This is a genomic window from Ruegeria sp. YTSC230 (assembly GCF_059609665.1).
This window is the reverse complement of the sequence record NZ_JBXWMC010000005.1, coordinates 230450-345416: the sequence shown is the minus strand read 5'-3', so window position 1 is coordinate 345416 and position 114967 is coordinate 230450. Positions and strand designations below refer to the sequence as shown.

General features: G+C 56.5%; 103 protein-coding genes, 3 pseudogenes and 1 riboswitch (2 of these 107 cut by a window edge). Of the genes and pseudogenes, 45 read left to right on the top strand and 61 right to left on the bottom strand.

Annotated elements, in window-relative coordinates:
- From AC2FD9_RS12565 to AC2FD9_RS12515, 11 genes and pseudogenes are all read left to right on the top strand, one after another.
- Positions 1–54 carry the 3' portion of an LLM class flavin-dependent oxidoreductase gene (locus AC2FD9_RS12565; RefSeq protein ID WP_496724771.1) on the top strand. The gene continues 1080 nt to the left of window position 1, outside the view, so only the last 54 of its 1134 coding nucleotides appear in the window; its start codon lies off the left edge, out of view; the stop codon is at positions 52–54.
- A gap of 10 nt (positions 55–64) precedes the next feature.
- Positions 65–706 (top strand): annotated as a pseudogene (gene ribB, locus AC2FD9_RS12560) (3,4-dihydroxy-2-butanone-4-phosphate synthase); the annotation flags it as partial.
- Positions 707–760: 54 nt separating this feature from the next.
- Positions 761–1138 (top strand): nuclear transport factor 2 family protein, encoded by a 378-nt coding sequence (locus AC2FD9_RS12555; RefSeq protein WP_496837174.1) that lies wholly within the window; start codon positions 761–763, stop codon positions 1136–1138.
- Between the two features lie 26 nt (positions 1139–1164).
- Positions 1165–2553: an amidase family protein gene (locus AC2FD9_RS12550; RefSeq protein ID WP_496837173.1), complete on the top strand. Its 1389-nt coding sequence runs from the start codon at positions 1165–1167 to the stop codon at positions 2551–2553.
- 38 nt (positions 2554–2591) lie between these two features.
- Positions 2592–4241 (top strand): long-chain-fatty-acid--CoA ligase, encoded by a 1650-nt coding sequence (locus AC2FD9_RS12545; RefSeq protein WP_496837172.1) that lies wholly within the window; start codon positions 2592–2594, stop codon positions 4239–4241.
- A gap of 23 nt (positions 4242–4264) precedes the next feature.
- Positions 4265–5446, top strand: coding sequence for an acetyl-CoA C-acyltransferase (locus AC2FD9_RS12540; RefSeq protein ID WP_496837170.1), 1182 nt, complete (start codon positions 4265–4267; stop codon positions 5444–5446).
- The gene (locus AC2FD9_RS12535; protein ID WP_496837169.1) at positions 5447–7744 is read left to right on the top strand and encodes a 3-hydroxyacyl-CoA dehydrogenase/enoyl-CoA hydratase family protein; all 2298 of its coding nucleotides are present in this window, start codon (positions 5447–5449) and stop codon (positions 7742–7744) included.
- Between the two features lie 12 nt (positions 7745–7756).
- Positions 7757–9526, top strand: coding sequence for an acyl-CoA dehydrogenase family protein (locus tag AC2FD9_RS12530; RefSeq protein ID WP_496837167.1), 1770 nt, complete (start codon positions 7757–7759; stop codon positions 9524–9526).
- A 254-nt stretch (positions 9527–9780) separates the two neighbouring features.
- Positions 9781–10062 (top strand): LLM class flavin-dependent oxidoreductase, encoded by a 282-nt coding sequence (locus tag AC2FD9_RS12525; RefSeq protein WP_496837165.1) that lies wholly within the window; start codon positions 9781–9783, stop codon positions 10060–10062.
- 4 nt (positions 10063–10066) lie between these two features.
- Positions 10067–10360 carry a hypothetical protein gene (locus AC2FD9_RS12520; protein ID WP_496837163.1) on the top strand — a complete coding sequence of 98 codons (294 nt, stop codon included), beginning with the start codon at positions 10067–10069 and terminating at the stop codon, positions 10358–10360.
- Positions 10361–10645: 285 nt separating this feature from the next.
- Complete coding sequence (locus AC2FD9_RS12515; protein ID WP_496837162.1) at positions 10646–11815, top strand: amidohydrolase family protein; 1170 nt, start codon at positions 10646–10648, stop codon at positions 11813–11815.
- A gap of 205 nt (positions 11816–12020) precedes the next feature.
- Here the strand turns inward: AC2FD9_RS12515 and AC2FD9_RS12510 are convergent, their stop codons facing one another.
- Genes AC2FD9_RS12510 through AC2FD9_RS12495 form a run of 4 tightly spaced genes read right to left on the bottom strand, consistent with a single transcriptional unit; the run spans position 12021 to position 17080 of the window.
- Positions 12021–13169, bottom strand: coding sequence for an acetyl-CoA acetyltransferase (locus AC2FD9_RS12510; RefSeq protein WP_496837161.1), 1149 nt, complete (start codon positions 13167–13169; stop codon positions 12021–12023).
- Positions 13170–13180: 11 nt separating this feature from the next.
- A complete protein-coding gene (locus AC2FD9_RS12505) occupies positions 13181–13594 on the bottom strand; it encodes a Zn-ribbon domain-containing OB-fold protein (protein WP_496837159.1) in 414 nt (137 codons plus the stop codon).
- Between the two features lie 16 nt (positions 13595–13610).
- On the bottom strand, positions 13611–15239 hold the full coding sequence (locus tag AC2FD9_RS12500) for an acyl-CoA dehydrogenase family protein (protein WP_496837157.1): 1629 nt from the start codon (positions 15237–15239) through the stop codon (positions 13611–13613).
- Positions 15236–17080, bottom strand: coding sequence for a feruloyl-CoA synthase (locus tag AC2FD9_RS12495; protein ID WP_496837155.1), 1845 nt, complete (start codon positions 17078–17080; stop codon positions 15236–15238). The genes AC2FD9_RS12500 and AC2FD9_RS12495 overlap by 4 nt, the downstream gene beginning before the upstream one ends.
- Before the next feature lie 207 nt (positions 17081–17287).
- On the opposite strand from AC2FD9_RS12495, the gene AC2FD9_RS12490 reads away from it, so the two are divergent.
- Both AC2FD9_RS12490 and AC2FD9_RS12485 read left to right on the top strand, forming a co-directional pair.
- Positions 17288–18049 (top strand): SDR family NAD(P)-dependent oxidoreductase, encoded by a 762-nt coding sequence (locus AC2FD9_RS12490; protein ID WP_496837153.1) that lies wholly within the window; start codon positions 17288–17290, stop codon positions 18047–18049.
- Positions 18050–18058: 9 nt separating this feature from the next.
- Positions 18059–18829 (top strand): crotonase/enoyl-CoA hydratase family protein, encoded by a 771-nt coding sequence (locus AC2FD9_RS12485; protein ID WP_496837151.1) that lies wholly within the window; start codon positions 18059–18061, stop codon positions 18827–18829.
- A 76-nt stretch (positions 18830–18905) separates the two neighbouring features.
- Here the strand turns inward: AC2FD9_RS12485 and AC2FD9_RS12480 are convergent, their stop codons facing one another.
- Positions 18906–19712 carry a ferredoxin--NADP reductase gene (locus AC2FD9_RS12480; RefSeq protein WP_496837149.1) on the bottom strand — a complete coding sequence of 269 codons (807 nt, stop codon included), beginning with the start codon at positions 19710–19712 and terminating at the stop codon, positions 18906–18908.
- 9 nt (positions 19713–19721) lie between these two features.
- On the bottom strand, positions 19722–20051 hold the full coding sequence (gene fdxA / locus AC2FD9_RS12475; protein ID WP_282119302.1) for a ferredoxin FdxA: 330 nt from the start codon (positions 20049–20051) through the stop codon (positions 19722–19724).
- A 268-nt stretch (positions 20052–20319) separates the two neighbouring features.
- On the opposite strand from fdxA, the gene AC2FD9_RS12470 reads away from it, so the two are divergent.
- Positions 20320–21432 carry a CaiB/BaiF CoA transferase family protein gene (locus tag AC2FD9_RS12470; protein WP_496755765.1) on the top strand — a complete coding sequence of 371 codons (1113 nt, stop codon included), beginning with the start codon at positions 20320–20322 and terminating at the stop codon, positions 21430–21432.
- Here AC2FD9_RS12470 and AC2FD9_RS12465 read toward each other — a convergent pair.
- From AC2FD9_RS12465 to AC2FD9_RS12415, 11 genes are all read right to left on the bottom strand, one after another.
- Positions 21427–21852, bottom strand: coding sequence for a MarR family winged helix-turn-helix transcriptional regulator (locus AC2FD9_RS12465; RefSeq protein WP_108859585.1), 426 nt, complete (start codon positions 21850–21852; stop codon positions 21427–21429). The two genes, AC2FD9_RS12470 and AC2FD9_RS12465, sit on opposite strands and share 6 nt — an antisense overlap.
- A 72-nt stretch (positions 21853–21924) precedes the next feature.
- The gene (locus AC2FD9_RS12460) at positions 21925–22626 is read right to left on the bottom strand and encodes an ABC transporter ATP-binding protein (RefSeq protein ID WP_496706176.1); all 702 of its coding nucleotides are present in this window, start codon (positions 22624–22626) and stop codon (positions 21925–21927) included.
- Positions 22619–23392, bottom strand: coding sequence for an ABC transporter ATP-binding protein (locus AC2FD9_RS12455; protein WP_108859587.1), 774 nt, complete (start codon positions 23390–23392; stop codon positions 22619–22621). The genes AC2FD9_RS12460 and AC2FD9_RS12455 overlap by 8 nt, the downstream gene beginning before the upstream one ends.
- Positions 23389–25233 carry an ABC transporter permease gene (locus AC2FD9_RS12450; RefSeq protein ID WP_282119305.1) on the bottom strand — a complete coding sequence of 615 codons (1845 nt, stop codon included), beginning with the start codon at positions 25231–25233 and terminating at the stop codon, positions 23389–23391. The genes AC2FD9_RS12455 and AC2FD9_RS12450 overlap by 4 nt, the downstream gene beginning before the upstream one ends.
- Before the next feature lie 67 nt (positions 25234–25300).
- Positions 25301–26515 carry an ABC transporter substrate-binding protein gene (locus AC2FD9_RS12445; RefSeq protein ID WP_496837144.1) on the bottom strand — a complete coding sequence of 405 codons (1215 nt, stop codon included), beginning with the start codon at positions 26513–26515 and terminating at the stop codon, positions 25301–25303.
- Between the two features lie 88 nt (positions 26516–26603).
- Positions 26604–27185: an amino acid synthesis family protein gene (locus tag AC2FD9_RS12440; RefSeq protein WP_282119307.1), complete on the bottom strand. Its 582-nt coding sequence runs from the start codon at positions 27183–27185 to the stop codon at positions 26604–26606.
- Positions 27182–27763 carry an amino acid synthesis family protein gene (locus tag AC2FD9_RS12435; protein ID WP_282119308.1) on the bottom strand — a complete coding sequence of 194 codons (582 nt, stop codon included), beginning with the start codon at positions 27761–27763 and terminating at the stop codon, positions 27182–27184. The genes AC2FD9_RS12440 and AC2FD9_RS12435 overlap by 4 nt, the downstream gene beginning before the upstream one ends.
- Positions 27756–28619, bottom strand: a complete 864-nt coding sequence (locus AC2FD9_RS12430) for a UPF0280 family protein (RefSeq protein ID WP_496755771.1) — start codon at positions 28617–28619, stop codon at positions 27756–27758. Before AC2FD9_RS12430 ends, AC2FD9_RS12435 begins: the two co-directional genes overlap by 8 nt.
- Positions 28620–28625: 6 nt before the next feature.
- Positions 28626–30119 (bottom strand): 6-hydroxynicotinate reductase, encoded by a 1494-nt coding sequence (locus AC2FD9_RS12425; protein ID WP_496837142.1) that lies wholly within the window; start codon positions 30117–30119, stop codon positions 28626–28628.
- The gene (locus AC2FD9_RS12420) at positions 30109–32859 is read right to left on the bottom strand and encodes a molybdopterin-dependent oxidoreductase (protein ID WP_496837140.1); all 2751 of its coding nucleotides are present in this window, start codon (positions 32857–32859) and stop codon (positions 30109–30111) included. The genes AC2FD9_RS12425 and AC2FD9_RS12420 overlap by 11 nt, the downstream gene beginning before the upstream one ends.
- Positions 32852–33685, bottom strand: a complete 834-nt coding sequence (locus AC2FD9_RS12415) for an FAD binding domain-containing protein (RefSeq protein ID WP_496837138.1) — start codon at positions 33683–33685, stop codon at positions 32852–32854. The genes AC2FD9_RS12420 and AC2FD9_RS12415 overlap by 8 nt, the downstream gene beginning before the upstream one ends.
- Before the next feature lie 378 nt (positions 33686–34063).
- On the opposite strand from AC2FD9_RS12415, the gene AC2FD9_RS12410 reads away from it, so the two are divergent.
- The 5 genes from AC2FD9_RS12410 to AC2FD9_RS12390 all read left to right on the top strand — a co-directional run bounded on the left by AC2FD9_RS12410 (position 34064) and on the right by AC2FD9_RS12390 (position 39091).
- A complete protein-coding gene (locus AC2FD9_RS12410; RefSeq protein ID WP_496837136.1) occupies positions 34064–35308 on the top strand; it encodes a branched-chain amino acid ABC transporter substrate-binding protein in 1245 nt (414 codons plus the stop codon).
- 81 nt (positions 35309–35389) lie between these two features.
- On the top strand, positions 35390–36346 hold the full coding sequence (locus AC2FD9_RS12405) for a branched-chain amino acid ABC transporter permease (protein ID WP_109311132.1): 957 nt from the start codon (positions 35390–35392) through the stop codon (positions 36344–36346).
- Positions 36343–37629, top strand: a complete 1287-nt coding sequence (locus tag AC2FD9_RS12400; protein ID WP_496837134.1) for a branched-chain amino acid ABC transporter permease — start codon at positions 36343–36345, stop codon at positions 37627–37629. The genes AC2FD9_RS12405 and AC2FD9_RS12400 overlap by 4 nt, the downstream gene beginning before the upstream one ends.
- A complete protein-coding gene (locus AC2FD9_RS12395; protein WP_496837132.1) occupies positions 37626–38390 on the top strand; it encodes an ABC transporter ATP-binding protein in 765 nt (254 codons plus the stop codon). The genes AC2FD9_RS12400 and AC2FD9_RS12395 overlap by 4 nt, the downstream gene beginning before the upstream one ends.
- A complete protein-coding gene (locus tag AC2FD9_RS12390; RefSeq protein ID WP_496837130.1) occupies positions 38390–39091 on the top strand; it encodes an ABC transporter ATP-binding protein in 702 nt (233 codons plus the stop codon). Before AC2FD9_RS12395 ends, AC2FD9_RS12390 begins: the two co-directional genes overlap by 1 nt.
- A 111-nt stretch (positions 39092–39202) precedes the next feature.
- Here the strand turns inward: AC2FD9_RS12390 and AC2FD9_RS12385 are convergent, their stop codons facing one another.
- On the bottom strand, positions 39203–40642 hold the full coding sequence (locus AC2FD9_RS12385) for a coniferyl aldehyde dehydrogenase (protein ID WP_496837128.1): 1440 nt from the start codon (positions 40640–40642) through the stop codon (positions 39203–39205).
- 186 nt (positions 40643–40828) lie between these two features.
- Here AC2FD9_RS12385 and AC2FD9_RS12380 point away from each other — a divergent pair, with 186 nt between their 5' ends.
- Positions 40829–41326, top strand: coding sequence for a flavin reductase family protein (locus AC2FD9_RS12380; protein ID WP_496837126.1), 498 nt, complete (start codon positions 40829–40831; stop codon positions 41324–41326).
- A gap of 120 nt (positions 41327–41446) precedes the next feature.
- Complete coding sequence (locus AC2FD9_RS12375) at positions 41447–42997, top strand: class I adenylate-forming enzyme family protein (protein WP_496837125.1); 1551 nt, start codon at positions 41447–41449, stop codon at positions 42995–42997.
- Positions 42998–43169: 172 nt separating this feature from the next.
- Here AC2FD9_RS12375 and AC2FD9_RS12370 read toward each other — a convergent pair whose 3' ends face one another.
- On the bottom strand, positions 43170–44357 hold the full coding sequence (locus tag AC2FD9_RS12370; RefSeq protein ID WP_496837123.1) for an aromatic ring-hydroxylating oxygenase subunit alpha: 1188 nt from the start codon (positions 44355–44357) through the stop codon (positions 43170–43172).
- 193 nt (positions 44358–44550) lie between these two features.
- Between AC2FD9_RS12370 and AC2FD9_RS12365 the strand changes: the two genes are divergently transcribed.
- Positions 44551–45129, top strand: coding sequence for a TetR/AcrR family transcriptional regulator (locus tag AC2FD9_RS12365; protein WP_496837121.1), 579 nt, complete (start codon positions 44551–44553; stop codon positions 45127–45129).
- Between the two features lie 28 nt (positions 45130–45157).
- Here AC2FD9_RS12365 and AC2FD9_RS12360 read toward each other — a convergent pair whose 3' ends face one another.
- Entirely contained in the window at positions 45158–46069 is a 912-nt protein-coding gene (locus tag AC2FD9_RS12360; protein WP_496837120.1) for a LysR family transcriptional regulator, read from the bottom strand.
- A 108-nt stretch (positions 46070–46177) separates the two neighbouring features.
- A complete protein-coding gene (locus AC2FD9_RS12355; protein WP_496837118.1) occupies positions 46178–47356 on the bottom strand; it encodes a patatin-like phospholipase family protein in 1179 nt (392 codons plus the stop codon).
- A gap of 326 nt (positions 47357–47682) precedes the next feature.
- Here AC2FD9_RS12355 and AC2FD9_RS12350 point away from each other — a divergent pair, with 326 nt between their 5' ends.
- The 3 genes from AC2FD9_RS12350 (at position 47683) to AC2FD9_RS12340 (ending at position 50851) form a co-directional block, all read left to right on the top strand.
- On the top strand, positions 47683–48834 hold the full coding sequence (locus tag AC2FD9_RS12350) for an aromatic ring-hydroxylating oxygenase subunit alpha (RefSeq protein ID WP_496837116.1): 1152 nt from the start codon (positions 47683–47685) through the stop codon (positions 48832–48834).
- Positions 48831–49706 carry an ABC transporter six-transmembrane domain-containing protein gene (locus AC2FD9_RS12345; protein ID WP_496837115.1) on the top strand — a complete coding sequence of 292 codons (876 nt, stop codon included), beginning with the start codon at positions 48831–48833 and terminating at the stop codon, positions 49704–49706. The genes AC2FD9_RS12350 and AC2FD9_RS12345 overlap by 4 nt, the downstream gene beginning before the upstream one ends.
- An 83-nt stretch (positions 49707–49789) precedes the next feature.
- Positions 49790–50851: a 2Fe-2S iron-sulfur cluster-binding protein gene (locus tag AC2FD9_RS12340; RefSeq protein WP_282169593.1), complete on the top strand. Its 1062-nt coding sequence runs from the start codon at positions 49790–49792 to the stop codon at positions 50849–50851.
- 26 nt (positions 50852–50877) lie between these two features.
- Here the strand turns inward: AC2FD9_RS12340 and AC2FD9_RS12335 are convergent, their stop codons facing one another.
- The 8 genes from AC2FD9_RS12335 to AC2FD9_RS12300 all read right to left on the bottom strand — a co-directional run bounded on the left by AC2FD9_RS12335 (position 50878) and on the right by AC2FD9_RS12300 (position 58909).
- Positions 50878–51468, bottom strand: a complete 591-nt coding sequence (locus AC2FD9_RS12335) for a TetR/AcrR family transcriptional regulator (RefSeq protein WP_058276671.1) — start codon at positions 51466–51468, stop codon at positions 50878–50880.
- 197 nt (positions 51469–51665) lie between these two features.
- On the bottom strand, positions 51666–53048 hold the full coding sequence (locus tag AC2FD9_RS12330) for a DUF1501 domain-containing protein (protein WP_496837113.1): 1383 nt from the start codon (positions 53046–53048) through the stop codon (positions 51666–51668).
- 4 nt (positions 53049–53052) lie between these two features.
- On the bottom strand, positions 53053–54825 hold the full coding sequence (locus tag AC2FD9_RS12325; RefSeq protein ID WP_496837111.1) for a DUF1800 domain-containing protein: 1773 nt from the start codon (positions 54823–54825) through the stop codon (positions 53053–53055).
- Positions 54826–54990: 165 nt separating this feature from the next.
- On the bottom strand, positions 54991–55422 hold the full coding sequence (locus tag AC2FD9_RS12320) for a DUF2141 domain-containing protein (protein WP_282119331.1): 432 nt from the start codon (positions 55420–55422) through the stop codon (positions 54991–54993).
- 18 nt (positions 55423–55440) lie between these two features.
- Positions 55441–55659 (bottom strand): hypothetical protein, encoded by a 219-nt coding sequence (locus tag AC2FD9_RS12315; RefSeq protein WP_496724799.1) that lies wholly within the window; start codon positions 55657–55659, stop codon positions 55441–55443.
- 224 nt (positions 55660–55883) lie between these two features.
- Positions 55884–57302: an MFS transporter gene (locus AC2FD9_RS12310; RefSeq protein ID WP_496837109.1), complete on the bottom strand. Its 1419-nt coding sequence runs from the start codon at positions 57300–57302 to the stop codon at positions 55884–55886.
- Positions 57303–57511: 209 nt separating this feature from the next.
- Complete coding sequence (locus AC2FD9_RS12305) at positions 57512–58576, bottom strand: hypothetical protein (protein WP_496837107.1); 1065 nt, start codon at positions 58574–58576, stop codon at positions 57512–57514.
- Between the two features lie 66 nt (positions 58577–58642).
- Positions 58643–58909, bottom strand: a complete 267-nt coding sequence (locus AC2FD9_RS12300; RefSeq protein WP_496837106.1) for a hypothetical protein — start codon at positions 58907–58909, stop codon at positions 58643–58645.
- Between the two features lie 414 nt (positions 58910–59323).
- Between AC2FD9_RS12300 and AC2FD9_RS12295 the strand changes: the two genes are divergently transcribed.
- Entirely contained in the window at positions 59324–59935 is a 612-nt protein-coding gene (locus AC2FD9_RS12295) for a TetR/AcrR family transcriptional regulator (protein WP_496837104.1), read from the top strand.
- A 309-nt stretch (positions 59936–60244) separates the two neighbouring features.
- Here AC2FD9_RS12295 and AC2FD9_RS12290 read toward each other — a convergent pair whose 3' ends face one another.
- The 14 genes and pseudogenes from AC2FD9_RS12290 to AC2FD9_RS12225 all read right to left on the bottom strand — a co-directional run bounded on the left by AC2FD9_RS12290 (position 60245) and on the right by AC2FD9_RS12225 (position 72598).
- Positions 60245–62632 carry a fatty acid cis/trans isomerase gene (locus AC2FD9_RS12290; protein ID WP_496837102.1) on the bottom strand — a complete coding sequence of 796 codons (2388 nt, stop codon included), beginning with the start codon at positions 62630–62632 and terminating at the stop codon, positions 60245–60247.
- Between the two features lie 194 nt (positions 62633–62826).
- Positions 62827–63084 (bottom strand): hypothetical protein, encoded by a 258-nt coding sequence (locus AC2FD9_RS12285; protein WP_282119337.1) that lies wholly within the window; start codon positions 63082–63084, stop codon positions 62827–62829.
- Between the two features lie 14 nt (positions 63085–63098).
- Positions 63099–63800, bottom strand: coding sequence for a NapC/NirT family cytochrome c (locus tag AC2FD9_RS12280; protein ID WP_058272027.1), 702 nt, complete (start codon positions 63798–63800; stop codon positions 63099–63101).
- Positions 63801–63829: 29 nt separating this feature from the next.
- The gene (locus AC2FD9_RS12275) at positions 63830–64267 is read right to left on the bottom strand and encodes a nitrate reductase cytochrome c-type subunit (protein ID WP_282119339.1); all 438 of its coding nucleotides are present in this window, start codon (positions 64265–64267) and stop codon (positions 63830–63832) included.
- Between the two features lie 12 nt (positions 64268–64279).
- Positions 64280–65197 carry a quinol dehydrogenase ferredoxin subunit NapH gene (gene napH, locus AC2FD9_RS12270; RefSeq protein WP_282169584.1) on the bottom strand — a complete coding sequence of 306 codons (918 nt, stop codon included), beginning with the start codon at positions 65195–65197 and terminating at the stop codon, positions 64280–64282.
- Complete coding sequence (gene napG, locus AC2FD9_RS12265) at positions 65194–66012, bottom strand: ferredoxin-type protein NapG (RefSeq protein WP_496837099.1); 819 nt, start codon at positions 66010–66012, stop codon at positions 65194–65196. Before napG ends, napH begins: the two co-directional genes overlap by 4 nt.
- A gap of 27 nt (positions 66013–66039) precedes the next feature.
- Positions 66040–68532, bottom strand: a complete 2493-nt coding sequence (gene napA, locus AC2FD9_RS12260) for a nitrate reductase catalytic subunit NapA (protein WP_496837097.1) — start codon at positions 68530–68532, stop codon at positions 66040–66042.
- The gene (locus tag AC2FD9_RS12255; protein ID WP_108859623.1) at positions 68529–68822 is read right to left on the bottom strand and encodes a chaperone NapD; all 294 of its coding nucleotides are present in this window, start codon (positions 68820–68822) and stop codon (positions 68529–68531) included. The genes napA and AC2FD9_RS12255 overlap by 4 nt, the downstream gene beginning before the upstream one ends.
- The gene (locus tag AC2FD9_RS12250) at positions 68819–69019 is read right to left on the bottom strand and encodes a 4Fe-4S dicluster domain-containing protein (RefSeq protein ID WP_282119520.1); all 201 of its coding nucleotides are present in this window, start codon (positions 69017–69019) and stop codon (positions 68819–68821) included. Before AC2FD9_RS12250 ends, AC2FD9_RS12255 begins: the two co-directional genes overlap by 4 nt.
- 60 nt (positions 69020–69079) lie before the next feature.
- Positions 69080–69334, bottom strand: a pseudogene (locus tag AC2FD9_RS12245) (4Fe-4S binding protein); the annotation flags it as partial.
- 149 nt (positions 69335–69483) lie between these two features.
- Entirely contained in the window at positions 69484–70497 is a 1014-nt protein-coding gene (locus AC2FD9_RS12240; RefSeq protein ID WP_496837095.1) for a FecCD family ABC transporter permease, read from the bottom strand.
- Between the two features lies 1 nt (position 70498).
- Entirely contained in the window at positions 70499–71449 is a 951-nt protein-coding gene (locus tag AC2FD9_RS12235; RefSeq protein WP_496837093.1) for an ABC transporter substrate-binding protein, read from the bottom strand.
- A gap of 10 nt (positions 71450–71459) precedes the next feature.
- Positions 71460–72245 (bottom strand): ABC transporter ATP-binding protein, encoded by a 786-nt coding sequence (locus tag AC2FD9_RS12230; protein ID WP_496837092.1) that lies wholly within the window; start codon positions 72243–72245, stop codon positions 71460–71462.
- A complete protein-coding gene (locus tag AC2FD9_RS12225) occupies positions 72242–72598 on the bottom strand; it encodes a DUF1636 family protein (protein WP_496837090.1) in 357 nt (118 codons plus the stop codon). Before AC2FD9_RS12225 ends, AC2FD9_RS12230 begins: the two co-directional genes overlap by 4 nt.
- Before the next feature lie 101 nt (positions 72599–72699).
- Positions 72700–72907: riboswitch (cobalamin riboswitch) on the bottom strand.
- A 147-nt stretch (positions 72908–73054) separates the two neighbouring features.
- Between AC2FD9_RS12225 and AC2FD9_RS12220 the strand changes: the two genes are divergently transcribed.
- Together AC2FD9_RS12220 and AC2FD9_RS12215 are read left to right on the top strand one after the other, a co-directional pair.
- Complete coding sequence (locus tag AC2FD9_RS12220) at positions 73055–74494, top strand: bifunctional enoyl-CoA hydratase/phosphate acetyltransferase (protein WP_496837089.1); 1440 nt, start codon at positions 73055–73057, stop codon at positions 74492–74494.
- Positions 74487–75656 carry an acetate/propionate family kinase gene (locus AC2FD9_RS12215; protein WP_496755837.1) on the top strand — a complete coding sequence of 390 codons (1170 nt, stop codon included), beginning with the start codon at positions 74487–74489 and terminating at the stop codon, positions 75654–75656. Before AC2FD9_RS12220 ends, AC2FD9_RS12215 begins: the two co-directional genes overlap by 8 nt.
- A 6-nt stretch (positions 75657–75662) precedes the next feature.
- Here the strand turns inward: AC2FD9_RS12215 and AC2FD9_RS12210 are convergent, their stop codons facing one another.
- From AC2FD9_RS12210 to AC2FD9_RS12180, 7 genes and pseudogenes are all read right to left on the bottom strand, one after another.
- Entirely contained in the window at positions 75663–76133 is a 471-nt protein-coding gene (locus AC2FD9_RS12210) for a phage holin family protein (protein ID WP_058272016.1), read from the bottom strand.
- Between the two features lie 10 nt (positions 76134–76143).
- A complete protein-coding gene (locus AC2FD9_RS12205) occupies positions 76144–76419 on the bottom strand; it encodes a hypothetical protein (protein ID WP_496837086.1) in 276 nt (91 codons plus the stop codon).
- A 165-nt stretch (positions 76420–76584) separates the two neighbouring features.
- Positions 76585–77250: a D-lyxose/D-mannose family sugar isomerase gene (locus tag AC2FD9_RS12200; protein WP_282169577.1), complete on the bottom strand. Its 666-nt coding sequence runs from the start codon at positions 77248–77250 to the stop codon at positions 76585–76587.
- Positions 77251–77267: 17 nt separating this feature from the next.
- The gene (locus AC2FD9_RS12195; protein WP_496837084.1) at positions 77268–78194 is read right to left on the bottom strand and encodes a carbohydrate kinase family protein; all 927 of its coding nucleotides are present in this window, start codon (positions 78192–78194) and stop codon (positions 77268–77270) included.
- A 37-nt stretch (positions 78195–78231) separates the two neighbouring features.
- The gene (locus AC2FD9_RS12190; protein WP_496837196.1) at positions 78232–79212 is read right to left on the bottom strand and encodes a glucokinase; all 981 of its coding nucleotides are present in this window, start codon (positions 79210–79212) and stop codon (positions 78232–78234) included.
- Positions 79213–79254: 42 nt separating this feature from the next.
- Positions 79255–80556 (bottom strand): annotated as a pseudogene (locus AC2FD9_RS12185) (GH1 family beta-glucosidase); the annotation flags it as partial.
- A 3-nt stretch (positions 80557–80559) separates the two neighbouring features.
- A complete protein-coding gene (locus AC2FD9_RS12180; protein WP_058276651.1) occupies positions 80560–81591 on the bottom strand; it encodes a LacI family DNA-binding transcriptional regulator in 1032 nt (343 codons plus the stop codon).
- Positions 81592–81807: 216 nt separating this feature from the next.
- Between AC2FD9_RS12180 and AC2FD9_RS12175 the strand changes: the two genes are divergently transcribed.
- The 9 genes from AC2FD9_RS12175 to AC2FD9_RS12135 all read left to right on the top strand — a co-directional run bounded on the left by AC2FD9_RS12175 (position 81808) and on the right by AC2FD9_RS12135 (position 93062).
- Positions 81808–83076, top strand: coding sequence for an ABC transporter substrate-binding protein (locus AC2FD9_RS12175; RefSeq protein WP_282169574.1), 1269 nt, complete (start codon positions 81808–81810; stop codon positions 83074–83076).
- A gap of 66 nt (positions 83077–83142) precedes the next feature.
- Positions 83143–84150 (top strand): carbohydrate ABC transporter permease, encoded by a 1008-nt coding sequence (locus AC2FD9_RS12170; protein ID WP_496837082.1) that lies wholly within the window; start codon positions 83143–83145, stop codon positions 84148–84150.
- 4 nt (positions 84151–84154) lie between these two features.
- Complete coding sequence (locus tag AC2FD9_RS12165; RefSeq protein ID WP_496697966.1) at positions 84155–85303, top strand: carbohydrate ABC transporter permease; 1149 nt, start codon at positions 84155–84157, stop codon at positions 85301–85303.
- A gap of 9 nt (positions 85304–85312) precedes the next feature.
- A complete protein-coding gene (locus AC2FD9_RS12160) occupies positions 85313–86968 on the top strand; it encodes an alpha-glucosidase (protein ID WP_496836243.1) in 1656 nt (551 codons plus the stop codon).
- Positions 86969–86971: 3 nt separating this feature from the next.
- Entirely contained in the window at positions 86972–88054 is a 1083-nt protein-coding gene (locus AC2FD9_RS12155) for an ABC transporter ATP-binding protein (protein WP_496837079.1), read from the top strand.
- Positions 88055–88512: 458 nt separating this feature from the next.
- Positions 88513–89637: an extracellular solute-binding protein gene (locus AC2FD9_RS12150; RefSeq protein WP_496837077.1), complete on the top strand. Its 1125-nt coding sequence runs from the start codon at positions 88513–88515 to the stop codon at positions 89635–89637.
- A gap of 118 nt (positions 89638–89755) precedes the next feature.
- A complete protein-coding gene (locus AC2FD9_RS12145) occupies positions 89756–90868 on the top strand; it encodes an ABC transporter ATP-binding protein (RefSeq protein WP_058272004.1) in 1113 nt (370 codons plus the stop codon).
- An 11-nt stretch (positions 90869–90879) separates the two neighbouring features.
- Positions 90880–91800, top strand: coding sequence for an ABC transporter permease (locus AC2FD9_RS12140; RefSeq protein ID WP_108859642.1), 921 nt, complete (start codon positions 90880–90882; stop codon positions 91798–91800).
- Positions 91797–93062: an ABC transporter permease subunit gene (locus tag AC2FD9_RS12135; RefSeq protein ID WP_282151988.1), complete on the top strand. Its 1266-nt coding sequence runs from the start codon at positions 91797–91799 to the stop codon at positions 93060–93062. The genes AC2FD9_RS12140 and AC2FD9_RS12135 overlap by 4 nt, the downstream gene beginning before the upstream one ends.
- A 37-nt stretch (positions 93063–93099) precedes the next feature.
- On the opposite strand, the gene AC2FD9_RS12130 is transcribed toward AC2FD9_RS12135, so the two are convergent.
- From AC2FD9_RS12130 to AC2FD9_RS12085, 10 genes are all read right to left on the bottom strand, one after another.
- On the bottom strand, positions 93100–95016 hold the full coding sequence (locus AC2FD9_RS12130; protein WP_496837074.1) for a beta-galactosidase: 1917 nt from the start codon (positions 95014–95016) through the stop codon (positions 93100–93102).
- Positions 95013–95873: an SMP-30/gluconolactonase/LRE family protein gene (locus AC2FD9_RS12125; protein WP_496837072.1), complete on the bottom strand. Its 861-nt coding sequence runs from the start codon at positions 95871–95873 to the stop codon at positions 95013–95015. Before AC2FD9_RS12125 ends, AC2FD9_RS12130 begins: the two co-directional genes overlap by 4 nt.
- Positions 95870–96475, bottom strand: coding sequence for a 2-dehydro-3-deoxy-6-phosphogalactonate aldolase (locus AC2FD9_RS12120; protein ID WP_282119356.1), 606 nt, complete (start codon positions 96473–96475; stop codon positions 95870–95872). Before AC2FD9_RS12120 ends, AC2FD9_RS12125 begins: the two co-directional genes overlap by 4 nt.
- Positions 96472–97365, bottom strand: coding sequence for a 2-dehydro-3-deoxygalactonokinase (locus tag AC2FD9_RS12115; RefSeq protein WP_472724971.1), 894 nt, complete (start codon positions 97363–97365; stop codon positions 96472–96474). Before AC2FD9_RS12115 ends, AC2FD9_RS12120 begins: the two co-directional genes overlap by 4 nt.
- Positions 97366–97369: 4 nt before the next feature.
- A complete protein-coding gene (locus tag AC2FD9_RS12110; protein WP_282119358.1) occupies positions 97370–98137 on the bottom strand; it encodes an SDR family NAD(P)-dependent oxidoreductase in 768 nt (255 codons plus the stop codon).
- Complete coding sequence (locus tag AC2FD9_RS12105) at positions 98137–99846, bottom strand: IlvD/Edd family dehydratase (RefSeq protein WP_496837070.1); 1710 nt, start codon at positions 99844–99846, stop codon at positions 98137–98139. The genes AC2FD9_RS12110 and AC2FD9_RS12105 overlap by 1 nt, the downstream gene beginning before the upstream one ends.
- A gap of 26 nt (positions 99847–99872) precedes the next feature.
- The gene (locus AC2FD9_RS12100) at positions 99873–101213 is read right to left on the bottom strand and encodes an alpha-glucosidase/alpha-galactosidase (protein WP_282151995.1); all 1341 of its coding nucleotides are present in this window, start codon (positions 101211–101213) and stop codon (positions 99873–99875) included.
- Positions 101214–101235: 22 nt separating this feature from the next.
- Entirely contained in the window at positions 101236–102084 is an 849-nt protein-coding gene (locus AC2FD9_RS12095; protein WP_058271994.1) for a carbohydrate ABC transporter permease, read from the bottom strand.
- 1 nt (position 102085) lies between these two features.
- The gene (locus AC2FD9_RS12090; RefSeq protein ID WP_058271993.1) at positions 102086–103009 is read right to left on the bottom strand and encodes a carbohydrate ABC transporter permease; all 924 of its coding nucleotides are present in this window, start codon (positions 103007–103009) and stop codon (positions 102086–102088) included.
- A 96-nt stretch (positions 103010–103105) separates the two neighbouring features.
- Positions 103106–104365: an ABC transporter substrate-binding protein gene (locus AC2FD9_RS12085; RefSeq protein ID WP_058271992.1), complete on the bottom strand. Its 1260-nt coding sequence runs from the start codon at positions 104363–104365 to the stop codon at positions 103106–103108.
- 150 nt (positions 104366–104515) lie between these two features.
- Between AC2FD9_RS12085 and AC2FD9_RS12080 the strand changes: the two genes are divergently transcribed.
- The 8 genes from AC2FD9_RS12080 (at position 104516) to AC2FD9_RS12045 (ending at position 114390) form a co-directional block, all read left to right on the top strand.
- Positions 104516–105322 (top strand): IclR family transcriptional regulator, encoded by an 807-nt coding sequence (locus AC2FD9_RS12080; RefSeq protein ID WP_109311080.1) that lies wholly within the window; start codon positions 104516–104518, stop codon positions 105320–105322.
- A complete protein-coding gene (locus AC2FD9_RS12075; RefSeq protein ID WP_282169561.1) occupies positions 105319–106377 on the top strand; it encodes an ABC transporter ATP-binding protein in 1059 nt (352 codons plus the stop codon). Before AC2FD9_RS12080 ends, AC2FD9_RS12075 begins: the two co-directional genes overlap by 4 nt.
- Positions 106378–106512: 135 nt before the next feature.
- Positions 106513–107472 carry a dihydrodipicolinate synthase family protein gene (locus tag AC2FD9_RS12070; RefSeq protein ID WP_496837065.1) on the top strand — a complete coding sequence of 320 codons (960 nt, stop codon included), beginning with the start codon at positions 106513–106515 and terminating at the stop codon, positions 107470–107472.
- On the top strand, positions 107463–108395 hold the full coding sequence (locus AC2FD9_RS12065; RefSeq protein WP_496837063.1) for a 4-hydroxyproline epimerase: 933 nt from the start codon (positions 107463–107465) through the stop codon (positions 108393–108395). The genes AC2FD9_RS12070 and AC2FD9_RS12065 overlap by 10 nt, the downstream gene beginning before the upstream one ends.
- A complete protein-coding gene (locus AC2FD9_RS12060; protein WP_496837061.1) occupies positions 108392–109630 on the top strand; it encodes an NAD(P)/FAD-dependent oxidoreductase in 1239 nt (412 codons plus the stop codon). Before AC2FD9_RS12065 ends, AC2FD9_RS12060 begins: the two co-directional genes overlap by 4 nt.
- 9 nt (positions 109631–109639) lie before the next feature.
- On the top strand, positions 109640–110665 hold the full coding sequence (locus AC2FD9_RS12055) for a trans-3-hydroxy-L-proline dehydratase (RefSeq protein ID WP_058276628.1): 1026 nt from the start codon (positions 109640–109642) through the stop codon (positions 110663–110665).
- A 154-nt stretch (positions 110666–110819) separates the two neighbouring features.
- Positions 110820–111965: a tetratricopeptide repeat protein gene (locus tag AC2FD9_RS12050; protein ID WP_496837059.1), complete on the top strand. Its 1146-nt coding sequence runs from the start codon at positions 110820–110822 to the stop codon at positions 111963–111965.
- Positions 111966–112176: 211 nt separating this feature from the next.
- Positions 112177–114390, top strand: a complete 2214-nt coding sequence (locus AC2FD9_RS12045; RefSeq protein WP_496755885.1) for an NADP-dependent isocitrate dehydrogenase — start codon at positions 112177–112179, stop codon at positions 114388–114390.
- A 276-nt stretch (positions 114391–114666) separates the two neighbouring features.
- On the opposite strand, the gene AC2FD9_RS12040 is transcribed toward AC2FD9_RS12045, so the two are convergent.
- Positions 114667–114967, bottom strand: the 3' end of a protein-coding gene (locus AC2FD9_RS12040; protein WP_496697930.1) for a peptidoglycan-binding protein LysM. The gene runs 806 nt beyond the window's last position; 301 of the gene's 1107 nt are visible here — the last part of the coding sequence; the start codon falls outside the window, past its right edge; it ends in the stop codon at positions 114667–114669.

Below are 114967 nucleotides of genomic sequence, written 5' to 3'. Positions count from 1 at the left end.
CAGGAAGCTCTGATCGAATTTGCCGAAGGCGTCATCAAGCCTCTGAACGGATAAGGGGAAGACCGTGTTCGATCTGCATGAAGTTTATCAGCTGTCACCCATCGAAGAGATCATTACGGATTGCGAACAAGGCCGTATGGTAATTCTTGTAGACGATGAAAACCGCGAGAACGAGGGCGATCTGGTGATCCCAGCGGCCTGCGCGGATGCGGCCGCGGTGAATTTCATGGCACGCTTTGGTCGGGGCTTGATCTGCATGGCCATTCCGCCCGAGCGGGCCGAGCAGTTCAGCCTTGGTCCTATGACAGCGTTGAACACGGATCCACATCATACGGCGTTCACCATTTCAGTGGACGCAAAAGAAGGCGCGACCACCGGCATTTCCGCCAGCGACCGGGCGCGGACCGTCGCACTTTTGGCTTCCGACAGCGGCTCTTCGGCAGATCTGGTTTCGCCCGGGCATCTGTTCCCATTGGTGGCGAAACCGCACGGCGTGCTGGAACGCGAAGGTCACACCGAAGCCGCTGTTGATCTGGCCCGCCTGTCCGGGCGGGGGGATTCCGGCGTGATCTGCGAAATCATGAATGATGACGGTGAAATGGCGCGCCTGCCGGATCTGCTGGAATTTGGGGCCCGGCACGGCCTTAAGGTCGGCACGATCGAAGACCTCAAACGGTTTCGCCAGGACCTGCTTTCCAACAAGGCCGCCTGACAGCCAATACCACCTGCGTTTCAAGACACTCATGACCGAGGATATCCTATGACCGCATTTGCCGAGATCGAAACCCTGATGCAGGCGTATATCGAAAACCTGTATGACGGAGACATCAGCAAGACCGACCAGATGTTTCTGCCTGAATGTGATCTTTGCTGCGCCAACGAGGATGGCAGCTATATCCACATGACGCTGGAGAAATACAAAGAGGTCATCGGCGGTCGCGAAAGCCCGAAATCCAAAGGCTATCCTGTCTACGGGCACACAATCTCGATCGATCAATCAGGGCCGAATACAGCCTTTGTCAAGATCGACTGCGCCGTGCAACCCCGATACTTCATCGACTACCTGTCGCTGGTCCGCACAGGCGAGGGCTGGAAGATTGCGGCCAAGGTCTATTACGTCCAGCGCAACCAAGACTGATCCCCTTTATCTGATCGAGTCCCCGAATGACCGCCCCAAATTCCCAACTTTCGGCGCGTGCCATGGTGCAAGCCTTTGCCCGGCTAGAGCTGTCTCCGGTCGAGGTCACGCAGGCTGCGCTGGCCCGTATTGAGTCGGTAAATCCTAGGATCAATGCGATTTACCACGTGGATGCCGAGGGCGCGCTTGAAGCAGCCCGGGCGTCCGAAAAACGTTGGCACGACAACATACCGATGGGGCCGCTGGATGGCGTGCCGACAACAGTCAAGGACGCAATGGATTGCATCGGTATGCCCGCCTATCGCGGCTCGGCGGCGGGTGAGGTATCGGTCAGCACAACCGATCATCCCACGGTCGCACGCATGCGTGAGGCCGGTTCCGTGATCCTGGGCAAGAATACCATGTGCGATTATGGCATTCTTGCAGGCGGAGTGAGCTCAAAGCATGGGGTTACCCGTAATCCATGGGATGTATCGCGCACGACAGGCGCATCATCTTCGGGCGCGTCGGCCAGTGTTGCCGCCGGGATCGAGCCGGTTTCGATCGGCACCGACATCGTGGGATCCATTCGCCTGCCGGCCTCGTATTGCGGCCTGGCCGGGCTGAAGCCCAGCCAGGGGCGTGTGCCCTATTTCGTCTGCAACAGCCCGGCGATCACGGCGGGACCGTTGGCCCGCAATTTTGGCGACGTCGCGCTGCATATGAATGTTCTGACCGGAGAGGATACGCGCGATTTCGCGGCTTTGGCACGGGACGGTGTGAACTATGTCTCGCGCCTGACGCGCGGCGACCGAAAAGGCATGTCGGTTCTGGTTATCGCAGAGCTGGGCTTGGGCGAACCGGTGGCGGAAGATGTTCAGGCAGCGCTGGAACGGACGGCACAGGTTTTGCGGGATATGGGCGTTCAGGTCACCTATCTTGAAACCGCACCGTTCAATCGAACGGACTGGGAACCCGCCGAGGCGTTCTACAAAATACGTACCCTGTCCGAACTGATGCGCCAACCCGAGGCCGAACAGGCGAAAACGCCCTATATCCGCGACTGGACCAACGATGCACGCGCTTTGTCCGCTGTTGAGCATCAGCGGAATTTCGACCACACGCAGGCGTTGCGTGAACGTGCGTTGGCGCTGATTGACGGCCATGATTTTGTCCTGCTGCCATCGACACCAGACACAGCCTTTGCTGCCGAACTGCCAGGATCAGACCCCGATAAGCCGTTCGAAAGCTGGGCCAATACCTTCCTGTTCAACCTCACTGAGCAACCGGCATCCAGCATTCCGGTCGGACTAGACCGCAACGGGTTGCCGATCGGTATTCAACTGGTCGGACATCGCTTTGACGATCTGGGCGTTTTGCAAATGTCGTGGCGGATCGAACGGGACATCGGAGAAATGCCGCCTGCGCTTCTGTGACGGACGCAGATGCAGAAAAACACATTGAGAGGCAAAAAATGAGCGCAGAAAAAACGACGATTCCCGGTCAGATCATGACGATGCCACTGACGGTGACCAGCATTTTCCATCATGGCATGCGTGCGCATCCCGAGGCGGAGATTGTCTGGCGCAACCCGGACATGACGATTGATCGCTACAGCTTTGCGGATATGGGGCGACGCACCCAGCAACTGGCCCACGCTTTGACCGAACTGGGTATGGGGCCGGGTGACCGCGTCGCGACGCTGGCCTGGAACAACAATCGGCATCTGGAACTCTATTATGCATTGGCTTGCATCGGTGCGATTTGCCACACGATCAATCCGCGCCTGCATCCCGATCAGATCGCGTTTATTATCAACGACGCCGAAGATACGCATATGTTCTTCGACACGACTTTTGCACCGCTGATCGATGCTGTCTCGGCCCGCTGCCCCAGCGTTCAGGCCTGGTTCAGCCTGACTGGCCCGGATCAGGTGCCGCAGATGAAGACCCTGGTCCGTGACTACGAATCCCTGATCGCGGGCAAGCCCGAGGTTTATGACTGGCCCGAACTGGATGAGAACGCGGCCATGGCGCTGTGTTACACATCTGGCACAACAGGCAATCCCAAAGGCGTTTTGTATTCCCATCGTGGGACCGTGCTGCACGCCATGGGCGTGTCTGGCGGCGACTGGCTTGCGCTCAGCTCGCGTGATGCCACTTTGCCCGTGGTGCCGATGTTCCACGCCTGTGCCTGGGGTATTCCCTATGCGGCCCTGATGAACGGCACCAAACTGGTTATGCCCGGACCGGGCATGGATCCGGCCCCGCTGCGAGAACTTATGGACGACGAAGAGGTCACGATGATCTCGGGTGTACCAACTGTCTGGCTGGGCTTGTTCGAATATCTGGATCAGCAGGGCGCCAGGCTAAAAACAGTCAAACGCGCGATGATGGGAGGTTCAGCGGCACCTCTGTCACTGATCGAGCAGATCGAAAAAGGCCACGGTATCGACGTGGTGCATGGCTGGGGTATGACCGAGCTGAGCCCCGTCGGCACGCTTTCGGTGCCCAAATGGGGCGAGGATAAACTGCCAATCGACGACCGCCTTGCGCTGAAAACCAAACAGGGCCGAGCGCTTTATGGGGTCGAGATGCGCATCGTTAATGATGAAGGCGCGTTGCTGCCACATGACGGCGTTGCCTCGGGTATGTTGCAGGTGCGCGGCCACTGGGTTGCCGAAAGCTATTGGGGCGGGGCCGGTGCTGATGCCTTTACCGACGACGGCTGGTTCATCACCGGTGATGTCGCGGCGATCGACCCGAAAGGCTATCTGCGCCTGACCGACCGAACCAAGGATGTCGTCAAGTCGGGCGGCGAGTGGATTTCCTCGATCGATCTGGAAAACATCGCGATGAGCCACCCGGATATTCTGGAGGCCGCCTGTATCGCCGCCAAGCACCGCAAATGGGATGAGCGCCCGCTGATCGTTGCCGTCAGGCGTGAGGGCTCGGATGTCAGTCGCGAGGACATTCTGGCGGTGTATGACGGCCAGATCGCCAAATGGTGGACGCCCGACGACGTGGTGTTCCAGGCCGAGCTTCCGCACACCGCGACCGGCAAAGTTTCAAAGCTGCATCTGCGTGAGCAATACGCCGACTACAAGCTGCCCACTGACATCTAATACTTCCTTCAAGGATCAATCTAATGCGTTCTGCTGTAATCGTCTCGACCGCCCGCACTGCAATTGGCAAAGCCTTTCGTGGTGCTTTCAACGACACTCACCCCGCCGTTTATGGTGGCCATGCTGTCGCCGAGGCGGTCAAACGCGCCGGTGTTGACCCGTCTGAAATTGAGGACGTGATCATCGGCAATGCCGTCCCCGAAGGTGCAAACGGCGGCAATCTTGGTCGTCAGGTCGCCATGCGCGCCGGTCTGCCCGTGACCGCATCGGGCCAAACCATCAACCGGTTCTGCTCGTCCGGTCTTGAGGCCCTGACGCGCGCCTGTTCTCGGGTCATGGTGGATGGCTGTGACGTTGTCGTTGGCGGCGGAGCAGAAAGCATTTCACTGGTGATGGGTCGCGATAACACCTATCGCCTGAAAGAGGACTGGATCGCGCAGAACATTCGTGGGTTCTACGATCCGATGATCCAGACCGCCGATACTGTGGCCGAACGCTATGGTATCAGCCGCGAGGCGCAGGATGCGTTTGCCCTGCAATCGCAGCAGCGCACCGCCGCGGCGCAGGCTGCGGGCAAGTTTGATGACGAGATCGTGCCAATCACGGTCACCAAGGCAAATAAGAACAAGGAAACCGGCGAGATCACCTATGAAGAGGTCACGCTGTCGCAGGACGAGTGCAACCGTCCTTCGACCACGCTGGAAAGCCTGCAGGGTCTCACTCCAGTGATGGGCGAGGACAAGTGGATAACGGCTGGCAACGCCTCGCAATTGTCCGACGGTGGTTCGGCGCAGGTCGTGATGGAAGAGAAGCTGGCTGAAAAGCGCGGGCTCGAGCCGTTGGGTCGCTACATGGGCTATGTCGTCGCGGGTTGTGAGCCCGATGAGATGGGTATCGGCCCGGTGTTTGCAGTGCCGAAATTGCTGGAACGCAATGGCCTCAAGATGGACGATATCGGCCTGTGGGAATTGAATGAGGCCTTTGCATCGCAAGCCATGTATTGTCGTGACAAGCTGGGCATCCCGAATGAGATGCTGAATGTCGATGGCGGCGCGATTTCCGTGGGCCACCCCTATGGCATGTCGGGCACGCGTATGGTCGGCCACGCGCTGATCGAGGGCAAGAAACGCGGTGCGAAGTACATCGTTGCCACCATGTGCATTGGCGGCGGTATGGGTGCAGCTGGTCTGTTCGAGGTTCTGTAAATGACTGCGATCAACAAAGTTGCTGTCATCGGCTCGGGCGTGATGGGGGCAGGCATTGCCGCCCATTTCGCCAATGCCGGTGCCGCAGTCGTTTTGCTGGACATCGTACCAAAGGATGCCGAAGACCGCTCAATGTTGGCAAAAGGTGCCATTGCACGGATGACCAAGGGCCGCGCGCCGCAACTGGCCGACCCGGCCTATGCCGCCCGGCTGACAGCGGGCAATCTGGACGATGATCTGGATCAGCTTTCGACCTGTGATTGGGTGGTCGAGGTCGTTCTGGAAGACCTCGCCATCAAACACGCGCTCTATGCGAAAATTGCGCCTTTCCTGCGCGACGATGCACTGCTGAGCTCGAACACCTCGACCATTCCGCTGGCCGACCTGGTCAGCCAGATGGATGAAAGCCTGCGCAAGCGCTTCGTGATCGTGCATTTCTTTAACCCGCCGCGCTATATGCGCCTGATTGAGCTTGTGATCGGACCGGACACAGATCCGGCTGCTGCGGAACGTGCGCGTGCGTTCAGCGATGAACGCCTCGGCAAAACCGTCGTGCCCTGCAACGACCGCCCCGGTTTCATCGCCAACCGTCTGGGCGGGCTATGGATGAACGCCGCTGCCCGCGAGGCTGTGGCGCGTGGCATCACAGTTGAAGAGGCTGATACAGTGCTGGCCCGTCCCTTCGGCGTGCCCGGAACGGGTGTATTCGCGTTGATGGACCTGATCGGTATCGACCTGATGGGCAAATCGCGCCTGTCTATGCGCAATCTGCTTGAGGCTGATGATCCGCAGCAATTCCATACCGACGGTCTGGAGCTGTTCGATCAGATGGCCGCCAAGGGTTTGGCCGGTCGCAAGGTCGGTGCGGGTTTCTATCGCAGATCCAAGGACGAAAATGGCAAACCAGTCGCCGAAGCCGTTGATCTGGCAACGCTAGAGTATCGTGCGCAGGCCAAGGGCCTGGAGTTGGCCAAGAGCTTTGGTGTCGACTTTATTGATCAGGCCGGTGATCGGTTGGCTGATTTTGCCTGGGCCGTAATGGGGCCGACTTTGTCTTACGCAGCATACTGCGTGCCCGAGATTACCGCCAACCCGGCGGATATCGATGCGGCGATGGAGCTGGGATACAATTGGCGTATGGGCCCATTCAAGCTGATCGACAAGATTGGTGCGGACAAAATTGTGGCTCGCTTGAAGGCCGAGGGTCAGGACGTGCCGCCCTTGCTGGCGCTGGCCGCTGAACGCGGCGGGATTTATTCAGGTCAGGGCCGTGACCGTAAGGTGCTGTTGCCTTCGGGCGAACAGGCAGACGTGCCGCGTGGGCCCGGGGTGATCTTTGCATCTGACCTGACGGATGCTCCGGTGTTCCAGACCGAGGCTGTTGTGCTGCGCGATATGGGTGATGGTGTCGCTCTGCTGACGATCACGGCACCTAATGCGGCTTTAGATGATCAGGTGATGACAGGTGTGAGCGAAGCACTGGACGTTGTGGGCCGAGACTTCAAAGCGATGGTCATCGGGTCGGACGGCAACCACTTTTCGGTGGGCGCGAACCTAAAAAAAGCGCTGGATCGTGCTGATGCGGGGGAACTGGATCTGGTCGAAGGGCAACTGGCCATCGGTCAGGCCACGATGCGCAAGATCAAGTACGCGCCGTTCCCGGTTGTCTCGGCCGCCTGTGGGCTTGCCCTTGGGGGCGGCTGCGAAATCCTGATGCATTCGGATCGGGTCATGGCGGCTCTGGAAAGCAATGTCGGATTGGTCGAGGCTAATGTCGGTCTGCTGCCTGCATGGGGCGGAACAACCGCCCTGTTGCTGCTCAAGGCGGCGGAATTGGGTGATGCTGTCAAAGGGGCCGAGGCAGCGTTTGATGTGATTTCTGTGGCGCTGATGGCCGGCTCTGCTCCGATGGCGCAACATGCGGGCTATCTGCGCGCGACGGACGGCGTTGTCATGAACCGCGACCGCCTTCTGGCCGAGGCCAAGGCGGCGGCTCTGGCGCTGGCTGACGGGTACAAACCCGCGCCGAAGGCCGAGATCACACTGGATGCCGCCTCTATCAATGCCGCGCTGGAGCCCAAACTGGCCGCACTGGCCGAGGCTATGCCAGACGCACCCTACACAGTCGAAATTGCCCGTGAAACCGTGCGCGTTCTGGCAGGAGGCGACGGCGGCGTTCTGGACGAGGAGGCGCTGCACAGGCTGGAAGCCGAAGGCATGATGCGCCTGATCCGACAAGATAAGACACTCGAACGGATGAGCCACACCATGATGACCGGCAAGCCACTTAAAAACTGAGGGATCATAGGTATGGACTATCAACTCCCGCAGCGGGACATTACTTTTCTGTTGGACGAGGTTCTTGACCTCGACAAAACGCTGGCGCTGCCTGGGTATGAGCATTGCGACAAGGATACGTTCTTTGTGGTCGTTGACGCGATCAACGGGTTTGTGCGCGACAATCTGGCAACCTGCAATGAGGCGGGCGACAGCCCGGGCGCACGGCTTGAAGATGGTCAAGTCTATGCCGCGCCAGGTTTTGGCGACGCCTACAAGGTATTCTGCGAAGACGGCTGGAACGCGCTGGCACTGGAAGAAGAATATGGTGGCCAACAACTGCCCTTCGTCCTGCATGCCGCCCTGCGTGAAGGGATGGCCGGAACCAATCTGGCTTTTGCCCTGATCCACGAACTGAACTTTGGCGTTGTCGAAGCTTTGATGGCCTATGGCTCGGACGAACAAAAGGCGGTCTATTGCCCTCAGCTGACGTCCGGCAACTGGGCCGGGACCATGAACCTGACCGAACCGCATTGCGGCACCGATCTGGGCCTGATCCGCACCAAGGCCGTTCGCAATAATGACGGATCTTACGCCATCACTGGTAACAAGATTTTCATCACCTGGGGCGACCATGACATGTCGGAAAATGTCGCCCATCTGATCCTCGCACGGGTCGAGGGCGCTCAGCCCGGACCGCGTGGACTGTCCCTGTTTTTAGCGCCGAAATACATGCTGGATGCAGACAACAACACGACAGACGAGCAAAACACGATCTCCATTGCCGGGATCGAGAACAAGATGGGTATCCACGGATCACCCACTTGCGCCATTTCCTTCGAGGACACCAAAGCCTGGATTGTCGGCGAAGAGGGCAAGGGCCTGGCCGCGATGTTCGTGATGATGAACGCCGCGCGCCTGTCGGTTGGCCTGCAAGGGTTGGGCGTGGCTGAGGCCGCTGTGCAAACCGCGTCGGCATATGCCCACGAACGCCTTCAGGGTCGCGCAGACGGGGAACCATTGCACCCGAACGGTCCTGCGGATCCGCTGATTGCCCATGCGGACGTACGCCGCCGCCTGCTGACCGCCCAGGGCGAAATGGACGCTGCCCGTGCGCTGGCTTATTTCGGAGCGGGCCTGTTGGATGAAGTTCATCGTGCCGCAACGCCCGAGCAGCGCAAAGTTGCAGACGCGCGCCTTTCGCTACTGACGCCGGTCATCAAGTCCTACCTTTCGGACATGGGATCGCGAATGGCGAATGAGGCTGTGCAGATGCATGGCGGACATGGCTTCATCAAAGATTACGGCGTCGAACAGCTGGTGCGTGATGTGCGGATCACCGAAATCTACGAAGGTACCAATGCCGTTCAGGCCCGCGATCTGGTTATGCGCAAGGTGCGCGGCGACAATGGTGCCGTCATCAAGGGTCTGGTGGCCGATATGCTGGATGAGGCGGGCAAATTGGGCAACGACCTCTCTGACTTAGAGAAAAGCTTGCGCGATGCGGCATCCCGGCTTGGGCGTTCGAGCGATTGGGTGTTGGGCACGGCGCAAGGTGACGTGCTGTCCGGTGCGTGCGACTATCTGGAAATCGTAGCCCTCAGTGTATCGGCCTGGATGTCCGCCCGTATTGCACGGGTGGCCAAGGCTGCAGCGGGCGCTCAATCGCCAGAGTACTATGCGGATAGGGTGGATGCAGCGCGCGCCTTTATGGCGCGGGCATTGCCCCGTGCTGTCAGCCACGAATTAATCATGCAGGCCGGTGAACCCGGCGTTGTATGTCGGGCTGATCGCTGTCTGTAACTTCTCCTTCTTCACGGACAGCGGTGCTAAAGGGCGTTCTGGAATCAGGGCGCCCTTTTTGCGTTTCTTGACCCAAATCAAGTTCCGTTGAGCGGTCAGCAGTAGAATTTCGGGAACGGGCACTACAGGCAGGTATAGTCTTGAAAACCCACAACCTTGTACAACTTTATATGCATTCAAAGGGCGAAGATGTCGTTCTGCCCGGCTCGGACCCGGATCGGTATGAAACGCTGTTAGAGCGGACAACCGAGTAGATGAAATTTGCCGTCGAAAACGGGTATGCCGGGTTTCGCATGACCGAGCATCACTTTCAGGTGGAAGGGATCGAAACCACGACCAATCCGCCTTTGTGGAACATGCACATCGCTGCAAACACCAAGATCCTGATGGCGGGGCAGGTGGGTATGGCGTTGACGGCGCATCATCCGATGCGTCTGGCCGAGGATCTGGCAATGATCGATCACATGCCCGGTGCCCGACTGTTCTGTGGTTTTGTTCGGGGCGACACGCCGCGCTGGCTGAATACACTGGCGTAGCATCTTGATATCATCACAACCCAATCTGACCATCGGATCGACCGAAGCGCAGGCCGGGCAGCACTATCGCGTTTTTGAGGAATCGTTCAATTTCGCCTCTAATGCCCCGCCATATCATGTGCCGATGTGGCGGGTCTGGAAAGGCGCCGTGTACCAGGTGATCGATCAGGTTGGTGCGTTGAAGGAGAAACACGGGACCGAAGAATTCGTCGTCTGGCATCACGCCGGTTACTTCACGCAGGATGAAGAGCTTGAGATCCTGAACAACTACGCCAAAGTCATCACGGCGTTTTCCTGACCCGCGGCAATAGGGGCAACAGCGCCCAAGCCGCGGTACTAGTCGGTGGCTTGCCGAATGCAGGTTTCTTACTAACAGGCGAGGATTGGTCGGCTCTGGTCAATCAGCCGCTCAAGGGTAGCCAATCCCGGCGTAGTGCCAGTTAGAAGGTCTTGACACAGGCGTTCTAATATCGCTTGTATACTAATGAAAATGGATGAAGAAAGCACGACGGCCGAACGATTTCTTGGCGTGCTTTTTTGATCCAAATATGAACCGGAAATCACACGCTAAATGGGGGATCAGATGGCTGACGCACCAAAAGACACACCGGAACAGGGTCGCACACTAATCCGTAACATCGGTCTGCTTCTGACCGGTGATCTGGAATCGCCTATTGCCGACAGTGATTGCCTTCTCATCGAAGGCGGAGTGATTGTGGGCCTTGAGGCCGGCGACGCGGATCGCGTAATTGACGCCTCTGGTTGTGCGGTCGCACCGGGCCTGATTGATGGCCATTGCCACCCGGTTTTCGGCGATTGGACCCCGCGCCAAAGCCAGATTGGCTGGATCGAAATGAATGTTAACGGCGGCGTCACAAGCTTTATTTCCGCCGGCGAAGTCCATCTGCCTGGTCGGCCCAAGGATGCCGAAGGCGTCAAGGCTTTGGCGATGGTGGCACAACGTTGCTATTCAAATTTCCGCCCGTCCGGTGCCAAGGTTTTGGCAGGAGCGCCAGTGCCCGAACTTGATTTTGATCGCGATTTCTATGCGGCAATAAAGGCGGCCGGTATCCGGCATATTGGAGAGATCGGCCTTGGGACAGTTGCCAAAGGTCCCGACGCGGCCCGCGTCACCGGCTGGTGTCGGGAATTGGGAATAGAAACCATTATGCATACTGGCGGCCCTTCGATTGCGGGCTCTCACGATGTTCGAGCAGCAGATGTGCTAGAGGCGCAACCGGACGTAGTCAGTCATATCAATGGCGGACCAACCTCAATTTCTCAGGATGAAATCCGAGAGCTTTGCCGTCACGCGAAAGGAGCGCTTGAAGCGGTACACAATGGTAACGAGAAATCGGTACTTGTGACACTGGAAGGCGCTCTGGCCGAAGGTCGCCTTGCCGATTTTCTGATTGGAACAGATGCCCCAGCGGGGTCCGGCGTACAGCCGAACGGAATGCTGCGAATGGCAACTCTGCTGGCCAGTATTGGCGGATTGCCTGCCGAACAGGCGTGGTGCTGTGGCACCGGAAACGTGGCAAAGAGACGGGATCTTGCACAAGGGATCGTCGCACCAGGCCGCCCAGCCGATTTGGTGTTCATGGACCGCCCTGAAGGATCGGACGGTAAGAACGTTTTGGAAGGCATGGCCGTCGGTAACATCCCCGGAGTTGGGGCTGTTATGATCGATGGTAAGATGCGTACCGGACGGTCGCGCTCGACCCCTCCTGCAGCGCGCGTGCCTGTACTTTAAAGGCACGGGAAACGTAGGTTTGAAGCCTAAGCCCGGCCGCCAGATTGGCGGTCGGGCTTAGGGCTTTACCAACAGTACGAACTTGGATTGTCTGCTACTAACGCTAAATGCCCCTTGCCGAGGGTACGTCTACGGCAGGTTGCGTTTTATCGTTTTGGCAAAATCACAAGTTTTGGGGGGCGGATTTGGCCCCCCCCTTGATCGTTTAAAGCGCCGCTTCGCTGCCCAGAACGGTCGTGAACTCGTTCGAGAACGTGCCGCCGTTGCCATGGGCAATCGCAATATTAACATCATCGATCTGACGATTGCCGCCGTCACCCCGTATCTGGGTGGCCGCCTCGATCAAGCAGAACAGGCCGTACATGCCGGGGTGAACACAGCTTAGCCCACCGCCATTGGTGTTAACCGGCAGCGGGCCGCCCGGCGCGATGTTGCCATCGGCCACAAAGGCCCCGGCCTCACCTTTCTTCACAAAGCCCATGTCTTCGAGGAACAGCAGCGTGTTAATCGTGAAGGCGTCATAAAGCTCGACGACGTCAACGTCTTTGGTAGTGACGCCGGCCATCTCGAACGCACGTTTCGAACTTTCGGTGGCACAGGTGGTGGTCAGCGTGGCGGCCTGACTGATCTCGCGGTGGGAAATCGCGTTGCCGCCGCCCAGGAAATAGGCGGGCTTTTCCTGATAATCCTTTGCGCGGTCGGCTGAGGTCACGATGATCGCGGCACCGCCATCCGACATCAGGCAACAATCCAGAACCGCCAATGGATCGGCAACCATGGGCGAGTTCAGATACTCCTCCATCGTCAGGTCATCCTGCATTGTCGCATCGGGGTTCAGCTGAGCCCATTTCCGGGCCGAGATGGCGACATGGCCGAAATGCTCTTTGGGTACGTTGAACTCGTGCATATAGCGTTGCGCGGTGAAGGCATATCCCGGCACCGGCACCATTGGTTCATAGGCGCGTTCCCATTGCGGGGTTTCGATCAGCCCATTGAGGTCGCGCGCGGATTTCGCGGCCGAGCCGTAGCAGATCAGAACGTTCTTACACAAGCCCGCCTGAATCGCCATGGTCGCTTCGACCAGATAGGACATGAAGGACGATCCGCCCACCATGTCCGAGTTCGCCCAGGTTGGCTTGATGCCCAGATACTCGGCGATCGAAAGGGTGGGGAAGAAGTGGTAGAATGTCCCGCCACAGACGCCGTCGATCTCGGACAGGTCCATGCCTGCATCGGTCAGCGCGTTCTGCGTTGCTTTGGCAATCAGTTCCATTGGTGAGGTGTTGGGCGTTTTGCCCAGGCCCCAATAGCCTTTGCCAACGATTGCGGATTTGCCGCGAAGTGCATGTGCCATGATTGAATTCCTTATTCCGCGGGCTTGAAGAACACGGCGGCTTCGCCGGATTTTGCGTTGGGTCCGAAGTCGGGGGTCATGACAACGGCCTGCACTTTCATACCGATGGTGATCGCTTCGTTGTCCACGTCCACAAGGCGGCTGAACATGCGAGGACCTTCGTCCAGATCAATTAGTACGTTGTTGATGTCACCACCGTATTTTGCCGGACGCCGGATGATGGTCGAGGCAAAGACAGTGCCCCGGCCCGAGGCTTCGACCCATTCCAGATCGTCTGCTCCGGTAGTAGGGGACAGAGCGCGTGGGTAGAAGTTGTATTCACCGGTGGTTTTTGAGCGCTGGATCAGAAATTTTCCAGCGGCCAGACCGGATCGGAATGCCGCGTCGGCCTGTGGGCTGGCTTCGGGAAGAGTAAAGTCAGTCATGTGTCGTCCTTGATGTTCACGCGGCAAAGATCGCCGCAGAATGCGTGGGTTCTGGATTAAGGATGCGGTGCCGCAGCAAACCGGCTTCGGGCAGGATGCGCGCCCGGACATGGGCCGCAGTGGCGCGCAACAATTCGGGTTCCGGGGCGTTGTCCGCGGCGGCCTCGAGATCCGCCCAGACGCGACCAAAATATACCAGCCCGGTCAGCCGCATGTAGTCCGAGACCGACGGACCGATATCCGTATAGCTTTGCATGGCTTGGGTTGCGGTTTTCCAGGCGTCAATCGCATCGACCAGCTCGATCGAGCTGAGGCCTAGTGAGGCCATGTCGGCAAAAGCCTGCGCCGCCGCACCGCCATTTGCGCGGATCGCGCGGCGGGCCACTCCGGTTGCCAGAACGCCGTTGGTGCCTTCGTAAATCGCCATGATGCGGCTGTCGCGCATGACCTGCTCAACGCGGTACTCCTTGCAGAATCCATAGCCGCCGTGGATTTGCACTGCCTGGCTTGAGGCCGCGTTGACTGCGTCGGTCGCGAAGGCCTTGCAGGTCGGAGTAAGGATATCCAGCAACCCCTGATCAATGCCCAAATCCATATCCACAAACGTGCGATAGACCATCGCCCGGCATCCCAGCGTGTAGGCGTAGATATCCAGCAACATCCTCTGAACGTCACCGTGTTCGGTGATCAGCGCCGTGCCTTCTGATGTCGTGCCTTGGCGCCGACCTGCGGCATGCAAACGCGACCGCTGAAAAGCCACGTCCATTTGGCCCACGGCCTGCAGGGCCACATCCAGACGCTCGGCATTCATCATAGTGAACATGGCGGCCAGCCCCTGGCCTTCCTGGCCCAACAATTCGGCCTTTGCGCCGTCGAACGCCATCTGACAGGTGGGTGAGGCATGCATCCCCATCTTTTCTTCGATCCGCACGGTCTGAACCCGGTTACGTGTCCCATCGGGTAACACGGCAGGGCAGGCGAACAGGCTGAGACCCCTGACCCCCGGTGCCATGTCCGGGGTGCGCGCGAGCACCAGATGCAATACGTTGTCGGTATAGTCGTGATCACCGCCCGAGATGAAGATTTTGGTACCGCTGAGCACATAGCTATCACCATCCGGCGTAGCGGTCGTTTTGATCCGACCCAGATCTGACCCCGCATCCGGCTCGGTCAGGCACATCGATGCCATCCATTCGCCGGACACCAGCGACGGCAGCAGTCGCGCCTTTTGATCGTCATTGCCTGAGGCATTCAGAGTTCGAATGCAGCCTTGCGCCAGACTCAGCACCATCTCATAGGAAATACACGCGCCAGCCAGCATGTCCGCCAGAACCGCACCCAGAATGTGTGGCAATTCCTGCCCGCCATATTCTTCAGGTGCGCACAAGCCCGGCCAACCGGCATCGGCATAGCGCTTATAGGCGGCAACCATGCCCGGTGGCATCCGTACACGGCCATTTTCCAGACGCGCGCCGTGTGCCTCGCCGATCATGTCCAAAGGGGCAATTTCGGTGTTGATGAAGCGGCCTAAGGCTGGGATTACAGCCTCGGCCAGATCGTCGCTCCAACCGGGCAGCCGCTCGGGCCGACCGATATGCTTGAGGACAAATGCAATCTCGGCTTCAGAGGCGGTGTAGTCGATCATGTGGTAGCCTTTCCTGATACGATCACATCCTCGGACCCTTCATACAATCCAGTGACCGCGTCGGCCCGAAGTTCTAGCGCAAAGCGTTGATTTATATAGCCTTTATCCGTGACTTCATTCTTTTCAACCGACGGGGCGTCGTGTTCGATGCGAACGCGTTTCACGCGTGTGGCGCTGCCGGTTTGGTCGGCATTGTATGCAGCCAAACGTTCGGCAATGAAGGCGCGCACAGTCGGATCATCAGCGTAACCTGCCAATGTGTCGCCCCGTCCGGTCAGGGTTTTGCATTCATCTATGTTTAGGAACAGAAGCGCACCAATTTCGGTCCGGTTATGGCCGGTAATGACCGCATCCGAGGCAATCGGGCTAAGCGCCTGCAGTAACGCAACACGTAAGTTGCCGACGGCGACCCAAGTGCCGGTCATCAGTTTGAAGTTCTCAGAGATGCGGCCATCGAATACGATGCCCTTCGACGGGTCATCTGGATCTTGCAAACGTCCCGCGTCGCCAGTCAGGAAGTACCCTTCGTCATCAAACGCCTCGGCGGTTTTTTCGGCGTTGTTCAGATAACCTGTTGTCACATGCGGTCCGCGGACCCGCATTTCCAGCTTGCCACCATTGGGCAGAAACTTCAGCTCGGATCCCGGACCCGGCACCCCGATGACGCCTGCCTTGTCGATGGGGAAGTGCACACAGGTGGCCATCATCGCCTCAGTCAGGCCCCAGGCGCTTACAAACGGGATTTTCTCGCCCCGTTCCTGCACGCCCAATTGTTCCAGACCTTCCCAAAGATGGTCGGGTAGCCCCGCACCAGAGAAAAAGATCAGATCAAGCCGCTTGAAAAAAGCGTTGCGAAAGGCTGCGTCCTCGCGCAGGACCGGTAAAAGCATGTCAAAACCGCGCGGGACGTTGAAGAATAGGGTGGGTGAAACGTCGCGCACGTTGCGAATTGTCTTTTCAATCTCGCCCGGCACGGGTTTGCCATCATCGATATGAAAGCTGCCGCCGTTGCGCAGCATCATGTTGAAGTTGAAATTGCCGCCGAACGTATGGTTCCAGGGCAGCCAATCAACCACGACAGGTGGGGCGCTTTCCAGAAACGGCCAAATCTGCACCACGGCTTCTTGAGTGGCCAACATCATGCGCTGCGTAACGATGACACCCTTGGGCAACCCGGTTGAGCCAGAAGTGAACAGGATCTTGGCCGGCGTGTCATGGTCAATCGTGGCACGCGCTTGGGCAACCGGTTCGCCAGCTGTGGCTTCTAGGGCGTGCTCAAAGGTCAGTGCGCCATTGTCCGACAGCTGTTCGATGCCTTCCGAGGCGAGAAACTCAAAAGCATGGGCAAAGCCCTTGGCATCATCGGCATAGGCCATACCGGGATTTGTGGTCCTGACGATATGGCGCAGTTTGGCCAGCGACTCGTCGACCAGAGAGTAAGGAACAGAAACCGGCACCACCGGAATGCCCACATGCATAGCAGCCAGCATCAGCAGACCGTGCCGGACCGAATTGCCTGACAGAATCAAAAGTGGGCGGTCTTGAGCCAGCCCCATGCTCAGAAGAAACGCAGCTAGTGAGCGGGTTTGCGCCAAAGCCTCGGAATAGGTGACGCTGATCCATTCACCGTCTGGCCCACGTTCTGCCAGAAAAAGGCGATCAGGTGCTTCTTCGGCCCAGCGTTCCAAATATTCGGAAACACATTTTACGTCCATGTCCAGCAGGTAGGGGCTGCGTAAAACAAAAGCGCCATCGCCCAGATCTTCTCGTAACACCTGTGAAGGGGCGAATTTTTTGAGATGCCCCAAGTCGTGTTCTTTTTGCCGGGCTGAAATGCTCATTTTTCCTCTCCCTGTCATCGGGTCGCACTGGGCGCGACATGATGCATCATTTGAAAATCAGGCTATCCAAAAAATTGTTAGTGTGCAAATGTATTATTGATCGTTCACTAAGTTCCGATTCAACGGGTATGACGCATCAGAAAATCGCGCAAGCCGAAGCCTGATTTCGTTGCGTCATGGCGTTCGGGGCACACAGGGAGACTTGAAATGAGAATCGAAAACGCATCCGCAATCGTGACTGGCGGTGCTTCGGGGTTGGGGTTTGCGACGGCCGAATATCTTGCATCAAGCGGGGCGAAAGTGGCCCTGTTCGACTTGCCCGGCGACAAGCTGGACGAGGCCGCAAAGCAAATGGGGGCAATTGCCGCGCCTTGCGACGTCACCAATGAGGCCCAGGTTTCTGCGGCGCTGGACACGGCAATTGCGGCCAATGGTTTACCCCGTGTTGTCGTCAATTGCGCCGGCGTCACACATGGCGAACGGATCGTAGGGCGCAACGGCCCGGCGGCGCTGGACGGGTTCGCCAGAACGGTTCAGATCAACCTGATCGGCACCTTTAATGTCATGCGCCTGGCGGCTGAGCGGATCATGCAAAATGAACCGCTTGAGGATAACGAGCGGGGGATTATCATCAACACCGCGTCGGCGGCGGCTTTTGAGGGGCAGATCGGACAAGCGGCCTATTCTGCCTCGAAAGGTGGGGTAGCCAGCTTGACCTTGCCTGCGGCGCGGGAGTTTGCGCGCTCGGGCGTTCGGGTCATGGCGATTGCACCGGGTATCTTCTCGACCCCGATGATGGATTTGCTGCCGCAAGAGATTCAGGACAGTCTGGGTGCCAAGGTTCCCTTCCCGTCGCGTCTTGGACAGCCGGCTGAGTTTGCGCGCCTGGCAGGGCACATGATCGAAAACACCATGCTGAACGGTGAATGCGTGCGTCTGGACGGCGCGATCCGTCTGGAACCCAAGTAAGGCTTTTCAATGGAATATACACATATCACCCCAGAGACAGACGGCCCGGTCGGTATCCTGACGCTGGACCGACCTGCCAAGTTCAATGCGATCAATCACGGGCTGCTGTTCGAGATCGAGCACTATTTTGACACCCTTCCCGATGAGATCGGCGCCGTTGCGATCCGCAGTTCCGGTCAGCATTTCTGTGCCGGGCTGGACCTGTTGGAACATTCGATGCGCGACGCCGCAGGGGCGATGCATGAATGTCGCCTGTGGCACCGGATTTTCGACAAAATCGAATACGGACGGGTTCCGGTCGTCGCCGCAATGAACGGTGGTGTTCTGGGCGGCGGGATGGAGCTGGCTATGACCGCCCATATTCGGGTCTCGCAGCAGGATACGTTCTATGAGCTGCCCGAAGGACGCCGCGCGATCTTTGTCGGCGGCGGCGCAACGGTACGTGTTGGCCGGATCATCGGGGCCAGCCGGATGATGGAGATGATGCTGACCGGTCGCCGCTATGGCTCGGACGAAGGGTTGCAACTGGGGCTGGCGCATTATGTTGAGCCGGACGGAACCGTGTTCGACAAAGCGATGGAGCTGGCCCGGCGTGTGACCGAGAATGCGCCCCTGTCAAATTACATGATGATGCAGGCGATCACGCGCATTAACGATATGTCGGCCAGTGATGGCTTCTTTACCGAAAGCCTGGCTGCGGCGATTGCCCAATCCTCACCCGAAGCGCGGGCCGGGATGGAGGCGTTTCTGCACAAGACAGGAAAGCGGGACAATCAGTAAGTCCCGAGACACGCGGGATCTGGTGTGAGAGCGTTTCACCAGATCCCGGTGTAGGGCGGGGCAGAGCCCCGGTTGGTCAATCGACAAAGGCGCGTTCGACCACAAAAGTTGCAGGTTTGTTGTTCGCACCTTCTTCCAGACCGAACCCTTCCAGCGCGACCTTGGTATCCTGCAGCATCGCCATCGAGCCGCAGATCATTCCGCGATCTGTTTCAGGTGAGATTTGCGGCAGGTCCAAATCACCAAACACTTTGCCCGATGCCATGAGATCGGTGATCCGACCTTTGAACGGATAGTCCTCACGCGTGAGGGTGCAATAGTGCCGCAAATTCTGTGCCATCTCGCCAACCAGCGGATCGGATTTGAGCGCCGCAACCAGTTCCTTGCCATAGTCCAGCTCGCCATTTTCCCGACAGGTATGGGTCAGGATCACTTCGTCGAACTTCTCATAGGTTTCGGGGTCGCGGATCAGCGAGGCAAATGGCGCAATGCCGGTGCCGGTCGAGAACATCCAAAGCCGCTTGCCCGGCAATAGCGCGTCATTCACCAATGTGCCGGTGGGCTTTTTGCGCATCAAAACCGTGTCGCCTTCGCGGATTTTTTGCAGGTGTTCGGTAAGTGGGCCGCCGGGAACCTTGATCGAATAGAACTCGATCTCTTCGTCCCAACTGGGCGAGGCAATGGAATAGGCGCGGAACACGGGTTTTTCCGCATTCGGCAGGCCGATCATCACAAATTCACCTGACCGAAACCGGAAGGAAGCCGGGCGGGTGATGCGGAATTTGAACAAGCGATCAGTGTAGTGTTTCACCTCGGTCACGGTTTCGGCGAACACGCCCGCCGGAATGGGGAATTCGGTTTTGGTCATGGAATCCAGCGACATCTTGATCTCCTATTCTGCCGGGGCTTCGGACAGAAGCTCCAGTTTGCCGTCCTTGCCGTTCCAATCGTCTGCGTCAGGCATCGGGTTTTTCTTTTCGGTGATGACGGGCCACGCCTCTGCGTATTTCCCGTTTAGTTCGACCCACGTCTCCATCCCGTCCTCAGTGTCCGGGCGGATTGCGTCGGCGGGGCATTCCGGTTCACACACACCGCAGTCGATACATTCGTCGGGATGGATGACCAGTGTATTTTCCCCTTCGTAGAAACAATCTACTGGGCAAACCTCCACGCAATCGGTGAATTTGCAGTTGATGCAGTTTTCGGTGACGACGTAAGTCATGGAATGCCTATTCGTTAGTGTACGAATGAGTATTGTGAGAAGTGCGTGCCTGTCAATACGTTTCTGTACGAATGAAATTTGCCTGAGTCGGGCTCTTGACCCAAATGTGAAAAAAGTTAGTGTACTAACGAAAATGCTGCGCTTCGGCAGGGTGGCATGACTGACAAGCGGGTTGTCGAAACATCGGACTTATGCTGTTGGGGAGATGCAGGATTCGATCCCGGACACAAGTTGGCCGATCGCAGCAGAGTTTTGAAAGGTTCAACCCATGAGCACCCCCTTGCACGGACTGAAAGTGATCGAACTTGCCCGCATTCTGGCCGGGCCCTGGATCGGGCAGACATTGGCCGATCTGGGGGCGGATGTGCTCAAGGTCGAAAGCCCCGAGGGGGATGATACCCGAAAATGGGGCCCTCCGTTTATCGAACGCGATGGCGATAAGACAGCCGCTTATTTCCACGCGGCCAATCGGGGCAAGGACAGTATCGCATTGGATTTCCGGGATGCGGGTGATCGGGCCAAGTTGCTGGATCTGATCCGCGATGCGGATGTGCTGATCGAAAACTTCAAGGTCGGCGGGTTGAAGAAATTCGGCCTGGATTATGATAGCGTCAAACAGATCAACCCCGGACTTGTTTACGCATCCGTCACTGGGTTCGGTCAGGATGGGCCCTATGCCCATCGGGCGGGGTACGATTTTCTTATCCAGGGTATGAGCGGGATCATGGACCTGACAGGCGACCCCGAGGGAGAGCCGCAAAAGATCGGCGTCGCCTTTGCAGATATCTTCACGGGCCTCTACGGGGTGATCGGCATTCAGGCTGCACTTGCTGAACGAGAGCGCTCGGGGCAGGGACAACACGTGGATCTGAGCCTGCTGGATTGCATGACGGGCGTTCTGGCCAATCAGGCGATGAATTATCTGGCCTCGGGTACGTGTCCAACGCGACTGGGTAACGCCCATCCCAATATCGTGCCTTATCAGGTGTTTCCGGTGGCGGATGGACACATCATCATCGCCTGCGGCAACGACCGGCAATATGCAAGCCTGTGCCAAATACTTGGCCTGCCAGAGTTGATCGACGATACACGGTTCATGTCCAACGCGGACCGTGTGGAAAATCGCGCTGCGTTGACTGAATTGCTGACGAGTTCCTGTCTGGAATGGACCAAGACCGATCTGTTGGCGGCTCTTGAACAACACAGCGTGCCAGGCGGTCCGATAAATTCAGTGCAAGAGGCGCTGAGCGACCCGCAGATTCAGCATCGCGAGATGCAGATTAACCCGGAAGGCGTGCCCGGTCTGCGCACTCCGATCCGGTTTTCCCGGTCTGAATTGCAGTTGGATAAGGCGTCTGCCAAACGGCCCTTCAAATCATGAGATTTTGCGCAAAATCCGAATCAGGTTGCGCTGTTCGGCGGCCGTCAGCGGCTTGAGCGTTTCGTTGGTGATCTGCTGACCAACATCCTTCATGCGCGCGACCATGGCCTCGCCTTCGGGGGATAGCGAAATCAGTGTGCGTCGCTTGTCGTCCGGATCGGGCTCGACAACCGCAAATCCCTTTTGACGCAAGCGATCAACGACCCCTTTGATCGTCGCAACATCCATTGCCGCCAGCCGCCCCAACCGGTTTTGAGAGCACTTGCCCAAATCGGCAATACGGATCAGCGCAGCAAACTGCGTGGGCGTCAGGCCGTCCAATGTGTGTGACTGGAAAATCGACGCGTGGCGCTGATTGGCCAGCCTCAAAAGGTAGCCGACCTGCTCGTCAAGCGCATAGCTTTCAATGGATTCCGTCATGACGGCTCCTGCCTGATTCAATTGTTTGTACTATAATAAACAAAGCCTAGTCCTTCCCACAAGACTAAGGTATTAGACGGCAAGATAGGTGTTTGAAATTTCTGGGTTTTCGTCGAGGTCAGCAAAGCTGCCTTCAAACCGCATTTCGCCTTTTTCGATGATATAAGCCCTGTCCGACACGATCCGCGCAAAGTGTAGGTTCTGTTCGCTGATCAGCACCGACAGCCCCTCTCGTTTCAGTTCCGCAATCACGCGGGCCATTTGTTCCACAATGACGGGGGCAATCCCTTCTGATGGCTCATCCAACAAGACCAGCTTGGGATTGCCCATCAACGTACGGGCGATGGTCAACATCTGTTGTTCTCCACCCGAAAGTTGCTTGCCTAGGTTCTTGCGACGCTCAGCCAGATTCGGGAACAGCTCGAACAAGTGTTCCTGTGTCCATTCGGGTGCATCTGGACGTGGTTCGCGGCGTCCGACTTCGAGGTTTTCTTCGATGGTCAGATCCCCGAAAATCCGACGGTCTTCGGGGACATAACCCATGCCAAGGCGACAGATCGCATGAGGGGTATTCCCCTGAACCTCGCGTTCGGCATAGCGGATGGTGCCATTGATGTGACGCACCAATCCCATGATGGACTTCATGGTGGTCGATTTGCCCGCGCCGTTCCGGCCCATCAGCGCAACCACCTCGTTTTCGCCGACGCTCAGCGAAACACCGTTGAGGATTTGCGCACGGCCGTACCAGGCCCCAAGGTTTTTGACATCAAGCATGGGCGCTCTCCGCTTCAAAGACTGAGCCGCCGCCCAGATATACCTCTTGGACCAATGGGTTGGTGCGGATTTCAGACCCTGTGCCTTCGGCGATCAACTCACCCCGGTTCAGGACCAGAATACGATGGGCGTGGGCAAAAACGACGTCCATGTCATGTTCGGTGAACACCACACTCACGCCGCCTTTGGCCACGATTTCCGCGGTCAACGCCATCAGGGCTAGCCGTTCGGACGGTGCCATGCCCGCCGTCGGTTCGTCCATCAGCAGTAGGGCGGGCTCATGCGCCAGGGCAATCGCCAGTTCCAGCCTTTTTAGATCGCCATAAGCCAATTCCGAACATGCCCGTCCGGCCTGGTCCTGCATCGAGACCAGTTCCAGCAGCGCCATTGCCTCGTCCACATACATCCGCGTTGCGCGTGAAAACAGGTCAAACACCCGGCGGTGATACGAGATCAGCGCCATCTGGACATTTTCCACAACGGTCATCGACAGGAAGGTTGCCGTAATCTGGAACGTTCGACCGACACCCATACGCCATATCTTGCGCGGCGGGTGGCCGATCAGGGCTTGGCCGCGCAAGGATACGGAACCTGTATTCGGTTTTAGGTAGCCATTCAGCATGTTGAAACATGTGGTTTTGCCCGCGCCGTTGGGACCGATCAGGGCAAGGAATTCCCCTTCCTTCAGATCGAAATTCACATCCTTCACGGCCTGCACGCCGCCAAAGGATTTGGACAGGTTACGGACTTCGAGAACGTTGGTCATGCCCGGCCTCCTTTCAGGCCGCGCAGCAGGCGCTGGACACCGCCCGCAATCCCGTCAGGTGCCACTAGGACAACGATTAGAATGATGGCCCCGAAGATAAAGCGCCAGTAGTCTAACCGCGTGACCCAATCTTCGATCAGGACAAAGGCACCGGCCCCAAGGATCGGACCCGCCAGCGCGTGAATGCCACCCAGAAGAACCATGATCAGACCGTCGATGCTCAGCGCGATGCCGAGGCTGTCAGGAAAGACGCTGCCCTTTGAAAATGCAAAGACGACCCCGGCCAAACCGGCAAAGCCACCCGCCAGCACAAAGCCCATCCATTGATGAAACCGGGTATCGATGCCGATCGATTCAGCCCGGGTCTGGCTGTCGCGTATGCCGCGCAGGATATAGCCGAATGGAGAGAAGGCCACACGACGCAAAGCCCATATTCCGCCGATACATAGGACGAAGGCGATGTAGAAATAAACCTTGTCAGAGCTGGCCCATTTGGCAGGCCATACGCCAAGGATGCCATCATCCCCGCCGGTGAATTCCTGCCATTGGAACGTGACACCCCATAGGATCTGGGCTGCGGCCAAGGTCAACATGGCGAGGTAAACGCCCGACAGCCGGACACAGAACCAGCCGAAGAACAGCGCTGCTATGGCCGCGCAAACCGGGCCGAAAAGCATAGCCGAGATCATGCCGAGGCCAAGGAATTTGACCGCCATCGCCGCGCCATAGGCGCCAACGCCGAAATAAGCGGCGTGCCCAAAGCTGACCATGCCGCCAACACCCATCATAAAATGCAGCGATACGGCAAATAACGTCGCGACCATCACATCGACCATCAGGACCGAAGTGAAATCAGCAGTGAACAAGGGGCTAAGCGCCAGCACCAGCAGCGCGGCCATCAGCACCATTGCTGATTTCTGATCCATCAGCGCCAGTGGTTGGTCCGGTTCTTCCGGCGCGCCCTTTTCGCTGCCGGGTTTGCCGAACAAGCCATGGGGCCGGAAGATCAGGACAATCGCCATAATGACGAATGGTAAAACGATTGAGATTTGCGGGAAGATCAGGATTGCAAAAGCGTTCAGGACCGAGATCAGAACCGCCGCTACAAACGCGCCGGACACGCTGCCCATACCGCCAATGACAACCACGACGAAAGCCTCACCGATGATGGACAGATCCATCTGCAGCGATACCGCCTCGCGCGGGATTTGCAGTGCGCCACCCAATCCAGCCAAGAACGAGCCCAATACGAATGCTGCCGAAAACAACCAGGCTTGGTTGACGCCTAGCGCCCCGACCATCTCGCGGTCTTGGGTCGCGGCACGCACCAGAACACCCCAGCGGGTTTTGTGGAACAGCAGCCAGATGGCCAGCAATACGACCGGCCCGATAGCGATCAAGGCGAGGTCATATTCGGGAATTGGTTCACCCATGATGCGAACCGCGCTATCCAATCCCGGCGCGCGCGGGCCCAAAAGGTCCTCTGCGCCCCAGATCGCCAGCGTGCCATCCTGAAAGATCAATACGACGCCAAACGTTGCGACTAGTTGGAACAGCTCAGGTGCGTGGTAAATGCGGCGCAGGATAGTGAGTTCGATGATCAGGCCGATCACCCCGACGATCATTGCCGCCAAAATGACGCTGACCCAAAAGCCAAGGATGCTGCCGCTCCAGAGTGTGACCAGTGTGTAAGCGAGATAGGCGCCGACCATGTAGAACGAGCCATGCGCAAAGTTCACGATCCGCGTGACGCCGAAGATGATCGAAAGCCCGGATGCGATCAGGAAAAGCGAGGAAGCGTTCGCCAATCCAGTCAATAGCTGTGCAAAATAGAACCCCATCGGGCCACCGTCCCTTGTTCGTGTTCTTTTTGTGGGGCGGGGCAGCTATTGCCCCGCCAAAGTCGGCTTATTCCGCTGGACGCAAGGCTGCTGCGTCGTCTTCGCTGGGCAAATAATCTGCCCCGTCGGCATAGGACCAGTCGACCATCGATGGTTTGCCGTCGACTGTCCCAGTCTTGCCGACATAGGCGCCCATCGTGGACTGATGGTCAGCCGCGCGGAAGGTGAAGGGGCCGGTTGGGCTGCTGTCGACGGTCAGGCCCTCCATCGCGGCTAGCAAGGCGTCAGTGTCTGTGGAATCGGCCTTTTCTAGTGCTGCGGCGATGGCGAGGATCGAGTTATATCCAACGATAGATCCGGTTTTGGGCGCTTCGCCGAACTTTTCGATATAAGCTTCAGCAAACGCCTTATGCTCGTCCGTTGCGATGTCGGTCGAGGGGTATCCAGTGACGATCCAACCCTCAGGAGCCTCAGCCCCCAGCGGGTCGAGGTATTCCGGTTCTCCGGTCAGCAATGATGCCACGTAGCGATCCTCGAACAGGAACCGCAGCGAACCTTCGCGAACAAATTTGGCCAGATCGCCGCCGAAGGTCACGTTGTAAATCGCATCCGGTTTCGAGGCCTCAAGTGCGCGTACGGTGGAACCCGCGTCGATTTTGAACAGCGGTGGCCATTGTTCTTCGACAAATTCTACATCGGGGCGCAATTTGGTCAGTTCGGATTTGAAGGCCTTCACCGCATCCTGCCCATAGGCGTAGTTCGGCGCGACAGTCGCCCATTTCACGGCGTCGAGCTTGGCGGCCTGTTCGGCCAGCATCGCGGCCTGCATATGGGTCGAGGGGCGCAGACGATAGGTGTATTTGTTGCCTTTGGACCAGACAATCGCGTCGGACAGGGGCTCGGACGCGATGAACAGGACTTCTTTCTGCTTGGCAAAATCGGAAACGGCCAGACCGATATTGGATAGGAAGGTGCCAAAGATCAGAACTGCACCGTCTTTTGAGACCAGTTCCTCGGCGATCCGGATTGCGGTGGCTGGATCACCGGTATCATCCCGGCTGATCACTTCCAGTTGTTTGCCGTCGATCCCGCCTGCGGCGTTGATCTGTTCGACCGCCAGTTGCCAACCTTTCTTGTAGGGCTCGGTAAAGGCGGGCAGACGGGTATAGCTGTTTACTTCACCCAAAACGATTGTGTCCTGGGCCAGACTGACCCCAACCGTCAAACTGGTGAAGGGTAGCGCCGCAAGCGCGCCCAGTACCGTGCGTCTGATCAGATTCATTTCAAATTCCTCCCAATGATCATTGTTCACGGCCAGTTATCCCGGCTTCTTAATGTGTTGTCAGCCCTAAAGAGCGCAGCTGCTACATTCAGCGCAGCCCGTCTTTGCCTTCTGCCTCCTCATTCGTCAGTCCGCCTACGCGCGGCAGCGGTCGTCCGCTGTCGGTGACCGCAACTGCCACCATGATCTCATTCGCGCGGGGCGCGTCGTTCAACTGCACTTCGATGCCGTCAAAATGGCTGCGCACATAGGCCGCGTCCTTGTGACCAAGCGGTACGTCCAGTACCTGTCCAGGGCTGCCCATCTTCTTCGAAGAAGGCACCAAGGCAGCGCCCTTTTCGACCTCTTTGCGTAGTGGCGCGCCCAACTTGGGGTGCAGGATGGCGGCGGCATGTTCCAGCTCGCCATTCTCACCGACCATCGCCGATTTGCCGTAGCTTTCGGCCTGTTCCGGTGTGATGCCAAGGGCCTCGACGCAGCGGCGACCCAGCAAAGCGCCCAACTCAGCCCCAGTTTCCATCAGGGGTGTCAGATCCTCGACATATTGCCCGGCAAAGGGGTTTTCGATTACGGCCACGGCCACCGCCTTGCGCGTGGCGGGCGAGATCGGTCGCCCTGCCTCGATATGGGTTTCTTCAACGTTGACTGCGATTTTGCGGATCTTTGTCATCTTAGGCCGTCCTCTCCTTTGATGTCCCAGGCCTCAAGCCCACCCGAGCGCGAATGCACCCGCGGCCCGGTTGTCATGACCAGCGAGAAAGCCAGCTCGCCTGCGCGCGGGGCGTCATTGCAACCCACCTCCATGCTGTCGAAATGGCTGCGCACATATGAGGCGTTGATATGCGTGATCGGCACATCCAGTCGCGCACCCACGCCACCGACTTTTTTGGATGAGGGCACAATCGCGTTTGCCGTGCCTAGCAACTGGCGCATCGCATAGCCGCCGGGGGCGTGCCACAGAGCGCCGTGTTCCAGCTCGCCGCCTTCACCAACCAAAGAACCTTTGCCATAGCCTTGTACGTTTTCCGGGCCGCCCAGCATGTCGATCAGGGCTTGTGCCATTTCCAGACCCAGAGGTTTGAGGTCTTCCATAAAGCCCTGAATTTTGGGTTCGTACCGCCCTGCAAACGGGTTGGCGATCACGGCCATTGCGGCCACCCGCACCAGCGGTGTGTCGGACAGCGGTCCGCCTTCGTGATAGATTTCTTCAAGCGAAAACAGCTTCTTTCGCAGTTGAACGTCAGGCATATTGTGGAACCTTTTGAGTGGTTGAGATCACCAGTCGAGACGCGCCCGTCTGGCGGGAGTGGGAGCCAAGAGACAGATGGGCGGCAGAGATCAAACCGCGTCCAAGCAAGGTCTCGGCAGTATTCAGGCCGTGTGACAGGGCATCTTGAATATCTTGGGCGGAGAGTTGGCCGACAGAAACCGGAACGGGCAGGTCGCCCAAATCGCTGTCATCGCGCAGTTGATTGGCCGGAAGGCGCCGGATGGCCGGATGCCCGGGCAGATCAACCGCATTGGCGATCAGCGTCGCTGCCACATCGGCCATTGCTGCGTTGCTGGCCAACACTGTAACGCTGTCGGCGATGCCAAGGCTCAAGCTGCGCCCGCCGCGACCCGACGTGGCAATGCCGCCAATCTTGTCGCTTGCACGGATAGCAATGCGGCCCAGATCGCATCCGTTAAGCCCGCTCATTGCGATGCGATAGTCCTGACCCGAGCCCAGATAAACAGCAATATCTCCGCCATTGTTGACCAACGCGCGATCCAGAGGTGTGGCGTGAAGCATGGCCGCCAGTACTTCGTCCGCGACAGCTCCGGCAACGGCGGCCATGCGTGTAACAAACACGTTGGAATGAGGGCGCGCAGCCTCATCCATGCGGCGCGCTACCCGTCCTTGAGGGCGGGCGCATTCAGCGGTCATGGGCATTTTCAGCAACCCCAGTTCATCCACCAAGCCCTGCAGCAAGGATTGGAACCGTAACTGGGCAGCTTCGAATGCGATATCTTGCGCGCCATCTGCCTCGACGATCAGGTCGATCGGTCCGTGTTGCAGATGCAATCTGCGGCCGCAGGGCAATATGGCAGAGGTGGGGTGCATCCGGCCTTATGCTCCTTTCGCCCAGCGATAATTTTTCGAAGACATCGGGTCGGGTTGGTTTTCGAACTGATCCACCTTGCGGGTTTCGTCCGAGACAACCTCGGAAACCGGCTTGATCTCATCCATGTGTCCGCCCAGCGTGCCATAGTCGCTGACACGCATCGTGAACTCGATGGGGGCGACCAGCGCTGGTGTTGGCACGTACCCGAACGATCCGGTGGGCATGTCCAGAACGTCGACCATCACGGTGATGCCGCCGCCAGGCCAAACGTAAGCCTCGGCCCCGCCGCAGGATACAAAGGTCAGCGAGCCCTTGACCGATTTTGTCAGCCGCACCGGGTTTTCCGTGACACCTGCCCGCAGGCTGCCGCCTGCGCCGCCCATGAACAGAACCGAGCAGACCGAAGGTTCGCAGTTTTCGGCAATCAGCTCAGCAGACGCCTTCAGCGCCGGGGGAATCTCGACGGGCTGAGGTTTCAGCTCGGCATCCAGTTCAAAATAGCCATATTGCTCACCAGTGGTGGATACCATCAACAGGCTCATACCTTTACGCGCGAATTTTGGATTGAAGTCGCCCAGAATTTTTAGCGGATCCTCGATATCCGTACCGCCCCAGCCGGTGCCAGGCTCTGCGACCTGAAAATAGCGACCCGGGGTGGAACGACGACCATTGATCTTGATGCCCGTTGGTTCGACATCAAGCAGTTTGCCTGCCTGATGCTCGGACAGAACGCCGGTAATGTGGTCGTCGACCACCACCACGTCATCCACATGTTCAATCCACTGCTTGGCGAACATTCCGATCGTTGCCGAGCCGCAGCCCACCCGCATCAGTTTCTCTTCGACCCCATTAATGATGGGCGCTTTACCGGCCTGAACCACAATCGTCGTTTCGTGCCCCTCATCGCCGATCACCATTTCAACGGCCTCGCGATTGCACAGCCGCAGCAGGGCGTCGCAAGTGATCCGCCCCTCTTTCTTTGAACCGCCGGTCAGATGCTCGACCCCACCCAGCGACAACATCTTGGACCCGTATTCCGAGGTCATCACATGCCCGACGGGCTCACCGTCCACGCGGACGACATCGCGCTCGTGACCAATATGGCGATCGGTGTCGATCTTCACTTTGACACCGCAATACGAGAAAATCCCCTCGGTCACGACAGTAACCATATCCACGCCTTCCACGTCCTGGCTGACGATAAAGGGCGCAGGTTTGTAGTCGGGGTAGGTCGTGCCCGCACCGACGGCGGTCACAAAGGGCCGCTTGCCTTGCAAGATGTCGCCGTCCCAGTCTTCGGGGTCTTTACCGTCTTTCAGGAACGGGACAAGGCGCGTGTCCTCAGTGCTTTCGATGATCGTCAATGCATCCAAACGGACTAGGTCGCCACCATGATTGGCATAGCGGTCGCAGGCCCCGATTTTACCGTCCGCGATGTAGCACATCACCGGGCAGGCATCGCAGCGGATTTTCTCTGGTGTGGCGCGTTCAGTTGCCATCTTTCAGTTCCTTGATTGCTGCGCGCATCTTTGCAGGCGTGGCAGGACCTTGCGTCAGCCGAACGCCGCAGGCGCGATTGATTGCATTGAAAAGGGCCGGGGCCGTCGGGATCAGAACGTGCTCTCCCAGTCCCTTGGCACCGTAGGGGCCGTGGGCATCCTCTTCCTCGATGATGAGGGTTTCGATCGGGGGGATGTCTCCAATGGTCGGGATCAGATAGTCGTGCAGGTTCTCGGTAAGGCCGGGCAGGTATTCTTCCATCAGCGCCATGCCAAGACCCTGCGCGATCCCGCCCTGCACCTGACCCTCGACCAGCATCGGGTTAATCGCTTTGCCGACGTCATGGGCGGCCACGAATTTGATCGGTTTCACCGTGCCAAGTTTTGTGTCCACCTCGACAACAGCCAGATGCGCAGCATAACCAAACTGAGCATAAGGTATCCCTTGACCGTTTTCGTCCAACGGTTTTGTGGGCGGGTCATAGGTTTCTTCGGAACGCAGAACATACCCTTCGGCGTCCGGTTCCAGCGTGGTCAGGTCGATCGTGTGTTGTTGTCCGTTGTCGTCCACCACAATCGTTCCTGCGTTTAGGGTAATCACGGCGTCAGGCCCGGCGTTAACCCGGGACAGGATCTGCGCCCGCATCGCTTCGCCCGACAGACGTGAAGCGCTGCCAGAGACATAGGTCTGACGTGAGGCCGAAGTTTTGCCCGCGTCTGGCGTGACATCCGTATCGGCCCCGATGATTTCGATCTGCGCAACCGGGACACCAAGCGCCGTGGCAAAGATCTGCGTGATGACGGTGTTTGCCCCTTGGCCGATATCCATCGCTCCTTGGTGTAGGACCACACTGCCTTCTGACCGGATACCCGATTTGATCGTCGACGGGTTGGGCAACGAAGTGTTGCCGCACCCGTACCAACCTGCCGCCAGTCCAACGCCGCGCTTCAAGGTATTGTTTTGTGCGTTGAATGCCTGAACCGCCGCATTTTCTTCGGCCCACGCGGGACGTAGCGCTTCGAGGCAGGCGCGAATGCCGACACCCTGATCGAAGATCTGCCCGCAAACGGTGGGGAACCCATTTTCCAGTGCATTGTTGATGCGGAAATCAAGCGCGTCGATGCCCAATTTGTCCGCCAACTCGTCGAACAGGCATTCCTGCGCGATGGCTGATTGCGGAACGCCAAAGCCGCGGAATGCGCCCGATGGCGGGCAATGCGTATGGATGCCTTTGGCTTCGGCGCGGTAGTCGGTGATTTTGTACGGCCCCGAGGCATGAACAGGAACCCGGTTGGCCACGGTCGGACCCCAGCTGGCATAGGCGCCTGTGTTGAACAGCCCGTCAAATGTCATCCCACTGATGCGGCCGTCCTTGGTTGCCCCGATCCTGACCCGCAGGTCGGAAGGGTGGCGTTTGGTGGTGGACTGCATGGACTCTGTCCGCGAATAGGTCAGTCGCACCGGCTTGCCGGTTTTGAGCGCGGCAAGAGCCAGATAAGGCTGAACCGAAATATCGAGTTTTGAGCCGAACCCGCCGCCGACCCCGGTCGGGGCAATACGGATCTGATCGCGCGGCATCCCCAAGATGATCTCCAGCGCGTCTAGGTCCATCACCGGAGCTTGCGTGCAGGCATGGACTTCGACCCGCCCGTTCACGATCTCGGCGAACCCGGCCTCAGGCTCGATATACCCATGTTCGACAAAGCCCGAGCGGAAATGGCCTTCGACCACAACATCTGCGTTGGCCAACGCGGTTTCTGGTGTCCCGCATTTCACGAAACCGGCACACATAACGTTGCCGTCGCGATCTGGGTGTAGCTGCGCGGCTAGGGGTGTCATGGCGTCCGGTGAATCCAGCGCTGCGGGTCTTTCTTCCCACGTTACTGGAAAATCTGCTGGATCGAATGTTGCCAGAATCTCGGGCAGACCAATGATGGCGGCGACAGCCTCGCCACGGAACCGAGCCTCGGTCTCCGCGAATACAGGTTGGTCGGCAAAGTCGGGAATAACGCCAAAGTTGTTGCGCCCGGGAATGTCGGCCGCAGTCAGGACTGCTTCGATCCCAGGGGTCTTATTGGCCCAAGTGTCCAGATCGCCAAGTGTAAACCTGGCACGGTGGTAAGGGGAACGGATGACATAGATTTCCAATGTACCTGCCGGGGCAACATCATCGCCAAAAAGCTCTGTGCCTGTGACCTTGTCGTGCCCATCCACGCGCCAGATGGCTTCGCCCGCGTGTCCCAATGATGCTTCGGGCAAAGCAGGCGCACCAGCGGCGACCACGGCATCGATAATCTTTCGATACCCGGTGCAGCGGCACAAAACACCGCCTAGGGCATCCTGGACCTGCTCATTGTTTGGCTCAGGAGTCTCGCGCAGCAATGCGACGGCAGCGGTCATCATGCCCGGCGTGCAGATTCCGCACTGCGCCGCACCGTGGTTTTGAAAGCTTTCTGCCAGACGTTTGGCAATCTGGTCATCTTGCGTCAGCCCGGACACCGTTTCCACAGACCGCCCAGCAGCCTGTTGCGCCGGAACCAGGCAGGCACAGACCGGATCACCATCGACCAGAACGGTGCAAGCACCGCAGTCGCCGGCGTTGCATCCGATCTTGACGTCGCGTGCTGACAGCCGCTCGCGCAACATTTCCGACAGGCGCTCACCCACGCGCGGCACCGCGCTGACGGGGTGGCCGTTCAGGTTGAATTCGGTCGTGATTTCATCAGCGCGTTTATCCATGGTGTTGTCCCGCCTCTGCGATTGCCCGGACACATTGTTCTGTCACAGAGTCCAGTCGGAATGCGGCGTCCCCGCGGACGTCATCAATGGGGCTAAGCGGTGCCAAATGCTCTGATGAAACTTCAACCGTTTCAGGGGATTTCCCGATCAAATCGGTTTCGAGCTGTACCAGCCTTTGTGCCACGGCTGACGCAGCCCCCACGGCGACGCGCGCATAGTTGATCCGGCGGTTTTCATCGAGGCCGATGATGACAGAAGTCATCGTGATCGAGATCACAAGGTATCGTCGCGCGCCGAGTTTTTCGAAATGTCCAACAGTCCCTTTGGGCGGATCGGGCAGGTAGATCGCGGTCACAATCTCATCGCCGGACAGCGCCGTTTTGCGCACGCCAGTGATGAACTCTGACAGCGGAACCTCGCGAAAGCCACGGACCGAGCCAAGTTCAACGCTGGCCTCCAGCGTCAGCAGCGGTGGCACGCCGTCAGCGGCAGGCGAGGCATTGCACAGGTTCCCTGCAATCGTGCCGCTGTTCTGGATCTGCAGGCTACCGACTTCCCGCGCTGCCATTTGCAGGCCCCTAAATGCGACGGGCAGATTGGCCCGGGCAATGTCTGTCCAGCTTGTTGTGGCTCCGATTCTCCAACGGTCATCCACAAGTTGGAAGCCCGAAAGACCATTGATGCGTGTGAGGTCCAATATGTCGGTGTGCAGCTCATGACGCTGCCGAGATGGGAAAAAGTCAGTGCCGCCAGCGACAACCGTCAGATCATTGCTGGTCAGCAAATCAAATGCATCATCGAGGGTGTTGGGAGAGAGATACCGCAAAGTGTCTATCCTGATGAGAAATTTCTCGTTAGTACACAAATGATATTACGCGAACAAAAAAAATGTCAACGATTTGTTTGGGCCAGTTTTGTTTATCATGAGCGCGGGCAGAAGATTGGATCACGGATATTCAGTCGATTGATCATTCCCCTTATTTTCAGAGCTAATTGAGGGGCAGCCACTCTAGTCGCGATAAAATTGGGCGATGTGACGGCGCAATGCCGATTTTGTTTCACGAATGTCCAGAAGTTCCAAATTCGGTCAGTAATTCGTTGACACACTAACAAACAGCCATAAATATAGTGATCGATCACTCACCCACGTGTGGATCTTACAGCGGGCTGAAACCTACCGCCTGGTGTCAATAGGGAGGAAGAAATGAACAAGTTCAATTTGATGATGGCGACCGCACTTGCTGCTGGTCTTGTTGCAGGGGCCGCTGCGGCACAGGAAAAAGTACGAATCGCTTTCATTGATCCGCTATCCGGGCCATTTGCGACGACGGGCACACAAGGCCTGGCGATCTATCGCCACAGCGTCAAAGAGCTGGTGAACGAACCTGGCGGGCTGTTGGATGGGAATGCCGAATTCGAGATGGTGCCTTTCGACAATAAGATCAGCGCAAAGGAATCGCTCATCCAGTTGCAGGTTGCCATGGATCAGGGCATTCGCATCATCGCTCAGGGCGCATCATCCGGTGTGGCGAACGCGCTGACCGAAGCCGTTGCCAAGCACAATCGTCGCAATCCTGATGATCCGGTTATCTTCCTCAACCACTCGGCCGTTGACCCGGCGTTGACCAATGACAAGTGCCAGTTCTGGCATTTCCGCTTTGACGCGAATGCTGACATCAAAATGGACGCTTTGACCGATGACATTGCGGCCAACCCGGATATCAAAAAAGTCTATGTGATCGGTCAGGACTATTCGTTCGGTAAGGCTGTTGCTGCGGCCGCTCAGCGGTTCCTTCAGGAAAAGCGCCCCGATATTGAGATTGTCGGGAACGAGTTGCATCCGATCGGCAAAGTCAAAGACTTCACGCCTTACGCGCGCAAGATTGTTGGTTCGGGCGCAGATGCCGTGATCACCGGTAACTGGGGCGGCGATATGGTCGGTCTGGGCAAGGCGGTTATGGGTGCCGGTTTCGACAAGCCGATCTACACCTACTATGGCGCGACCTCGGGCATCACCGCGGCCTTTGGTGAAGAAGGCGACGGTATCGTCAAGCTGGTTGGCGCAGGTCAGGTAAACCCCGCCCCAACACCGGAAGCGCAAGAGTTCATCGAAGCCTTCTATGTAAGCTTCCCGGATCTGGACTTCGGTCAGCCTCAGATGGCGAATGTTGCACCGATGCTGGCGGCCGCGATCAACGAAGTTGGCAACGCCACGGATATCAAGGCGATCGCCTACGCGCTGGAGGGCATGGAGTACGACAGCATTGTCACAGGCAAGACATTGATGCGCGAAAGCGATCACCAGACGATCCAGACAGTGACGGTGCAAGGGCAGACACCCGAGGCTGCGTTCGACTATGACAATTCTGGCCGTGGTATGGTCGCAGAAACTGTTGTCGAACTGGCGTCCAATGACTCGTCCACCACGTGCGAGATGAAGCGCCCATAACCCTCTAACCACTCTGGTGGTCCGTCCGAATTCCGGGCGGGCCGCTAGGCTACCACTCAATAAAATGCAGGGAGACACGTAATGGCGCTGTTCCTCGTGAACGTGTTGGATGGATTTGTGACTGGTTTGTTGCTGTTCATGCTATGCAGCGGTCTGACACTGATCTTTTCCATGATGGGCGTTCTGAACTTTGCTCATGCCAGTTTTTACATGCTGGGTGCTTATTTCGCCTATCAGATCAGCCTCGTCACCGGGTTCTGGGTCGGCTTGCTTGTCGCGCCATTGATTGTCGGTTTGATCGGAGCTCTGATCGAGCGATACGGGTTAAGACGAGTTCACAAATACGGGCATGTGCCGGAACTGATCTTTACCTTTGGTCTTGCGCTGCTGATTGAAGAAACAATTCAATTCTTCTGGGGCAAAAGTCAGCTTCCATTCTCGGAACCTGCCGCGCTGGATTTTGCAGCTTTCGCCATCGCTGGAAATGCCTTTCCTGCCTACAAGGTTTTCATGATCGCCGTTGCAATGGGGATCTTCCTGACGCTGCTATACATTCTGACCAAAACCCGTATTGGCATGACCATTCAGGCCGCGCTCAGCTATCCCGAAACCGTGCAGAACCTGGGTCACAACGTACCGTTGGTCTTTATGTGCGTGTTTGGCGTAGGAACTGCGATGGCCGGGCTGGCCGGCGTCATCGCTGGTCCGGTTCTGGGTGTTTTCCCCGGCATGGCCTTGCAGCTGGGTTCTATCGTTTTTGTGACCATTGTGATCGGCGGTCTGGGTTCCCTTTGGGGCGCCTTGGTTGCATCCCTGATTATCGGCTGGCTTCAGACCTTTGCCACCGCCTATGACGTCACGGCTGAACAGGTGCTGACCGCGATCGGCTTTACCAAGCCAGAGATGATCTGGGATCATCCGCTGCAGGACCTTTGGACACTGACGCTGCCTCAGCTTGGCCCGATCCTGCCGTACCTGCTGATGATCATCGTTCTTGTTCTGCGCCCGCAAGGTCTTATGGGGAACCGTGAATCATGAGTATCGCTAGTAAGACGCCGTTAACTGCGGGCACTACGCGGCTGATATCGCTATCGAACGTGATGCCCTGGGCATTTGCCGCTTTGTTCCTGTTGTGCCTGCCGTTTGTGTTCCAGTCCAGTTCGGCGCTGACGATCATGAACCAGATGGCAATCACCATCGTCTTCGCGCTGAGCTACAACATGTTGCTGGGGCAGGGTGGTATGCTGTCCTTTGGTCATGCGGTCTATATGGGTCTTGGCGGGTTCTTCGCCATGCACGTGATGAACATGGTCGAGGACGGGCTATGGTTGCCATTGCCGTTTCTGCCGATTGTCGGGGGTTTGTTCGGCATGGTCTTCGCCTTCCTGATCGGTAGTTTTTCGACCCGCCGGGCAGGCACTGTATTCGCCATGATCTCGCTTGGTGTCGGAGAGCTGATCGCCGCCTGTTCCGTCATCATCGTCGTGTTCTTTGGCGGCGAAGAAGGCATCTCGGGCGACCGGACCATGGGTCCGCCAGTGTTCGGATATGAATTCCTTACACAGCAAGAGGTTTATTACCTTACGGTCGTGTGGCTGTTGGTGGCAGCGCTGCTGATGTATCTGTTCTCGCGTACGCCGATCGGGCGGATTGCCAACGCAGTGCGCGACAACGAAGAACGCGCCGAGTTTTTGGGGTATTCCCAGCGCAACGTTCGCTGGATTTCCTTCTGTGCTTCGGGCTTTTTTGCCGGTGTTGCCGGGTCGTTGTTCGCGATCAACTTTGAGATTCTGACCGAGGAAAACCTGAACCTTGCGACGTCAGGCTCGATCCTGCTGATCACCTTCATTGGTGGTGCTGGCTTCTTTGTCGGGCCGATTATCGGGGCGGTCGTGTTCACCTTGCTGCAAACGGTTCTTGGCCTGCATACCGAATTATGGGCGTTGTATCTGGGCATTTTGTTCGTGGCCTGTGTGATGTTCTTCCCGTCTGGTTTTGCCGGGTTGATCGCGATGCATCGACGACCACTTGCACTGGGTAAACTGAAATTGCTGATCAAGCCGTATCTCAAGGTGGCAATCCCCGCGATCACGAGTGTCCTGTCACTGGCCGCCATTCTGGAAATTCTGTTCCACAAGCGCCATGGATACGGCGGCGATCACGAGATGCACCTCTATGGCATTGCCTTTGACAGTGGTGGCTATCAAGCCATAGCCTTTGCAGTAATCATCGCCGCGATCTCACTATTCCTCGTGTCCCGCGTTTTGCCGGAAATCCGTGAAGCCTGGGACAATGCGAACCATGCGGAGGACCGTGCATGAGCGCTCCTGCTATTGAGCTGAAAAACCTCGAAAAAAGTTTTGGTCTGGCTAAGATCATTCACGGTGTGAACCTGCAGATCGCAAAAGGTGAACGCCATGCGGTCATTGGGCCAAACGGGGCCGGGAAGTCGACCCTGTTCAACCTGATCACCGGGCGGTTCGCGCCGACCTCAGGTGGGGTGTTTCTGCACGGTGAGGATGTCACCGGATTGAAACCGTTCGAGATCAACCGCCGTGGCCTCAGCCGATCTTTCCAGATCACCAACATTTTTCCCAACATGACCGTGTTTGAAAACATTCGTTGCGGGTTGTTGTGGACGATGGGCTATCGCTATTCTTTTTGGCACATGATTGGCCGGCAGCTGGACGTGACTGAAAAGGCTGAGGGAATTCTAGCGCAGATCAATCTGAGTTCGCGCCGGAATGAACTGGCTGGCACGCTGGCATATGCCGAACAGCGCGCGCTTGAGATCGGGATCACGATCGCAGGCGGGGCGGATATCATACTGCTGGACGAACCCTGCGCCGGGATGAGCCATTCAGAAACTGACCTGATCGTCGATCTGATACGCAAAGTGACCGAGGATAAGACACTATTGATCGTCGAGCACGACATGGGCGTGATCTTCGATTTGGCCGACAAGATCTCGGTCCTTGTTTATGGTGAAGTGATCGAATCCGACACGCCGAACGTCGTGCGCGCATCGGTGAAAGTGAAAGAAGCCTATCTGGGCGCAAGTTTGGAAGAGGAGGCGGTGTAATGCTTCAGGTCACCGACTTGCACGCATATTACGGGAAAAGTCACATTCTTCAGGGGGTGAACCTTGAAGTGGGCGAGGGCGAAATCGTATCGCTGTTGGGGCGGAACGGGGTTGGGCGGTCTACCACCTGCAAGGCGATCATGGGCGAGGTCGCGCCACATGGGTCGATCAAGTTCCGCGGCCAGGAGATCGCTGGCCGCAAAAGCTTTGAGATTGCTAAGGCCGGGATTGGCTACGTTCCCGAAAACCGGGATATCTTTCCCGGTCTCACAACGCGCCAAAACCTGATACTGGGGCTGAAGCCGGGCAAAAAGGACGGCGATGGCCGCTGGTGTATCGAGGATATGTTCGAGATGTTTCCGAACCTGCGCAATCGTGCGGATGTGGATGCCTCGGTTATGTCGGGCGGCGAAAAGCAAATGCTGACCATCTGTCGCGCTTTGATGGGCGACCCCGATTTCATCATGATCGATGAGCCGACCGAAGGCCTGGCCCCGAAGATTGTTGAGCAGGTAGGGGATCTGCTGCTGCAGATTGCCGAGCGTGGCGTCTCGATCCTGTTGGTCGAGCAAAAGCTGACCATCGCTTTGCGTGTGACCAACCGGGTTTACGTCATGGGTCACGGGCACATGGTTTACGAAGGCACCCCGCAGGCATTGCGCGAAAATGACGAAATCCGGAAGGAATGGCTGGAGGTCTGAGGTATCGCCGCAGGCATCTTGCTTATAACAAGCCGCGCTGCCGGCATTACTGCAAAACGACTGACGGGAACTCCGCAAATGCAGAGCTCCCTTCTTTTTTGGTGCACCAGATTATTTTTTCAGGAACGGTGCCATTGTCTTAAAGAACTTCTCGCCATAGGGCGGGCGAAGAGCCTTGAAGACGCCATCCATATTGATCTGCTTGAAAATAGCTTTTGCGTGGCTGAACCGTTTGAAGCCATGCAGGCCGTGATAAGCGCCCATGCCACTGTTTCCGACACCGCCAAAGGGGAGGGTGTTCTGGGTCGAATGCATGATGGTCTCGTTGATGCACGCTCCGCCGGAAATGGTGCTTTCCATCACCTGCTCCTGCTCGCCCGCGTCCTTGGCAAACACGTAAGCCGCCAGGGGGCGCGGCCGGGCATTGGCAAAGCTTATCGCTTGATCCAGCGAGTCGTAAGGCAGGATTGGCAGGATCGGCCCAAAAATTTCATCCTGCATAACGTCCAGCGCCGGATCGGCGTCGACGATCAGTGTCGGGGGCAGAATTTTCTCATTTGTGGCTGAGAGATCTTCATTGGCGGGATTGACCTGAACGACCCGCGCCCCTGCCGAGCGTGCCTGCTCCACAAGGCCCTTGAGCCGATCGAATTGGCGGTCGGTCACAATATGGGTGACATCCGGGTTGCCGGACAGGGTCGGGAAGGCCTCGGCAAGTTTTGCCGCAAGCTGGGTGGCGAATTCTTCCATCTTTGCGCGTGGGACCAAGACATAGTCCGGTGCCAGGCATACCTGACCCGCATTGAATCCTTTGCCGGCGGCGATCCGGGCGACCGCAAGGTTCATATCCGCGCTGGGGGCGATGATGGCGGGGTTCTTGCCGCCAAGCTCCAGCGTCGTCGGCACCATATGTTCAGCTGCTGCGCGAAGGACATGCGGGCCAATGGTGCTGGCGCCGGTAAACAGCAGGTGGTCAAAAGGAAGGGCAGTGAACGCCTGTGCGACGTCGACGCCACCGGTCACGACCACGGCTTCGTGCGGGGCGAAGTTTGCTTCTATCAGCGATTTCAAAAGGTCGGACGTGCGGGGGGTGAACTCTGACGGTTTCAGCATGACCGAGTTGCCTGCCGCAAAGGCTTCGGCCATTGGGCCAATGGCTAGATAGATCGGAAAGTTCCAGGGGCTGACAATCCCAATGACACCCAGGGGTTGATAATGGATGCGACCGCGCGCGCCCAGCAATCCCAGGGGAAACTCGACTTTTGCCTTCTCAGGGCGCATCCAGCGATCAAGGTTGTCCCGCGCGAATTTTAACTGCTTCACCGTACCAGCGATGTCGGCCGCGATCGTTTCATGTTGTGACCGATTGCCAAAATCAGCCGAGATCGCGTCAATCATGGCATCGCGATTATCCAATACCAGGTCGATTAACCGCGTGATGCGATCCTTGCGTTCAGCCGCGTTTGCCGCGCCATGTTCGGCCTGGTGGGTTTTTTGTGTCTCCAAAAGCGTCGCGAGGCTCTCGGCGGGGTTGGGGCTATGCTGGTTCAATACGCGTCTCCTGCGGTTGGTTTTGCGGTGCGCAACCGCCTTCCTGTTGGCCTGTGTGCCCGTTCTGCCCCCTTGGTCACAAGGGTCGGGTTTTGTTTCTTTACCGCCGGGCTGCGAAGTCTGCGTTGACATTTGTCCGGCGATGTGGAAGGTAAGTGATCGTTCACTAATTAGCAAGAGCGCAGTATGACCCTGACCACAGAAGACAGGTTCAAGACCGGCATGCAGTTGCTGGCGGCCTCAACGACCATCATCACATCAGAATTCGAGGATTCGCGCGCCGGGATGGCGGCGACGGCGGTATGTTCGCTAACGGCCGATCCGCCAGCCTTGTTGGTTTGCATCAACCGAACAGCGCGAACATATGGCGTCGTGATGGACAGCCGAAAGTTTGCCGTAAACCTCATACCTGATGACATGACCGATGTTGTCGGTGCCTTTTCGTCGAAAATGGACAAGGAACAACAGTTCCAGGCGGCCGGGACATGGATCAAAGGAGATCTGGGTCTGCCTGTTTTGAAAGAGTCCGTCGTGTCCTTTGAATGCGTGGTCGACAACTGGGCAAACACGAAGACACATGCGGTGTTCTTCGGTATGGTGAAAGAAGTTCACCTGAACCCGGAAAAATCGGCGCTCATTTATGGGCGCAAGGGATTTCACAAACTCGCACCGCTGGAAGGCTGATGCAGGGTCAAAGTGAATTTTCACCTGCTTCCGCACGCCTTACACCACCAAAAACCGCCACTAAAAACGACCATCACGTAACTAGTAATTTGCGGTGATAATGCCCGGGAGGAGACACCAATGCCGACGCTTGGACAGCTGATCGACCGAAACGCAGACCGTTTTGGGGATCAAGATGCTTATGTAGAACTGGACCGCCGTCGCAGTTGGCGCGAGTTAGGCCAGCGAACAGATGCGTTGGCGCATGCGTTGCGGTCGCTGGATGTTCGCAAGGGTGACAGGGTCGGCGTGATCCTGCCCGACTGCATCGAGGTCGCAGAAACCATCGGCGCTTGCGCCAAGGCCGGTGCGATTCGAGTGGGTCTGAACTATCGCCTTGCCCCGCGCGAAATCGGCGCGCTGATTGACGACGCGGGCTTGGATGTTCTGATCGTGCAGGACACGAAAGTTGCAATTGCCCAAGAGGCACTGACCTTCAGCAAGCGTCAGCCGGTGCTGGTGGGTGTCGGTGCCCAGCATACGCTGGAGCGGGATTATGAAACCCGGATCGCATCAGCATCTGATCGCGGAGCCTTCATCCATACCCCTCATGAGCAATTGATGATCTGCTACACCACTGGTTCAACCGGTTTGCCGAAAGGTGCGATCTATCCTCACACGTTGATGATCGAGTCGATGGGTGTAATCGCGCTGACAGAAGGTGCGGGTCCGGACGATGTCTGGCTGCACGCGATGCCGGCATCGGGCGTTCCGATCATTCACCTGCTGCGTAACATGTTCCACGGTACCAAATGCGCCATTGTTGGCGAATGGGATGCAGAAACGGCGCTTAAGCTTATTGACCGCGAGCAGGCGACGATCTGCGTTCTGGTGCCGACAATGCTGAACGACCTGCTGTCTTCCGGGCTGATCACGCAATACAATTGCGCGTCGATCCGGCAGCTGGGGTATGGATCTGCGCCAATTCCACCCGCGACAGTGCGCGATGCGCTCAAGGCTTTCGGGTGCAAGTTCTTGCAGATGTTTGGCACGACCGAGCTGATGGGCATGGGCATGATGCTGACCGCAACGGATCACGAGCGCGCTTTGAAAGACGGGCACAACTGTCTGGAAAGCGCGGGTCGACCACTATACTACGTGGACGTCCGTGTGGTGGATGAGCAGGGCAATGACCTTCCCAGCGGAGAGGCGGGTGAGCTGCTGATACACTCGCCCTATGTGATACCGGGTTATTGGAACCAAGCGGTGGAGTATTCGGAAACTGTCCACGATGGTTGGCTGCATACCGGGGATATCGCAGTGATCGATGCAGAGGGTTACGTGCATCTCAAGGACCGGGCAAAGTTCCGTATCAAGTCCGGCGGCTATAACGTGTTCCCGGTCGAGGTCGAAAACTGTCTGGCTGAACATGATGCAATCGACGAAGTCAGTGTGTTCGGCTTGCCCGATCCAAAATGGGGGGATCGGATTCATGCCGTTGTCACCCTGAACTCGGATACCCCTGTTAGCGGCGCGGAACTGCGTGAGTACTGCCGGGGTAAGATTGCCAACTTCAAGATCCCGAAAGATATCGAGATTTGGGACGCATTGCCCAAAGGCCCGACAGGTAAAATTCAAAAACGCGAAATTATCGAGATTTGCAGTCGCGACTACCAAAGCGGCGCCGCCTGAGCGCCCCTCCTGACCGAATGCTCTTGGTCGGGGAATGAAGGTTCGAAAACAGTGTGAGGCTTGATCCTGAAATGCGGTCAAGCCTCGTCGTTTCAATGGCCCACCTCAAATGAAGCAGGCCATCCGGTTGAGCAAGTGACCCAGTGAAATCTCTGTCGCTTGCCGCGTGTACCTACGCTTCCATGTGGCGCAGAACCGATCTCTGAAAGTAGGTCAGCGGAGATTCAGCCCCCGGACCAGAGGCCATTTTGCCGACCGTGTATTTGGGCGACATCATCGCACGCTGCATTTTCTCGACGACATATACATCCTCGGTCTGGAAGTCCTGCGTTTCCAGCGGATGCACTTTCCAGTGCGAGCTTTTGATCATGCCGGATACTTTGTCATAACCGGGGATATCCTTGACGGATCCGCGGCTCGACATCCATGATTTTGCGGCCCAGACATAAGCATGCAACCGTGTCACACCGGCGCTTACAGGTTCCATCACGGATATCGAAAAAGACCAGGGGCTTGCCACGATCAGGGTTGTCGGGAACAACATGTAGACGCCGCCATAGCCTTCTTTCTCAGCATGCGGGATTTTCTTCGCGTTCCATTTGTCCATGCGCGTTGACACGAAATTCGGAACACGCGAACGCACGGTTTCGTTTTCAGTCGAGTACCAAACCTGATTGTCGCCATAAGGGTCCCAGATGTTCTTGTCCTGAGTTGGGCCGCCCAGTGTGTTCTTGTGCAGATAGGCCAGGTGGTATCCGTCGATCGCGTTCTCGAAGAACACTTTCCAGTTGCACTGCATTTCATAGGTTACAGGTTCACCGTAGGATATCAGTTCAGGGCTGGTGATGTCGTGCGGCCAGACGACATCTTCCAATCCGCTGAGCCATTCTGACAAGTCCTGATCGGGTTCGGGATTGACAAAGACAATGCCCTTGAAGACCGCGACCGAAGCCCTGTGCAGGCCGTTTTCTTTTTTGTTGATGTCCGGGAAACAGGCTTGCTGGTCGGGGATGCCACGCAGCGCGCCATCCAGGCCAAAAGTCCACGAGTGATAGGGGCACACGACCGTCTTGCCCGCATTGCCGCAGCCGTGGTCCAACAGTTCGGTTCCGCGATGTCGGCAAATGTTGTGGAACGCACGCAGTTCGCCGTCGTTTCCGCGGATTGCGACCAGGGTAAAGTGCCCTGCCTTGGCCGTCATGTAATCGCCCGCATTGGCAACCTTTGACTCGACGCCAGCAAACACCCAGCTGCGCGAAAACAGCTTCTTGTTTTCCTGCGCCAGCCATTCATCTGATGTGTAGGCTTCGGGTGGCAATTCCTGGGTAGCGACCTCTGGCATTTGGTTTGGCTGTTGCATGAATGATCTCACAAATGGCTGCTAAGTTTTCATTATTGTCATTGTTGACAGATAACCTTGAACGCGGCATATGTCAATGCAAAGTGATCGTTCACTAATTTTGACGATTTGAAAGAAATTGGCCGCAAAAACTGCGATTAATCAAGATTTCAAGGGCTCTTGTCCTGAGCCTGATGGAGAGACTGGAAACGCTATGCCGCGCCCGAGTTTAAAACCGCAACGGTCAGAAGAAATCCTTGATGCCTATATGACCTGCGTGGCCCGGTACGGGCTTGATGGCGCCACCCAACAGCGTGTAGCGGCCGAGGCGGGTGTGAAGCGACCTTTGTTACGGCACTACCTTGGCAATCGTGACCAGATGATTGGTGCGCTAAATCAGCATGTCGCAGACGCGTTCAACAATCTGACATTGGAGTTGGATTGTCATCTTACACAGATCGAAACAGGCGATCAGCTCTTGGAAATCCTATTTGCCGAAGATGAAGAGATCGACCCACGGCTTGCTGCTGCGTGGCAGGGGTTATCCGCATCAGTCGGGGATCATCCCGAACTTGCGGAGGCGTTGCTGGAAGTCCTGGCACGTTTTGTGGCGGTTCTAGAAAAGTTCTTTGCTCGCGTGTCGCCCGACGCCACACCAGAACGGGTGAAGGCCGTGGCGCAGGGCATTTCAACGATCTTCCTGTCCCTCGATTCACTGGCCGCACTTGATGCGCCGTCAAATTGGCGCACCGAATTGAGGCGGGCGGCTTCATTGCTGACGGAAACTTTGTGATTGCCAAGTCGGGTCGCATCCGACGACGTCAGCGCGGCAGGCCCTCTTCGGTTTGGGCCTGCGTGGACAGCCAGTGACGAAAGCTGCGCAGCGACGGGTCGTCCGACTTGGTTTTAGGCCAAACAAGATAGTAGGCGCCCATCATCTCAACCGCGCCCGGGAAGGCTGCGATCAGTTTGCCTGTCGCGAGGTCCTGTTCGATCAAATAGTTGGGCAACAACGCAACGCCAAGACCGTGAACCGCCGCTTGATTGATCGTTGTGTATTGATCGTAAATCGTTCCGGGCAATGCGTCGGGATGGCTTGTCCCCATATGACTGAACCATTCTTGCCAGGCGTGGGGCCGGGTCTGGATGTGCAGCAATGGTAGTTTCAGCAGATCTCGCGGTGATGGCGGCGCGCCTTTGGGCAGCAGGGATGGCGCGCAAACCGGCAATACACTTTCCACACGCAGCAACAGCCGATCCGTGCCGGGCCAATCGGGTTCTCCAAAATGCAGCGCCGCGTCGAAGGGTTCAGCGGTGAAACTGAACGGACGCAGGCGGGTCGACATGTTGATGGTTATTTCCGGGTGCATTCGGGCAAATTCGGGTAATCTGGGCACTAGCCACCGCATTCCGAACGTCGGCAAAATCGCAAGGTTCAAGGTGCCACCAATAGGAGCCATGTGCAGCTTTAGCGAGGCCTGAGCGATCTGGTTCAGGCCTTGCCGAACCTCGGCTACATATTCCTGCGCAACCGGCGTCAGCAGCAGGCGTTTGCGATCCCGACGGATCAGATCGACACCTAGCTGGGCTTCCAGTGTTTGCAATTGCCGGCTGACGGCACTTTGGGTCAGGGCAAGCTCATCAGCGACCGCAGAAGCCGAGCCTAAGCGATCCAGCGCTTCAAGGGCGCGGAGTGATGAAATTGAGGGGAAGAGGCGGCGTGGCGTTACCATCTATGCGGTCTGCTCATGATTTGCCCCGTTATCTTGCAGTTATTTGCGCTTTGTTCAAACATCTTGTTGATTGTCTGCTTCAGTAATTGGCCGGGCCTTAAGTCCTCTTCACTGCCACTGCTGCGCATCATAGATCCACCCTTCCTTATGCTGTCCGGCCCAATAACCGATCGCAAACAGTTCGGTCATGTATTCGGGGTCGAAGGGTTCCTGCGGCTTTCTTTGAAATTCCTTGGGTATATAGGTGATGTTGGCTTGAAACCCGTCCCGGTTCGCGAGGGTCAGGATGCTTTCGATATTGCCCAGGCTTTGCGAACGGATCAGCATCTCGAACGCGCGGTTAGCCACTGCGGTTGCATTTCCGGGCAAGGGATCGAAACTCGGTTCCAGCGTTTTGTTGTGGATTAACCAAATGCGGTTTTTTTGGTTGCTCAGCCCAGTGTCCCGCAATAGCCAACGCATCTGCAAGTCGTATGGGTAGGCAAAAATCTCGCGGGTCAGACCGCCATCCACATGCAGTTCTTCGCGTTGAACTTCGCCATTGGTCACCTTGATTGTAACTGGTTGGAATACGACAGGTATCGAGACCGAGGCCAAAATTACATCCCGGATCAGCTCCCGTGCGCCCGGTGTGTCGGTTTGGGCGATAGCTCCGATGTTCCACAGCACCGGACGTTCCGCGTCGATGTTGGTGGTGCCGATCAAAAGCTGGCGGCCCAATCTGTGCTGCTCCGCGATCTCGCGGATCAGATCGTCGGTCAGTTCTTGCTTGATTGCCGCTTTCAGTGGCGTTGCTTTGGTCAGAAAACCACGCCCAAAGACGGCACCCGAAACGTCTAATCGCACGACATCCCGGGTCGCGGTTTCGGTGTAGAACCGCTTCAGGCGGCTGTCATAATCCGGGCCGAGGAATGCAAAGGGCGCAATTAGCGCGCCGGTGGAGATTCCGGTGACCACATCAAAGGAAGGGCGTGTGCCCTTGTCGGTCCAACCATTTAGAACGCCGGCCCCAAAAGCGCCGTGCTGGCCGCCGCCTGACAGCGCAAGAATGTTCAGACCTTGCCCCCTTGGAACCTGTGCTAGCGTCTTACGCATTTCCGCATTGAGAGTTGCCAGACGGTCGCGACTATCATCCTCGAAATACCGGCTGTCCGGGGTTATTCCAACCGGTAGAAAGGTCTCGCAATTCTCGGGCGTCGGCGTAAGTGCTGTCCGATCATAGCTACTGGCACAGGCGGTTAGCATCAGCGCGAGGGCGAAATTGACGCAAATGTTGAATGAGGGCATCGGTGAATTGTCCGTCTTGAAAGTGATGCCGCTCTGTATAGTGCCAAGCAAATTTTGTTGAGTGCCAAATCTCTGCAGGCGCCTTAATCCAATTGTATCGTTAGGTAATGTGCGAGATGACACCGATCGAAACAGCGGACATCGCAAAAAATTGCTTACATGTTTCGGCTGATTTCATTCTTTAAATTGTCACCATTGACAGTTGTTTGCTGTTTGCCTATCTCGTTTCAAAGCACCGTAAGATCGGGCATGTGTTAACCACTGTTGCTGAGGTCAAAACGTTTAGCTTGCCAACCGTGAAGACGACGGCCCTAGGAGGGGACAGCATGCCGCAAATGTACCATGAGTTACCTGCAGAGGCGTATACATCGCAGGAGTGGTTCGACCGAGAACAGCGAGAGATATTCTCAAAAACATGGCGTTTTGCTGGTTTTATGGAAGATTTGCCCGAGCCAGGCCATTATCTTTCGGTTCAGGCGGGATTGAACAACTTGTTCATCGTCATGGGGAGGGATCGCAGGCTGCGGGCCTTCCACAACATCTGCAGACATAGGGGCACCCAATTGATCCGCGCCGTGGGAAAGACCCAAAAAGCGCTGACCTGCCCCTATCACGACTGGACCTATGATCTAGAGGGCAACCTGATCTCGGTCCCGGATGAGCATCGCGAATATAAGTCCGTCGACAAGTCCTGCCTTGGCCTGAAGCCTGCTTCGGTCGATATCTGGAAGGGTATGTTGTTTGTGCATCCCGACCCGAACGCAGGGTCGATCATGAAATGGTTCGGCGATGTGGACGACAAAGTCGGGCCGCACGTGCCAGAAGAGCTGGTGGAGCACGAGGACACATCCAACACCTATGAGATCAAGGCCAACTGGAAGATCGTCGTCGAGAACTACATCGACGTCTACCATCTGAGCCACCTGCATTCGAACACCTTACAGATGTATGACCACGCCAATGCGCAATATGGTTGGTATGGGCCGCACTACATCTTTTGGGAACCGCCGGTCGCAGAGTTCGCCAAAGATCAGAACAAAAAGCTTCAGATGCCTCGGGTCGTTCCCGAAGATCAGAATGGTGCATGGGTGCCGATGCTGTTTCCAGGGGTAGGAATTGGCGCGTCCGAGGACGTGTGGAACGTCTTTATCATTACCCCGCTTGCTCCGGACAGGACGCGGATTCTGAACCGGACGCGTGTTGCCAATGCCTCGGGCTGGGAGTTTTCGAAACAGGCCACCCGGTCGGCGTCCTTCTGGAACAATTTCGGCATCAAAGGCAAATATGACGGTGATGATGCGTATGATGAAAACGATCCGATGGCCTCGGGCGATTTCACGCAAGAGGACATCTATGCCTGTGAACAGCAACAGAAATCCCTGACTTCGCCTTATTTCGAGGTTGGCCCAGCCGCCGCTGGGGAAAGCCCCGTAGTTCAGCACCAAAAGGTCGTTCGCGATTGGTTGCAAGAAGAATGATCAACCCCGACGACCGGTTGTCGATTGCGACCTTACTGCGGGTCTTCCGCACAAAAATCGAAACGACCTGGGGTCTGACCTTGGTTGCAACGGGGTTGTTTATCTTCCTTCCCCTGTTGATCGGCTATTCGATCGACGGCCTGTCGAATGGGGACTACACGTCGTTCATCCATTTCGGTGTTGCGATGGCAGCGCTGCTGGTTGTGTCGACGTTGCGGCGTGTTTACGACACGCGGGCCTATGGCACGATCCGCGTCGAATTGGGCAAGGCGCAGGCCGAACGGGATGCGGGGCGCGAAGTCTCGGTGCTGAATGCGCGTGTTCTGATGGCCCGCGAGTTGGTTGATTTTCTGGAAAATGAGGCCCCTGAATCGATGGGTGCAGTTGTGCAGGTTCTGGTCTCGGTCGGTATTCTGATGTCCTTTCACGGGGCACTTGCCACCGCCGCAGGGACCGCTGCTGTGATTATCCTGATCATCTTTACCCTGTTTTCGCGTCGCTTCTTCCGCCTGAATGGGCTGTTGAACCACCAGTCAGAAAGACAGGTGACTGCGTTGCAAAGCATGGATCTGAAAAAGATCGGCCAACACTTGTTTCGATTGCGCACGCATGAGGTTTGGTTGTCGGATTCCGAGGCACTTGTCTACGCTGCGATTTTTGCTGTCTTGCTCAGTATGCTGGCCTTCAATCTGTGGTTTGCGGCGACGCAAAGCGGGGCGACGGCAGGGCAGATATTCTCGGTTGTCACCTATTCGTTCGAGTTTGTGCAATCGGTCGTGGTTTTGCCGATGGTCCTGCAAAGCCTCGCGCGCTTGTCCGAGATTACCGAGCGGATCAACGCGCCAGCATCAAAACAGGGTGCCAATGCCTAAACCGTTCAATTCAAACACCCGGCCCATTTCGGGTATCATCACACATCCCGCCCATTCGCTTGGCACGAATTTCGGAGGCTTAAATGACCAGAGATTTTCACCCGCTTGAGGTGCTTGAAACGCGTAGTGAGATCGGCGGGCAGGCCAAATCCGTCATGTTTGACGTGCCGCCACATCTGGCCAAAGACTTTGCCTGGCGTGCCGGTCAGCACCTGACCCTTCGCTTTTGGATCAAGGGTGAAGAGGTGCGCAGAAGCTATTCGATCTCGTCTTCGCCCGTCTCAGGGGATCCGCTGCGTATCACCGTCAAACGGGTGAAAAAGGGGCTCGTCAGCAATCATATCAACGATACGGTTCAAAAGGGTAATGTGATCGACGTCATGCCGCCATTCGGCAGTTTTTGTCTGGATACAGACACGGAAGAACGGCGCACACACTACTTCTTTGGGGCTGGCAGTGGCATCACCCCGTTGCATTCAATGCTTCAGTCTGTGCTTTTGGCCGAACCTTGGTCGGTTGCGCATCTGGCCTATGGTAATGCGAACGCGGACAGTATCCTGTTCAAAGATGAGTTTGCCGCATACCAGCAGGCTTTTTCTGAACGCCTGACGGTGCATCACCTTTTGTCCAAACCCTCAATGTGGTCCAGTTTCGCTTATTGGCGCCGGGGTGTCATCGACAAGGATGCGATCGAGGCGCTGATCACAGAAAATCCGCCTTATGCCCAGAATGCCCAGTACTACATCTGTGGTCCCGGCGGGATGAACAAAGCGGTTCGAGACGCGCTTATGTCTTTGGATGTGCCTGCCAATCGGATTCACATGGAAAGCTACGGCGGCGTGCAAGAGACCGATGACAGTATCAAGGGCGTTGATGCTGTTGTGGATATAATGCTGAACGGTCAGCGACAATCGGTTCAGATGGCATCCGGTCAGACGATCTTACAAGCTGCTCAGCAGGCGGGGTTGGAGCCGCCATATTCCTGCCAGTCTGGGGTCTGCGGCGCGTGCCGGTGTCAGGTGAAAAAGGGCGCAGTTCATATGCGGGCGCGAACCGCTTTGGATGATAATGAGATCGCGAAAGGTGCGGTCCTGTCTTGCCAGGCGGTTGCCACGACGGACAAGCTTGCGGTTAGTTATGATTAACCCGGCCGTTGGCCTGGCCGTCGCCGTCAGGTTTTTTCTTCCAATGTTTCAGCCAGTTTCAGCGCGGCGAAGTAGGACGAATAACCCCATGTTTTTGGCGGTTTAAGCGGAACGAAAGCATCCGTGGTGATAAAAAGGTTTATGATTCCGTGTGCGACGATCTCGCAGGCTTGTTTGTCGGCTTTTGGGTGTGAGGCAAGAACAATATCTATCGCGACCTTGTAAAAAGCCTCCATCGATTCCAGCAACGGTTTGCGAAGCTCCGGGTAGATCTCAATCGAGTTGACGAGTGCCTGGTAACAAATGTTTATCCGGGGATCCATCTCACCGTCAGAGTTGAACAGGGCCTCGATCAGATTGCGGACATCGGGATGTTCGTCCAGCGCAACGCGCAATGTTTCGGTCTGTTTGCTGAACGTTTCGACGACATGCTCACCTAGCGCCAGAACCATGGCTTTGCGGTTGCCAAGGTGATGGCGGATCAGTGGGCGCTTCAGCCCGGCTTGTGCCGCGATATGTTCAAGTGTGGCCCCTTCGACGCCGTAGCGAACGACGCACGACATAAAGGCATCGAGGACTTCTTTTTTACGTTGATCTTGTACCGAGGGGCGACCCATGCGATTACCCTTACACAGAAACGGAATTTTAGAGATATCTTAGTTGAAATTTACTGTCAATACTGACAGTAAATTTAAGTTTAGAGTGTCTACCATTCTTCAGCGCTTTCTACATTAGTGCCCATCGTACCAGACGATAATCTAACGCAAGCAGTGTTCAAGCTTCCCGGTGGGGCGACCTGTTTGGGGCGGTGGGTCTAGGCGAAAAGCCCAAGCCTTTCTCCGCCCGCCGCATCCGCAAATCTGTTGAGATTTGGGAACAGAGTGTTCAATGCCGAAGGTTGCACACCAAACCAAAGAGACAGGTCCGCATAAAGTTGATCGGTCGAGGTCGTTGGGATCAAAACACCGTCGCCCACATCAAGCGCGTTGTCGCTGGCCAGGCCAAGTTCGGGGTAGTCCCCCAGAATCTGCCCACCTTTGACAGAATTTCCCATAACCAGGGTATTGCCCCCCCAACCATGATCCGTACCGTTGCCATTCGACGTCAGCGTCCGGCCGAAATCTGATCCGGTGAACGTCACAACACGATCCGCCAAGCCCATATCGTCAAGCGTTGCCTGAAATGCACCAAGGGCTTCGGACAGCACGCGCAGCATACGGGCATGGTTCGCCAACAGCTCATCATGATGGTCCCAACCGATATAGCGCACAAAGAACGTTTGCTGCTCGTGACCCAGCCGGTCCGAGGCAGCAATCGTTTTGGCGACCATGCGCAATTGTTGCGCGAGGTCCGAAGACGGGAAGGACCGGGGTATCTTGATCCCGCGGGTTGCTGATTTGAACGTCTCGTGTTTGGACTGCGCGTCGCGGGTCAGGTTCAGATATGTCTCGCGGAAGGGATCGCCGTTTTGATCGGCATTCATCATTCGGTTGAAACTGTCCAAAAGCAGGTCGTTGAGCGGACTTTTCTCTTCTTTCACGTATAGACCGACGCTGCCCTTGTCTGTGATTGAATATGGCAAGTCGATCTTACCGTTCTGCGCAATGTTGTTTCCGGCCAGCGAGATGTTCATTCCGATCTCGTGCGCCGATTTTGAGGGCTGCAGGTCATCAGCAAAGAACCCGAACCATCCGTCGTTCACACGCAGATCCGGGCGCGAGGTTTGCCAGTGTTTGAACTGGTCCGCGTGGCTCAGCAGTCCCAGGGGGAGTGCGGCCGAGCCGTCATAGAACTGCTCTTTCCGGACCTGTTCGACCAAGGGCCCAACATTGGCGACAAATGAGAGGCGCCTTTGAGCGAACAGCTCGGCCATTTCGGGCATCGACGGGTGCAGGCCAAAGCGGCGGCCGAGCCGATCTTTGGGCGTATCCAAGTCCAGCAGCTCACCTCGCGAAAGGGCAAGATTGGCCCGCGTTTCCGAGTATTGGCCGTGCGCGATTTTGTCATTTGGTACCAGCATGTTGAAGCTGTCATTTCCGCCATCCAGCATAACAAAAACAAGCGCCCTGCGGGCGGGCTTGATCATTCCCGTCCCAGCTTGCGCCAAGCCGGGCAGGGCGGCACCCATCATTGCGCCAGTTGCGGCAGCACCAGTCGAGGCCAAAAACTGCCGGCGCGTAAAGGATTTGGTCAGCATGGGCTCAGGCCTCCTGCACGGTGAATTCTGGGGAAACGGCAATCATGAAGGCGATGGTCTGCACCACCCATTCGGGATTGTCCGCATATTGCACATAAGCCTGTTTGATCCGTTTGCGCACTTCGGCATCAGTCCGACCGGTCAATAGGACCGAAATCCGATCTATCAGCTCATCATGACGGCCTCGGTTCTTTGCGATTTTGATCTCTTCGCTCAATTCGAAACGCAGCGCGTTCTTGGAATTGGCCCATAGTGTATCAGGGTCAAACTCCATCACCATCATCTGCTCGGGACCCGCGCCGATTTGCGTCGAAACCAGCGGCAAGTAGCCACCAAAGAACCAATAGTAGATGTTGTTGACATAAGCGACCGAGGTCGCGGCCGTGTGCAGCTCGAACTCGGGCGCGCGAAAGCCCATTTTCTGCAATGCGCCATGCGGGGTGAAATCGGGTTTGTAGAAGTTGAACACCGTGGGCGCGGACAGTGGATGCATCTGCAGCGCCTCTTGAATGTCATCACCCAGCAGCCACAGCTTGCCGGTCTGGTTATGCGCTCCAAACGCAATCAGAACCTGCGTGACTCGATGCAGGGGCGATTTCAGCTTTTGGGACTGTACTAATTTTGTCGGGGATTTGTATGCCGAAGGAAGACGTTTGGCGGCAACCTCATTGGTCAATGGGTAGGTCAGGATTGTGCGAACCGCGCTTTTCAGATCTCCGTTTGAGCCAAATGCCTGCGACACCGCTTCGACATAGGCGGGCGAGGGATTGGATGTGACCAGCCGGTTGATCAGATGGGTTGCGATGAACGGCGCGGTCGTAGGGTGGGCAACCAGTTGGTCGATGGTCGAACGAATTTCTTTCGGGCCGGACTGATCGCCGGGCAAGGTCAGACGACCGTTCAGCAGGGATTTTGCGCCGCGGTCGTGAAAGGCTTCTTCCACGATCATCGGTTTGGTCGCGTCAATGAAGGGCACTGTCTTATAGGCCTTTTCGACCCCATCATCGAACTGAACTGGATAACCATTATAGCTGTCTTCCCAGAACGACGTGTTCCACTCGTATTCATAGGCTGCGGGCAGCAAGCCGGTGAAGACCCGAGCCAGTTCCTTGATGTCGCGATTGTCATAGGTCGGGATCGGATCCCCACTGGCATCCAGTTTTTCCGTGCCATCGGGGTTCAGCTCGAACAAGCCAATCGAAAACAGCTGCATGATCTCACGCGCATAGTTTTCATCCGGATGGGTGTTCTTGGCCTCGTTCGCCTTTTGATTGGTCATATGCGACAGGTAGATACCCATCATCGGGTGCACCGACACATCGTACAGAAGGTCTGAATAACTGCCGAACGCGTGCTTATAGAGCAGGTCATAGTAATTCGCCATCCCGATGGCATCCAGCTCCAACGATGACGCGTCCGAGATGACTAGGATCTCGGACAGTGCCTGCGCAACACGCTGGCGCAGCAGATCGTCGCGTTGCGTCAGGGTGTGGTTCCACCAGGCCATGTGGAAATACCATTTATAGGGCAGGGCGGGGTTGTTGCCGTCGCCGTTGATCGCCCATTCGCCATGCGCGCGTTTTAGGCGCTTTCGGAAGCTCTTCCAAATCTTGCGAGTGGACTTTTCGAACGGCCCTTTGTTACCGATCGGGGCGTTCAGCTGATCATCCAACCAGCGTTCCGGGCCGGTCTTGCTAACCTGATGCAGTAACCTCTGATCGGCCCCAAGCGTGGCCTGCATCAAGAATCGACTGGTGTCTTCCAAGGATGACTTCATGGTGGATGGCGGTCCTTTAGATCTGACGACAGTAGCTGGGATTGGCATAAATTGTCATGTGAGACAAAATAAAAATTAGCCCCGCCGTTTCAACCCGAAGAATTCGATATCCGCAAAAAAATGCCCCGTTCCCGGGGCAGTTGGGGTCAAATTTGTAAGGTAGCTTTAGTTTGCGTAATTCATTTTCAAACCAAGCGATGAGGTATTGCCATCGTATTCAATCGCCGCGTCTTCGAACGCCGGCAACGATCTGACGCCTGCGCCCTTGGAATATGCCCAACCTTCTTGCGGGATCGGCCCTTTCATCTCGAACTGGCCGTTGTCGTTCTGGTCGTGGTGTATCATGATCGCAAGCTGTCCGGGTTTCTGGTTCTCGAGCGTGCCGGAAACTGTGCTACCTGAGGCGGGGATCTTCGCGTAGCCTACGATTTTCGCCATCTGGCTTTGGTCGAACGCGGTCTTATCGTCAAAGGCCAGGATGTGAATGACGCCTCCGCGTCCAGCATCGACACCAGAGATATCGATCTGTATATCCCCGGCCGCCGCCTGAGATGCTGCAAGAGCCATAAGGCCAGCGATGAATGCAGTTTTGGTCATTGAGTTTCTCCTGAACAGTTAACCGATGTAAATTCCAAACAGACGCCATGCGAGATCCTGCACGACGTAAAGCAGCCCGAAGGCGAACCACATGATCGTGATGGCGTAGAAAAGGGGCGGGTTTTCCTGGCTGTCGATTGTCTCAATCAAAAAGGCCTGGCCTGTCATGAAGGATGAGGCGGCCCACCACATGAACAGCAGCCCCCAGATTGCGTAGATCTGAAACCATGTTGCCAACAGCAAGCATAAGAAGATGATCCAGGAAAAAGGGTGGGATTTGAGGTATTGCATTGAACTTCTCTATCTATTTTCGGGGTTTGTGCCCGCATCAAAGTGGGCACGACGAAGGGTTACCTATGCCTCAAAAAACTGCGTGGCTTTGAAGAGGCAGTGTAATTTTCTGGCTTACGCCCATTGCAGATCAGTTGAAGCTCCGTCCACGTGGGCGACCTGCCAGCTGTTTAGTCATGGATTGCCTGAAGCTGGTCGAACTGCGCCTTGTCCAACCGGTAGAACATCAGGGCAACAATCGAGGCCATGTATATGAAGAGGCTAAGGCAGGCATAGTTCCATCCCAGTGCACGGGTGACCTCGGGGGTCAGGTTCGATTGGTCTGGCGCTTCCGGAAAGCCTACATATGCCAGAAACATTCCGGAGATCGCTAACCCGCCAGCCGTGCCCGCCTTAAGCACGAATGTGATGACCGATGTGATGATCCCTTCGTTCTGGAAACCGTTCTGGCTGATACCCAATTCAACGACGTCCGCGGTCATCGACGTCAGCAGAGATGTGGTCCAGACAATCAGGATGATTTGCAGAATGCCGTGAACAAACAGCAACCAGATCAGAAGTTCGGTGCCATTTGCAGGGAAGAACCCGATTTCACGCAGCACGTAAGGGGCGACACCGACAATTGCCGAGAGGATCGACAAGTATATGGCGCTCGATTTTTTGTCGCCGGATCGTGCGATAGGTTTCAGGGTTACGCCCGCTATCAAAGCGCCGATCAGGTTGGCCATCAGGATCAGAGCTATTTGGTCATTGTTTAGCTCCCAAAAGAACGAGGTCAGGTAGGTCCACAAAGCTGCTCCGATCCCGGCGCCCACCGCGAAAACGGCCGAGCTGACAAAGATGGCAAGTAGTGCAGGCAGCTTGAACGCTGCGAAAAACTGTCTGAAAAATCCAGAGATGCTGTAGGTCGCCACATGCGAAATATCCAGCATTCTATTCTGCCATTTGCGCGTGCCCAATGCGGTGACAGTGATAGCCAGCGCTATGAGGATTGCACCGACAAGGCCAGCTTCCTGATAGCCGGCCTGGTTGAGGATGCCGTAAGGCATCGTGTCGGTCGGAACCAACCAAATCACATACATCGCGATGACCATGATCTGACCGGCAATCCAGGTGACCGAGACCTTGAGGCCAGACAACATGGTTCGTCCGCCATAGTCCTTGGTCAACTCTGGCACCATCGCGTTGTGTGGTACATCAAACAACGTCATCGCCGTCCGCAGAAGGATCGTTGTGATCAGCAGGAACCAGAATAGCTGGGTCTCTGAGGTCAGTGCTGCAGGTGGGTTCCAAATTAACCAGAAAAGGAGCGCGACAGGTATGATCGCCGCGTAGATGAACGGGTGGCGCTTGCCGGCACGAGAACGCGTGTTATCCGACAAGTAACCAACAACAGGATCGGACACAGCGTCGAACATCAGAGCAATGAAAAGGGCAAACCCCACCGTCTCAGCTGGAAGGCCGATGACCAGATTGTAGTAGATAAGCAGGAAGAAGCTAAGACCGTTCGACAAGATGCCGTTGGCAATGCCGCCTGCCCCGTAAAACAGCTGCATGCTGACCGGTGGGCTTTCAGTACTGGTATTCATATTCTCCTCCGGAACTTCTTGCAGCAAGACGGTGAGTGATCGATCACTCAAAGCAGATCATAAGGATCGTTTTTTGTCAAAGGTGTTAGACAATGGCACCTAACGACCGCGTTTGAGAAGCAAATGACCGCCGAAGCAATAGGCAACAAGCAGCGGCCATTCGCGTAGTGGGGTGCCAATCCCGACCGCGTTCGCGGTCGGGTGCTGGATCAGAAGTTATGCGACAGGCTCACACGTACAGCGGTGCCGGAAACATCCCTGATCTGCAGGCCCGCGTCAGGTTCGTTCACATCGCCAAGCGTACCATATGTGACATCAACCAGAATTCGGGTCTGACCAATCGAGTGAACGGCACCCAGCGTGATACCTTTGCCGCCGCCTTCGTAGTCAAAGCCAACAAAACCGCCTTCAGGTTCCGAGCGGGACAGAATGCCGTAGAAGTACCATTTCGGGTTCAGCAAATAGCCGACGCCAATTTGGTAGTCGACCGAGTTTTCCGCAAATTCCGCAAGAGGACCGCCAAGAACCGGAGACTGTACGGCGACATCATCCCAGTTCCTCCAGCGGATCGATCCAAAGGCACCCCAAGGGCCCTTGATCGCACTTTGCACGTTCAGCGCGACTGTCTGAGGGGTGCTCAATTGCGTCGTCACGTCAGATGGCGAAAGGGGTTGCAACTGTTCGACACCATCCAGATCGTGATCGATTTCCGAGTAGTATGTCAGGTCGGCGCGAAACGCGATCGACGGGATCTCATACGCGGCACCCACAAGGAAGCCGGGGTTGAAGTCACCCTCGGAATCCAGCGAGTAGCTGAGAGAGGGATTTATCAATGCGCCGCTGAAATCGTTAATCTTTTCGAACCGTACCCCGGCAAAGGCACTGAAGTTTTCATTGAACTTGTACCGCGCCATCAGGGCGACTTCGGTGCCGCGATACCGAACGTTGGTGCCAGCAGACGGGGCGCCCGTACCGGTTGGGTACAGTAGCTTATAGTTGACCGAGTTGAAGCCGTGGATTGCGACTGCCCATTTGTCGCCTACGTCCTGTTTGTAGGCCAGGGACAGGCCGCTAATGCTGGGTGTGACGTTACCTGTTGGCTGTCCGAACTCAGTGCCTTCGGTTTTTGAGTCGGCCCATCCTCCGGTGATCTCGACATAGCGGCCCTGCTCAAAAAGGAACCGGTTTACCGACGGAAACCCCTCGATCCCGCCAGCAAATGCTGGGCTTGAAATCAAGCCCGCACCCAACGCCAATGTTGCAATTTTCTTCATTCTTCCCCCCCTTTCCTCGGCTTTGTGTCTTTAATTGTGCCGAGAGGATCTGATGTGACCGTGGCGCTAGGGCGCGGCGGCCAGTTGAAAGCGCCGTGGTTTGCGCATGGTCGTGCAACCATCGAATGACGTGTCTTCAAATGGTTGCGTTTCCGGCCTGTGAAACTGTTTGTGGTGCAGCAGGGAGGCGCGCAGCGTGAGGCCGTCGCAATTAGGTGCGATGGCGGAACGTTGTCTTCCGTTTGAATGCAATGCCTCGACCCTGATGTGGGCCGCTTTGCAGCAGGCAATACCAATTGGTTCGGCAAACAAGCCGATTGCGCGATTTTTCATAGTCCCTGTCGTTTATTGCAGCCCAGTCTTAGGCCGGGTTTTTGGTCTGATTATTGCGGTGCGAGTAGTCCCGGGGTGACACCTCCTCGTTGCTTAGATGTTTTGATTGGCTCGCTCCTCCCGGGTCTGCGCCGCGTTACGGAACAACTGTTCTGCGCGAACCCTACCAACGACCCGAACGTATTCTGGATAGGTCACGGATTTGCTCCTGTTGCTTGCCTGTTGGTTATTTTGTTGTCGGTAATGACAGTTATTTGTTGCATATAGCTGACACCTTTTCAATACGTTTGTATTGAACGTTTGAATTGAAATATTATTTCGTGGCAAACGTTGTATTTTCAGGGCTTTGATCCAGTTCCCGCAAACACCAGGGTTCCGCTCAAACTTTTGCAGGATTTGCGCTAGGAAAGGCGGATGACGCAAAATTTGAAAGAGAATCGGGCCAAACAGCGCGACAGGAACCGAGAACAGAAGCGACGCGATCTTGCCGAGAACGCGATTGCGACAATTGCGCGGGCTGGATACGCCAACACCACCTTGCGGGATATCGCGGCCTCGACAGGCGTGTCGCTGGGCAAAATACAGTATTATTTTCCTGAAAAAGAGGGATTGCTGTTATATTGCGTAGATCTGTCGGTCGACCGTTTCACGTCACAGCTGAACGAGATTCTAGATGCAGAACTCAGCCCACGCGAGGCGCGCGGTGCCTATATCGATCTGTTTGCCCATTCGATCATCAACTATGCGCATCTGCACAGGCTTTGGTATGATATCCGCAATCAGGCTATGTTCGATGGTTTGCTCAGGCCGCGAGTAGCTGACGTCGAGGCCCGGTATATCGCAATTTGTGACGAGCTTGGAAAGAAGTTTGCGATCAATGATGTGCGTGGTGTGGACATCTATGTGATGCTGGACGGAGCCTATCGGTATTACATTCAGCAAAGCATTGCCGGGATGCCACTCACCGCAGAGGACATCGCGCAGCATCTAAAACGCATTTTAGGCTACCTGACGGATGAAAAGTAAGTTGCGGACCAATACTCCGCCATCTCGCTATTCGCTTGCCGGGGTGTATTTTCGTTCTGTTTCCGTTCGGGTTGCAGACAGGGTTTCCCGCCGATTATCTGGGGCTGACGGAGCTCTTGTGTGCATTATATTGTCATGAAAGAAAAAAACGAGGCCGCATCGGCTTTTAAAAATGCTGTATCAACCGCGTTTGCTGTGCTTCCTGCTACTTCAGTTTGGCCCGATGACGTGGCCTAGGTGTTAGGCTTTCTTTCTGCGTCACGTTGATAGAGTGCGAATGATCAGGCGTCCCTGTTGCAATGGGCTGACTTAGTTGTTTTCAGGATCGCTATCGGATCGAGGGTCCTTATATCGGTTCAGGTCCAGCACGCCTGCCTGAACGGGGTCGTTTGCCTGAAACATGGTCATCACCTGATCGCTGGTTTCCCAGAACCCCGGGTTTGTCCTGCGCAGCCCATAAGTGGCTACGAAATCGATCCATTCGGCCTGCGACCGCACTGATTTGAGGTCGGTTACAAAAGACGCCAGCTGGGTTTCCTGAATTCGAAAGTAGAAGTTAGTATAGCTTCCGATCACTCCGGGCAGGATGGTCAGCACGTCGGCTTGCGGATTCCTGCGATCTTTTTCTTCAAACAAGAACGCCACATTGTAATGGGCCTTGTCGTGGAGCAGCGAATAGAGAGATGTGGAACCATCTTCGTTGTCCACCAAAAGCAGGGAAACATCTGACAGATACCTGACCCAATCGCCGGTTTGATCCGCGAGCGCCCGCAAGTTGTCCACAACATCTGAATTGCCATTCGAGCAGACGGCCCCTTTGCATCTGTTGATCGTGTCCTCGACAGTCCAAAGTCCGTTGCCGCGATTTAGAAGTTCCAGAAGGAACTCTTGCTTTGGCGTGCCCGATCCAAAATCTATGCCAGTCGGAAAACTGTCATCGACACGACGCCGGTGCCAATAGGTGTGTAGCTCGGCCAGTGCCCCCTGGTACCAGGTTTTGTGTATCCTTTGCCTGTCACCGCGCGGCATGAAGTTCAGGAAATTATCCTCACTCTCCATCCGCAGTTCGTCCATGTATAACCGGGTTGAAAGCTGGTGTTCGAGCCGACCGAAAACATCAAAACCGGCGACCAAATCGTAATAGATGCGTTCGAACACCGGATAATCGATAACCCATGCGGTTTCCGGGATACCGCCGTGGAACCCGGTCATGGCAGAGGCATTGTCGAAATGCCGAAACACGGTAATCAGCGCCTGGGGATTGGTACCCTCGCCATCCCAGATTGCGTCATATCCAAACCCGTTTTTGTGCGCCGCGCTGTTGCGATATCGGGCATCCCTAAACTCAAGGTACTTGATCTGGTTTTCGTGGGACATTCCGTGAAGGTCCCCCAAGAACCCTATATCTGCAGTACTCACTGGCAATTCCAGAAAGGCCGCCCCGTCCGCCAAAAAGCTGGGGTCTGTGACGGACAGATCGGCATCCGGATCAAGGAAACTGACCCAGAACCGATCTTCAATCACATCAACAGCGGTTTCGCCGTGACAGACCGGTCCGCGGATGAAGCTGCGCACATAAAACAATGCGTCATCCAAAAGAAACTGATAACGGCTGCGGGCCGGTATGTTGGCAAAGGTGCTGAACGGGTTGCCGCCTTCGTCTTCTCCGTACGCAGGCAACTCGGTGACGGACCACGCCGGATCAAGGAATAGCTGCTGGTATCGCGCCAGACGATCCGGACCAAAACTATAGACCAGATGATCTTTGTGCACGATCGTTTCGTCGAATGCCTGCAGGCGATAGTAGAACGGCCTTGGGCCGGGACTATCGAAGGGACGGCGTGTCGCGATGATTTCAATCTTTGATCCTGGCGGGCTGGCGGACCGCACCAGCTGAAAAAACTGTCTTGGATTGTCGGATGGAAAATGGAGACGCGCCAGAAACAGATGTTCGTATACATATCTGCTCATCAATTGATGGCGCAGGTCGGGCACGTTCAGAAAGGCCTCCCAATTTGTGATCTGATCCTGAATGTCCTGAGGGATTTGTGGTGTGGCCGATGGCAAGGGCGCACCATTTTTAAGCCATGACATGAGGGTTTGGTATTCTTGCTCACTCAGTGGGGCTGTGGCGTAGGGCATTCCCGCCCTTGGGTTTGCCGTGCTGAAGGCGTCGAATTCCTGCGTTGTAGGGCAGGTCAAGGGGCGATCAATCGACAAACCAAGTTGGGTTGGGACAGGTGCGTTAGCCGTCAAACGGGCTTGCCTGCCGAGGTTAAGAGAGAGCTCTAACACCGACCCGCCCGTGCCGGTCACCTCGGATGACGGAAGAACGGGAAAAAAACCAAGATCCCGCCACCCGGGAATTGTGTGCGCGTCGATGCCAAGCCGTGTTGGTTGCGCATCTTTTAGTCGTTCGGAGTGGTAGACCGCCTCTTTACTGGCGCCGCGCAAAAGGCCGGCAGGGGATGTCAGCTTGAGTTGGCAGGGTGCGTCGTAGCAGCTGTGGCACACCACGCAGCGGTGGTTCAGGATATCCTGCACGTTAGCCCAGTCCGCATTTTCCAGCTTGTCGTCAATGGTCGCGACGGGTGCTTCTGCATTTGACTGGGCCAAACCCTGATCAGCAAGCAAAAATGCAATCGAAGCCGCTAAAACACGGGTGAAAAAACACCAATCTTGTAATGTTCGCAGCATAGATGCCCCCGTCTGAATGGTTTGTTTTCATTGACCATCACGCCAAGCCCAAAGGCTTTAACAGGGTTATACTACTGAATTGATATCGTTTGTCGCGTTTCCTGAACTTTTACGTTGAGGCATCGTTGGGCGTGTTTGCCGCAATTTCACATGCGGCAAAGTAAATTTATTAGGAGCTTAGTTCGCCAATAATGTCAGACCGTTGCGCCCTTGATGCGTATGGCCGATCCCACGCTACCAGCGCAAAGGCCAATGCCAATTGCGATCAACAGCTCAAATGTATCGACCTTAGCAAATGAACCATGGGCGAATACGAAGGTTGCCAACACCCCGACAATGCCCCCCATCAATGCGCCCAGCCAAACGCGGCGAGTCATCATTCCCAGGGCCAGCCCAAGGATACCCGGCAGACTGATGACGTTGGCCCCGATTGTTCCCAGAATTTCCAGCATGTCATGTCCTTTTTTCAGTCTGCCCGAGTACTCAGGAATGACTTGATGTCATCGCCGTCAGCTGCGGCCTGTTGTTGCAACGAACCCTGCGCTTTGCTGGCCAGAGTTTCGGTCACTTCCTGATACCGCTCCTGATAGCCGGGCGGCAGGCTATGGGCGATGCCCTGGTGGCAATCGATACAGGTCATGTTTTCATCAATGGCGCGTTGGTGCTCAGAGGCAGCGCGCGTTTCCTGCAACGTGAAATCCATATAGTCGAAGTTGTGGCAATTCCGGCATTCGCGACTGTCGGAGGCCTTCATCTTCTTCCAGACGGCGGTCGCCATACTCAGACGATGCTCTTCGTATTTCTCGGGTGTACTGATCGTGCCTGCCAGCTCGTGATAGACGTCCTTGACCGCCATGATCTTGGCTTTGATCTTGTGATTCCACTCATGTGGCACATGGCAATCGGAACAGATAGCCCGCACACCGGAGTGGTTGTTGTAGTGGATCGTCTCGCGATACTCGCCCAGATTAGTCTCCATCGTATGGCATGAGGTACAGAACTCCTCGGTATTCGTCAGCTCAAGCGTCCAGTGAAACCCGCCCCAGAACAGGATTCCAGCCAGAAAACCCGCAAGGATCAGAAAACCCGAGCTAAAGGCAACCGCCGGGGTCCAGATCCAGTTCCAGATGCGGCCAATCCACCCGCGTTTTTCAGGAGAGTCTGCCATGTTGGTGCTCCTTTCATTCTTGCGTTGGATTAATTGCCCGAGGACGGTTGAAAGACGTTGTCAACCAATGGCGGCGCGTCTGCTTGCGGCACGTGGCATTGGTTGCAGAAATAACGGGTGCCTGCGATGTGATCCAACTCGTTGCCGTCGCGATCCAGATAGTGTGTCATCGACAATGTCGGGGCGTTGCGTTCGCCGGCTTTGGTCCAGTCGTGGCAGGACAAGCACTGATTTGTGCGCGTGTCGATCTGGTATTGCTCGACCGAGTGCGGGATCAGCGGCGGTTGTTGGCGATAGTTGCGCTGCATGCGCCCTTCGACGTTCTTGTGGATCTGTTCCAGAGGGATCAGTTCATCCACATCGGCGCCCCGCAGGGATTCTACCTGAGCTGATTGCGCAAGGGCGAATCCGCCCAAGAGCAAAACGGGGATAAGGGCTATAAGGCCTGTTCGGGTTGGCTTGTTCATCTTGGCACTCCCTCAGATAGGTCTGGCTGCGCGCGGATCGGGCGCGGGAACTGGATCAGTAGGTGCGGCGACCTTGTCGTCGAACCGGTGAGTAAATTTGAAGACGTCGACGGCGCACACGTCGATGCAACGACCGCAGGTGGTGCAGTCAGGGGAAAGGATCAGTGGTGTGGAACCCGACTTACCTTTCAGCGCAGGAGATATGACCTGATTTTCTGGGCAAACGGCATAGCAATCCATGCAATCATCGCAGGCTGTCCGGTTCGGGGCGCTGACCTTCAGCAAACCTTTGGCACCAATCAGGCCGTAAAATGCGCCAACCGGACAGATGTGACCGCACCAACCGTGCCGCGAAACGAACAGGTCGAACACGAAGATGGCAATGATCATGGCCCACACGAACCCCGCGCCGAAAATCAGCCCGCGATGCAGCATGGTGATCGGGTTGACCAACTCCCAGGCGATCACGCCTGTCATGCCCGAGACGATTAAAACAGTGGCCAGTATCCAAAGGCGGGTGCTGCGCTTGGGTTGCCAGCCTTTGGGCAGGTCCAAACGTCTGTGCAACCAGTTGGCTGCGTCGGTGACTGGGTTGATCGGACAAACCCATGAACAATAGACGCGCCCACCAATCAGAGCGTAAGCGGCGAGAACGATCACTCCGCCGATCAGGGCCGTCAATTCCGGCCAATGCCCAGCGATCACGCTTTGCAGCAGGATAAGCGGGTCTGTCAGCGGCAGCACGCCCAGTGTCAAAGATCCCGCAAGCGTGCCTTGAACGATCCAGATGCCGAACCACGGTCCCAGAAGAAACACAGCCAGAAAGAGCAACTGGCTTGCGCGGCGCAGCAGCAGGTATTTGTGGGCGCGCACCCAACCTTTTTCCTCGATGGCCTCCATTCCGGCCGGCATATGTGTGCGTGTTCTCATTGCCCGACCCCCGGCAATTCGTATGCGGGGGCGAACCCGCCCGGCGCGGCAAGGTTGTCGGTGCCCGGTCCGGGCAGTCGGTCCGGCAGATCGATAAGCCCTTCAACAAGGGGACCGCCTTTGGCCTCTTTCTCTTCCCAGCCTTTGCGGTAGTGATCGGCACTGCTGCCGCGGGCCAAGCGCGCAGGCAGGACCTTGATCGCGGCCTCGGGCAGAACACAGCTTTTCTCGCACATGCCGCAGCCTGTGCAGTGGTCCGCATGAACTGTCGGGATGAACAGTGCGTGGTGGCCTGAACGTTCGTTATGGGCCGTTTCCAGCGTGATTGCCTCATCAATCACGGGGCAGACGCGATAGCAGACATCGCAGCGCAGGCCAAGGAAGTTCAGGCAGTTCTCCTGATCGACAAGGACGGCAACGCCCATCTTGGCATCATCAATATTGTCGAGGGCTGGATCCAATGCACCGGTGGGGCAGGCGGCCACGCAAGGGATGTCGTCACACATTTCACAAGGCACATCCCGCGCTGTGAAATAGGGCGCCCCAGTAGCAACCGCATCCACGCCCAATTCTGCCAGTTTCAATGTGTCGTAAGGGCAATCCCGCACGCAAAGCCCGCAGCGAATGCAAGCGGACAGAAACGCCTCTTCCGGTAGCGCGCCGGGGGGGCGCAACGCTTCGGCCGGCAACGCGCGGGCATCGCGGGCAAGCCATGCCAACAATGACCCAGCGACCACACAGCCGCCCGACGCACGCGCCGCATCCTGCAGGAAGCGACGCCGTTGCGGCGAAAGAGGTTTACCTTCAAAGGGCATGGGGACGGCCTTTGCCTCGCTTGTCCGTTACGCGCGCTCGACCTTACAGGCGCATTTCTTGTAGTCGGTCTCTTTCGACAGCGGGCAAGTTGCGTCCAGCGTCAGCTTGTTGGTCAGCTGATGCTCGTCGAACCATGGCATAAAGACCAATCCGCGTGGCACCTTGTTGCGGCCGCGCGTTTCAACCCGGCTGGTCACCTCGCCCCTGCGGGTGGAGAGTACGATCTCTTGCCCACGGCGCAGACCGCGATCCTTGGCGTCCTCCGGGTGCATGTAGACAACGGCTGACGGAAACGCGCGATGCAGTTCGGGCACGCGGCGGGTCATCGAACCCGAATGCCAGTGTTCCAGCACACGACCGGTGGATAGCCACAGATCGAATTCCTCATCCGGTTCCTCGGCGGCGGGCTCATAGGGGGCAAAGATGATCTTGGCCTTGCCGTCCTCGTAGCCGTAGAACTTAACGTCTGCGCCTTCCGGCACATACGGATCATACCCTTCGCGGAAGCGATAGAGTGTTTCCTTGCCGTCGACGACAGGCCAGCGCATGCCACGGGCCTCGTGATACATCTCGAACGGAGCAAGGTCGTGCGCGTGGCCGCGTCCGAAATCGGCATATTCTTCAAACAGACCTTTCTGAACGTAGAAGCCGAAATGCTCCGCGTCGTCGTTGTGGAACCCTTCCGCCGTTTCCGACAGCGGGAACTGGTCGACCTTACCGTTGGCATAAAGCACGTCATACATGGTCTTGCCGCGATGCTCGGGCATCTTGGCCAGCAGCTCTTCGCCCCAGACCTCTTCGATGGTAAAACGTTTCGCGAATTCCATCAGCTGCCACAGGTCCGACTTGGCCTCACCCGGTGCCTGCACCTGTTGACGCCAGAATTGCGTACGGCGTTCGGCGTTGCCATAGGCGCCTTCTTTCTCAACCCACATGGCCGTGGGAAGGATCAAGTCGGCCGAAACTGCGGTGACAGTTGGGTAAGGATCCGAGACTGTGATGAAGTTTTCCGGGTTACGGTAACCAGGATAGCCTTCTTCGTTGATGTTGGGCGCGGCTTGCATGTTGTTGTTGCACTGGACCCAATAGGCATTCAGTTCGCCGTCCTTCAGTTTGCGGTGCTGCAACACGGCGTGGAAGCCGGGCTTGGGCGGGATAGTGCCCTCGGGGATGTTCCATGCGGTTTCGCAGATTTCGCGGTGCTTATCACTCGTAACAACCATGTCCGCCGGCAGACGGTGGGCAAAGGTCCCCACCTCACGCGCCGTACCACAGGCCGACGGTTGACCCGTCAGCGAGAACGGTGAGTTTCCGGGTTCGGAAATCTTTCCCACCAGCAAGTGCACGTTATACATCAGCGAATTCACCCAGGACCCACGGGTGTGCTGGTTGAAGCCCATGGTCCACAAGCTCATCACTTTACGGTTCGGGTCGGCATATTGCTGGGCCAGTTTCTCCAGCTTGTCTGCAGGGACACCAGACAGTTCAGAGGTATATTCCAGCGTGTAGGGCGCGACGGCTTCGGCGTATTCTTCGAAACTGATCGGATCCATCTTTCCCGAGTTCGGATTTTCGGCTTCTTGCTGCAGTGCGTTGGTGTCGCGCAGGCCATAGCCGATATCGGTGGCGGTTTTGGTGATGTTGACGTGCTTCTTGACGAAGTCTTCGTTTACCGCGCCGTTTTGAATGATGTAGTTGGCGATGTAGTTCAGGATCGCCAGATCGGTCTGCGGTTCAAAAACGATGCCGTTGTCGGCCAGTTCAAACGAGCGATGCTCAAACGTCGACAGTACATGCACTTCGCAATCCGGTTTGGTCAGACGTGTATCGGTGAGGCGCGACCACAGGATCGGGTGCATCTCGGCCATGTTCGAACCCCACAGAACGAACGTGTCCGCGTGCTCGAAATCGTCATAGCAGCCCATCGGCTCATCAATGCCGAACGTCCGCATGAAGCCTACAACAGCTGATGCCATGCAGTGCCGTGCGTTGGGGTCGATATTGTTAGACCGGAACCCGGCTTTCATCAGTTTGGAGGCCGCATAGCCTTCCCAAACCGTCCATTGGCCGGAACCAAACATGCCGACACTGGTCGGGCCTTTCTTGGCCAGCGCCTCTTTCCATTTTGCGGCCATGACATCGAACGCTTCGTCCCAGCTTACCGGTTCGAATTCACCGTTTTTGTCGTATTCGCCATTGGTCTTGCGCAGCAAAGGCGTAGTCAGTCGATCCTTGCCGTACATAATCTTGGACAGGAAATAACCCTTGATACAGTTCAACCCCCGGTTCACAGGCGCGTCTGGGTCACCTTGCGTCGCAACGACGCGACCTTCTTTGGTGCCAACCAGAACAGAGCAGCCTGTACCACAGAACCGGCAAGCCGCCTTGTCCCAGCGGATGTCTGGCGCTCCGGCCTGGGCATTGGCTTGACCGGTCGCCAGCGGAATACCAGCGGCCGACGCCGTTGCTGCGGCCGCTGAGGCCTTGAGAAAAGTCCGACGGGATTCAGAATGTGTCATTGCGTGGGCCTCCGGCTGGGGGTTGGGCTTGGGGCATCGGGCTGCGGATGGGCGTCCGCGGGATCCTCGAAATGGTGATAGGTCAGTGTCAGTGAGATGACGCCCGGGATCTGGTGCAGATCCATGATGATCTCGGACGCAAGGCGTGATGGCGTGTCTTCGACGACGACAACAAATCGCCCATCTTCTGTTTCGGCGTGAATTTCGACACCCGGCGTGTCCTTCATCACGCGCGCTGCTGCGCTCGTGTGATCAGGTGCGACATGGGCGAGACAACCGCAGATGTTCATTGAGTAGCTTCCATTTGTGGTTGAGGTTGGCGTTCCAACGCAATGGCATCGGCGGGACATAAACTTGGGCAAATCCCGCAGCCGTTGCATGTATCAAGGTCAAGCACCGGCTCTGCGCGGCCGCCGGTCATCAGTTTGAAACGGATCGCGCTTTGTTCGCAATTGTCCTGACAGATGCGGCAACTGATGCCGTTCATAGATAGGCAGGTGTCCGCTGTAAGCGCGGCGCGCCATGGCCAGTCTGGCAAACGGTCAATCGATATCGCTTCGGTTGGACAAATCCGGGCGCAGTCACCGCAGAAGGTGCAGGGATCGTCAGTTGGCTTGAACAGGGGGTATCCGTCTGTCCCGATGACGATCGCATCTTCGGGGCAAGTATCTGCGCAATCACCACATTTGCTGCATGTTTCAACAAAGCACAGCTCAACCGAGCCCGGAGGTCTGGCGATATTGCCGTCCTCTGGTCTAATCTTGGCGCTTAGAAACGCGCGTCGGCTGGTCAATTGTTGCATTGCATGCGACCTGGCTACACTCGATTCCTGTAATCGAGTGTATCGCATACCGTGATCTGTGGGGGTCTTTTTTGATTTAGGTCATTTTGCCCGATTATTATTAGTCATTTGGGAAACTTTAACTTTTGCACCTATGCGACCTTTGGCGATCAGCGCCGAGGTCGAGCGGTTCGGATCAACAGAAGAAAGACAAAAACCGATCCCAGCGATGTCGTGACAATACCAACAGGCAGCTCTTGCGGGGCAAGCAACAGACGGCTCAGGATATCCGAGCCTGTAAGCAACGCTGCCCCAACAATGGCGGCGGTAGGCACAAGCTGGCTGTGCAAAGGCCCCGCGATACCGCGCGCGATGTGCGGAACCATCAAGCCGACAAAACCGATCACACCCGCAACGGACACAAACACAGCGGTCGCAAGTGCTGCGACGAAGAACATTCGGAACCGCAAGCCCTGAACAGGCACACCCAGGGTGGCGGCGGTCAAATCACCAGTCAGCAGCGCATCAAGCCAGCGGCTACGGTACATTGCATAGGCGAGGATCAATACTAAACCGGCGCAGACAAGCGGGAATGTCTCCCACCGGGCAAGACCCAGACCCCCAAGCATCCAGAATATTACCGAATGGGCCGCACGGCTGTCGCCCGCGAAAATGAGATAATTGGTAATGGCTGAAAACAAAAACGAAACTGCTAGCCCTGCAAGGATCAGTTTTTCGGGCGCGCTTGTGCGCAGCCCATGAACCAAAGCCAGCACAATGCCTGATGCGACAAGCCCTCCGAAAAACGCGGCCAGTGGCAGGGTCCAAAAGCCCAGCACATCTCCGGTTACTGTAATGACAAAGACAGCTCCCGCCGCAGCTCCAGAGGACAGTCCGAACAGAAACGGGTCCGCCAGATCGTTGCGTGTGGTGGTTTGCAGGACAACGCCGACGATGCCCAATCCGGCACCGATCACCGCGGCAAACAGCGCGCGTGGTAAGCGCAGGTCAAACACGATGCGGTGGAGCGGAGACATCTCTCCGTCCACCAATCCTGTGCCCAACAAGACACCGGCTAGCGCGTCAGAGGCCGGAATGGATGTGGTTCCGTAGATAGTCGAGGTCAGCAAAAGGGCGGCCAGTACAGCCGCCCCCAGTAAGAGTGTCAGGCCAAGTCGGCCCATATCAGTTCAGACCCGGATGCATAGCCTTGGCCATTTTCGAGATTGCCTCGATATTGGCAGGTCCGGGTGTCAGTTCTTCGTAGCGCAGACCAATCCAGCGTTCGTTCTTGACTGCGTCCGTTTGAGACATCACAGGATGGTCCTGTAGGAACTTGAAGGTATCCGCGGCGCCATTTCCAGTTTGATAATCAAGTAAAACCAGGAATTCCGGGTTTGACGCGGCGACAGCCTCCCACGATGAACGTCCCCAGCTGGTGTCCATGTCATGGGTGACATTCTCGCCGCCAGCGGCAGCAATCATCGCGTCGGGAATGGCAAACTTACCAGCCGTAAACGGGGCATCGGCGGGGCCGTCCAGCAGGAAAACGCGGGGTTTGGGCAGGTCGGCTGTCTGCGTCTCAATCGCGGACAGTTCTTCTTTCCAACCGGAAACCAGCTCTTCTGCCTTGTCTTCAACGTGCATGACTTTGCCCAAGCGAAGGACGTCCGTGAACAGCAGGTCCATGCTGGCTTCGGGGCGATCCTTATCCAGATGTACGCAGCTTTCCGTCAGGATCATCGTTTTGATGCCAAACGGCGCAAGCGTGTCCGGGGTCACGTCACCGCCCGGCTTCATGCCATAGTACCAGCCCGCAAAGAAAAGGTCGGGTTCGACAGCGACCAGATTTTCAACTGTCGGGTACTTAGGCGCAAGTTCCGGGATGTCGCCGCGCAGGGTGTCAAACTCGGGGCTGGTTTTGTACCAGCCAGTGATGCCTGTCAGGCCAACGACCTTGTCCTGCAAACCCAGCGCAAAAGCCATGTCGGTCATGTTCATGTCGTGCACGACCAGCCGCTCGGGCTGAGTTTCAAACACCAGCGGCTCGCCGCAATTGTCGACGGTGATCTCGCGCGCTGTTGCGGCAGTTGCAATGCCGCTGATCAGTGCAGCGCACCAGAGAGTTTTTTTCATGTTATTTTTCCTAGTTTGAGGTAGTGGTTCTTCGGATATCCAGTGCCGGGATCATGCGGCCTTCATGCTGAAAGCTAAGAAAATCGACACCGAAAGTTTCACGGACCCTTTCGGGTGTCAGCACTTCGTGCACGGGGCCGAAACCGGTCAGACGCGTGGATTTCATCAACGCGACATGGGTCGCGAATTCCGGGATCATGACCAGATCATGGACGATCATGACCACCGTTATGCCCAGCTCGGCCACCAGCGACAGCATGCGTCCCTTGGCGTCCGGATCCAGATGGTTCGTCGGCTCATCCAAAAACAGCAACGACGGGTTCTGCGCCAGCGCCCTTGCGATATGAGCGCGCTGGCGTTCCCCGCCGGATAACACGGCCATCCGCTTGTCAGCGAGGGCAACCAGTCCGGTCAGATTCAGGATGCGGTCCAATTCCAGGGCGTGCTCAGCCGCAGATCGGTCGGCGCGGATTGGGATTTGCCCAAGGGCCACGTAGTCGCGCAGAAACAAACGCCCGTCCGGCGATTCCTGCTGACTGACCACGGCGATCATTCGGGCGCGGTCCATCGCCGAAAGCTGCCGAAGGCTGCGCCCCTTTACCAAAACGTCCCCCAGCACAATCTCTTCACCGCCGCACAAAAGATTCAGCAGCGTTGTCTTACCCGCACCGTTTGGGCCGGCAATTGCCAGAGTGGCCCCTTCATTCAGTTCGAAATTGATGTTTTGCAGCAGTACGTCGCCGTTCAGGGCGTAATACTCCAGCCCGCGCGCCTCAAGGAAAGCTCCGCAGGTCATGCGCTTGTCTCCACTTTTAGCCGCGGCAGGCGCGCCAGAGTCTTTTCAAGAAGGGCAGGCGGGCGCTGCGTTGCGTTGGTCCACCCATCCGCGATGCGATGGTATTGATGTGCAAATTCGGCCAAAGCATCCACGTCCTCAGCCGATTGGATGTCACCGAAAAGGTACTGCGCTTTGTCGAATGCCTGAAACCCGACGGTTGTGGGACGACCGCAACCGGCCATGCAGGAAACGCTTTGGATGTCAAAACTGGATGGAAGCTTGCTTGCAAGTGCAGCGCGCAATGAATCCGCCCGGTCAGAACCCTCGCAGGTCTCGCAAATCAGAAGGAAATGATCAGGACTGATCGACATGGCCCACTCCGCCTGTTGCCAAGCGCGGGCAGAAGGTGCAAATCATGTCATCACGTCTTAGACGTGTCATAAAGCCTCCTTCCAGGACGCCCCGCCCCGGGTTGGTTGAACATCGGATGGTAGGTCTCCTGACTTGCGGGTCGTGGCTTGGCCATCCTTCCCGACCCATTTGGGGTCAGTGGGTATTTGGCGTCGCTCACCGCTTACAGTTGCGGGGGCAGTCACGGACTTGGCGCTTGTTGGCAACCTCACCGTATTCCCTTTTCATCCCTTGGCGAACCATAGGGAACCATCGTGGGTGATGCTTGCCCGAGTTCCGATTTTGGGTCAAGCGATAATCCGCGCCGCCCCACGCACAGAGGTCATTTGTCATTTGCCAATGATCTGACTACGCTGCGTTGCAGAAATGTAGCAACAAAGGTGGATATGTTCTGGTTCCGGGGGGCCGCACATCCAATGTTTGAAACGACGAACACGCATTCAAAAACAAAGCCGGACGAGATGAAAATTCAAGAAAACAGAACCTATTCTCAATTGAAGGTAGGCGACAAGGCGCAGGTCACCCGATTGTGCACCGTGGACGACTTGTACGCGTTTGCCTCGGCTTCGGGTGATCACAACCCGCTAAATCTGGCGGCCTATGACGGAGATGGAGATGGACACCCCGAGGCTGTCGCGCCCGCTTTGTGGCCTGCTGGTCTGGTGGCTGCTGTCATTGGGAACATCTTGCCGGGGGCCGGTACGCAAACACGTCGGGCGGACCTGAGTTTTCATGCTCCGGTTATGGCGGGCGAAGAACTGACCGCCTTTGTGGCTGTTACCGAAAAGCGTGAAGACGGCGACCTGACCTGTTCCGCCGAAGTGCGCCGGGTCGGGGATAACGCATTGATCCTGAGCGGTACCGTACAGGTCACGCCACCGTCGCGGCATTTGACCTTCGACTCGGTCGAGGTGCCGGGACTGATCGTTCAGCGTCACCGGCATTTCGACGCTTTGTTGGAAAGGGTACGTCCTTTGGACCCGATGCCCACAGCGATCGTCGCCCCGGAAGAGCCGAATTCGCTAGGCGGGGCATTACTCGCGTTGGAAAACGGCATCATTACTCCGATTTTGGTTGGCGACCCGGACAAAATCACCGCCGCTGCCGCCCAGCTTGGGGCCGATTTGTCGGGAGCTGAAATCATTGAAGCGCGAGACCACGAAGTGGCCGCCCAACGCGCGGTCGGGCTGGTCGTTGAAAGTAAGGCCCGGATGCTGATGAAGGGTCATTTGCACACGGATGTGTTGTTACGCGCCGTTCTGCGCAGGGAAAAAGGTCTGAGAACCGGGCGGCGGCTGTCGCATGTGTTCGTGATGGACGTGCCAGGCATGTCTCGACCCATCATGGTTACAGATGCGGCGGTGAATATCGCACCGGATCTCGAAACCAAGGCCGATATCGTTCAGAACGCCATCCATCTTGCGCATTCTATTGGCATCGAGATGCCCAAGGTTGGCGTCTTATCAGCGGTTGAGACCATCAACCCGCATTTACCGTCGTCTGTCGATGCCGCGCTGTTGTCGAAAATGGCCGAGCGTGGACAGATCACCGGCGGACTGGTCGATGGTCCCTTGGCCATGGACAACGCGGTTGATCTGAACGCGGCGCGGACAAAAGGCATTACCTCACCAGTCGCGGGGGTCGCAGACATTCTGGTTGTTCCGAATATCGAAGCCGGCAACATGGTAGCCAAACAGCTGACATATATCTCTCATGCCGAGGCTGCCGGCGTTGTGATAGGTGCTGCGGCACCGATTATCCTGACATCTCGGGCAGATGATGATGCTTCGCGGCTGGCGTCTTGTGCTGTCGCGGCGCTGCATGCAATTGCGAATGAAGGCAAAATCCATGGCTGAACATGTTTTGGCGCTGAATGCCGGGTCGTCCTCGTTGAAATTCGCGCTTTACGAACTGGTCGAGGACCGACGTCCCAGTATGCGCTGGCGCGGTCAAATCGAGCGGTTGGGGGATGCCCCACGCCTGTTGGCCCAATCGGCAGGGGGGCGGTCTGTCGACCGTCAGCTGTCTGGGGCTAAGACCCATGACGAGGCCATCAGCGCGTTTCTTGAACTTACCCGCGAATACCTGCCGGACATTTACGTCCGGGCCGTGGGCCACCGCGTCGTTCACGGCGGACCAGTCTATTCGGAACCTGTCGTGGTGGACGAGCACGTCTTTGATACGCTAAGCGGTTTCATTCCCTTCGCGCCTTTGCACCAACCCTACAGCCTTGCGGGTATCAAGGCGGCCGCGGCAGCCTTTCCGGGTACCACCCAGATTGCGTGCTTCGATACCGCGTTTCACAGGACACACCCTTGGGTGAATGATACCTTCGCATTGCCTCAAAGATTCTACGAAAAGGGCGTTCGCAGATACGGGTTTCACGGGCTGAGCTATGACTACGTCTCGCAAAAGCTGAAAGAAATTGCGCCGGGTTTGTACGACGGCCGCGTCGTCATTGCGCATTTGGGAAATGGCGCGTCGATGTGTGCGGTGTCGGGTGGCCGGGCCGTGGCCTCGACCATGGGATTTTCGGCGCTCGACGGTCTGCCCATGGGCACCCGCAGCGGGCAATTGGACCCGGGGGTCGTGCTTTACATGATGCAGCAAGAAGGGATGGAGGCAGACGAAATCGCTGAGCTTCTCTATCGAAAGTCCGGCTTGCTTGGCCTGTCCGGCATGTCCTCGGACATGCGCACCCTGTTGGCTGCTGACACTCCGGACGCGCGCAAGGCGATTGAGTATTATGTCTTCCGCATCCGCCGTGAACTGGGCGCCTTGTCTGCCGCACTGGAAGGCATCGACGCTTTGGTCTTTACCGGCGGCATCGGTGAAAATGCCGCCCGTATCCGTCAGATGGTTTGCGAAGGGATGCGCTGGATCGGGATTGATATGGACCCGAACCGAAATGCAGACAACGCTACGGTTCTGTCTACTGATTTCAGCCGGGTGCGTATTCTGGCCATTCCCACAAACGAAGAGATGGTGATCGCGCGTGCAGCGGCGAGAATGGCATGATCGCTTCTAATCCGGTTTGTTTTTTCCACGTCGCGCGTATCTGAGCAGAACGCCTAGAACCGTGCTGATAATATCGGGTGACAGCATCCCGATCGGATCGCGCTTTAGGCCGACGATTGTGTTGCGCGCCTCGGCGAAGTTGTCCCGGACTTCATCCTCGATGTCGTGCAGCGCCATATCCCGCAATTCGACGGCTGCCGAAGTGTCACTTTCGGCGGTCATGGAATTTGCAACCAGCGCGAGGATCACGGCCAGAACTAGGTTCACCCCGGCCACTATGATCGCGGCCAGAGACTTTGACATGGTCTCGGACAGCCAAAAGAACCCGGCGACGTTCAGCATGATTACTGCAAGCCCAACGGCTAACCCGGCAGCAGCGTAAAAGCCTGTGCGTTTCGCCGCGACGGACAGTTGCCTTTGAGCAATAAGACGCTCGGCTCGCAGGATGATCGAAATGTTGCGTGAAATGCGGTTCATGTTCGGGCTCCTACCGGGAACGGCCTAGAAGATAGCCAAGTGTGAAAATCCCAAGGGCGAATAGGATCGGCCTTTTATGTGGAAACTCCTCAAGCTCTGTCATGACTTCTTCTAATTGCGTTGACCACTCATCCAGGCTTTCGACAATTCCGTCCGTCATCGATTTGTGTGGATCAGCTTGTTTGCCGTTGTTCGAATCTGAGGTGCCTTCTCGTGCGCTGGATTGTTCGGCCAGTTGACGCCGCAACTCTGCGACTTCGGCTTCTAGCTGTGCTTTGGTTACCATCACTTGGGTCCTTCGATGGTCGCGCAAAAATCAGGCTCGCGACTTTTTCCTTTGTCGAGGGCCATGTTAATTCGATTTTTTGAATTCGGGAAAGGGTGTTATCCCGATGCAGCGATCAGCACCCGGCCCGGATGTGATCAAGCCGGCGCACGCGCTATCCGTTTATCAATAGTCCGATACCAGCAAGAAATCGGGCTTTGTGTTTTCTTCAATCGTTGCAAAGCGCGGAATGGGATCCTCGAACACATTATCGGTCCGGTCATCGTTGACAGTTGACACCTCGCCAATCAGGCAGTCGCCCTGTTCCGCCCAGAATGCGTGCCAGATACCCGGCATCAGGGTTACGCTCTGACCGGGTTTCAGCCTTAGCAGCTCTCCAGGTTTAATGGTGACAGGGCAGTTGTCGCTGGGAACAACCACCGGGTTATCCCGGTCTATACCGCCGTCCGGGTCCGAGGCATAAATCTCCATGACCAGATCGCCGCCGCCCCGGTTGATGATGTCTTCGGCCTTGATGATGTGGCGATGCATCGGGGAGAGTTGCTTGTCCCGAGAAACCAAAAGCTTCTCTGCATAAAGCATGCCGCGACCTTTTTTCAGATCCTGCACATCGCCATTGCGCAGGGTAAATAGGAACAGGCCAAGCTCATCAAACCGGCCTTGGCCGTAATCGGTGATGTCCCACCCAAGCCCGCGGTCACGGATGCCTTGTGCCTGTGCGCTGCGCATTTGTTCCGGCGACCAGTTCGCAAAGGGGGGCAAGACGGCCCCGAACGAGCGAATGAAGGCCTCGGCTTCGGTTTTGATGTCGTTGATATCTGATCTTTTCATCTCGGTCCCTTAGGGGGTCAAAGTTCATGCGCCCAGGGCGGGTTTGCGCCGGCGCGGGAAACGGTGATGGCGGCGACGTCTGCACCTTTGGCCAACGCCGCGCGCAAGACGTCTGGGCCTAACGTCCGGAGATTGGCCTTGGTCAATCGACCTGCACGGTCCAACTCAGCCAGAACGCCAGCGTTGAACGTGTCACCAGCACCCACCGTATCGACCACCTCGACCGCTTTGACAGGCACCGAAGTTTCGGACCCGTCCGCCAGATATCCCGACGCCCCATCACTGCCACGTGTTACGATAACTACGGAAGGTCCTGCTTGCAGGAGTAGTGGGACTTTCTCGGCCAGTGTTTCAGGCCCTGGAACGATCCAGTCCAGATCTTCGTCCGAGACTTTTACGATATCAGATTGAGCGATCATACGGTTCAATCGTGTACGATACCGTGATTGATCCTTGATAAATCCGGGTCGGATGTTTGGGTCCAACATGACTGCCCGGTCTGGTCCGTGGCGCTCCAGCAGGGCCGCGTAGGCGTCCGCACAGGGTTCACATGCAAGACTGATCCCACCAAAATACAAGGCGGATACAGTAGGCAGCTGTTTTGGCATGTCCTCAGGCATCAACATGCGCCCAGCCGAGTTTTCGTCGACAAAGCTGTAGGTGGCATGGCCGTCCACTAGCTGTACAAAGGCCAATGTCGTGGGGCGATCCGATCGGATCACATGGCTTGCTTCCACATGGCTGGCTTGCAGCGCGTCTGCCAGTTGCTGTCCGAACATATCTGTCGATAAGCCTGTCAACAGACCCGCCGGCGCGCCCAGCCGACCCAAAGCAATGGCTGTGTTGAAGACGGCACCACCGGAATGGGGTACGAAACCGCGCGACCCAGAAACGGTTGGCTCGGCGATCATGTCGATCAGGGCTTCACCGCAGCACAGAATCATGCCGTTGTCCTTTCTGTAAAAGGGTCAGGCGGTCAGTTTACCGCGCGAGCGCACTTTTACAGAAATTGTTAGCGCCAACAATGCCAAATTCATCTTGCTCGGACACATACAGGTTCATTGAACGCCGCAAGTCACTGAACCGCCCACCGGCGTTAAAGGCATCCCGGAACGCATCCTTGAACAGCCACCGGTTTTTCTCGGCGACGCCACCCACAAGGAAAACACCTCCTGTCGGCATGTAGGCGACGGCCAGATCGCCCATAATAGCCCCAAGGTGGGTTTTGAACATATGCGCAGTTTTGACCGCAATCGGGTCGGATTCCGCCAGCGCGTCCTGCAGTATATCCTTGGCGCTGCGCCTTGGAGCATCGGTCTGTCCAGCAGCCATGCTGGCGGCTTGGTACAGAATGGGAATGCCGGTGCCGCTGAGGAACATTTCCGCTTCGAGCACTAGGCTGTCATCAAAGAAGCATTCGGGCGCGATATGGCGTGCCGCTTTGAAGACTTCGACCTCATCCTCGTGGCGTGGGGACAGTCCGACATGGCCACCTTCGCCCGACGCGGTATGGTATCGCCCCTGGGAATACAGCAATGCGCCTACGCCTAGGCCAGTGCCGGGGCCCACAACCAGCCGGGTTCCGACCGGCGGTGTCTCAGCCCCTTGCAGGACCTCGACATGATCACCGGTGATTTCGGCGACCGACCAGGCGGCCGCCGTGAAGTCATTGATAACAAATGTGTGTTGCGCGCCTGTTGCCTTACCGATGTCGCTTTCGGACAAATCAAGATGTGCATTTGTCAGGCGGATTGTCCCGTCTTTTACCGGACCTGCTCCGGCCGCGACGACGGCGCGTGGGTCGGTGCCAATCTCGTCACGCAGGCTGTGGAACGCATCTAGAAGCTCTTGCAACGACCCGGTTGGGTATTTGCGAAGGTCCGTCAGTTGTCCGTTCGAGATGACACCCAGTCGTGTGTTTGTGCCACCGATGTCCGCGACAAGATTCCAGTGCTCGTGCATTGTTCCGGCAGGCTGAGCCATCGGCAGAGAAACAGGCCCACCGGACAAGGCCGATTTCAGCGCGTTGTACGAGGCTTTTGGGGTCCGTTCGAGCGTATCGAAATCTACATCAACCAACCCGAACCGCTTTTCATAGCCAAAGGACCACTCGTAGTTATCCAACAGGGACCAGATGAAATAGCCCCTGACTGGAACGCCGTCGTCCAGCGCGTTTTGAACGGCACCAAGGTGTTTGTTGAGGTAATCAATGCGGTCGTCATCTTGCTTGCGTTCCGGGCTCGCCATGCCGTTTTCGGTGACATAAATCGGCAAGTCGCCGGTATAATCGCGCACCGTACGGGTCAGAAAGCGCGTCAGGGCATCGGGTTCAATCTCCCACCCCATCTGGGTTTTGGGCAGCGGGCCGGGTACTTCTTCCAGGCTTGGCCATGCGGTATCGGCAGGCGCGATCAGTTTGCGGGTATAGTAGTTCAGACCGCACCAATCGACGGGTGCACCAATGGTGTCAAAGTCGTCTTGCCAGCCGGATGGAAGATGAGGTTCCAACCCGTCCAGAACATTTTGCGGATAGGCTTTTTTGAACACACCACCTAGGAAAAAACGGTTGTAAATCCCGTCATAAAGGTCAGCCGCCTTGCCCGCAGCGGGGCTGTCATCGGCAGGTTCGGCCCATTCCAGATTGAACACAGCGCCCAGGTTGGACATGCCGAGGCCACGCATCGCCTCGATGGCGCGGCCATGAGCCAGCAGAACATGGTGCATCGCGCGAGCCGTGGCGCGGATGTCGCGCATTCCAGGCGCGTGATGTCCTTCAAAATGGCTCAGCCAACTGACACACCATGGCTCATTGATTGGGGCGACGCTGTACATACGGTCGCCGATGCGGCCCATGATGACCTCAGTGAAATCGGCAAACCAGCTTGCGATATCCCGGTTACGCCAGCCGCCCAGATCAGCAAGCGGAGAAGGCAATTCCCAATGATAAAGGGTCGCACAGGGCCGAATGCCGCGTTCCAACAAGGCGTCGGCAAGTCGGTCGTAATAATCCAGACCCGCCTGATTAACGGGACCACGTCCTTCAGGCAAAACGCGCGCCCAGCTTGTCGAGAACCGGTAGCAATCAAAACCCGCGTCCCGCACCAGATCGAAATCCTGTGGAAAACGGTTCAGGTGATCACAGGCCAGATCTCCATTCTCGTTTCGCACCACGTTTCCGGGTGAGGCCGCAAAGCTATCCCAATGGGTTTTCCCCGCGCCACCCTGTGCGTGGCCTTCTATTTGATAAGCAGAGGTTGCGACACCAAAGAGAAAATCTTTGGGGAAGTCCGAGCGAGTGTATTTCATTTTTCAGAACCTGTTTGGGGCGGGGCCGGTTGAGCCGCCAACTACCAGTTCGGCCTCCAGCAATCTAGTTTTCACCGGGTCTTCCGGAGATTTAATGCGTTCGATCAGCATTTCAGCCGCCATTTCTCCGGCCCTACGTACAGACGATCGTGTAGCGGTGAAAATCGGTACGTCCTGACCGTTCTTCAGATAGGAAAGATCGTCGTCATGGGCGATGACCGAGACATCCTTGCCCATCTTCAACCCCGCTTCGTTGAGTGCACGGCGCACACCGATCGCGGAAATCATAGAGGCTGTCAGGATGGCCGTAGGGGGGTCATCCAGGCGAAGCATATCGCGGGTTTCATGGTGACCATAAACCTCGGTCATCTCGGCGCTGCGCATCAATTCCGGGTCGGGGGACAGACCTGCCTCATGCAGGGCTTCAAGATATCCGTCGCGGCGACGTTGAGCGAAATCCATATCCTCAAGCCCGTTGATCAGGGCAATGCGACGATGCCCAAGGTCGATCAGAAACCGGGTGGCGCGCAGGAACGAGCTTTTGTTGTTCACGTCGATCCAGTCATAGGGCACGTCCACCCCGGTTGATCTGCCATGAACGATAAAGGGCACGCCCATTCTGGTTAGGACCTCGATCCGGTGTTCGTTGACCTTGGGGCCTTGCAATACAATACCATCGACCGCGCCACGCTGGAAAAGACTGCGATAGGCTTCCTCGATCGAGGTGTCATCTGCATTGGTGAACATCATGTCATATCCATGATCCGAATACTTGCGTGCAGCACCGGCGACAAAATCACCAAAAATCGGGTTCACCATTTCATGCTGGGATGAGGAGGGAATCACGTGCCCAATCACCATCGAGCGCCCTGTTGCCAACCCCTTGGCCCGGCTGTTCGGCCAATAGCCATGCTTGGCAGCGGCGGCTTGAACGCGCAGGCGCGTATCCTCGTTCACCTCGGGGTAACCATTCAGCGCGCGGCTGACAGTGGTTTGAGATAAACCAAGGATTTCTGAGAGCTGCTTTAGATTCATCTTCGCCTCAAAGCGCCTTCAAATTTGATCATTTTCAGATTTGCGGGCGCTTCCCACCCGACTGCCACATCTTGCTGACACTGCCCTGAATATTAATAATATAGGCAACAGTAAACAGATTATTGACAAAAATTGAATGTTAGCGGATAAAGTGCACTATCCAAAGCGCTTTGAAAATGAGTCTCAAAGGCGCGAGCAAAGTTGGGAGGAAACTTCATGAAACACTCGCTTTATGCAGGCGCGGCCACGTTCGCCCTGATGGCGGGCGCGGCGTATGCCGACAAGGTCACCGTGTTCGGTCCGTGGCTGGGGCCTGATCAGGAAAATGTCGAAAAGGTTTTGGACGGCTTTGCCGCAGCGACCGGGCATGAGTACAGCTATGTCGGCTCGGACAGCTTTGAGCAGCAGATCAGAATTGATGCCGAAGCCGGATCGGCGCCCAACGTAGCGGTGTTTCCCCAACCCGGTCTGGCATCAGATATGGCCAAGGCGGGATTCCTGACGCCCCTGAGTGAAGGAACTGCGGATTGGATTCGCGACAACTATGCGGCCGGTCAGTCGTGGGTGGATCTGGGAACCTATCAGGGCCCGGACGGGCAGGACCATCTGTATGGGTTTTTCTACAAGGTCGACGTGAAATCGCTGGTTTGGTTTGTGCCGGAGAACTTCGAAGACGCCGGCTATGAAATCCCGGCCACGATGGAGGAGCTGAAGGCGCTGACCGATCAGATCGTTGCAGATGGCGAAACGCCTTGGTGCATCGGGCTGGGGTCCGGCGGAGCCACCGGTTGGCCAGCGACTGACTGGGTTGAAGACATGATGCTGCGCACGTTGCCGCCCGAAGACTATGACGCCTGGGTCGCCAACGAATTGAAATTTAACGATCCTAAGGTTGTCGCCGCGATTGAAGAATTCGGAGCGTTTGCGCGCAACGATGATTACGTGGCCGGCGGAGCCGGTGCGGTTGCAACAACTGACTTCCGCGACAGCCCGAAGGGTATGTTCAGCTCGCCTCCGCAGTGTTACATGCACCGTCAGGCCTCGTTCATTCCCGCCTTCTTCCCCGAAGGTACGGTTGTGGGCGAGGATGCTGACTTCTTCTACTTCCCGGCCTATGAAGGCAAAGACCTCGGCAGCCCGGTCCTTGGGGCCGGCACAGTTTGGGCCATTACCAATGACAGCCCGGGCGCGCATGCGCTGATGAAATACCTGGAAACGCCGGAGGCGCATGAAGCCTGGATGGCTCTGACCGGGTTCCTGACGCCGCACAAAGGCGTCGATACCTCGGTCTTCTCAGACCCAACGCTGAAGAAGATGAATGACATTCTTCTGGGGGCCACCACCTTCCGGTTTGACGGTTCCGACCTGATGCCGGGCGGCGTGGGTGCAGGCACCTTCTGGACTGGAATGGTCGACTATACGGGCGGAACACCTGCCCAGGACGTCGCCGACGAAATCCAGTCCTCGTGGGACGCGCTGGACTAAAGCGTCTGAGATTGGGCAACCCGCTCTGTCAGGTTGCCCGAACCTATCGTCGCAAGGGAGAGCGGCATGCACCCGGCATTTCAAGGCCTGCTGACCATCGCCATCGGTGTGTCAGGTTGCGTGGGCTATTTCTATCTATCCAATCAGTTTCTGGACAGAGTTCTTTTCCCGCCTCGAGGGCCAAATGCTGGCCGCAATATCAACCGCGCGAACATGATCCGGCCTTGGTTGTTTCTGTTCCCGGCGCTGGCTGCTTTGGGCTTGTATCTGGCCTATCCGGTTGTCGAAACCCTGCGGCTGTCACTGACTGATCGTGTCCCGGGCGGCGGCTACAAATGGGTCGGGCTGGACAACTATATCCAGATGGCCAAGGAGCCCAAGTTTTGGGAAGCGATGCGCAACAACATGTTCTGGCTGATCATTGTGCCTGCAATGTCGACGGCCTTTGGCCTGTTGGTGGCACAGCTGACTGACCGCATTCGTTGGGGCAATCTCGCCAAGTCGCTGATCTTTATGCCAATGGCGATCTCGTTCGTGGGGGCATCGGTTATCTGGAAGTTGGTCTATGACACTCGTCCGGCTGAGCAAGACCAGATTGGCATGCTCAATGCGCTCTATATTTTCTTTGACGGGACCGAGCCGCAGACTTGGTTGACGATACCGTTCTGGAACAGCTTTTTGCTGATGGTTGTCCTCATCTGGATCCAAACCGGTTTTGCCATGGTTATCCTATCGGCCGCCCTGCGCGGAATCCCCGAGGAAACGATTGAGGCCGCAATTCTGGATGGGGCTAATCCGTTTCAGATATTTTTCCGGATCAAAGTGCCGCAGATCAAAACCACTATCCTTGTCGTCTGGACCACGATTACGATCACCGTCCTCAAGGTCTTTGACATCGTTTTTGCAATGACCAATGGCCAGTGGGAAACGCAGGTCTTGGCCAACTACATGTATGACAAGCTGTTCCGCGCCAACGACTGGGGCGTCGGGTCGGCTTCGGCCATGGTGATCATGCTCTTAGTGGCTCCAATCCTTGTCTGGAATGTGCGCAACGCGCGGAAAGAGATGGAGTAGGGTCATGAGCGATATTGCAGGAACCAAACCCGCCCTTCGCTGGGTCGTCCATGCCTCGGTCCTCTTTTTGGTGGTGCTGTGGGTTGTGCCAACTCTGGGTCTTTTGATCTCGTCTTTTCGGACAGCGGATCAAATCGCAACCAGCGGCTGGTGGCGGTCGCTGTTTCCGTCCGAGCAGAACCTGACACTGCGCAGCGCTGCCCCGGATACCCAGGTACTCGAAAACGGGCTGTACGTGATCGAAGGCAATCTGTTTGACGAAGGGACGAAGGCGACAATCTCAAAATGGGGGATCAGCTCTCGCGCGATTGATGCCTTTGCCCCCGGCGAAACAGCTGAGCTGCGAAAGGGCGGCACAATCACCGTAGATGCCGCAGGGAATTACCGCATGGAGAACCCGGACGAGTTCACCGGCAGCCGCGGATCGCGTGTTTTTGTAACTGCAGAATTGCCGCCTGAGTTTACCTTAGACAATTATCACAAGGTTCTTCTGGCAGAAGACAGCACCGACAGTATGGGACGCGCATTTTTCAACACGTTGACCGTGACGATACCGGCAACGATCATTCCGATTCTCGTGGCGGCTTTTGCAGCCTACGCGCTGGCTTGGATGGATTTCCCCGGGCGCGCTTTGATTATTGCGGCTGTCGTTGGCCTGTTGGTTGTCCCGCTGCAACTGGCCCTGATCCCGTTGCTGAAATTCCACCTAAATATCGGGATTGGCAAAGGATATCTGGGGGTTTGGATGGCACACACCGGGTTCGGGTTGCCGCTGGCGATTTATCTTTTGCGTAACTACATGGCGGGTCTGCCCCGCGATCTGATCGAAAACGCGCGGGTCGATGGCGCGACCGAGTTTCAGATCTTTACCAAGTTGATCTTGCCGCTCAGCTTTCCAGCGTTGGCGTCTTTTGCGATCTTCCAGTTTCTCTGGACGTGGAATGACTTGCTGGTCGCCAAGGTGTTCCTGATCGACGCATCCGGACAGACCACTGTCATGACCAACCGCATCGTTGAGCTTTTAGGCACGCGCGGTGGGAATTGGGAAATCCTTGCCACAGCGGCCTTTGTTTCGATCATCGTCCCGCTGATTGTTTTCTTCGCAATGCAAAAATATCTGGTCCGCGGTCTGTTGGCCGGGTCCGTCAAGTAGAGGCGTCTGATGAACGTGCAGAACACCGTAGAACTACATAAAGCAACCAAAGCGTCCGCCGATTGGTGGCGGGGCGGAGTGATATACCAGATCTATCCGCGCAGCTTTCAAGACAGCAACGGCGATGGTATCGGAGACCTCAGGGGTATCACCCAAAGGCTTGGTTACATCGCTTCGCTTGGCGTCGATGCCATCTGGATCTCGCCATTCTTCAAATCGCCGATGAAGGACTTTGGATACGATGTCAGCGACTACCGTGATGTTGATCCGATGTTTGGCAGCATGGAGGACTTTAAGTATCTCCTGGATCAGGCGCATTCAGTTGGGCTGAAGGTGATGATCGACCTCGTGTTGTCGCACACGTCGGATCAGCACCTATGGTTCAAGGAGAGCCGATCCAATCGCGAAAATGCCAAGTCCGATTGGTATGTTTGGGCTGATCCCAAGCCCGACGGCACGCCGCCAAACAACTGGCTGTCGATTTTTGGTGGGTCCGCATGGCAGTGGGATTCCCGACGCCTGCAATATTATCTGCACAACTTTCTGACGTCGCAGCCGGATCTGAACTTCCATTGCCCGGACGTGCAGGATGCATTGCTGGATGTTGCACGGTTCTGGCTGGACTTGGGCGTTGATGGTTTCCGTCTGGACACGATCAACTTCTATTTCCACGACAAACAACTGCGCGACAACCCTGGCCTGCCGATGGATCAGCGCAATGCCTCGATCGCGCCGATGGTGAACCCCTATAACCATCAGGATCACCTTCATTCCAAAAGCCAGCCGGAAAACATCGCCTTCCTCGAGCGGTTGCGTGCACTAACGGACGAATACGAAGGCCGCGCTTGTTTGGGCGAGGTTGGCGACGCGCAGCGCGGTCTTGAGATCATGGGCGAGTACACCAGCGGCGATAAACGCATGCATATGTGTTATGCTTTTGAGTTTCTCGAAAAACGCGCTTTAACCGCCGCGTACGCCAAGCAGGTGTTTGATCAGTTGGAAGAAAAGGCTGGCGATGCATGGCCTTGCTGGGCGTTCTCGAACCACGATGTTCAGCGCCACGCGACACGGTGGGCGCTGGACGATGCGGCCATCCGTCAGCACGCGGTGCTGATGATGTGCCTGCGTGGGTCAGCGTGCTTGTATCAAGGAGAAGAGCTTGGTCTGCCCGAGGCGGACGTACCGTTTGAACATCTGCAGGACCCTTACGGTATAGAATTCTGGCCGGAGTTCAAGGGCCGTGATGGCTGTCGCACTCCGATGGTTTGGGCTGCGCAGGACGAACAGTCCGGGTTCAGTACTGGAGCCCCCTGGTTGCCAGTCAGCCAAACGCAGGCCGAGCGTGCAGTAGACAGATTAGAGCAAGACCCAAACTCCATGCTGCAACATTATCGCCGTGCCATTGCGCTACGCCACGCGCATTCCGCATTGATGTCAGGCCAACAGCGCGAGATGGCGCAGTCTGGACCGATCCTTGCCTTCCTGCGTGAGGACAATGTCCAACAGATATTCTGCGCATTCAATCTTGGATCTGACAGCGCGGAAATCACACTGCCCGACGGTAACTGGCAGGCAATCGGGCAAGAGTTGGGCGGCGTCGAAGGGGCGGGGACAATCACCCTCGACGCGGCTCAATTCTGTTTGATGATGCGCGAAAAGGAGTAAGCCATGTCGGAACTCAATCTCACGGATGTGGCAAAGACCTATGGCAACGTCGATGTGCTCAAAAACATCAACTTGGACATCGAACGCGGTGAACTGATCGTTTTTGTCGGGCCCTCTGGCTGTGGAAAATCTACGTTGCTGCGCATGATTGCGGGATTAGAGAAGATTTCGGGCGGAACGCTTGAGATCGAAGGTCAGGTGATGAACGATGTACCGCCCGCGCAAAGGGGCATTGCGATGGTTTTCCAAAGCTATGCCCTGTATCCGCACATGACGGTGCGCGAGAATATGGCTTTTGCATTGAAGATCGCCAAAATGCCATCGGACGAGGTCGACGCAGCAGTTGACCGCGCAGCTCGTATCCTACAGTTGGAACCGTTTCTGGACCGACTTCCTAAGGCCCTTTCCGGTGGTCAGCGGCAACGGGTTGCAATCGGCCGGGCGATCGTGCGCGACCCAAAAGTTTATCTGTTTGATGAGCCTCTTTCCAATCTTGATGCGGCGCTGCGCGTCGCGACCCGCATCGAAATCGCACGCCTGAAAGAGGCGATGCCGGACAGCACGATGGTCTACGTCACCCACGATCAGGTCGAGGCGATGACATTGGCCACCCGGATTGTCGTCCTTGCCAACAAGGGGATCGCGCAGGTCGGCACCCCTCTCGAACTGTATGAAACGCCTGACAATGAGTTTGTCGCGCAATTTATTGGCTCACCTGCAATGAACCTTTTGCCGGGGGTCATCACGCAGACTGGTGAGCGCACCGTCGTAAAACTGGATGGTGGTGGGACCGCGGTGACCAGCATCCCAACCGATGCAGCTGACGAGGGTAAACAGGTAAATATCGGAGTGCGCCCCGAAGACTTTCATCCCGTTGAAAGCAATCCGATTATGGAAGGGATTGTGGACTTTACCGAAGCCCTTGGCGAGGTCACGCTGTTGTATTTTGCGGCAAAAGACGGGGAGGACGCCACAATCGCAAAACTGCCGGGCGTCCAAAAAAACATGCGGGGCCAAACGGTTGCCGTTTCAGCAGATCCGGGCAAGGTTCACCTTTTTCACCAGGGCCTGTCTATGAGAAAATAACTGTAACCCAAACCTGATGGATCGACGGTTGCGATGCAGCACGCGAATGCCCCTTTTCATACTGCTGGGAATGTTGTCTGCGCCCCACTGCAGCAAGTCCCGGGATCTGTTTGCGTTGCCAAAAGCATGCTGTTTACGATTGTTTTTGGCGTGATTTCTTTCGGCCTGGCATAACAGAACCCGCTTTTCCCCTATTTGATTGCGGCCCAAAATCTGGTCCCGAGCCGGACGGGCAGCTGTGTCAATTTCTTAAGAAACGTTGCAGAAATAGGCTACTTCGGTCTCAATATGTGACTGCGGTCATAGGGGGTAACTAGCCATATTTGCTAGATTAAATCCCATTCTGGACATGCGAAATTGCCAATCCGTCACTTTTGGCCTGACAATGCCCCCGCAAAGTTCTAGCGTGGCAACCATAATAACAAAACAACACAGTCCAATAACGGGAGAACTAAAATATGGCTGAACGGAAAACCGTTTCCAGACGCTCGGTCCTGAAAGGCGCGGGCGCAGCAGCACTGGCAGCACCGCTTTACAGCAAAAGCGCGCTGGCATCTTCGGGTGAAATCAACATTTTGATGTGGTCGGACTATCTGCCGCCCGCATTCCTGCAAGAGTTTGAAACTCTGACCGGAATCAAGGTGAACTATACCGGTATCGGTTCGAACGAAGAAATCATCAACAAGATGAAGGCCACCAAAGGCCAAGGCTTTGACATCGTATCGCCGACGAACAACCGCTCGCTGCAGTGGGGGCCGCTGGAATTGTTGCAGCCCTTCGACATGAACAAGGTTCCGATTGATCTGGTGAACCCTGCGATGGCGCAGATCGGCACCGACGCCTGGAACTTTGGTGACAGCGGAGTGCACTGGCTGCCGCATATCTGGGGTACAGAAGGTATTGCCTACCGCACCGACCTGTGGCTGCCCGAAGGAGACGCCCCGTCCTATGGGGACGTCTGGTCCGAAGCAAACGCAGGCAAGACCATGGGCCGCGCGCATTCGATGATGCTGGGTGCGGGTCTGTATATGGAAGCCTCTGGTGAGATGGAGCCTGGCTCTGTCTGGGCCGCGTACGGCGACGAAGACACCATGCGCAAGGTCTGGGGTCAGATCACCGACTGGTGCGTCGAGCGGAAGAACCGGATCAAGCTGATCTGGAACGACGCTGACACCCAGAAAAACGGCCTGTTGAACGAAGGCGTTATTGTCGGCCAGACTTGGGATGGTCCGCCGCTGGCGCTGAAATCAGCTGGTGAGCCGGTGCACTATCAGGCTCCGGTCGAAGGTGCGATGGCATGGGTCGACGGTTTGTCGATGCCGACCGGTGCGCAGAACATCGACCAGGTTTATGCCTTCATCGATTTTGCCTATCAGGGCAAGCCTGCTGGTGTCGCCATCGATAGCCACGGCTACAACTCGCCAGTTCTGGGTGCCGACCAATATGCGGGCGACACTTACAAGAAGAACTTCGCCGAGGCCTATCCGGGCGACTCGCTGGCAAACCTGAACCCATGGCCTGCTGAGGCTCCGTGGTATGCCGAAACTCGGACCGAGTTCGTCAACAAGTTCAAAAGCGCCTGATTGCTTTGACAAGGTGCCCTCCGCCACTGTGCGGAGGGCTATCAACCCGCATGCCACAACGGCGTGACGGACGCTATTTCGGTGCGGTCACGGACCGTACCTGACGGAGATACCAAAAATGAGTGCAGGGGTCGGTGTAGATCTTGAGAACCTGTGGATCCGTTTCGGTGATTTTGTTGCTGTGAGGGATGCAAACGTGAACATCAACGGGGGCGATTTCTTTTCGTTTCTCGGTCCCTCGGGGTGTGGCAAAACAACGATCCTGCGGGCCGTTTCGGGCTTTCTGGAACCAAGCGAAGGCAAAGTTCTGATCGGCGGCAAGGATATGCGGGGCATTGGCCCGAACAAACGCCCGACCGCCCTTATTTTTCAGAACCTCGCGTTGTTCCCGCTGATGAAAGTGTGGGAAAATATCACCTTCTCATTGGAGATCAGCGGCGCAAGCGCAAAAGAGCGCCGAAAGCGTGCCGATGAGTTGCTGGACATGATCGCTCTGCCCGACCAGGGTGACAAGTTGCCAAGCGAGTTGTCCGGTGGTCAGCGCCAACGGGTTGCCATCGCGCGCGCGCTATGTGCAGAACCGGATGTACTGTTGCTGGATGAACCGTTGTCCGCGCTGGACCTCAAACTGCGCCAGCATATGCGCACCGAGCTGCGAGAGATTCAAAAGCGCGTCGGCATCACCTTCATCTATATCACCCACGACCAGGGCGAAGCCCTGACCATGTCAGACAATATCGCTGTCATGCGGGCTGGTGTGATCGATCAAATCGCTGATGGCAAGACCATTTATAATGATCCCAACACTGCATTCGCGGCCTCTTTCGTAGGTGAAAACAACGTATTCCGCGGCAAAATTAAACAGATTATGGGGAACGAAGCGCTGATTTCAACGAACCGGTCTGGTGAATTGGTTGCACGCATCTCGACCGCCAACCAAGGAAAGCTGGCAGTGGGTGATGACGCCATGATGTTCATTCGCCCCGAGGCTTTTGCGATCGCCTCCGATGGTGCGTCAGGCGATCACTTTGTCACCGCGCGGGTGAACCACGAAGAATTCGAAGGTAACGTCTTCAACATCTTTACCGAAGGTGACGGCGGAAAAGAGATCAAGGTGTCCTTGCCAAACCTCGGCCAATCCTTCGATGACCACACAGGCCAAAACATCACGTTGGAATATGAGACCCGCAATGCGGTTCTGGTTCCGGCGGGTGAATTGGCCGCGGAATAAGGGGGCCGACTATGCCAGGCTTCCTGAAAGAATTCTTTAACCGAAACGGCATTGGCATGGGCGCCGCAATATTGGGTCTTGTCCTGTTCTGGACCATTGGCCTGATCATTCTGCCCCAGCTGTCGATGCTGGATTTCTCCTTCCGTCCGAATCTGCCACCGCCCGAGATTGGCGGGCCTAAGGACGTCTATACGCTGGAGAACTACAAGTACCTGATCTATGGCCCCGAAGGTGGTAGTCAGTCCTATAATGCAGTCGACCTGAGGGTCTTTTTTCGCACACTGCTGGCCGCAGTCTGTGTGACGGTCTTCAACCTGATCCTCTGCTATCCGATTGCCTATTATCTGGGCCAGTCCAAGGGCAACCACATTCGCATCTTCGCGATCATGCTGATCATCCCATACTGGATCAACGAGATTTTACGTGCCTTTGCCCTGCGGATCATCTTTGGTGAGACCGGTGTTCTGAATACCCTGTTCGTGGGGCTGGGCATCTGGGATACGCCGTTTGACTTTATTCGCAACGACATCGCGCTCTATGCCGGTCTGGGTTACGCTTACATCCTGCTGATGATCTTCCCGATGTACAACGTGATCGAAAGTCTGGACAAAAACCAGATCGAGGCTGCGCGCGATCTAGGTGCGCCATGGTGGCGGATCCACTGGCGTGTGGTCATTCCTTACGCCAAACCGGGCATCAGCTCGGGCTGTACCATGGTGTTCATGCTGAGTGCCGGTGCGCTGGCCGCGCCGCAAATCCTAGGCGGACCGTCCAGCCTGTGGTTCACGCAGCTGATCTACCAGCAATTCAATGACAACAATGACTGGCCGCAGGGTGCCGCCTACGCCATCGTTCTTCTGGTGACCTGTATCCTGTTCGTGCTGGCGATGATGCGCCTGTTCAAGGTGAACATGGGGGATATCGGGAAATGAATAATTCCTTCCTTCGTGTAAGCATCTGGGTCTATCTGGTCATCTTCTTCCTGTACCTGCTGGGCCCGCTGGTAATCATGTCGGTCACGGCCTTCAATTCGTCGGCCTTCCCGCGCATGACGCCGTGGGAGTGTCTGACCTTCCAGTGGTTCGGCGAGCTGTTTCAGGATCAGCGTATCCTGAACGGCATCAAGAACTCGCTGATCATTGGCGCCGGAACGGTTATTCTGTCGGTGGCGATGGGTCTGGCCGGTGCGTTGATGCTGACCCAGATCTGGCCTAAGTTACGGGCGACCTACTATACGATCATCATCGCTCCGATCCTGATCCCGGGTGTTGTTCTGGGCATCTCGACTTTGGTGTTCTGGGATCGGATCAACCGGATGCTGGGACTGGGTGCAGATAGTTTCCTGTCCAACGGTATCTTTCTGACGGTGATCGGCCAATCCACCTTTATCGCAAGCTATTGCATGTTGGTTCTGGTGGCGCGCCTGCAGCGTTACGATGTGGCATTGACCGAAGCGGCGCTGGACCTTGGTGCAACGCATGCTCAGGCTTTCCGCAAGATCCTGTTGCCCTTCATGCGTCCTGCGATCGCGTCGGCTGCAGTGCTGGCGTTCCTCGCTTCGTTCGAGAACTACAACACGACCACTTTCACCTTTGGTGAATACCCGACGCTGACGATCGAACTGGCCCAAAAGGTGCGCTACGGCATTACGCCCGCCATTTCGGCTCTGGCCTTCATCATCGTGGCGTTGACAGTGTTCTTTGCCTTGTTGAACGAAGCCAAGCTGAAGCGTCAGGAACTGGTGGCCGCAGCCCGCAAGAGCGCCACAGTTGAGGAGCTGGCCGGCAAGATTAAGCTGCCCAGCTTCTTTGCTGGCAACATGGCGGCTGTCCTGCTGGTTGTGTTTGCGGTTGCGACGATCACTGTCGTTGGCACCGCAACGGCCTACAACCCCGGCCAATGCATCGCCAATGTGAAAGAGCAGAAACGCCTGGAAGCGGAACAACGCATTCAAGAGCTGCGCAAGCAGCGCGAAGAACAGCGTAAGAAGCGCGAGGCCGAAGAAGCCGAACAAGGTGGTGCGCAGCAATCCACACCGAAACCATCCAACAACAGTGGTTTTGGCAATGTCTTCGCGCCGAATACTCTTGGTGGGGACGCCGAGGAGGAGAGTTCAGATACTGAAACTCCGCCTTCAAACAACGGTGGCTTTGGGGGCGTGTTCGACCCCAACAGCCTGCAGACTGACCAGTAGGTTTTGAAGCTAAATCCAAAACGAGCGCCCGGAGAGGTTATTCCTCTTCGGGCACTTCTTTCTGCGTGACAGCAATGTCACAGGCGTCAACGACGTCACCGTTCCATGCGACCGGTTGCGCATTGTAGTTTATTAGGAAAACATGCGTGGCCGTCTCGCGACGGCGAAACCCTTTGGGCATCGGATATAGGGTAACCTCGGTTTTGCGCGCGGCCATTTCAACGACCCGGTCCCACAATGTGTCATCCGGGAAACCTGCCAGATACCAAAGACAGTTTTCACCCAAAAGCGCAGGGGTGCCATCTGCAAATGTCAGCAAATTGGAGGCAGCCCCTGAAACCCTGTCGATCCAATGTTGCGCCGTGCCGCCGCCTTCAACGCCACGGCGGATGTTAGGCGGCAGTGTCTCGACCAAATCGACGTCGCATTTCAGACCGTTCAGACCGGGTCGTGCCCGAGGAATCTGGAAATCATGTGTGATCGCCCCGCTTCGTGGACCCAGGATGAGCAGATCACTGGCCTCCACCAATTGACGCTCCAAATTGTCGCTCACGGTGGCTATCCCCGGAGCAAGGATGAACTTGTAGCCAACACGCGGAATGTTGGTTGAGGACACGAAGTCCACAGACAAGCCCGCCCGCCGCAAGGCGCGATACGCCGAGAAAACCAGACGAAAATAGTCAAATCCCGCGCCCTGAGGCTGTGTCGACCAAGCCCAATCCGAGGCATAGTCGAACAGGATGGCCACCTGGGCCCGTGTTTGCACAACGTTGCCTATTTCTGACAACGCGTCCGAAGTCTGCTTTGCCTCGATCAGGGCCGGGGCAGGGCGGTTGTTGGGTGTCAGCAACCCCGCATGCATTTGTTCTTGTGCAAACGGGGCCTGCCGCCAGCGGAAATAGCTGACGACCTCTGCCCCGTGCGCCACTGCTTCAAGTGACCAAAGCTTAACCATTCCGGGTAGTGGCGCCGGATTGTATGGTGCCCAATTCACCGGGCCGGGTTGCTGCTCCATCACCCACCAACGCCCACGCCCGACCGCGCGATACAGGTCATGATGAAAAGCCTGCATGTCCGGGTCGCCCTGCTGAAAAAAGGCGGTTTTGTGCGTTTCATCCGCTTCAAGCCGGTCAGAGAGGAAGCCGATTGGATAGCTGTCCCATGTGGCGATATCCAGATCTTCGCCAACCTTGAAATGGTCGAAATCCAGCACTCGGCCCATATAGTTGTGCAACAAAGGCGCATCGGTCAAAGCGCGCAGTACATCTGCCTGGGCTTTGTTATACGCAACGACCTGATCCGAACTGAAACGCCGGAACGCCAGAACATGCGCCGGGTTGGGTTCGGTCACAGTCAGATTGGGCAGATCAATCTGGTCGAAATCGCGATACTCCATCGCCCAGAATATGTTGCCCCATGCCTCGTTTAGTGCGTCAATGCTGCCGTATTGATCCTTTAGCCAATGCCGAAAGGCATGCAGAGCGGCGAGGCCGTAGCTAACTGTCGTATCGTGGCAGCCATATTCATTGTCGATTTGCCAGGCCGCAATATGCGGGTTTCGTCCGTAGCGCTCGCCCATGATCCGAGCGATGCGAACGGATTCCTGGACATAACCAGGATGGCTAAAACAATAATGCCTGCGTGAGCCGAATTTTCGTGTATTCCCCTGCGCATCCACTGCCAGCATGTCTGGATGTTTCTCAAGCATCCACCGCGGAGGCGTCGCAGTGGGCGTCCCCAGCACAATCTTGAGCCCAGCCGCCCCAAGCGTTTCGATTGCACGGTCCAGCCAACCCAACTGCAGTTCGCCTGGAGCGGGCTCCATTCGGCTCCAGGCAAACTCACCGATCCGGACCCAGCTTATGCCAGTTTCAACCATTCGAGTCGCGTCTTCGGCCCACATGGCCTCGGGCCAATGTTCTGGGTAATAGCAAACACCAAGTTCTGGTTTCATAGAAGGACTCTGTGTTCTGCCTGGCCTGTACCCGCGTCCAATGCGCCAAAGGTCATGCCATTGGTTGGTTGTGTTTCAACAGTGTCTGCGTCCAACCCCTGACGGGCAGTGGTGCAAAACAGCGTTGTCAGATCGTCGCCGCCAAAGGCGGGACAAGATGTATGTGCGGCCTGAAACGAAACGGCATGCCGAAACCGCCCGTTCGGGTCATAGCAAGCGACACGGTTTGCCCCCCATTGGGCGATCCAGATATTTCCTTCTGCGTCGACCACAGCGCCATCGGGAAAAAGGTCATCAGCGCGCAAGTCGAGAAACACCGTGCTATTGCCTTCTGGCCATCCCGTCTCAGGCTCCAGCGAACAGCGCCTGACCTGTTGTGTGACTGTATCGGTGTAATAGACGCAGGACCTGTCTGAGGAAAAACAGATCGCGTTGGAGATTGTGACCTCGGGCACAAGCAGGCGTAGTTCGCCCTGCCAGTACCGATAGATCGCGCCCGCCTCTTGTTCGGCGTTTTTTCCCATCGTCCCGATCCAGAACCCGCCCCACGGGTCTGCACGCCCGTCATTGGAGCGGGTGACCGGGTTGTCCGCCTCTAGCGAGACGATCAGGTCTTTTTGACCACTGTTCAAACCAAACCGCCACAGGCCGGTTTCTGAGGCCATCACGATTGTATCCCGGTCCACCCAACCTGCCGCTGAGACATGTTCCGAAAACTGCCAGCTGTGTTGCTCAACCCCGCTCTGCGTCATCAAACGTTTGTTGATGATGTCGAACCAGAACAGTTGCTTGCGTTCAGGATGCCACAGGGGTCCTTCGCCAAGCTCACAAGGGCGATCATCAAAAACAAAGGTCATCCAGCCGCCTCGTCATAGGCAGCGACGATCCGCTCGGCCTGACCGGCAATTTCCGCGACGGACATCCCCGGTTTGAACAGGGCCGATCCGATGCCAAACCCGTCTGCCCCAGCCTTGATCCATTCGGCGAAGTTCTCAGGTCCAGCGCCACCAACGGCATAGACCAAAGTACCCGATGGCAATACAGGTCGCAGTGCGGCCAAACCACTTGGTCCGGCGGTGACACCCGGGAACAATTTCAATCCCGTCGCGCCAGCCTTAAGCGCAGCAAACGCCTCGGTCGGGGTATAGACGCCCGGCCAGCTTTGCATGTTAAGCGCGACAGAACGCACAATGACCTCGGCGTCATAATTTGGGGAAACGATCAGCTTTCCGCCAACTTGCGAAACGGCCTCTACCTGCTCGGGGGTCAGAACCGTACCAGCGCCGATCAATGCTTGATCGCCGAATGAGCTGGCCAACGATTCAATGCTGTTCAGCGGGTCAGGCGAATTCAACGGCACCTCGATCTTGTCGATACCAGATTCGATCAGAGCATGGCCTACATTGACGGCTTCTGCCGGTTGCAAGCCACGCAAAATGGCGATGATGGGGCGGCTCATGCGGTTTGCCTCGTTAGTTTGCGGGCCTGTGCCAGACCTGCCAATGTGCATTGAGTTGCGTTAGCTGTGTCCACGAAAGCGCCCTGCAGTTGCAGCGCACGTGCGTAGATTTGGGACATCCCTTCAGCGCCGATGATTGCCAGCTGCTGCCCCAACCAGTAGGGGCGTGTTGCGCCCAACTCGGCCCCGATCAAAAGCCCGGATAACTTGGCTCGGGCTGTCCCCTTGTCCTGATTGTGCAACAAATCCGCCGCTCGCAGTCCGAACAGGCGCGCGGCCAATTGTTCGGGTTTGGACAACGCGTCTGCCGTAGCTTCTGCGAAGGCGTCGGCGTCCCAGCCGTCACCGACCGAATGCTTGAGCACTGATTGCTCGGAGAGCAGTTCAAACATCTCACCTGTCATGAACGTTCGAAAGCTCACGACTTCTCCTGCGCTGATCTGAACCCATTTTGAATGCGTCCCGGGCAGGCAGATAACCCCGTCCCAGTTCGGGCGGGTTGCCAGAAAGCCAGATATTTGAGTTTCCTCACCGCGCATAACGTCTGGCGGTGCGTTCTGTTTGAGACCAGGCACCACAAATGCGCGTATCCGCGCATCGGTTCCCGGTACACGTATAGGTGCATCCGGCAGCGGCGCTGACGGGACGGCCGAGTAGGGTGCTTCGACCCAACCTTGCCGCGCACCGACCATACCGCAAGCCACAACGTCGACAGGTTCAGGACCCAGCCAGTCGGCGATCAGGTCAAGCAAGGCAGATTGAAACGCATCTCTGCTCAGCCGGGCCATTCCCCGATCAGACTGGGATTGCGCCAGTACGGTGTCGCCCTGCAAGGCCCAGGCCCGCAGTTGGGATGTTCCCCAGTCGACGGCTATCCACTCTGCATTCATGGCCTTACCCCGTTACTACAACGCCGCCATCGACGGCCATGCACTGTCCGGTCATCGCGCGGCTGGCATCCGAGGCCAGGAACAATGTCGGTGCGATCATGTCTTCGGGCGTCAGGTGTTCTTTCAGGCACTGGCGCTCCAAATGCGCTGCCAGGTCATCCGGTGTGGCCCACATATCAAGTTGCTTTTGCGTCAAAACCCACCCGGGAGCCAGCGCATTGATACGAATTTTTTGCGGCCCCAATTCGCGTGCCAAAGAACGCGTCATCCCGGTAATCCCGGCATTCGACGTCGTATAGATAGGGTACCCCGCATTCCCCATCATGTAGCTGATCGAGCTGAAGTTGACGATTGAACCCCCTTTGCCAGTCATTTGGCGCGCAGCCTCCTGACAGGCGAAGTAGTAGGCCTTGAGGTTCACCTCAATCATCCAGTCCCAGAACTCGGCGGTGGTTTCCTCAAGCGAGTGACGCTTGTCGTTAGCGGCGTTGTTGACCAACACATCCAAAGGTCCATGTGCCTCGGCAGCCTTTTGCATAGTGGCGTGCAGCAATTCGGTATCCGTCATGTCGCCTTGCATAAACAGCGGCGCGCGGCCATGTTTGTCTCGCATTTCCTCAACGAATGCGCTGGCGTCCGAGCGGCCGATAAAGGCAACGTTTGCGCCCTGGGCCAAAAAACCGTCTGTCAGTGCGGCCCCTACACCAGAGCCGCCGCCGGTAATATAGACCGAGGCGCCGTTTAGATCGTGAAAAGTGGCTGGATGGTCCATCAGTGGCTCTCTCTGGTCACAAGGCGGGTGTCTTTGCCGACGAGGAAGTCTAGGTCCGCGCCCTGATCGGCTTGCAGCACGTGGTCGACATAGAGTTTCGCATAACCGCGCGTGTAGTGCGGATCATCCGGTTGCCACGCGGCGCGGCGGGTTTCCAGCTCCTCAGCGGCGACAAGCAGCTCCAATTCCCCGTTGCTGGCAGAAACCCGGATACGGTCCCCGGTTTTGACGAGTGCCAGCGTACCGCCTGCCTGTGCCTCGGGGCTGACATGCAGGATGACGGTGCCATAGGCGGTGCCGGACATGCGGGCGTCGGATATGCGGATCATGTCGCGGACGCCTTCCTTCACCAGTTTGGCCGGGATCGGCATGTTGCCGACCTCGGGCATGCCGGGATAGCCCTTTGGGCCGCAACCCTTCAGGACCAGAATGGTTTCAGACGTTACTGGCAGATCATCCCGGTCAATATTTGCTTTCAAGTCTTCGATGCTCTCAAAAACGTAGGCCTCGGCTTCTGTTTCCAGTAGCGCATCCGTCGCGGCCGAGGGTTTCACAATGGCCCCGTTGGGCGCGAGGTTCCCGCGCAGCACGCGCAATCCCGCGGCGGGTTTCACCGGATCGTCGAAGGGGCGGATGACGTCGGGGTTAAAGCACTCAGCCCCTTCGAAATGGGCCGAGATATCTTTGTTCAGCACGGTTTTTGCGGGGCGCAGGAAGGGTTTCAACTCGTTCAGAACCACCGGCACACCGCCCGCGTAGCAGAAATCCTCCATCAGGTATTTCCCTGAGGGCATGCAGTTCACCAGCAGCGGGATTTCCGACCCGATTTCAAAGTCTTTCAGCGTCAGGTCTACGCCCGCGCGGCCCGCCAGCGCGAGTAAATGCACCACTGCATTGGTCGAGCCGCCAACGGCTGCGTTGGCCAGAATGGCATTTTCAAAGGCCTCTTTGGTCAGGATGTCCGAAGGTTTAAGGTCTTCATCGACCATCTCGACAATCCGTTTTCCGGTCAGGTGCGCCAGCGCCATCCGGCGGGCATCAACTGCGGGTAGGGCGGCGTTGGTCGGGAGGGACATGCCCATCGCTTCGACCAGCGACGCCATGGTCGAGGCGGTGCCCATGGTCATGCAGACCCCGGCGCTGCGTGACATACCGGATTCGGCGTTCATGAAGTCCTTCAGTGTCATCTCACCAGCGCGTACAGCTTCTGAGAATTTCCAAACATCCGTGCCCGAACCAATGTCTTTTCCCTGGTACTTCCCGTTCAACATCGGGCCAGAGCTGACCACGATAGAGGGCAGATCTACCGAAGCGGCCCCCATCAGCTGCCCCGGCGTGGTCTTATCGCAACCACCCAAAAGGACTACGCCGTCGATGCCATAGGCGCGAATAGATTCCTCGACATCCATCGCCAGCAGGTTGCGGAACAGCATGGCAGTTGGCTTCATCTGGGTTTCACCCAGTGACATCACCGGGAATTCGACCGGAAATCCTCCGGCCTCCCACACGCCACGTTTGACGCCTTCTGCCAGATCACGCAGGCCCGAGTTGCAGGGCGTGAGTTCCGACCAGGTGTTGCAGATACCGATGATCGGGCGACCATCGAACGCGTGATCAGGAAAGCCTTGGTTCTTCATCCAAGATCTGTGGATAAAGCCATCCTTGTCCAGCTTGCCATACCAATGCTGAGAGCGGCGTTTTTTTGTCATTGTTTTTCAGCCTTCTAAAATTGGGATCAGGCCGCCTTGGCGGGTTTGCACCAATCTGGCAACCAATCGGCATGTGCCACCAACAGGTCACTAACCAAGCTGCGGATCTGACGCAGGTCCAGTTCAGCGGCCGTATGCGGGTCCATCATAGCGGCGTGGTAAATGTATTCTGGGTTCTGCTCAACCAATGCCCGCACAGTCAGTTCCTGCACGTTGATCTGGCTGCGCATCAGCGCGATCAGCTGGGGCGGAATATCTGTTACGACCGAAGGTTGGACACCGTTAGTGTCGACAAGGCAAGGTGTTTCGACAGCCGCGCCAAGGGGGAGTTGAGGGATCTGTCCAGTATTGGGCAGGTTCCCATACGCCACGTAGGGCGTATCAGTCACGATCGCATTCATCAGGTCAGCGGCGAACTCATGGCTTCGGATCACTTCAATATCACGCCCGTCAGTCAGGGTCTTTGCCTGTTCTTTCCAACTGGCGATCTGTTCCTCGCAACGGGTTGGGTATTCATCCAGAGGGATGCTGAACTGCTCAATCAGGTCCTGGCGGCCATCTTTGATGAACCATGGAACGTATTCCGCCAAGTGTTCTGAACTTTCCGTGCAGAAATAGCCCAGATGTTCCATCACTTCATACCGCACCTTGTTGGGGCAACGTGGCATCAAAAGCGGTGGTTTGGGAATTTGCCCGCCGGCATACCCTTGCCGCAATGCCGGGTAGAGGTCGCGCCCGTCATGCTCTAGCCGCAGGAAAAAGGCCACGTGGTTCACGCCTGCCACCTTGTAGCGGAACTCGTCCTTGGGCAGGTCCAGATCGTGAGCAAGTTCTTCAACGGTGTTTTGGACAGAGTGACACAGGCCGACATGTTTCAGCGCCGGGAAACGTTCTGCCAGCGCCCATGTGTTGATCGCCATCGGGTTCACGTATTGCAGCAGCGTTGCGTTTGGGCAGAGCTGCATCATGTCTTGTGCAACGTCCCACAACACAGGAACCGTGCGCAGGCCTCGCATGATGCCGCCGACGCCCAGGGTGTCAGCGATGGTCTGGCGCAGGCCGTATTGTTTGGGGATCTCGAAATCCGTCACCGTGCAGGGTTTGTAGCCGCCGACCTGGAAGGCGGTGATGACGAAATCGGCGCCTTCAAGCGCGGCGCGCCGGTCGGTATGCTTTGAGACAGATGCCCCTGTTCCGACAGAGCGGATCATCGCCCTGGCGACGGCCTCGCTTTCGGCAAGGCGCACGGGATCGATGTCCATCAGCGCAAAATGGCTGTCGGCCAGTGCAGGTGTCAGCAGGGCGTCGCCCACGATATTCTGCATGAAGATCGTGGAGCCTGCCCCGATAAAGGTGATCTTGGTCATGTGGCAAACCTTTGGTTTGACGTTATTTTACGGCACCGAGGGTCAAACCCGCGATGAAGTGTTTCTGCATGAGGAAGAACATGGCCACCGGCGGCAGAGCCGCGACGATGGAACCGGCACTCATTAGTTGATAGGCCGCCCGAAATTGGGCGTTAAAACTGGTTATACCTGCTGTCACGGGTTGGCTTTCCGCACCCTGTGTCAGGACAACAGCCCAGAAGTAGTCGTTCCAGATGAAGGTGAAAATCAACACACTGAGGGCCGCGATCGCCGGTTTCATCAGCGGTAGGACCACGTACCAGAAAATGCGCCATTCACTGATGCCTTCAACGCGAGCCGCCTCGATCAGTTCGAAGGGCAGGGCGCGGATAAAGTTGCGCATGAACAACGTGCAAAAGCCTGTTTGGAAAGCAATGTGGAACAAGACGAGGCCGGTTTTGGTGTTGTAGAGACCCAACTCCAACGTCAGGTCGCGCACCGGAACCATTAGAATCTGGAACGGGACGAAGTTGCCCGCAACAAACATGAAAAAGATCCAGATGTTTGAGCGGAATTTATAGATCCCCAGTGCAAACCCGGTCATGCAACTAAGCGCAACGGCACCGATCACTGTTGGAATGGTGATCATGAACGAGTTAAGCAAATAGCGTGGCATGTCCGAGTTGAAGAATACCTGCCCATAGTTGTAGGCACCCTCAAAGCTGGACGGCATCCCCCAGTAGTTTGCGTTGGTAAAGTCGGCTGCCGGCTTGACCGAGAACAGCGCTACCGCCAACAGGGGGCCGAGCCACAGCAGCAGTGCCAGGGGCAGCATCGCCTGGTAGGTGATCTGAGCCCCGCGGGGTTGTTTTTCGATGGGTTTGGGAAACATCTTAATGCCCCCTTTCTTCGCGGTACATCGACCACAGGAAATAGGCGATGAAGCACAGCATGATCAGGAACAGGATCACCGCGATGGCGGCGCCATATCCCATGCGGAAGCCGTATTCTGACAGCGCGACTTCGAACATGTAATAGGCAAGCACACGGGACGAACCGAACGGGCCACCCTGGGTCATGATCGAGATCAAGTCGAATGACCGAAGCGCGCCGATGATGGTGACAACGAAAGCAATGAAGGTGGCTGGGCGTAGTTGAGGCAGGATGATGTGCCACAGCATCCGCCCGCCTTTTGCACCGTCCAGACGTCCGGCCTCGATCTGTTCAGGATCCACAGCGTTCAGGCCAGTGAGATACAGGATCATGCAATAAGCTGTTTGCGGCCAGAGACCGGCAAAGATGATGCCGTAGGTGACGAAACGCTCATCCCCCAGAACATTCAGCGGGCCGAAGCCGAAGAATCCCAGGAATTCGTTCAACAGGCCGAAAGTCGGATCATAGAACCACGTAAAAACGAGTCCGACGACGACCTGAGAGATGACAAAGGGGAAGAAAAACAGCGACTTATAGAGCCGAATGCCCCAGACGGTTTGATTCAGGAACAGAGCAATGAACAGACCAGCTGGGATTGCCAGCAGGTACATGATCAACCAGATCAGGTTGTTCTTCAGCGATATGTAAAACGCGTCGCGATCGGCCAATTCCCAATACAGGTCTTCGTAGTTTCGAAAACCCACATATTCCGCTGCGCCAAGCCCATCCCATTCGTACAAGGACAAGTTGAACGATTGGAACACTGGAATGATCACATAGACCATGAAGAACAGCAGACCCGGGGCCAAAAATAGCCACGGCGCTATGCGCTGTTGATTTCTGTGGAACCAGCTTTCTTGTTCAGGGACATCGACGGCTGACATGCGCTCACTCGGTTTTGGATCAAAGGAGTAAGCCGGGTATGCACCCGCCTTACGCACGAAGTGGTGCAGGCCGGGCAAAAGCCCGGCCTGACCGGTTTAGTTTTCGTAGATACGCTGACGTGCGCGTTCCAGTTTGGACAGGATACGGTCAGCATTGTCCGGCTTGACCATGAATTCCTGGAACCCTTCCATCGACACCTTCGCCATTTCTGCAGGTGCGTCACGATCCCAGAACTGCGCGACGCCACCGGGGCTGTTGGCGGACAGCATCTCAAAGCCTTGCTGCAGGAACTTGTCTTCATCAACAGACGATTGAGCGTTCACAGGCAGCTGGCCCAGGTTTGCGCCGTTGTTGATCTGAGTTTGCTCGTCTGCGGAAACGGCAAAGCGCAGGAACTCACGCGCGGCTTCTTTATTCGATGCGTTGGCCGGGATGTGGAAGGTATCAGTTGGCGCATCTTCCGCCAATTCTACATCCGGGTTGATAGAAACGAACTGATAGAAGTCCAATTGGTCGTCGGTCAGTCCCGCTTCGCGCAGCGGCGCAACTGCAAAGTTACCCATCAGGTACGCGGCGGCTTCGCCGTTCACCATGAAGGGCAGGGCCTCTTGCCAGCTGTACGTCTGATGGTTGTCGACAAACGCGCCCATGTCGATCAGCTGTTTCCAGTTGGCGAAGGTCTGCTTGACCCGGTCGTCTTCCCAGCTGATTTCGCCATTGGCAAGCTGGTTGTGGAAGTCAAACCCGTTGGTGCGCATGTTCAGGTAGTCGAACCAGCCGCCAGCGGTCCACAGGAACTTGGTGCCGATCGTATAGCAGGCGCGACCCGAATCGACGATCTTCTGGCAGTTCGCCAGCTCTTCTTCCCAAGTCGTTGGCTCGGTCAGGCCCAGCTCGTCAAAGATGTCTTTGCGATAGTAAACACCCCACTGATAGTAGGTGTAGGGTACACCCCACTGCTTGCCGTCGATGGTCATTGCACCCTTGGTAGACGCCAGATTTTCAGCGATCTCAGGTTCGGCCCACAAGTCCGATACATCTTCGAACAGGCCCGCCTCGACGTAGGGCTTCATGCGGTTCGCCGCATACCACGTCGCCACGTCCGGCGTATCCGCAGTCAGGAAGTTGCGGATCTGGGTCTTGTACGCCTCGCGGTCGATTACTGTGGTTTCGATCTCCAGTCCCGGATGCTGTTCCGCAAAACGGTCGATCATTGCCTCCATCGTCGCGCGTGGCGCCGGGTTGGAGGTATCGAGAAAGATTCGCAGCTCGCCGGTCAGTTCGGCGGCGACAGGTGCGGCAAGTGCGACACTGGCTGCCAAAGCGGCGGCAGTGCGCTTGTACATGGAATGCATGGTTTCCTCCCTTAGCTTCCATTTTATACTTTTTCAGTTCCAAATAGTGAAACTGTGTTTTATATATTGAAAACTACACATCAACTCGGTTAGTCTTGTCAAGACCCTCGTGCCGATTGCGATGGGTTAATTGGAGGAGAACAGGCATCCGTGGCTGGTGACGGAACAATAGGAAAAGCATGTGATGTGCTGGATCAGGTGGCTGCATTCGCGCGCCCGGTTCGATTCGCAGAGCTGTTGGAAAGCAGCAATTTCCCCAAGGCGACCCTGTATCGGTTCCTGCAAACGCTGACCAATCAGGGAATGCTTTCGTATGATCCGGACCGACAGACATATACGCCTGGGTTGCGATTGGTTCGGCTGGCTCATGCAGCGTGGACACAAAGCTCGCTCGCGCCAATTGCGCGACCTTTTCTGGATGCATTGAGCCGGGAAACCGGGGAAACGGTGCATTTGGCACAGCTTGATTCAAATCAGGTACTGTACGTGGATAAACGCAATGCGGCCCAGCCGATTGAGATGTATTCGCAAGCTGGCAAGGTCGGCCCGGCCTATTGCACCGGCGTCGGTAAGGCCATGATGGCGTTTTTGGATGAGGCCGCGTTGAACCGCGCAGTGTCCCAGCAAAGCTACCACCGCTTTACCGACAAGACACTGACCTCGGAGGCGGCGTTGCGTGCCGATCTCGACCTGATCCGCAACCGTGGCTATGCCGTCGATGACGAAGAGCATGAGCCCGGCATCATCTGCATTGCCTGTCCTATCCTCACCTCGGGCGGGCGGATGTTGGGGGCGATTTCCGTGACCGGATCGACCGAACGGATGAATTTCGACCAATTGGAAACCTGGGTTCCCCGTGTTCGCCGTGTGGCCGAACAAATCGGAGCCGAAGCACAGGCCTGGCGGTTCCCCGAGACCCGCCCAAGCGCCGACACAGACAGGATGCAAGCAACATGACAGGTGTGACTCTGAACCAGGCGATCAAGCGGTATGGCGAGACGCAGGTTATTCACGGCATTGATCTGGAGATCGAAGATGGAGAGTTCTGTGTCTTCGTCGGACCTTCGGGCTGTGGCAAATCCACTTTGCTGCGGATGATCGCGGGCCTTGAGGAAACAACCGAAGGGCAAATCCATATTGGTGCCCGCGAAGTGACCCATATGGACCCGGCCAAGCGTGGCGTGGCCATGGTGTTCCAGACCTACGCCCTTTATCCACACATGACTGTGGCTGAGAATATGGGTTTTGGTTTGCGCATGAATGGCGTGGAAAAGTCCGAGATCAACAAGAAAGTGCAAGACGCTTCGAACATCCTCAAGTTGGATCAATACCTTAAGCGCAAACCCAAAGCCCTGTCTGGCGGTCAACGCCAGCGGGTCGCCATCGGGCGTGCCATCGTGCGGGGGCCCGAAGTGTTTTTGTTCGACGAGCCCTTGTCCAACCTTGATGCTGAATTGCGGGTCGAAATGCGGGTTGAAATTGCGCGGCTGCACAATGAAATTGGCGCGACCATGATTTATGTAACTCACGATCAGGTCGAGGCGATGACTATGGCCGACAAGATCGTTGTGCTGCGTGATGGCCGGATCGAACAGGTCGGCGCGCCGATGGATTTGTATCGGGACCCGGACAATCGGTTTGTAGCGGGGTTTATCGGGTCACCAGCCATGAATTTCCTTGATTGCGACATCGTCGATGGAAAGGTTTCGCACCCGGCTCTCAGCGAGCCGATGGATGTGCCGGTCAATATTCCGGCAGGGATGAGTAAAGTGACCCTTGGCATGCGTCCGGAGCACATCACAGTGGATCGGTCAGGCGATACTTGCACGGTTGATCTGACCGAAGCGCTTGGCGGTGTCAGCTATACGTATCTGCTGACGCCCAATGGCGATAAGCTGATTGTCGAGGAACGGGAAGATCAGCGCAGCAAACAGGGTGAACGCATCGGGCTGTCAGTGCGACCGGAACGCGCGATGCTGTTCGATCCCGAAACAGGTCACCGCCTTCGCTGAAAAATCCATTTTGTAATTTGAGCGCGCCCGATCATCGATCCGGCGCGTTTTCAATTTTTCTGGATTTTGTATCCAATATCCGTTATGGCGATTCCAAAAGCGTGTGTAACCGCCCAGCCATCGAGGAATTTACCAATGTCGACCAATGTGTTCACCGGCACGATGCCCGCTCTGATGACACCATGCAAACCCGACCGGACGCCTGACTTTGATGCGTTGGTGCACAAAGGAAAGCAGATGATCGACGCGGGTATGTCCGCGGTGGTCTACTGCGGCTCGATGGGGGATTGGCCCTTGTTGACCGATGAACAGCGGATGGAAGGTGTCGAGCGTTTGGTCGACGCGGGTTTGCCCGTTGTGGTCGGGACCGGAGCCATCAACACCAAATCCGCCGTGGCCCATGCAGCCCATGCACAAAAGGTAGGCGCCGTTGGCCTGATGGTCATTCCACGCGTTCTGTCTCGCGGCAGTTCACCTGCCGCGCAGAGGAACCACTTCAAAGCGATTTTGTCAGCCGCCCCCGACGTTCCGGCGATCATCTACAACAGTCCGTATTATGGCTTTGCTACACGCGCCGACCTGTTCTTTGCTCTGCGCGCAGAACATTCAAACCTGATAGGCTTCAAGGAATTTGGTGGCAAAGACGACCTGCGATATGCGGCCGAGAACATTACCAGTCAGGACGATCAGGTAACCCTGATGGTGGGTGTTGATACCGAGGTCTTCCACGGTTTCGTAAACTGCGGCGCAACCGGGTCGATCACCGGGATTGGCACAGCCTTGCCGCGCGAAGCGCTGTTGCTGGCTGCTTTGTCCAAAAAAGCGGCGCAAGGCCATGCTGAGGCCCGCAAGCGCGCACTGGAACTGACCGAGGCGATTCAAGTACTTTCCAGCTTTGACGAAGGCCCGGATCTGGTGCTGTATTACAAGCACTTGTTGGTCCTGAACGGGGAACAGGAATACCGATTGCACTTTAACGAAACGGATGAGTTGACGGATGCACAACGTAACTATTGCGAACAGCAATATGATCTGTTCCAGATTTGGTATGCCGATTGGTCGAAACAGGGTGGGGTGATCGCTGAATGCACGTGATTGACAGTCACACAGGCGGCGAACCGACGCGTGTCATACTGGATGGCGCGCCCGATCTAGGCTCTGGTCCGTTGGCGGAACGAGCACAGCGGCTGGCGACAGAGCATGAGGCGTTCTATCGCTCTGTCATGTTAGAGCCGCGCGGCCAGCCAGCCATGGTCGCTGCGTTACTGGTCGAGCCGGTTGATCCGACATGCGTGACTGGTGTGATCTATTTCGATGTCGATGCCGTTTTGGGCATGTGTGGGCACGGAACCATCGGTCTGGCGGTCACATTGGCTCATCTGGGACGAATCGACGTGGGCCAACACCGGATCGAAACGCCTGCCGGGGTGGTGACGGTCAAGTTGCACGATGCAAACACCGCAACCGTGATCAACATTGAAAGCCGCAGAATTCATCAGGCCGTTACACTGGATGTCGCGGGCTATGGCCATGTCACAGGCGACGTTGCATATGGCGGCAACTGGTTCTTCATCGTTGATCCCAGCCCGATCCCGGTCGAGCCTGCCAATATTCGCCAACTGACGGATATGACGGTCGCCATCCGAGAGGCTTCGATCACGCGCGGGGTTGGCGGCGAAAAAGGCGAACCAATTGACCACGTTATCTTTCAAGATGATTCACCAGATCCGTCAGTTCACAGTCGCAATTTCGTTCTGTGCCCCGATGACAATTATGACCGCTCACCGTGCGGAACGGGCAGCTCGGCCCGACTGGCCTGTCTGGCGGCGGACGGGCGCTTAGCGCCGAGTCAGGAGATCATCCAGCAAAGCGTGATTGGCAGTTCCTATCGGCTGTCCTACCAGCCCGGGCTAAACGGGGGTGTTATCCCCTCGATCACCGGACAAGCATTCGTCATGGCCGAAGCGACGTTGTTGTTCAACGAAAACGATCCTTTCAGAGCCGGGATCGAAACATGACCTTACAAGTCGTTGTCATCGGCGCCGGAGTAATTGGGATTACGACCGCGCTCGAACTGCAACGACGGGGCCATTCCGTGCTTGTCTTGGATCGCAAAGGCATCGCGGCTGAAACATCAGCCGGTAACGCCGGGGCGTTTGCCTTTTCTGAGGTCGAACCACTGGCCACGCCCGGCATCATGCGCAAAGCACCGAAGTGGATGTTGGATCCGTTGGGCCCACTATCTATCCCGCCGGCCTACGCCTTGAAAATTGCGCCGTGGATGTACCGGTTTTGGCGCGCCAGCCGACCGAACCGCTATGAAAACTTGCTTGGTGCACAAGCCAGTTTGATGGCGCTTTCCAAAACTGCGCTTGATCAACTGATATCTACCGTCGATGGCGAGCACTTGCTGCAACGCGATGGGCAGATGCAGTTGTATGAAAGCGAGGCTGAATATCGCGCCAGTTTGCCGACATGGAAATTGCGGCGCGAACACGGGATCGAATTTGAACTGCTTGAAAGCCCGGCCGCAATTGCCGAGATGCAGCCGGGACTCAGCCCTCGGTTCACCCATGCCGGATTTACGCCGAACTGGCTGAACACTGTTGATCCAAAACGATGGGTCGAACACCTTGCTGAGGTTTTTCAGGGTCGCGGCGGTTGGATTGAACGGAAAGATATCCGAACCCTGTCACCGCAGGAAAATGGTGTGCGGGTCGCATGCGCGGACGGAACAATCGAAGCGAGCAAGGTGGTGGTTGCCGCAGGTGCTTGGTCTCATCACATCGCGCAATCATTGGGCGATCGCATCCCACTGGAAACCGAGCGTGGATACAATACGACTTTGCCGGAAGGCGCATTTGACTTGCGTATGCACCTAACATTCTCGCGCCACGGCTTTGTTGCCAGCAAAATAAATGGCGGCGTGCGCGTCGGAGGGGCGGTCGAACTGGGCGGGTTAACCTTACCGCCAAACTACAAGCGCGCCGATATTTTGTTGGAAAAGGCGGCGGCGTTCCTGCCTGGACTAAAAACCGAAGGTGGCGCGCAATGGATGGGGTATCGTCCATCGTTGCCGGACAGCATTCCGGTGATCGGCCCGTCTCGTAAATCGGCGGATGTCGTTTACGCATTCGGGCACGGGCATTTGGGCCTGACCCAATCTGCGGGAACTGCGGAACTCGTCGGGGCGCTGGTCGATGGGCAAGACCCACCAATATCATTATCGCCTTACGCCGCCACCCGATTTTAAGGAGGGGATATGCGCAGCATTAAGACCATTCATGTCGTGTCGGCCCATGCCGAAGGCGAGGTCGGCGACGTCATCGTTGGCGGCGTCTCGCCGCCGCCCGGTGACACGATCTGGGAACAACGGACGCATATTGCCAACAATCAAACGTTACGAAATTTCCTACTGAACGAACCGCGAGGCGGTGTGTTTCGTCATGTCAATCTTCTGGTTCCGCCCAAACATCCGGATGCCGATGCCGCCTTTATCATTATGGAGCCCGAGGACACTCCACCCATGTCTGGTTCAAACTCGATCTGTGTTGCCACGGTATTGTTGGATAGCGGGATCATCTCGATGCAAGAACCCGAGACAATTCTGACGCTTGAAGCGCCCGGAGGCCTGGTTCGCGTGCGCGCTGAATGCCGGGACGGTAAGGCAGAACGGATCCACGTGCAGAACCTCCCCAGTTTTGCGGGTAAGCTCTCTGTCCCGTTAGAGGTTCCGGGTTTGGGCACGCTGACTGTTGATACGGCTTTTGGAGGCGACAGTTTCGTGGTTGTTGATGCCGCTAAGCTGGGGTTTGACATAACCCAAGACGAAGCACGTGAAATCGCCCGGACCGGCGTTACAATTACGAATGCCGCCAATGCCCAATTGGGGTTCTCGCATCCCGAGAACCCAGATTGGACCCACATTTCCTTTTGCGCTTTTTGTGGCCCGCTTGAAAAGACGCCGACTGGTTGGCGCGGTAAATCTGCCGTTGCCATCCAGCCCGGAAAGGTGGATCGCTCGCCCACTGGCACAGCAGTATCTGCGCGCATGGCGTTAATGGCGGCCAAAGGGCAGATGACGGTTGGGCAAACCCTCGAGGCCGTCTCGATCATTGGCTCGCGCTTTACCGGGAGAATTGTTCGGGAAACGCAAGTTGGTGCCCAAACCGCTATCATTCCAGAAATCAGCGGGCGCGGATGGATCACCGGAACCCATCAGCACATGCTTGATCCAGACGACCCTTGGCCGGGTGGGTATCGGTTGAGTGACACTTGGGGCGTTTGATCAATCTCGGCGATTGCTCTTGTGTCTTTTCCGTTTCATTACAGAAATTTGGCGACGCCTTTCCTTGAGTATAGGTTCTGGATTGCCACCTTAAGGTGAGTGCTTTGAACAGAGTGGAGGTGTAATGCACATTCGTCTTGCCGCCCTGGTTATTGTGATCGCCACGTTGTTGCTGTCCTTCAATTCACCATCAAAATCCGGACCAAATTACACGCAGCTGGCCCAGTCATGCCTTGGCAACAAAGGCGGCACGGCGCATGTGATCGCGGCCTGCACAACTTTGATAAATGGCGAGGGTGTTACCCCAGAAAACCGGAACACACTGCTGAGATCTCGTGGTTGGGCGTATTACAGCGGCAAACGGTACGAAGAGGCAATTTCGGACTATACCAGTGCTTTGGCTCTCGCTCAGAACGACCCACGTTCAACTTTGTGGCGTGCTATTGCCTATAACGCGGCGGGCGACGTCCAATCTGCTGAAGCAGCGTATGAAAAAGCTTTGTTGCTATCCCCAAGCAGCACTGAGGCTTTGTTTCACAAAGCTCAGTTCGACAGGGGCCAGGGAAACACTCTAGCCGCCATTCATGGGTTGGAGAAGGTTCTGGAACTCGACCCGAGCAATGGGGATGCGGGAACAGTACTGATCAATGCTCACTACGACGTAAATGGACATGACGCGGTCGAACAGTTTCTTGCACAAGCCGAACAGCGTTGGCCCGATCAAACATGGGTGTATAGTGCTCGTTTGCTCTACGATCTGAATGTCGCAGGAGATCATGAAAGCGCTCTTACGGCATCTGCGACGCTCGCTCGGCTGGAGCCTGGCGAAAAATACGAGTTGTTTATGCCAGCCATGATACATCTGAAAATCGGCGACGAAGACAAAGGCATTGAATTTGTGAACGAATATGCAGATTACGCTGTACAGCGAGACTTTGCTCAGTTGGTTTTCCCTAAGCGATGGTTTCGCAAAGTTTCGAATTGGTATGCCTTGGGTCAAGATGAAGAGTGGTTGCACCGCTACACGTTGCTTGCTGCCTTTGGCAGGCCGGACCTCGCCATGTCCGTACTCCAAGGTTTCCTTGAGGAAACCGGAGAGAATGGGCGCTACATTTTGATACTAGTTATGCGAGGATTCGGAATCTCGGTTCCGCGCGAGGCGGACGCCGGTTCTGTTGAGCATTTGAACGCCGCAATCGCAGATTACCTCGGTCAACTTGAAAAACAAAGCGGCTTCATGGCGTACGGGCTGCCGGAAAAAGTAGCGCCAGTAATGACCCTCACAACCGGTGCTCAGTAGTTTTAGCTAAAACCTCTATCCACATTCTCATACCCGTGGCAATTTGCGCCCCGTTTAGACGATTGATCCCAAGCCAATCGTGATTTATGGGAGACCTTGTCAACACAGAGTCACCGTTGGGCGGTAGGTTGAACACGCCCATCATTAGCCACCCGTTTGTGGCACACTCTAGGATCGCACGCCCCGAAAGGCTTAAAAAAGGTAAAAGAATATGGCAGATAACTCAAACTTCGACATATTGTATACCATTGTAGACGAAGCGCCCGAACTGGCCAGCGCATCGTTTCTGCCCATCATTCGCAAATTCGCCTCTGCGGCGGGTGTCAGTGTCGGAACCAAGGACATTTCACTGGCGGGTCGTATTCTGGCAACGTTCCCCGAGAACCTGACTGACGCGCAACGCATCACCGATGATCTCGCAGCTCTGGGCGAGTTAGTGAAAACTCCGGATGCGAACGTCATCAAACTTCCCAACATCTCGGCGTCGGTTCCGCAGTTGGTGGCGGCAATCGAAGAGTTGCAGTCGCAAGGCTATGACATTCCGAACTACCCCGAAGAACCCTCGACTGACGAGGAAAAGGCGATCCGTGCGCGTTACGACGCTATCAAAGGCTCGGCTGTGAACCCGGTACTGCGCGAAGGTAACTCGGATCGTCGCGCGGCGCGTGCGGTGAAGAACTATGCTCAGAAGAACCCGCATTCGATGGGGGAGTGGGCGTCGGACAGCAAAACCAAAGTGTCGTCGATGTCTGGCAATGATTTCTACGCTAACGAGAAGTCAGCCACCATTACCGCCACTCAGGCGGGTGATGCCAAGATCGAATTCGTCGGCAAAGACGGCAGCGTCACGATCCTGAAAGACGTCTGGCCCCTGGCCGAGGGCACCGTTGCAGACGCCACTTTCCTGTCGGTCAGGGCGCTGTCATCCTTCCTGGCAGATGCGATTGAGGACACCAAGAAAGACGGCACCATGTTCTCACTGCACATGAAAGCCACGATGATGAAGGTCTCGGACCCAATCATCTTTGGCTTTGCGGTCAAAGCCTGGCTTGCCCCGGTATTCGAAAAATTTGGCGCTGAACTCGACGCTTTGGGTGTGAACCCGAATTCCGGCTTAGGCGATTTGCTGGAACGTGTTCAGGGCAATGCCGATATTGTTGCTGCCATCGAAGCGATCAAAGGTGATCGCCCGTCCATGTATATGGTCGACAGCGACAAAGGCATTACCAACCTGCACGTGCCGTCAGACGTGATCATCGACGCCTCGATGCCCGCCATAATCCGGGCGGGCGGAAAAGGCTGGAACGAGGCCGGTGCCAAGGGCGACACCAATTGTGTGATCCCCGACCGTTGCTATGCATCAGTTTATGATGAGAGCATCAAGTTTTTCAAAGCCAATGGCGCGCTGAACCCTGCAACTGTCGGTGCTGTAGCCAACGTCGGCCTGATGGCGCAAAAAGCGGAAGAATACGGTTCGCACCCAACAACGTTCCAAGCGCCGGCCGACGGTGCCATCCGTATCGTTTTGGCCAATGGCGAGACGCTGCATTCGCATGACGTTGAAAAGGGCGACATTTGGCGTGCCTGCACTGTGAAGAAAGCTCCTATCGAAAACTGGATCCAGCTGGCCATGGACCGGCAGCGTTTGACTGGATCCGAAGCGATCTTCTGGCTGGACGCAAACCGCGCCCATGACGCGGAGCTGATCAAATACGTCAAACCGGCACTCGAGGCAGCTGGCGTAGCCGACAAGTTCCTGATCATGGCTCCGCGCGAGGCGACCCGCCAGTCGTTGGAAACCATCACGGCAGGTAAGGACAGCATCGCTATCACGGGCAACGTGTTGCGCGACTACCTGACTGACCTGTTCCCGATCCTGGAACTGGGAACATCGGCCAAGATGCTGTCGATTGTGAAGCTGATGAATGGCGGTGGTCTGTTCGAAACCGGCGCGGGTGGGTCCGCTCCGAAACACGTGCAGCAATTGGTTGAGGAAAACCACCTGCGCTGGGACTCGATGGGTGAGTTCTGTGCCTTGGGTGAATCGCTGAACTTCCTAGCCGACAATAATGGCAACGCCAAAGCGGGTGTTCTGGGTGCCGCGGCCGAAGCGGCCACGCAAGGCATCCTGGACAACAATAAATCGCCCAGCCGTAAAGTTGGGCAGCCAGATAACCGTGACAGCCACTATTGGTTCGCACGCTATTGGGCTGAGGCTCTGGCCGCGCAATCGGGTGATGCTGAATTGTCAGCAGAATTTGCGCCGATTGCAAAAGAGCTGGCGGATAAAGAAGATCAGATACTGTCTGAGCTGGCGACCGCTCAGGGTGCTGCCGCGGATCTCGGTGGATATTATCACACCGATCCTGCCAAGACCGCAGCAGTAATGCGCCCCAGCGCGACACTGAACGCGATCATCGGCTGATAAACAGTACCCACGTTTTGCGGCGTGGGTATTTTCGGATTGATGAGATCAATAGAAAAAAGGGCCGACCCCCAAAGTCGGCCCTTTTTTGAGTGAGTGGTTAGGCCGAAGCCTCACCGGTGTAGTTGAATTCACGTTAACTAATCCACGAGTTTTGGAAATTAGGGGATTCCCGTACTTTTGGGAATTTGGGCGCAACCTGTAGCTAAACCGCCTATTTTAAACGAAAAAGGGCCGGTCAAATGACCGGCCCAATTCGTGCTAAAAGTCGAATGATCAGTTAGATGCTGCGTTCAGCTTTTCGTTTTGTTCGCGAAGGGTGTCCGAGATAATCGCGTACCATTCGCCCGACTCACGCATTTCGTTCAGGCCCTTGTTCATCATCGCGATATATTCGCGAGCAAACGGGTTGGTGCGGTGCGCAAGGAAGCTCATCGAGGACAAGGTCGAAACATATGGGTTTTCAACCAGATCAGACGAAGTCAGTCCCATGTCGTTCATGGTCGAAGCGAACAGATCGACCTCAAACGCGGCGACATCCGCCGTGCCGGTCAAAACAGCATCAAGACATTCGCGG

What these genes read in the sequence shown, in the direction of transcription:
- AC2FD9_RS12555 (WP_496837174.1), top strand. Translation starts at nt 761, where the DNA reads ATGACCGCATTTGCCGAGATCGAAACCCTGATGCAGGCGTATATCGAA.
- AC2FD9_RS12550 (WP_496837173.1), top strand. Translation starts at nt 1,165, where the DNA reads ATGACCGCCCCAAATTCCCAACTTTCGGCGCGTGCCATGGTGCAAGCC.
- AC2FD9_RS12545 (WP_496837172.1), top strand. Translation starts at nt 2,592, where the DNA reads ATGAGCGCAGAAAAAACGACGATTCCCGGTCAGATCATGACGATGCCA.
- AC2FD9_RS12540 (WP_496837170.1), top strand. Translation starts at nt 4,265, where the DNA reads ATGCGTTCTGCTGTAATCGTCTCGACCGCCCGCACTGCAATTGGCAAA.
- AC2FD9_RS12535 (WP_496837169.1), top strand. Translation starts at nt 5,447, where the DNA reads ATGACTGCGATCAACAAAGTTGCTGTCATCGGCTCGGGCGTGATGGGG.
- AC2FD9_RS12530 (WP_496837167.1), top strand. Translation starts at nt 7,757, where the DNA reads ATGGACTATCAACTCCCGCAGCGGGACATTACTTTTCTGTTGGACGAG.
- AC2FD9_RS12525 (WP_496837165.1), top strand. Translation starts at nt 9,781, where the DNA reads ATGAAATTTGCCGTCGAAAACGGGTATGCCGGGTTTCGCATGACCGAG.
- AC2FD9_RS12515 (WP_496837162.1), top strand. Translation starts at nt 10,646, where the DNA reads ATGGCTGACGCACCAAAAGACACACCGGAACAGGGTCGCACACTAATC.
- AC2FD9_RS12510 (WP_496837161.1), bottom strand. Translation starts at nt 13,169, where the DNA reads ATGGCACATGCACTTCGCGGCAAATCCGCAATCGTTGGCAAAGGCTAT.
- AC2FD9_RS12505 (WP_496837159.1), bottom strand. Translation starts at nt 13,594, where the DNA reads ATGACTGACTTTACTCTTCCCGAAGCCAGCCCACAGGCCGACGCGGCA.
- AC2FD9_RS12500 (WP_496837157.1), bottom strand. Translation starts at nt 15,239, where the DNA reads ATGATCGACTACACCGCCTCTGAAGCCGAGATTGCATTTGTCCTCAAG.
- AC2FD9_RS12495 (WP_496837155.1), bottom strand. Translation starts at nt 17,080, where the DNA reads ATGAGCATTTCAGCCCGGCAAAAAGAACACGACTTGGGGCATCTCAAA.
- AC2FD9_RS12490 (WP_496837153.1), top strand. Translation starts at nt 17,288, where the DNA reads ATGAGAATCGAAAACGCATCCGCAATCGTGACTGGCGGTGCTTCGGGG.
- AC2FD9_RS12485 (WP_496837151.1), top strand. Translation starts at nt 18,059, where the DNA reads ATGGAATATACACATATCACCCCAGAGACAGACGGCCCGGTCGGTATC.
- AC2FD9_RS12480 (WP_496837149.1), bottom strand. Translation starts at nt 19,712, where the DNA reads ATGTCGCTGGATTCCATGACCAAAACCGAATTCCCCATTCCGGCGGGC.
- fdxA (WP_282119302.1), bottom strand. Translation starts at nt 20,051, where the DNA reads ATGACTTACGTCGTCACCGAAAACTGCATCAACTGCAAATTCACCGAT.
- AC2FD9_RS12470 (WP_496755765.1), top strand. Translation starts at nt 20,320, where the DNA reads ATGAGCACCCCCTTGCACGGACTGAAAGTGATCGAACTTGCCCGCATT.
- AC2FD9_RS12465 (WP_108859585.1), bottom strand. Translation starts at nt 21,852, where the DNA reads ATGACGGAATCCATTGAAAGCTATGCGCTTGACGAGCAGGTCGGCTAC.
- AC2FD9_RS12460 (WP_496706176.1), bottom strand. Translation starts at nt 22,626, where the DNA reads ATGCTTGATGTCAAAAACCTTGGGGCCTGGTACGGCCGTGCGCAAATC.
- AC2FD9_RS12455 (WP_108859587.1), bottom strand. Translation starts at nt 23,392, where the DNA reads ATGACCAACGTTCTCGAAGTCCGTAACCTGTCCAAATCCTTTGGCGGC.
- AC2FD9_RS12450 (WP_282119305.1), bottom strand. Translation starts at nt 25,233, where the DNA reads ATGGGGTTCTATTTTGCACAGCTATTGACTGGATTGGCGAACGCTTCC.
- AC2FD9_RS12445 (WP_496837144.1), bottom strand. Translation starts at nt 26,515, where the DNA reads ATGAATCTGATCAGACGCACGGTACTGGGCGCGCTTGCGGCGCTACCC.
- AC2FD9_RS12440 (WP_282119307.1), bottom strand. Translation starts at nt 27,185, where the DNA reads ATGACAAAGATCCGCAAAATCGCAGTCAACGTTGAAGAAACCCATATC.
- AC2FD9_RS12435 (WP_282119308.1), bottom strand. Translation starts at nt 27,763, where the DNA reads ATGCCTGACGTTCAACTGCGAAAGAAGCTGTTTTCGCTTGAAGAAATC.
- AC2FD9_RS12430 (WP_496755771.1), bottom strand. Translation starts at nt 28,619, where the DNA reads ATGCACCCCACCTCTGCCATATTGCCCTGCGGCCGCAGATTGCATCTG.
- AC2FD9_RS12425 (WP_496837142.1), bottom strand. Translation starts at nt 30,119, where the DNA reads ATGGCAACTGAACGCGCCACACCAGAGAAAATCCGCTGCGATGCCTGC.
- AC2FD9_RS12420 (WP_496837140.1), bottom strand. Translation starts at nt 32,859, where the DNA reads ATGGATAAACGCGCTGATGAAATCACGACCGAATTCAACCTGAACGGC.
- AC2FD9_RS12410 (WP_496837136.1), top strand. Translation starts at nt 34,064, where the DNA reads ATGAACAAGTTCAATTTGATGATGGCGACCGCACTTGCTGCTGGTCTT.
- AC2FD9_RS12405 (WP_109311132.1), top strand. Translation starts at nt 35,390, where the DNA reads ATGGCGCTGTTCCTCGTGAACGTGTTGGATGGATTTGTGACTGGTTTG.
- AC2FD9_RS12400 (WP_496837134.1), top strand. Translation starts at nt 36,343, where the DNA reads ATGAGTATCGCTAGTAAGACGCCGTTAACTGCGGGCACTACGCGGCTG.
- AC2FD9_RS12395 (WP_496837132.1), top strand. Translation starts at nt 37,626, where the DNA reads ATGAGCGCTCCTGCTATTGAGCTGAAAAACCTCGAAAAAAGTTTTGGT.
- AC2FD9_RS12390 (WP_496837130.1), top strand. Translation starts at nt 38,390, where the DNA reads ATGCTTCAGGTCACCGACTTGCACGCATATTACGGGAAAAGTCACATT.
- AC2FD9_RS12380 (WP_496837126.1), top strand. Translation starts at nt 40,829, where the DNA reads ATGACCCTGACCACAGAAGACAGGTTCAAGACCGGCATGCAGTTGCTG.
- AC2FD9_RS12375 (WP_496837125.1), top strand. Translation starts at nt 41,447, where the DNA reads ATGCCGACGCTTGGACAGCTGATCGACCGAAACGCAGACCGTTTTGGG.
- AC2FD9_RS12370 (WP_496837123.1), bottom strand. Translation starts at nt 44,357, where the DNA reads ATGCAACAGCCAAACCAAATGCCAGAGGTCGCTACCCAGGAATTGCCA.
- AC2FD9_RS12365 (WP_496837121.1), top strand. Translation starts at nt 44,551, where the DNA reads ATGCCGCGCCCGAGTTTAAAACCGCAACGGTCAGAAGAAATCCTTGAT.
- AC2FD9_RS12360 (WP_496837120.1), bottom strand. Translation starts at nt 46,069, where the DNA reads ATGGTAACGCCACGCCGCCTCTTCCCCTCAATTTCATCACTCCGCGCC.
- AC2FD9_RS12355 (WP_496837118.1), bottom strand. Translation starts at nt 47,356, where the DNA reads ATGCCCTCATTCAACATTTGCGTCAATTTCGCCCTCGCGCTGATGCTA.
- AC2FD9_RS12350 (WP_496837116.1), top strand. Translation starts at nt 47,683, where the DNA reads ATGCCGCAAATGTACCATGAGTTACCTGCAGAGGCGTATACATCGCAG.
- AC2FD9_RS12345 (WP_496837115.1), top strand. Translation starts at nt 48,831, where the DNA reads ATGATCAACCCCGACGACCGGTTGTCGATTGCGACCTTACTGCGGGTC.
- AC2FD9_RS12340 (WP_282169593.1), top strand. Translation starts at nt 49,790, where the DNA reads ATGACCAGAGATTTTCACCCGCTTGAGGTGCTTGAAACGCGTAGTGAG.
- AC2FD9_RS12335 (WP_058276671.1), bottom strand. Translation starts at nt 51,468, where the DNA reads ATGGGTCGCCCCTCGGTACAAGATCAACGTAAAAAAGAAGTCCTCGAT.
- AC2FD9_RS12330 (WP_496837113.1), bottom strand. Translation starts at nt 53,048, where the DNA reads ATGCTGACCAAATCCTTTACGCGCCGGCAGTTTTTGGCCTCGACTGGT.
- AC2FD9_RS12325 (WP_496837111.1), bottom strand. Translation starts at nt 54,825, where the DNA reads ATGAAGTCATCCTTGGAAGACACCAGTCGATTCTTGATGCAGGCCACG.
- AC2FD9_RS12320 (WP_282119331.1), bottom strand. Translation starts at nt 55,422, where the DNA reads ATGACCAAAACTGCATTCATCGCTGGCCTTATGGCTCTTGCAGCATCT.
- AC2FD9_RS12310 (WP_496837109.1), bottom strand. Translation starts at nt 57,302, where the DNA reads ATGAATACCAGTACTGAAAGCCCACCGGTCAGCATGCAGCTGTTTTAC.
- AC2FD9_RS12305 (WP_496837107.1), bottom strand. Translation starts at nt 58,576, where the DNA reads ATGAAGAAAATTGCAACATTGGCGTTGGGTGCGGGCTTGATTTCAAGC.
- AC2FD9_RS12300 (WP_496837106.1), bottom strand. Translation starts at nt 58,909, where the DNA reads ATGAAAAATCGCGCAATCGGCTTGTTTGCCGAACCAATTGGTATTGCC.
- AC2FD9_RS12295 (WP_496837104.1), top strand. Translation starts at nt 59,324, where the DNA reads ATGACGCAAAATTTGAAAGAGAATCGGGCCAAACAGCGCGACAGGAAC.
- AC2FD9_RS12290 (WP_496837102.1), bottom strand. Translation starts at nt 62,632, where the DNA reads ATGCTGCGAACATTACAAGATTGGTGTTTTTTCACCCGTGTTTTAGCG.
- AC2FD9_RS12285 (WP_282119337.1), bottom strand. Translation starts at nt 63,084, where the DNA reads ATGCTGGAAATTCTGGGAACAATCGGGGCCAACGTCATCAGTCTGCCG.
- AC2FD9_RS12280 (WP_058272027.1), bottom strand. Translation starts at nt 63,800, where the DNA reads ATGGCAGACTCTCCTGAAAAACGCGGGTGGATTGGCCGCATCTGGAAC.
- AC2FD9_RS12275 (WP_282119339.1), bottom strand. Translation starts at nt 64,267, where the DNA reads ATGAACAAGCCAACCCGAACAGGCCTTATAGCCCTTATCCCCGTTTTG.
- napH (WP_282169584.1), bottom strand. Translation starts at nt 65,197, where the DNA reads ATGAGAACACGCACACATATGCCGGCCGGAATGGAGGCCATCGAGGAA.
- napG (WP_496837099.1), bottom strand. Translation starts at nt 66,012, where the DNA reads ATGCCCTTTGAAGGTAAACCTCTTTCGCCGCAACGGCGTCGCTTCCTG.
- napA (WP_496837097.1), bottom strand. Translation starts at nt 68,532, where the DNA reads ATGACACATTCTGAATCCCGTCGGACTTTTCTCAAGGCCTCAGCGGCC.
- AC2FD9_RS12255 (WP_108859623.1), bottom strand. Translation starts at nt 68,822, where the DNA reads ATGAACATCTGCGGTTGTCTCGCCCATGTCGCACCTGATCACACGAGC.
- AC2FD9_RS12250 (WP_282119520.1), bottom strand. Translation starts at nt 69,019, where the DNA reads ATGAACGGCATCAGTTGCCGCATCTGTCAGGACAATTGCGAACAAAGC.
- AC2FD9_RS12240 (WP_496837095.1), bottom strand. Translation starts at nt 70,497, where the DNA reads ATGGGCCGACTTGGCCTGACACTCTTACTGGGGGCGGCTGTACTGGCC.
- AC2FD9_RS12235 (WP_496837093.1), bottom strand. Translation starts at nt 71,449, where the DNA reads ATGAAAAAAACTCTCTGGTGCGCTGCACTGATCAGCGGCATTGCAACT.
- AC2FD9_RS12230 (WP_496837092.1), bottom strand. Translation starts at nt 72,245, where the DNA reads ATGACCTGCGGAGCTTTCCTTGAGGCGCGCGGGCTGGAGTATTACGCC.
- AC2FD9_RS12225 (WP_496837090.1), bottom strand. Translation starts at nt 72,598, where the DNA reads ATGTCGATCAGTCCTGATCATTTCCTTCTGATTTGCGAGACCTGCGAG.
- AC2FD9_RS12220 (WP_496837089.1), top strand. Translation starts at nt 73,055, where the DNA reads ATGTTTGAAACGACGAACACGCATTCAAAAACAAAGCCGGACGAGATG.
- AC2FD9_RS12215 (WP_496755837.1), top strand. Translation starts at nt 74,487, where the DNA reads ATGGCTGAACATGTTTTGGCGCTGAATGCCGGGTCGTCCTCGTTGAAA.
- AC2FD9_RS12210 (WP_058272016.1), bottom strand. Translation starts at nt 76,133, where the DNA reads ATGAACCGCATTTCACGCAACATTTCGATCATCCTGCGAGCCGAGCGT.
- AC2FD9_RS12205 (WP_496837086.1), bottom strand. Translation starts at nt 76,419, where the DNA reads ATGGTAACCAAAGCACAGCTAGAAGCCGAAGTCGCAGAGTTGCGGCGT.
- AC2FD9_RS12200 (WP_282169577.1), bottom strand. Translation starts at nt 77,250, where the DNA reads ATGAAAAGATCAGATATCAACGACATCAAAACCGAAGCCGAGGCCTTC.
- AC2FD9_RS12195 (WP_496837084.1), bottom strand. Translation starts at nt 78,194, where the DNA reads ATGATTCTGTGCTGCGGTGAAGCCCTGATCGACATGATCGCCGAGCCA.
- AC2FD9_RS12190 (WP_496837196.1), bottom strand. Translation starts at nt 79,212, where the DNA reads ATGCACGAGCACTGGAATCTTGTCGCGGACATCGGTGGCACAAACACA.
- AC2FD9_RS12180 (WP_058276651.1), bottom strand. Translation starts at nt 81,591, where the DNA reads ATGAATCTAAAGCAGCTCTCAGAAATCCTTGGTTTATCTCAAACCACT.
- AC2FD9_RS12175 (WP_282169574.1), top strand. Translation starts at nt 81,808, where the DNA reads ATGAAACACTCGCTTTATGCAGGCGCGGCCACGTTCGCCCTGATGGCG.
- AC2FD9_RS12170 (WP_496837082.1), top strand. Translation starts at nt 83,143, where the DNA reads ATGCACCCGGCATTTCAAGGCCTGCTGACCATCGCCATCGGTGTGTCA.
- AC2FD9_RS12165 (WP_496697966.1), top strand. Translation starts at nt 84,155, where the DNA reads ATGAGCGATATTGCAGGAACCAAACCCGCCCTTCGCTGGGTCGTCCAT.
- AC2FD9_RS12160 (WP_496836243.1), top strand. Translation starts at nt 85,313, where the DNA reads ATGAACGTGCAGAACACCGTAGAACTACATAAAGCAACCAAAGCGTCC.
- AC2FD9_RS12155 (WP_496837079.1), top strand. Translation starts at nt 86,972, where the DNA reads ATGTCGGAACTCAATCTCACGGATGTGGCAAAGACCTATGGCAACGTC.
- AC2FD9_RS12150 (WP_496837077.1), top strand. Translation starts at nt 88,513, where the DNA reads ATGGCTGAACGGAAAACCGTTTCCAGACGCTCGGTCCTGAAAGGCGCG.
- AC2FD9_RS12145 (WP_058272004.1), top strand. Translation starts at nt 89,756, where the DNA reads ATGAGTGCAGGGGTCGGTGTAGATCTTGAGAACCTGTGGATCCGTTTC.
- AC2FD9_RS12140 (WP_108859642.1), top strand. Translation starts at nt 90,880, where the DNA reads ATGCCAGGCTTCCTGAAAGAATTCTTTAACCGAAACGGCATTGGCATG.
- AC2FD9_RS12135 (WP_282151988.1), top strand. Translation starts at nt 91,797, where the DNA reads ATGAATAATTCCTTCCTTCGTGTAAGCATCTGGGTCTATCTGGTCATC.
- AC2FD9_RS12130 (WP_496837074.1), bottom strand. Translation starts at nt 95,016, where the DNA reads ATGAAACCAGAACTTGGTGTTTGCTATTACCCAGAACATTGGCCCGAG.
- AC2FD9_RS12125 (WP_496837072.1), bottom strand. Translation starts at nt 95,873, where the DNA reads ATGACCTTTGTTTTTGATGATCGCCCTTGTGAGCTTGGCGAAGGACCC.
- AC2FD9_RS12120 (WP_282119356.1), bottom strand. Translation starts at nt 96,475, where the DNA reads ATGAGCCGCCCCATCATCGCCATTTTGCGTGGCTTGCAACCGGCAGAA.
- AC2FD9_RS12115 (WP_472724971.1), bottom strand. Translation starts at nt 97,365, where the DNA reads ATGAATGCAGAGTGGATAGCCGTCGACTGGGGAACATCCCAACTGCGG.
- AC2FD9_RS12110 (WP_282119358.1), bottom strand. Translation starts at nt 98,137, where the DNA reads ATGGACCATCCAGCCACTTTTCACGATCTAAACGGCGCCTCGGTCTAT.
- AC2FD9_RS12105 (WP_496837070.1), bottom strand. Translation starts at nt 99,846, where the DNA reads ATGACAAAAAAACGCCGCTCTCAGCATTGGTATGGCAAGCTGGACAAG.
- AC2FD9_RS12100 (WP_282151995.1), bottom strand. Translation starts at nt 101,213, where the DNA reads ATGACCAAGATCACCTTTATCGGGGCAGGCTCCACGATCTTCATGCAG.
- AC2FD9_RS12095 (WP_058271994.1), bottom strand. Translation starts at nt 102,084, where the DNA reads ATGTTTCCCAAACCCATCGAAAAACAACCCCGCGGGGCTCAGATCACC.
- AC2FD9_RS12090 (WP_058271993.1), bottom strand. Translation starts at nt 103,009, where the DNA reads ATGTCAGCCGTCGATGTCCCTGAACAAGAAAGCTGGTTCCACAGAAAT.
- AC2FD9_RS12085 (WP_058271992.1), bottom strand. Translation starts at nt 104,365, where the DNA reads ATGCATTCCATGTACAAGCGCACTGCCGCCGCTTTGGCAGCCAGTGTC.
- AC2FD9_RS12075 (WP_282169561.1), top strand. Translation starts at nt 105,319, where the DNA reads ATGACAGGTGTGACTCTGAACCAGGCGATCAAGCGGTATGGCGAGACG.
- AC2FD9_RS12070 (WP_496837065.1), top strand. Translation starts at nt 106,513, where the DNA reads ATGTCGACCAATGTGTTCACCGGCACGATGCCCGCTCTGATGACACCA.
- AC2FD9_RS12065 (WP_496837063.1), top strand. Translation starts at nt 107,463, where the DNA reads ATGCACGTGATTGACAGTCACACAGGCGGCGAACCGACGCGTGTCATA.
- AC2FD9_RS12060 (WP_496837061.1), top strand. Translation starts at nt 108,392, where the DNA reads ATGACCTTACAAGTCGTTGTCATCGGCGCCGGAGTAATTGGGATTACG.
- AC2FD9_RS12055 (WP_058276628.1), top strand. Translation starts at nt 109,640, where the DNA reads ATGCGCAGCATTAAGACCATTCATGTCGTGTCGGCCCATGCCGAAGGC.
- AC2FD9_RS12045 (WP_496755885.1), top strand. Translation starts at nt 112,177, where the DNA reads ATGGCAGATAACTCAAACTTCGACATATTGTATACCATTGTAGACGAA.